Raw genomic sequence first — 115,343 nt, forward strand, 5'->3', positions numbered from 1 at the left:
CTCCGTCTTTCATCCTCTCTTCAGGCGAAAAGAGGAATTATCCGGTATTAGCTACCGTTTCCGGTAGTTATCCCAGTTCATGGGGCAGGTTGCCTACGTGTTACTCACCCGTCCGCCGCTAAGCTTATCCCGAAGGATAAACTCCGCTCGACTTGCATGTATTAGGCACGCCGCCAGCGTTCGTCCTGAGCCAGGATCAAACTCTCCATAAAGGTGTTTGACTTGCTCATTTAAAACATCTGACGAGAATTTGCATTCTCTTTAATACTCACTCGTTGTTCAGTTTTCAAAGATCAAGTTCTCAGTGCCAGCTTTTAATCATCGTCGCCAGCAACTTTTATAATATACCATGGCGTTCGTCCGATTGCAACCTTTTTTTTAAAAAAGTTATTTGCACTCACTCAACCGCTTTTGATATCCCCCATCGATCAACAAAGTGATTGTAAGAGGGAACTACAATATACTACATTATTCGAACAAAGACAACCTCAATTTTTACCAATAAATTTACAGACCCGGGACTTCCTGCCCGGGTCTGTATACATGAATATTAATATTTAATTAGGAATCCATGGGTTTTTGCTTTTCTTTCCGGAACTGTTAGCACGCGCTTGATTGGAGCGCTTCTTACTTACCGCTTTATCCGTTTTGCTGTCCGGCAAGCCGGATACCTTGGCTTTAGCCGATCCGGACTTTGCCGAGCCGCTTTTGCCTTTGGCTTCGGTGACGGCAGCCGAAGAAGCATTTATTGCCGGCGTGGTTACTTCCGGTACCAGTATCTCCGGCACCCGGTTGTGCTTCGTCAGCTCTTCTGCAGCCGGATATACCGGATACGGCGGAATATTGGCAGTTACCGGCATACCGTACATCGGCATCATACTATAAGGCATTACGCCTTCCGGCTGATTTGGTGTCCCGTATTGTGGTGCTGTGCCCATACTATAAGGCATCACCGACTCCGGTTGATTCGGCATTCCATACATCGGGGGCATTCCCGTGCTGTGTGGCATCACCGTTTCCGGCTGCGAAGGTGCATAGGCAGGGTATGTGCTTTGTGTGCCGTATGCCGGATGTTCATAAGGATAAGGCTGGATAGTCATTCCGCCGCAGCCGCAATCCGGCCATGGCATAGGTGCAGGCATAGACATCGGCATCGCATACTCCGGCGAGACATAGGATGGATATCCGGCACATGGGTTCATATCATACGCGGAAGCATTCATATTCTCTTGCATCGTGGGCAGATAAGAATATGGAGAAACGGCTTCCGGCGCATAACTCATGTAAGGCATGGCTTCAGCCGTCGGATATGCAGAAGGATACGCATACGTATACGGATTCTCTTGAATACCGGGGTAACCTGCCGTTTTATCGCAAGGCATGGATGGCATACTTTGCATATACAAAGGCTGAACATCCGATTTGGTCGCCTCTTTGGTCATCGCTTCCTGGGCCGGCACCGTGATTTGCACAAACAAGCTTTGCTTCTCGTGTACAATTTCCTGGACCGGTGCGATTTCCGGTGCTTTGTTGGCTACGGGAGCCACATTGGTTTCCGGCAACGCTGCCTTCTCAGGAGCTTTCTCGGCGGCTTCTTCTACAACCGGCGCAGGCGCCGGAGCTGGCGCGGGTTTTTCTTCCGCTGCGGGAGAAACGATGGGGGCCGTCGACTTTTTGGGACCGGTATATGCCGTCCCGCCAACAACGGTTTTATCGGTAGCCGGCGACACTGCTGTATTGTTGGTAGCAGGCGATACCATCGTATCATTGTTGTTGGTTGGCGATACCATCGTGTTGTCTGGCATAACCGGAGCTGAAGTTGCTTTTTTCGGAATATTGACGACTTCGCCGGTCATAAGCGCGTTCGGATTTTTCAATTGCGGATTGGCATCGATCATTTCCTTAAGCGTCACGCCCCAGGCTTTGGACAGCTTCCAGAGCGTATCCCCTTGTTTGACAGTGTGTTTGTAGTAAAGCTCGCTGCTGTCGGGAACCGGTACGACGCCGGCCGGAATTTTGACCTTGTCTCCGACCGCAAGCACGTCTGGATTGGCAATTTGCGGATTGGCCTCAATAACCTTTTCCAGCGGGACTCCATACTTCTGGGATAAGGCGTACAGTGTGTCGCCTTGTTTGACAATGTGTATTTTCACGCAGCCTGAACCTCCTAATGATAGTGTCGGCAATTGCATGCGAAAGCGTCTGGAGCGCGGGATGACGCCATTTCATGGCTACACTCCAGGCAACGCCGTATGCGGTACAGCCGCCTCTTTCGTTACTACATCTTATGCAGCCCATGGGCGAATGACATCCCTGAAGCAAAAAAAATCCTTTCACGTCCGCAAGCAGCGCCTGCAGTCATGAAAGGATCGGAAATCCAAGCGATTCGGTTATTCAAAAACTCTGTAGCCGTCTTTGTCGACGACATTGCGGAATTCTTCAAGCAGTTGCAGCGTAATCGGGCCGGCCTGGCCGGAACCGATGATACGGCCGTCGATTTCGCGCGCGGCGATGACTTCGGCGGCAGTACCGGTAAAGAACACTTCGTCGGCGATATACACGTCGTGCATCGTGAACGGTTCTTCCTTCAGCGTCAGGCCGAGCTTCGAGCAAAGCTCGATAATTGCCATGCGGGTAATGCCTTCAAGCGCGCCGAGGTAGCAAGGAGGGGTGTAAACTACGCCTCTTTTCACGATAAAAATGTTGTCGCCCGAACCTTCCGTTACATACCCCTGAGCGTTCATCATGATCGCCTCATCGGCATCCGCCAAGTTGGACTGGATTTTCACCAGAATGTTGTTCAGGTAGTTGAGCGATTTGATCTTTGGATTCAGCGCATCCGGCAGGTTGCGGCGCTGTGAGACGGATACGGCGCGCAGCCCGTTGAGGTAAGCTTCCTTCGGATAGATCGCAAGCTGCTCCACGATAATAATAACGCTTGCTTGCGGACAACGGCGGGGATCCAGCCCCAGGTTGCCGCGGCCGCGGGACACGAGCAGGCGGATATAACCGTCGCGCATTTCGTTTCTGCGGATCGTTTCCGCCATCGCTTCGAGCATCTCGTCATATGTCAGCGGGATGTCCAGCATAATGGATTTCGCCGAATCATACAGCCTGTCCAGATGTTCCTTGCATTTAAAAATGTTGCCGTTATAGATGCGGATGCCTTCGAAAATGCCGTCTCCATATAAAAAACCGTGATCAAAAACGGACACCACCGCTTTTTCCTTTGTTACGTATTCTCCGTCAAGATAAATCCATTGCTCTGCCATGAACTTACTGCACCTCCGCTTTCTCTTCCTCATAGTTGTATGTGGGATATGAACCCAGAATCCGCACCTGGCAGCCAAGCGCCTTGATTTCTTCCAGCGCGGCCGGAAGCAGGACCGACTCGATCGGTTCCAGCACATCAATATAGAAATAATAAGTACCCAGCTTTTTCTTCGTTGGACGCGATTCAATCCGCGACAAATTCAGGCGTCTCCAGGCGAATGCCGACAGCACCTGATGCAAAGCCCCCGGAAAATCCTCCGGCAGCGTCACGAGAATGCTCGTCTTGGTGCCGCTGCTTTTGCCCGGCAAATCCAGCTTCTCGGGGCCGACCAGAACAAAACGGGTAAAATTGTTGTTATGGTCTGTAATCCGGCGGTCGATGATCTCCAGCCCGTGCGTAGCCGCGCCAAGCGCAGTACCGATGGCAGCCCAGCCTTTGCCGGGATTGTTCTTGACGATCTCCACGGCCTCGGAGGTGCTGCCTACCGACTCGAGCTCTGCCCAAGGAGCGTGTTCGCGGACAAATTGCAGGCATTGCGCCATGGCAACGGGATGGGACAGGATTTTAACGATATGTTTATAATCCTTGTTCCCCTGTCCATCCAGAAATTCGCCCGGATTGCCGATCAGATTCTGGATGGATGGGTAGATCCACTCCGCCTGCATCGGTAAATCCACCTCGTTAATCAGCCAATCGATATGCAGGCTCACCGAGCCCTCGATCGTATTCTCGATCGGAATGACGCTGTAATCGGTCGCGCCTTCTGCCGTCGCCAGAAACACATCCGAGATCAGCTTGCGAAACTCGACCTTCAGCGCTTCATTGCCGAACAGGTATAGAAGCGCCTCATGGGATGTGGTGCCTTCCGGCAATACCGCTATTGACTTCATGTCCAACCTTCTCCTTTTATCATATCTAAAAACGGGGTACTTTGCATCCCGTTTCTTTCGACCCGCTCTGCCTGGACCCCGTTCAGGCAAGGCAGCAGCCAGCGGGTACGGGCCGTGATGCCATGCTCCTGCATGGTCTCCAGCAAAAACCGCTCCAGCTCCGCCTTGCGCGAGTCGCTCCGGTCCACAAGACAGATCAGCGTCGGGCCGGCGCCGCTAAGCGCGATGCCGAGCGCGCCGTGCTGCGGCGCCTCGGCGAGCAGCTTTTCCATACCCGGCACAAGCGGCGCGCGGTAAGGCTGATGCAGCCGGTCCTGCATGCCCCGGCCGATCAGGTCCAGCCGGCCGGACGCAAACGCTGCCGCGAGCAGCGACGTCCGGCTTATATTATACACCGCATCGCCGACCGATATTTCCGCCGGCAGCACACCGCGCGCCTTGGTCGTCGACAGCTCGAAGTCCGGAATGACGACCAGCAGCTCCAAATCCTGCGGCGGCTCCAGCCGGATGTAATCGGCATGGCTGCCGTCCCAGACGGCCGTTATAATGCCGCCGAACAGGGAGGCACCGACGTTGTCGGGATGTTTCTCCAGTGCCGTTGCCATATCAAACAGCTTGGCGTTATCGAGCGGCGAACCGATCATGGCGTTCGCCGCGGCCAGCGCGCCGATGATGGCCGAAGCGCTGCTGCCGAGCCCGCGGGTCAGCGGAATATCCGAATACATGGAGATGGACAATTCGGGAATAGAGACGCCGGCTTCAGCGAAAACCATCTGTGCGACCTGGTACAGCAAATTGCTTTTATCCAGGGGAAGACCGTTCATTTCCTCGCCGTAGAGATGGAAGACGGTCTCCTCCGCTTCCTCCATCCCGATCCAGGCATACAGCGACAATGCCATGCCCAGCGTATCAAAACCCGGTCCCAGATTGGCAGTGCTGGCCGGTACTTTTACGATCGACCTTCCGTAGTTGCTCATGTTCGCTAGAATCTCCTTCGTCTTTTTCGCGGCGCAAGGGCTGCGGTTTAGCCTTCTACCCGGTAATGGCTCTTGATCCGGTGGATGACCGGCAGCTCCTCCAGATGATTCAATACCTTCGTCATGCTGGCTTTGCTTGCGTTATGCGTTACGATAATGATCTCGGCGTCCGGATTATGCGGATTGGCCTGCTGTACCACGGAGTCCAGGCTGACCTCGTATTCGGCGAAAACCTGGGTAATTTTGGCTAGCACCCCGGCCTTGTCGTCAACATGAAGCAAAAGGAAATTTTTATAAAACACGTTCTCATCACTCTTCAGCTTGCGCTGCTTGTATGGAATAATCTGCTTCAGGCCGTTGACGCCAAGCTTCAGATTCTTGATCACCGCCACCAGATCGGCCACAATCGACGTCGCCGTCGGCATGGCGCCCGCGCCCGCCCCGTAAAACATCGTCTCGCCCACCGCCTGGCCGAACACGTACACCGCGTTGAATACCCCATTGACCGAAGCGATCGGGTGCCCCGCACGGATCATCGTCGGCTGCACGCTAATATGGAACTCGTCATCCGCGGATTCGGCAATGCCGATCAGCTTCATTTCGTACCCGAGCCGTTTGGCAAAAGCGATATCCTCTTTGCTCACCTTGGAGATGCCCTTGACACTGACATCCCCCAGCTCTACATTGGTGCGGAAGCCGAGGGTGCCGAGAATCGCCATTTTGCGCGCCGCATCCAGGCCTTCGACATCCGAGGTCGGGTCCGACTCGGCATACCCCAGCTCCTGAGCCTCCTTCAGCACGTCGGCGTATGACGCGCCTTCCTGACTCATTTTACTCAATATGTAGTTCGTTGTTCCGTTGACAATGCCCATAATGCGCATGATTTTATCCGAGGAAAAGCCCTCGATCAGCGTACGGATAATCGGAATACCCCCGGCCACGCTTGCCTCGTAAAAGACGTCGCACTGCTTCTCCTGCGCCTTGGCGAGAATTTCGGAACCGTGCAGCGCCATCAGGTCCTTGTTGGCCGTGACGATATGTTTACCACGCTCCAGCGCTTCAAGGATATATTCCTTGGTGCCGGCGATGCCCCCCATCACCTCCACGATGACGTCAATCTCCGGATCGCGGATCACTTCCCACGGATCACTGGTGATTTTGGAGGCATCGACATTGATGTCGCGGGCTTTGGCAATATTCTTCACCGCTATGCGTTCAATGAGAATCGGCGAGCCGACCTGGCTGCTCAAATCCTCCTGATTTCCTTCCACGATACGGACTACGCCTGTGCCGACGGTTCCGAGGCCCAGCAGTCCAACTTTAACCGGCTTCATGTGCTTCCCCCTAAAAATATGATCCTGCTTGATGTGACCATGTGCTCAGATAAGAAAAGTATGGCCTTAACCCTGCCCGATAATCAACGCGCGTTTGACGCCCGGGATGCTCCGCATATTGTCCAGCATATCGCCAAGCTCCTCGTTCAAATGGGAAATTTCGATCGAAATGACGACGTTGGCCCGGCCCTGCAGCGGGATACTCTGATTGATGGTCAGCACGTTGGCGCCATGGACGGCCACGCAGCCGAGCACCTTGGACAACATCCCGGACTCATGCTCCAGATCAATGGAGATCGTCACGATGCGTTCCCGCTCCAGCTGGTGGATCAGATGAATGCCGTCTTTATATTTGTAAAAAGCACTGCGGCTTAAGCCCACCAGCTCCACGCCTTCGTTCACCGTCTTGGCGTCCCCTGCCTCCAGCAGCTGCTTCACCTGCATGGTCTTCAATACGGCATCCGGCAAAATGTCCTCACGGACCAAATAATAGCGCTCTTTCACGAACGTCCTCACCCCAAAGACTTTTGTGTTTTCATAGTGGACATTATAAAGGATATTTCAAAGGGATTGCAATAGCTTTTCGCCTATTCTATAAATGGAAGAACCCCCCGGTCCAGAAGTACCAGGGGGAAAGCCGCGTGCTATATACGTTTTCTCTTAATGGTAGGACAGCGCCGTTCCGCAATAGTCGCAGCTCTTTGGCTGATCGGGAGTCACGGTGTTCTGCGCTCCGCAGCTTGGGCAGCTGACCGATTTAGGCAGCATCCGGGACGCAGGCGGCTGAGACCGGAGCGGGGAGCTTGTTGGCTGCGGGTACGGTTGTCCGCCGGGTGCGCCGAACGGAGAATGGGGAGCCTCCACCGGTTGGGGACGCCCCTCCGCTGCATCTGAACTCCGTCCCTCTCGAATCGCAATGTCGGCATCAAGAACCCCATGAGATTTCAGATACTCAATATCTCTGCTTACATCAGCTTCGCTTTGTCCTGTCATGTCCGACAAATCACCGATATGGCGTACCCAGCTTCCTGTAATAAGCTGTATGTACCGCTCCGCAAGCTGCAGGAAACGCCCTCTCGCACGTGCCGCGCTCCTTGCAAAAATAGCAGCGGGTACCAAAAACAGCAATATCCAAAGCACAGCGGTCATCACAAATTGGCCGGTGGTAATATCTCCGGATGCACGCGTACCGATAAACGGAACCAAAATTTCAACAAACCCGCCGAGAAACACGTGAAACAGCAAATTATAGTTTACCGGTTTGCGATAATTTTTGTAATGGGTAGAACTAAGCTGGATCATGGCAAAGACCAGTCCCAGCGGCATAAAGAGATACGCAAAAACGATAATTGCAATGTCAAATCCATTCCGTTCGTATTTAGGCAAATTGCTCATTACGTAATATCCTCCTATTTTAACGCCGCCAGTTCGCGGTTGCGCCGCTGAAGCGTAGCGGAAATACTATCAGTCAAGCCGCGGGTGTCCCCTTCCCACTCAGGGGAAGGTTCCAGGAGCGATAACAGCAGCGAGACATGATCATGCAGCAGGGAAATCTGCTGGTCCAGCAGATTCTCCGTGGCCCGCAGCTCCGGATCGGACACCGGATCGCTGTACTTGAACTGTTCCTCCAGATCCCCGACAATACCGGCCAGCAGCGCAGCCTCCGGGCGTTTCCAGGCCCGGGCGATCTGCCGGATCTCGCCGAGTTCCTCCAGCTGCCGCCGGAGGCTGCTTGTGGCGTCCGCCGTTTGCCCTTCCTGTGCAGAAGCATTCCAGCTGTATAAGCCCGTAGTGCCCAGAAGAATGGCGGCGACCATCAGGAGAACGAGCTGCACGGCGGCATACGCAAACGCGCCAAGCTCCAGCAAACCGTCCAGAATGGCGGCGGCAGCTCCGGCAGCCAGTAGATACAATAAGGCAATCAGCATCCCGGTCAAAAGGGCGGGGGAGGCTCCGCCGGCGCGAGCCGCCGAACGCAGCCACAACCGGGCGCTGAAATACACGGCGCTTTCCGCAGCCAGCACCGCCAGGAGCGAAACCGCAGAACGCAGCGGCGAAGCCCCGAAACCCCACAAGGCAAAACAAATTACAGTAACTATTACTGCCGCGACATATGCGGCGGACAAAATTGCGCCGTAACGATTCCGTTTATCCACGTCGTTCCTCCATCAACCGGCTTTGGTGCCGCATTCATCGCAAAATTTCTGGCCGGGCTGGAGGTCATGACCGCAGCCCGTGCATTTCAGCATCACGCGCTGGCCGCAATGCGGGCAGAACTTGGCGCCGGCGGCCACCGGCTGGCCGCAGCCGCCGCATGCATCGACGGCCGCCTGACGGGGCGGAGGCGCCTGCAGATTGCCGCCGCAGCCGCTGCAGAACCGTGACTCCACCAGGTTCATCGTCCCACAGGCGGGACAGGATCTCGATTCGGTATGGGTATGCGAGTAATTACTGGTTACCGTAGTGCTGCCCTCGCCGCTGAAGGAGATATTACGCACCATGCGGTTGACCATATCCGCGGCCGGTCCGGCAAAGCCGAAGCCCATGCCGAGTCCAAGCCCTGTATTCATCATACCGGCGCCGGGATTGCTTTGATTACCCGCCGCTTCTTCCATGGTATCGAAGCTGCGCTCCTGCTCATAGGTGTAACCGATGATGTCCATCTCCGCTTTTTTGGCAAGCGCTTCCTTTAAACGCATGGTTCCGGGGTCATTCTCGGGAATGTTGATGGAATCCACGTAGAAATTATTCAGTTCGATGCCATTTTCCAAAAATGTCGCACTCAGGCGTCCTTGAATATGTTTGGATATTTCCGTCACGTACGCATTAATCTCAAGGATGCTGATCTTTTTATGTACCAGATAAGAAGAGATCAGTTCCGTTATATTGGACATCAGCAGGCCGCGGAAATAGGTCAGCATCGTCTCCTGGTCAAATACCGGGAGCGTTCCGACCAGCTTCAGCAGAAACTTCCGCGGTTCTACGATCCGCACGCCGAACTGGCCGAAGGCGCGGAGCGAAACCATGATTTGGTATTTGGGATCCTGAATTTGCAGCGGCGTGCTGGTGCCCCACTTGACGCTCATCGCGTTCATTGTATTGACGAACCAGACTTCAGCCGTAAACGGCGATTTGCCGCCGAACGGTAAATTAATGATATTGTTCAAGATCGGAATGTTCGCCGTGCTGAGCGTGTGCCTTCCGGCTGTAAAAGAATCAAGCGCTTGACCGCCCTTGAACAGGATCGCCTCTTGGGATTCATTGACGATTAGCTGTGTCCAGGTACCCAGTTCCTGATTGGGATATTTCCAGGCGAACACTCCGGGTGGCCCGTCATACTTCACTACCTCAATAATTGCCATCCGTCTTCTCCTTCTTTCATGCAGGGATATACTCCATAATTGTAGTAAATTCCCTTGGATAATTAAAGAAAACTTTTTCCGACGTTTATCCCGGAAATCTGTAAATTCAAAAAATGCAAAAACGCCGGCCGCATCCTTCCCTACGGGAATAGATGCGCCGGCGTTCCATTTTTCAAATCAATAGTAGCTGCTGTTCTCGACAAATTCAAATTCAAAGTCGCCAATGCGGACGATAGTGCCTTCCACCGCGCCGCGTTTGCGCAGCTCTGCATCCACGCCCATATGTCTGAGGGTGCGGGCCAGCTTGAGAATCGCATCATGCGTGCTGAGCTGCATCCGCTTCAGCATCCGCTCGATGCGCGGACTGGTTACGACAAAAGCTTCATTGTCGCGGGTAATGGTGAAGCTGTTGTCGTCTTCCGCTTCCAGCTTATACACCTTGCGTTCAGTGTTAGCCGAGACTTCTTCCACCACCGGCGCCACCGGAATGCTGTCCAGCACATCGGCCGCCCGGTATAGCAGCTCCTGAACGCCTTGGCGGGTAAGCGAAGACATCGGCAGGATCTCGAGGTCCGGCCGTAGCTCAGCAATGCGCTCCCGGAAGGACGCGAGATTCTCCTCCGCTTCCGGCATATCCATCTTGTTCGCCGCTACGATTTGCGGGCGGTCCAGCAGTCCCGCATTGTATTGTCTCAGCTCATCGTTGATCTTGACCCAGTCGTCGAACGGATCGCGGCCTTCCGAGCCGGACATGTCCACCACGTGGATAATGACCCGGGTACGCTCGACATGCCGCAGGAATTCGTGGCCGAGGCCCACGCCTTCGCTGGCACCTTCGATCAATCCCGGCAGGTCGGCCATTACGAAGCTGCGGCCGTCGCCGACGTCTACGACGCCGAGGTTCGGCGTAATCGTCGTGAAATGATACGCGCCGATCTTCGGCTGCGCGGCCGATACGACCGACAACAGCGTCGATTTGCCGACGCTCGGGAAGCCGACCAGGCCGACATCCGCCATGACCTTCAATTCCATGACGATGTAGCGCTCTTGGCCTTCTTCCCCGTTCTCGGCCAGCTCCGGTGCCGGGTTGGCCGGCGTTGCAAAACGGGTGTTGCCCCGTCCGCCGCGGCCGCCCCTGGCGACAACGACCTGCTGCCCATGGCGGGTCATATCGGCGATGACCTCGCCGGTATCGTCGTCAATCAGCACGGTTCCCGGCGGAATGCGGACGATCATATGCTCCGCGTTCGCGCCGTGCTGGCTTTTATTGCGGCCCTTAATGCCGCGGTCCGCTTTAAAATGCCGCTGGTAGCGGAAATCCATCAGCGTGCGCAACCCTTCGTCGACCCGGAAAATCACGTCGCCACCCCGGCCGCCGTCGCCGCCTGCCGGGCCGCCCTCCGGTACGTATTTCTCGCGGCGAAATGCCACAAGACCGTCCCCGCCGTCTCCGCCTTTTACGTAAATCTTGGCTTTATCTACGAACATTTATTTCACCTTCCTTGCATCTGCAGCGGAAGCCGCAGCTCCAGCCCAGCATTGCCCTGCTGATGCGCTTCCGCTTTGATGATTTTGCCCTGCACAATATTATAAATTTGCTCCCTCAGCAAAGCCGGGGTTCCGGAATCCAATCCGCTATGAAATGAAATCACGATATCCTCGCCATCCTGGGCAAATCCGAGCGCGAGACGCCGGGTATCGCCGGCCTCGGCTACACCGCTATACTGGTAAGCACGGACGGTCTGCATGATGATCCCGGTCAGCTCGTCCCCCGCTTCCGGACTGAGCTTATCCTCCAAATTCAAGCCTTCCTGCACTTCTACGTCCAGTTCCAGACTCGCCCGGTACGTCCGGAAGGATTGCAGGTAGAACACAAGCGAAGGAATCCCCAGCTTGCTGATCCGGCTCTCCAGCGCAATGCGTTCTTTTATTCTTTCCACACATTGCAATGATTTATCAGGCTTCCCCAGCTGGATATATCCGTAAAGCACCTGCAAGTCGTTCATCCAGTCATGGCGATGATGGCCAAGCGCACGGTTGGCCGCCTGCTGCAGCGTACGCTCCTGTATGCGGAGTTCCTTTTCGTAGTGTCGCCGGGTAACCCCAAGGCTGAGTACCGACACGGCTATCGCCCATACACCGAGCAGTATGCCAGTGAGCCAGCTGGATCGCCAACATACGATACCTAAAGGAAGCACTATGGATAGATTCATAGCCCAGATGCCGCTTGTCCAGGATTTCATTTCAATAATCCCCATCCCTCGGTTCGCAAAATTCATGTCAAATGTAGGCTTCCGTCACATCCAACATATACCATTTTCCAGTATAGCACAGGATGATTCTTTTAAGATATCTTTCCGATATCTTCAAAAAAGCCCCCGGCACTGATGCCGGAGGCTTTGATTTCGACTATAGCTTGGAGAAGTCTTACGCTTCTACTGCCGCTGCTACCGGAGCGACATCAACCGGGTACACGCTCACTTTTTTGCGATCGCGGCCCCAACGTTCGAACTTCACTACACCGTCAACCAGTGCAAACAAAGTATCGTCTTTGCCGATGCCTACGTTTGTTCCTGGATGAATTTTGGTTCCGCGTTGACGAACCAGGATATTGCCGCCGAGAACCGCTTGGCCGTCAGCGCGTTTCACGCCGAGACGTTTCGCATGGGAATCGCGACCGTTCTTTGTGGAACCTACCCCTTTTTTCGATGCGAAAAACTGAAGATCCAATTTCAACATGTTGGTCAACCTCCTTCTTTAAATAATGACCTGCTGTATCTTGATATACTTCCCGTATGATTCTGCGATATCACCGAGCATGCCTACCATTGATTCCAGAAGCAGCTGAACTTTGCCGGCTATTTCGGGATCTTCGATCGGAACCAGCGTCCCGCTTAAAAATCCGTCCTCCGTCTCGGTGTCGAGCACCACTCCCGTCAGCTTTTCAATCGAGTTCACCGTACCGAACGTTACCGTCGATACCCCGGCGCACACGATATCCCAGCCTTTCTTGGCATACATTGCATGCCCTTTAACGGCAAAACCGACAATCGTACCCTGAGCAGACGTCCGTGTAATCCGTACGTTAATCATTAACGCACCTTCTTACGCTTGAATCTTCTCGATGGTTACTTTCGTGTACGGTTGACGATGGCCTTGTTTCTTGTGGTAGTTCTTCTTCGCCTTGTACTTGAAGACAACAACCTTTTGGCCTTTGCCGTGTTTCTCGACTTTAGCCGTTACAGTCGCGCCGCTTACGAGCGGAGTTCCTGCAGTCAGACCGCCTTCTGTAGAAACCGCCAATACACGGTCAAACGTTACGCTTGCGCCGTCTTCAGCATTCAGTTTCTCGATGAACAATACGTCGCCCTCTTGGACTTTGTATTGCTTACCGCCAGTTTCGATAATTGCATACATTGTAGTTGCACCTCCTCATGTCTCAGACTCGCCTAGTCTAGGTGGCAGTACCCCGGAGGGACCGCGCTTGTCTACCCGATCGGAGCGGTTACAGCATGTGTGAGATTAAATCAATCATACACATACTTGATGATATTATCATATGGGCGAACACTAGTCAACGGGAAAATAAACGCGCGGAAGCGGCGCTCGGCCGAAGTGGCCCGCACGCCTCACTCCAGCCATGCCCCGACTTTGCCCGTACCGCCGCAGCATTCGCAGATCACCGGCCCAAATCCGGCCGAATCCTGCCTTGCTTTTTTGCGCGTCATCTCCAAAAGGCCCAGATGGGTCCAGCCAAGAATATGCGTTTTGGTGCGGTCCTTGTCAATCGCATGCTGGAGCCGCTCCATGACCAGCTTGCGGTGCTCTTCCTCGGCCATGTCGATGAAATCAACGATGATGATGCCGCCCGTATCACGCAGGCGGATCAGCCGCCCGATCTCTTCCGCTGCAGACAGATTCGTCCGCGTCACCGTCTCCTCCAGCGTGGCGCCGCCGGTGTACTGGGCCGTGTTGACATCGATCACCGTCAGGGCCTCCGTCTCGTCCCAGATCAGCGTCGCTCCGCCCTGGAGCATGATTTTGCGGCTGAAGCTGCGCTGCAGCTGCTCCTGCACCCCGAACGCCGCAAATATCGATTCCTGCCCGCGGTACAGGACCACCGGCTTATGGCCATCAGGCGCCATATCCGACAGAAACGCTTCTGCCTCCCGCACCGCCTCCGCCGAATCGATCAGTAGCTCATCGCGCAGCGGATCGAACGCGTCGCGGATAAAGCGCTGCACGATGCTGAGGTCGACATGCAGCAGCGCAGGTGCCGGCGCTTCCTCCGCTTTGCGCAGAATCAGCTCCCATTGGGAGCGCAAAAACGCGAGGTCCCCCTCGACTGCTTCCACCGGCTCGTCCTCAGAGACGGTGCGCATGATCAGGCCTTCCTCGGGGCGGCGCAGCCGTTCGCCGATGCCCTTCAGTCGGCTGCGTTCGGATTCGCGGCCGATTTTCTTGGAGACGCCGACATATTCGGCGTACGGCATGTACACCATCCAGCGCCCGGGGAGCGTGTAATGGGTCGTCACCCGGGCGCCTTTGCCGCCCCGGGGCTCCTTGCGGACCTGAACGATAATCTCCTCTCCGGGGGAAAGCAGCGTCTCGATGGACGGCTTCACGGCAGGCTGTTTTTCCAAATGGGGGTGAAGCACATCATCTACGTATAAAAAGGCATTTTTTTTCTGCCCGATATCGACAAAAGCGGCCTGCATGCCCGGCAGCACATTGATGACCCGCCCTTTGTAATAGCTTCCGACGAGCCCCTGCTGCTGATCGCGTTCAGCCGCGTATTCCGTGAGCCGCCCGTTCTCGAGAAGAGCCATCCGGGTAACATGCTGCGTGCAGTGAACGATCATTTGCTTCATGGCTTCACCTCTAGTTTACTTTCCGAAATAAGAAGAAATCACCCGCTGCTCGGGGATGACGGCAACCACATGATGCTCATTATTCATCACATAGATACAGTGGTATTGGTTACGTCTAAATAGACGCAATATCTCGTCCAAAGGTTTCGCTGGCTCGGCAATTATCGGAGAGGCCTCCCTCCCCTGCCGTATACTGCGTTCGTAGACCGCGTCTCGGTTCATCAGAAAGGCCATAAAGCGGTACGGCAGGTTCCGGTGGTCCGTCACGTTGGCATACAGGAGAAACGCGCCAATCAGAAGCAGATTCAACCGCGGCCCCTCATCCGCCAAAAGAGGGAGCAGCGCGTGTACCAGCACCAGCATACTGGAAACAATACTGACGCGCCCGGTCCAAAGCAGGGTGTAATAATAGGGCAGCCGCGAACTCATAGCCGCCTGAACGATTCTCCCGCCATCGAGCGGCAGCACCGGAAGCAGGTTGAACAATGCGATCATCGCGTTCGCCCCGATAAAATAGGTCAGGAATCCGGCGTCCACGCCGATTTGCCGAAGCAGCATCGCCGTGAGGATCATCACCGCATTCTGCAGCGGTCCCGCCAGCGCAATGATGATCTCGCGGCTGGGCGTAAGCCGTCCATGGTCTTCGGTAACGGCAACGCCGCCAAACGGCAGCAGCTGGACCGACTTGACGGTGATGCCATACAGCAGCGAAGCGCATACATGCCCCATTTCATGTATAAACACAATGCAGAACAATGTAATCAGCTCCAGAAATTGCCCCGTGACAATGGAGAATAGCATGACTAGGACAAACAGCGGATGCAGCGTGACCGGAATGCCCCAGATCCTAATCAAACGCTACCACTTCTGTCGGATCGATGTAAACGTCGCCTTTCATTACGGCAAAATACAGCAGCGGGACCTTCGCCCCTTCCTGTTCCTGCAGCCAGCCCAGCGTATCGCCGCTTTGCACCCAGTCGTCGGCAGCAAGCTTGGTTCCGCTTAAATGGCCGTATTCCGCTGTCATATTGCCGGTATGGCGCACGACCACTTTAATTCCGCCGTCAGTTTCCCGCGAGACGGAAAGGACACGCCCGGTATCCATGCTCTTCACCATGACGCTCCCGCCATCTTCGCCGAGCGGCATAATCTCCACGGCTTTTTGCCCGGCGGTAAACGGACGGACCAGCTTTCCGGCAAGCGGAGCGACGGGCTCATGGCCGGCATTCACCTTCTGAGCCGGCTCCTCTTCCCCGCCGAAGATCGGAATGAACGAAGGCGCACCGCTGAAATGCGTTTCGTACCAAACCTGAGCCGCGGCAAAATCCATATCGTAGGTGAGCGCGTCCGAGATCCAGTTCTGTGCCCGCAGCGCCCATGGCTCATCCATGGCAAAAATCCCCCAGACTCCGCCGAAGACGAGCAGACTGGCGACGAAGCGGCGGATCATCCCTGCGGAAAAACGGGGCCGGATCCCATCCCCCCCATCGTCCCAGCCTCCCCGGTTCGCTTTCCAGAGCGCCTCGGGATCGGGTTCGGTGCCACCGCCGAAGCGGCTGCTTCCTCCGCCTTCTCCCCATTCCCTGAAGCTCGTCCCTTTGTCTTCCAGAGCAAATAAAGGCGGCACTGCCTTAGGCTCCGGCGTTTCCGTTTCTTCCAGCAGGCTGCGGATGCGTTCTTTTCTGCGGCCTTTGTTCCCTGTTTGCTGATCCATTTCGATCCCCCCGCGGGCTTGTTTTTGTTGATAGTTTATGAGCCGCGGCGGCCGCTTTAGAACAAGCCTCTTCGGGATACCCTGCACGCAAAAAAACGTCCCGCAGCAAAAGGGGCTGCGGGACGTTTTACGGCAACGGCAGGGCGGTCAGCCCATGCCAAAAAACTTTTTGAATTTCTTGAACGCTCCGGGTTTCCGGTCCAGCTGCATCAGCGGAACCGCGTCGCCCAGAATCCGTCTGGCGATGTTGCGATACGCAATGGCCGCACCCGAATCCGGATTTATCACTGTCGGCTCGCCGCTGTTCGCGGCGCGAATGACATGCTCGTCATCCGGCACGATCCCGATCAAATCAATGTTGAGCACCTGCAGAATATCCTCGATGTCCAGCATGTCTCCCGATTTGACCAGCCCCGGCCGAATGCGGTTCACGACCAGCCTCGGCGTCGATACGTTGGAACGCTCGAGCAACCCGATAACCCGGTCGGCATCGCGCACTGCGGCATTCTCCGGCGTCGTGACCACGATCGCCTTATCCGCTCCGGCGATGGCATTGCGGAACCCGTGCTCGATGCCTGCCGGACAATCGATCAGAATATATTCGAATTCCTTTTTCAGCTCCAGCACAATATCGCGGACCTGTTCAGGCATTACTGCCGTTTTGTCCTTGGTTTGCGCGGCAGGAAGCATGTAGAGTTCATCGAAACGCTTGTCCTTGACGAGCGCCTGATTCAGCCGGCAGCGTCCTTCAGCGACATCGACGAGATCATAAATGATCCGATTCTCCAGCCCCATGACCACATCCAGATTTCTCAGACCAATGTCGGTATCGATCAAACATACTTTTTTGCCCTGCAGGGCAAGCGCGGTTCCAATATTGGCCGTTGTGGTCGTTTTGCCAACGCCGCCTTTGCCCGAGGTTACGACAATCGCTTCTCCCATGGAGGCTACACCCCTTTAAACACATTTAACCCATGACGTATTTTTACGATGTTATGAATTTTATCGATCTGCATTGCGCCTTCCTTCAAATAGGCAAACTCCATGCTGCTTTCGCGGGTCTCCCATTCATCCGGCGGACGGCTGATGCATTCGGCAATCCTTAGCTGCGTCGGTGCAAGCAGCGATGCGGCGATCAACGCCTCCTCGTTGCCTTCGGCTCCGGCATGGGCCATGCCCCGCAGTGCCCCGAGAATATAAATATCGCCCGTGCAGATAATCGTACCCCCGGGATTGACATCCCCGAGAAACAGCAAATTTCCGCGATGATGCAGCACCTGTCCGGAACGGACCATGCCGCTCAGCATAAAGAGGCTGTCTGGATCTTCCGCGCGGGGAGCCTCCGCCGCTTCCACGGAACGGATCAGCAGATTTCCCTGGCTCCTCAGAATCTCCAGCACGCTTTCTTTCTCGTCCTCAGTCAACACCCGTTCGCCAAGCTTGACATCCACATGGACGATCGGTCCTGTCAAAATATTTTGATGGCTGTGCTCCAGCTTAAAGCGAAGCTCGCTCAGTAGTTCCTCCAAGGAGCACTTGTCGTCCAACAGGAAAACCAGGCCGTCCTTGATGCCCTTTATCCTTACATGCTTGGTTTGTACGGTCATATGCCTGTTCCCTCCATCCTGAAACATTCGTGCCGGGCCGGGCAAATTCCTTCTTTCCCCGCAAAGAAATCGGCCGGCCGCTTAAGCTGCCTCTTCCTTGCGTTCTTCCTTCTTCAGCAGCTCAAGCTGCTTGCGGAGCGGAACATAAAGAATCAGTCCAGCGGCAAAATGCAGCAGCATCGTCGGCAACATATGATGCAGCAGTGCCCAGTTATACGGCTCGTTGCTCAGGTTAAAGACGCTGTAAATGGCATAGCGGATGCTGTCCTCGAGCAGGCTGCCCAGCAGCACGACGGTCATCATCAGCGGCAGGGGCGTACGCGGGCTTTGAAAGATCAGGCCGATCAAATAAGCCGATACGCCCATGGCGAAGGAATGCGCGCCGAGAATCCGTCCATAAAACACGATGTCATGCAGCATGCCGAAAACGAGGCCAAGCACGAGCGCCGTATGCCGGTGATGATACACCGTAACAAATAAGATCACGACAAACACCAGATTCGGAATGAGCCTCATCTGCCATGCGTCGGGAATCAGCCAGGGCAAAATGGTACCCTCGATAATAAACAGCAGGAATAATAGAAGGATCAGAACGGGTTTACGCATTCTCACTTTCCGGCACTCTCCTCCGCATCCGCCGCCGTAAAGACCACAAAGAGGTCCTTCCAATCCTGGAACTCGGCGCTTGGTTTGACGATCGCGGTCGAAGTGAGGCCGAATTCGCCGACCTTGACATCCTCAACCGTGCCGATGATCATTCCGCGCGGATACAATCCGCCGATGCCGGAGGAAATTACAGTGTCGCCTTTGACGATCGGATCGCCGACGGGGATTTTGTTCATCATCAGCATGCCGGTCTCCTGGTCGTAGCTTTCGATCATCCCGAACGACTTGCCTTCCTTGTTCAGCGCAGTGGCTGCGATCGGCGGCTGCGAATTCGGATCATTGTCGTCCATCATCGTCATCAGTTTGACCGTCGAGGTGAATTGGCTCACTTGGCTGATAACGCCCACCAACCCCTTAACGGAGGTTACGGCCATGTTCACCTTGATTCCGTTGCGGGACCCGAGGTCAATAACCAACGTATGATTGCTCGGCTCCGTCGTTACGCTGACCACGTTGGCAATGTGATATTCGTAGTTATAAAGCTCTTCCTGTTCTTTCGTGAAATGTAGATCCTTCTGGTACTGCTCGTTCTGAGCTTTGATGAAATTATACTGCGCCATATTGCGCGTATACTGCGCCATCATGATTTTGAGCTGCTCGTTTTCTTCGGAAAGCTCATCCAGATGGCTGATATCCTGGAACAAGCCCGCTACATATCCAGCGGGCTTGTAGAATAGATTTTGCACGAAGCCGGTCGTATCCCTGACAAAATTCTCGGGCCAGGACAAGCCTTTTCTCGTCCCCAAGCTGAAGCCCATGACGACGATAAACAGGACCAGCGTGATCAGCAAAATGAACAAACGTTTATTGTTAAACAGCTTAAACAGTTTCAACACCCTCTAACAACCGTATTTCTCCCATATCGGGGGTTGATGTTCCAAGCAATGCCGCGTCCTAACGTTTGGAGCGGGTTCCGGCATTGCTGCGCGTTTTGAACAAATGAATGTTGTCCAGCGCTTTGCCTGTTCCGATGACGACGCAATCAAGCGGGTTCTCGGCGACAAGTACAGGCATTCCCGTCTCGCGGGCCAGCAGTTTGTCGAGGTTGCGGAGCAGCGCGCCGCCGCCGGTAAGCACGATTCCGCGGTCCATAATGTCAGCCGCCAGCTCCGGCGGGCATTTCTCCAGCGTTACCTTCACGGCTTCGATAATGGCGTTAACCGTATCGGACAACGCTTCGCAAATTTCGTCGGACGTAATCGTCAAAGTCTTTGGAAGTCCGGTCACGAGATCACGGCCGCGGATTTCCATCGTTTCGGCTTTATCCAGCGGCAGGGCGGAGCCAATGTCCATCTTGAGCTGCTCGGACGTGCGTTCGCCGATCATCAGGTTATACTGGCGTTTGATGTACTGGATAATCGACTCGTCGGCTTCATCCCCCGCCACGCGTACCGAGCGGCTGGTTACGATCCCGCCCAGCGAGATCACGGCCACTTCGGTGGTACCCCCGCCGATGTCGACGACCATGCTGCCGGTCGGTTCCCATACCGGAAGGTCGGCGCCGATCGCCGCGGCGAATGGCTCCTCGATAATGTAGGCCTCGCGCGCGCCTGCCTGCTTCGTCGCATCCTCAACGGCGCGCTGCTCTACGGCAGTTATGCCGGACGGCACGCAGACCATGACATTCGGATGACGCTGGAACATGGAACGCTGCTTCTGCGCCTGACGGATGAAATATTTGATCATCGTGGCCGTCGTGTCGAAATCGGCGATGACCCCATCCTTCATCGGACGGATGGCACGGATGTTGCCCGGCGTGCGCCCGATCATTTTTTTCGCGGATTCCCCTACGGCCTCAATGGCCTTTGTATCTGTATTAATGGCTACCACGGAAGGTTCTCTGACAACGATTCCTTTGCCGCGTACGTACACCAGCGTATTTGCTGTCCCAAGGTCGATACCCAAATCTTTCGTAAAACTACCCAACATGCTTATAATCTCCTTTTCCTAGTGAATCTGCACAATTATATTACAGATAGCCCTTTTCTTTCAAACTGACAAAGCTGCCGTCCCCGATAACCAGGTGATCCAGCACGTCGATGCCTACGATTTCGCCTGCCTGCCGGAGTCTCGACGTCAAAGCGATATCCTCCGGGCTTGGCGTCGGATCGCCGCTCGGATGATTATGGGCGCATATAATTGCTGCGCTGCTCCATTTCATGGCTGCCCGGAACACCTCGCGCGGATGCACGATGGATGCGTTCAGGCTGCCCATGGACAATGTCTCTTGCGCGATGACATGGTTCTTCGTATTCAGAAAGAGGCACACAAAATGTTCTTTCTGCAAGTAACGCAACTGCTCTGACAAAATCTCCGCTGCGTCAAACGGACTGCGGATGGTCACCGGCTCTGTCAGCCGCGAGTTCGCCATCCGCCTGCCGAGCTCAATGCCGGCTTTTAGTTGCACCGCCTTGGCCGGGCCGATGCCTTTGATTTCAGTTAACTCTTGAATGCTCAGGTCCGCAAGGCCGCGAAGGCCGCCGGTCTGCCCCAAAATCCGCTGGGCGATATGTATAGCCGATTCCCGGCGCGTACCTGTCCGCAGCAAAATGGCCAGCAGTTCGGCCTGGCTCAGCGATTCCGCCCCATAATGCATCATGCGCTCGCGTGGACGTTCTTCATGGGGGAGGTCTCGCAGCATCAATGTTTGCAAGTCCATCCCGATCCCTCTTTCCCTAGCGTTCCTGTCCGTTCAGAACAGGGATGCCGTATTCCGAAAGCATCCGTCCAAGGAGCGCAAGCGGTAAACCGACGACGGCGAAATAGTCGCCCTCGATGGCTTCCACCAATGTGGCGCCGAGCCCTTGAATCGCATAAGAGCCGGCTTTGTCGGCAGGCTCTCCGGTAGCAATATACGCCGCGATCTCTTCGCGGCTCATGGGCCGCATCGTCACGGACGTTGATTTGTAATCAACCGCAGTCTGTCCATCCGGCAGCCCGATGCAGGCCACTCCGGTAAATACCCGGTGCGTCCGGCCCTGAAGCATGCTGAGCATGTCCATGCTGTCTCCTTCATCCGCCGGCTTGCCGAGTACCTTGCCATCCAGCACGACGATCGTATCGCTGCCGACGACAACGGCATTCCGGCCGCTTGCCGCGGGAACCACCGCCTGCGCCTTGCGGAGGGCGAGCTCCTGGACAATTTTCTCCGGCGCCCAATCCGGAGGCGTGCTTTCGTCGGCGTCGCTGACCATAACCTCGAAAGGCAGGCCAAGCGAGGACAACAGCTCCCGTCTGCGCGGCGAGCCCGAGGCGAGGATTATTGGGCGGAAAGATTTCAGCTCCATCGTTATAGCAGCATCCTTTCCCGGCTTCACCCGCTAAAAGCTTACAGTCTGCGGTACAGCCACACGGCGGCTACAATGCCGGCAAGACTGAGCAGACATAATTTCAGATGAATGGTGATGTCATAGGTAATGATGTCCAAATCGGCTTGCGGCGACCATTTCAGAACGGTCGTTTTTGTGAGAAAAGACAGCATTTTAACGGGCTCCAGCGCTTTGGCGATCCACGCCCCCGCCAGCCAGCCCAGAATCAGAAATAACAGCAACATTCCTACATTTTTCTTCTTCATCGGAGTCTTCCCTCGCCATTTTTTGACACCCTAATTATTATACGGTGAAACCGGGGCCAATTACAAACGCTAAATCCCCGAGGGAAATGATTACCACAAAAAGGGGTAATCTGGCGGAATATTCACCGGCGCAAGAGGCCCATAGGCCGATAAAATCCGCATATAAAGGCCCCCCGCCTAATCCGCGGAGGGCCCTGTTTCCTTTCAGGTCCGGTTAACTGTCATCAGCCCAAGCAGCTTCTCCTGCCCGGAGAGAAATTCCATCATCGCATCCTGCATTTCCCACAGCAGTCCTTGGGCCTGGTTTTTATTGTATTCGCTGAGGGCGGCGATGCCCCGGCTCATCGATTTCTCCAGTTCCGCGCAGACGCCACCGCCCGCTGCACCGACTCCCGGCGACAGCGTTTTGACCGCCTCGGTCCACTGCATGTGCAGATCGCTGACGGCCTTCGTGTCCGCCGCAGCCCCGCCTTCGCCGCTGAGCAGTGAAGCGGAAAGCCGGCTCAGCTCGCCAAGCAACCGGCCGCTGGCAGTGAAGTAGTTCTCCACTACAGCTGCCTTGCCCGCAAATACAACGTGATCCGCCGCCGGCAGTGTTACCTCCCGGACATACAGCTCGATGCCCTGGTTCTTAAGGCCGCTGCTGAGCAGCTTGGCTTGCTCACGGTCCGGCGAAATGCCGGCGTACACCCGGTTTCCGCCCTCGGGATCACTCCCCGCCGCCAGACCGGCGGCGAGCAGCTCTTCCTTCGCTTGCGCCGCGGCTTCAGGCGTGCTGAAGACGCCGTATTGCAGCAGAAAGTAGCTTTGCGCTGCGATCGTCACCGGCATTTGGCCTGCGCCGGGGCCGGAGGAGTCCGTTGCCGCCGGCGGAGCCTGCGACGTATCGACGACCGGCGTGCCGGCAGAGCCGCCGTTTACCGAGGCGCCGCTGTCCCCGCCGCCTCCGAGGAACGAGAGTGCCGCATAACCGAGCAGCAGCCCTGTTCCCATCGCTCCCGCCACAGCCAAGGCGAACTTCCATACATGCGAGGGGCGCCGCGTCTGGTAAGAGCTGCCATAGTCTGCTTTACGGCCGGGGCTCTCATTATAATCGTAGCGGGTATAATCCCTATCGTCATCCACATCCGCATAGTTATCCCTGTAGTCATTCTTGAATTCGTATCCGGAATAGGTTTTATCCTGCGGCTGGTCCCAGCTACGTCCCCGCTTCAACTCCGGTTCCCCATAATCGCCGTTCCGGGGTTCGTCGGCAATGCCGCCGTATGGCAGCAATTCAATCACTACCGGCTCCGGTTCCGGCACCTTGTATTCCTTCGCCTCCGTCCCGAACGTCTGCAGGGAATGCCTGTCCGCCGTCTGCTCCGTACCGGATTTCTGTTCCTCGTTAAACCGGAACGTCATTTTTCTGCTGCTGCTCAAGTCCGCGCACCTCGCTATCCTCTAATCTATAAGACAACCTATGATAGACGATAGAGAAATATGCGGATTGTTTTGGCAACACCAAGCGTGAGGCAGCGATTTCGGACAGCTCGCAGTACCCGTTCGCAAATTCACACCAGCGCCAGCAGCTTCGATTTCACGCTTCCCGCTTCATAATGGGCCATAAGCGTTTGCCGGGCGCCTTCGGCCAGCTGCCTTCCTTCCTGTTCGTTGCGGAATAGGCGGACGATGCTGTCGGCGAAAGCCTGAGGCTCATCCGCGATCAAAATATTGCGTGAATGCTCGTAACGCAGCCCTTCCGCGCCTTTGGAGCTGGACACCACCGGTGTTCCAAGCGCCCAAGCCTCGAGAATCTTCAGCCTGGTTCCGCTGCCCTCCAGAAGCGGAGCGACCACCACTTTGGCCTTTCGCACGTACTCCGCCACGCTGTCTACATAACCGGTAATGACGATGGATGGATCTTTTCCGGCAAGCGCGGCCACCTCCGGATGCACATCCCGGCCGACAATGTACCACTTCACTCCCGGAATTTGTGCCTTAACGGAAGGATAAATGTCCCGGAAGAAATAAGCAGCTGCGTGAATGTTCGGAAAATAGTTCATATTGCCCGGCAGGATGATCCAGTTTTCTTGGGCAGCCCGAGGCGCGTCGCTGTAATCGCCGATACGGATAAAGTTGGGAATGACATGCACTTTGGAGGCGTTTTTGCCCGAGAGCGCCCTGAAGGATTGCCCGTCTTCTTCGGAGGTAGTCAGCAGCACATTCGTTTTGTCCATCAGCTTGCGTTCGTCCCGCCGCGTCCAGAAGGCATTCAGCGAAAAATAAAGCTTGGCCAGCCCCCGCTTGCTGCCGGCCAGCTGTGCCGACAACCCGCTCTCGAAGTTATGCGCGTCGGTGATGATCTCCGCTTCCGGCAATGCCTGCCGCACGATGTCGATGCAGCAGCCGAGGAGGCTGTGCGAAATGAAGACCTGCCGGTATTGGTGCTCGCGGCACAAGCTGACGATTGTGCGCCGCATATCGACATCGGCATGGCTCATATAAGAGCAGTTGCGCCACGTATACAGCGAACGCAGCATCGCCTTGCGGTAATTCATGGAGCGCTGTACCTCGTATACGTTTAATTGCGGCCGGGTAGGCGTGTCCGCAGTTCCCTCTCGTCCCCGGTAAGTAATTAGATCGACCTCATACTTGTCTTGCAGAAGGCTCAGGATATTGCCGGTGCGCAGCTTGCCTCCGCTGTCCTGCGGAAACGGATTCTCCGCGGTAATAAACAGCAGTCGCTCTCTCATATTCACTTCTCCTCATCCAATGTTTCTATATTTTATGTTTATTATAGTTATATACCCAATAATCCGGAGCAAGATTTGTTAATTTATGGTTTTCAAAAAAATAAACACGGTGCTTTGACTTCGGCGGTGATCCAGGCATAGACAATCCATCCGGGAGCCGCGGATAAGCGTCTTGGCGCATCGCGCAGCACAAACTTATTAAACTTGCAAAAAAAGCAGAGCAGCGATTCCCCTTCATCAAGGGGCGCTGCTCTGCTTATGTTCAGAGGGATGCAGACGAACAGTTAAATTTATGTGGTGTTTTCCCATTAAACAAGTGGGCAATGTACCACGCAATTCCGCCCCTGCTGCTTGGCTTCATAAAGCGCTTTGTCGCTTAAACGGTACAATGTATTCAGCGGAACGCGCTGTCCGGGTTGTACCGTCACAAGGCCGAGGCTGATCGTATAGGAGAGCGACATTCCCGGCAAAGCAGATGCTTCCACCACCCGGCGCAGCCGTTCGGCAATTTCTTCGGCGGCGGTTTCATCCGCACGGTGCAGCAGAATGGCAAATTCCTCGCCGCCGAACCGGCCGAATAAATCGCCGCGATCGAGCTCGGCAGCAATTTTTCCGGCAAAATGCCTCAGCACCCGATCTCCGGTGTCATGCCCGTGCGAATCGTTGACGCTCTTGAAATGATCCACATCCACCAGCAAAAACGAATACGGAACCGCATGGCGCGCCGCACCCATAATCAGCGGACGGGCACGCTGCACGAACGCGCGGCGGTTCAAAATTCCCGTCAACTCATCGTAGGTCGCCGCCCGCTCCAGCTCCGCGTACGACCGTTCCCGCATCAGAAGCATAAAGCCGGCGGTGCCGATAAGCATCTGCAAATACAAACCGACGTAGAACAAATCCTGCAGAAATCCGCCAACTGCCGGAGCACGCTCCGCCAAATGGCCTACCGCGAGTATCCCCTTGCCGAGCAGCGACAAAATGACGACAATGTAAAGCACTCCGATCAGTTTTTGCAGTGGTGTCTCTTTTAGCTTGACCAGCAGGACATAGGCTGGGTAAAATCCCCCAAAAGCGCCCGTCAGCGAAGCCACCGCGACGAAATAGGGCCTCGACGGCAACAGCGGATACAGAATAATCAATCCGGACCCGGCAATGGCTACCAAGGTGAAATAGCGTTCTTTTACCCTTTCCGAGTAGGCGCCGAGCAGCTTGAGCAGCGAAAAAGCCTCCGTGACCGCGGCGGCAAGGTATAACATGATAAATATCGGCAGGATATAACGGATATGCCCGGGAGCCAGGACAAGCAGCAGTCCCAGAATCAGAATCTGCAGCAGCTTGGAAGCAACGGACAAACGCGAAGCCTCATCTTTATAGCGGGAACGGTATGCCAGCATGAGGAGCACCGTAAACAAATTTCCGAAAAAAAGGCATACTTCCAGCGTAACCAGATCAAAATGTGCGGTGATGAAACTCCCCCCTACCCTTCAGCCGGCCCAGGCATGCAGTATGGGCATGAAGCCCTTAACGGGCGATGACCGCCCGGTTTCTTCCTTGCGTCTTCGCCTGGTACAGCGCTTTATCGCCAAGCTTGTACAACGTATCCAGTGCTGTGTACGAATCGGGAAGCACGGAAATCACTCCCACGCTGACCGTGCATCCCTCCGGAATAACCTGCAGCAAAGCCTCCTCCACCAAGACGCACAACTGCTGCGCTTTCCCGAAACCTTCTTTCTCGGCCATTCCGTACAGCATAACTCCGAACTCTTCGCCGCCGATCCGGCCAAACAGGTCGCCTTCTCCCAGACTCTGCTCCACGGCCATGGCAAAATGCTGCAGCACCGTATCGCCTTTATCATGGCCATAGGTATCATTGACTTTTTTGAAATGATCGAGATCCAGAATCAGCAGCGTGCAAGGATCCTGCCTTTTTGCCGCTAGCTCCAGCTTCTGCTCCGTTTCCTGAAAAAACGTGCGCCGGCTCATGATCCCCGTCAGCGAATCGTAAGTGGCAATCCGCTTCAGTTCCTCGTAAGAGTGCTCGTTCGATAACAGGATAAAGGCGGCTGTCCCGACAATCATCAGGAAAAACATGCCCATATAATAAACGTATTGGGCCGTATTGGCCGTTAAAGCCCCCATGTCAGGAGCCAGGAAAAGCGCGTACGCCCCCCGCCACAGCATTACCCCGGCAAAGCCGAAGAACAGATGGCCCAGCAGTTTCTGCAGCGGAGAGCCGGGGGCGTTGGCGCTGAGACGGTAGCCCGGATGAACGGCAAACAGTGCCGCAAACAGCGATGTAATCGCGACCCGGTTATTCGGCCGGTTCCAGAACAGCGCGACGGTGAAGAAACAGACAATGCTGATGAGGATAAGAGTAAGGTAATAGCGTTTATCCTTTGGCCCCAGCATGTTCATCATCAGCAGGAGGGCTGCAATCTCCAGCGTCCCGCCGACCAAGATCAGACCGTTGCTGAGCGGAATCGCCAGGACCCGGGGCAAACGGTCCCACAGCAGGATCGAATACCAGTACACCACTTGAATCCACTTGGCGGCAATGAATACAACCGACGCCTTGTCTCTGGGAAAGTGAAAGCGGTAGAACGTAATCATCAGTGAAATAAACAGGTTCCCGAAAATGAATAGGTACAGTAACGAATGAATATCGAGCTGTAGAGACAAGCGTACACCACCCAGGGAAAATCCGATAATAAAAAAACGTATCCTACTTACTATATCGCCAAGGCAGCGGTTTTAAAAGCGGGAGTTGCTTTTTCACTATAAAAAAGCGCACGCTCCCCCGTTTCCGAAAAAGCGTGCGCCGCTGTCTGACGCTGCTATTCTTTTGTCTCGCCGCGAAGCTCGCCGGCCAGGGTATAGGCAACTTTCCAGATATCCCCGGCGCCCATGGTAAGCACCAGGTCGCCCGGTTCGAGGCGCCCGCGCAGATCTGCCAGGACGTCTTCTTTGGTCGGCAGATGCCTTGCGCTAGAGTTGCTGTTCTGCACGATCAGCTCGACCAGCTTGGCAGAGGACACGCCTTCGATCTGCTTTTCGCCGGCCGGAGAATAGATATCGGTCAAAATCACCTCGTCCGCTTCCCCGAAGGCCCGGCTGAACGCATCGAGCAAAAAGAACGTGCGGGTATAGCGCTGCGGCTGGAACACGGCGATGATCCGCTTGCCGGTTGCCTTCGCGGCGCTGATGGTAGCCTGAATCTCCGTCGGGTGATGGGCATAGTCGTCGATGACGAGAATGCCGTCCGAATCGCCAAGCACCTGAAAGCGGCGTTTGGCCCCGTGGAATTTGACAATCGACTCGGCGATGGCTTCAAACGAAATCCCCGCCTTCAGGCAGGCGATTACGGCAGCCATGGAGTTGTAAAGATTGTATTTTCCCGGGATGGAGAGCCGGATGGTGCCGAGCACCTGGTCTCCGTGGTTCATTGTATAGGAAACCTGCCGGTCGCCGAGCATGATATCCGTCGCGGTATAATCCGCGTCCTTGGAATGGATGCCGTAAGTAATGACCGTGCCCTTTACTTCGGGCAGCAGGGAACTGGCTGTTTCATCGTCCGCGCATACGATCGCGGTTCCGTCTTCGCGCAGTTGGTTCATGAACTGCACGTAAGCGGCCTTCAAGCGGCCGAAATCGCCGCCGTAGTTCTCCAGATGGTCGGCTTCAATATTGGTGACGATCCCCAGCCACGGATGGTAATGCAGGAAAGAGCCGTCGCTCTCATCCGCTTCCGCGACGACAAATTCGCCTTTGCCAGCTTTGGCATTCGTGCCGACATTCATAATCTCCCCGCCGATGATATAGGTCGGGTCAACGCCGCAGTCTTCCATAATCAAAGCGATCATGGAGGAGGTGGTCGTTTTGCCATGCGCGCCGGCGATGGCTACCCCTTTGCGTTCATTCAGCAGGCGGGCCAGCATTTGCGAGCGGTGAAGAATCGGAATGTTCAGGCGTTCCGCTTCCACCCATTCCACATTGTCGCTGGTCAGCGCAGTGGAATAGACGACCAGATCGGCCCCCTTTACCTGTTCTCCTTTATGCCCGATATACACTTTTGCACCTTTGGCAATCAGTTTTTCGGTCAGTTCCTGTGCGGCCACGTCAGAGCCCGTAACCGTATATCCCATCTCCAGCATGACACGGGCAATCGCGCTCATTCCGTAGCCGCCGATTCCAATAAAATGCACACGTTCAGTAGTATCCAACAGTTTGTCACCAGCCTTTTTCAGAATCGGGCTGCTTCAGCAGCGTGCCGCGCACGTCGGAAATCAGGTACAGCGTACCGGATACCACGGCCAGATCTTCCGCCGCGGTCTTCGACTGCAGCAGCTCAAGCGCTTTGCCCCAATCATGTTCTACTATAATTTCCAAATGATCCTTGGCATATTGCCCGCGCAGACGTTCTGCGATTCGCTTCAGATCTTCCGCGTCCATTTTCTTACGGAAATCCGGCTCGGTCAGGATGAGCGTATCCACTATAGGCAGTATATGCTTGAAGTATGACTCGTGATGCTTATTTGATAGCATCCCCATCAGCAAATTTAAACGGCGGTATGAATAAAATTTCGGCAGGCTTTGGGCCAGCACCTCCGCCCCTTCGGGATTATGTGCGCCGTCCAGCACGATGCGCGGGGACTGCGACGCTTCCTCCAGCCTTCCGGCCCAGAAGGTATTCCGGAAGCCCTTTTGCAGTGCTTCGTCGTCGAGCATAAAAGCCAGATACTGACGCAGCACCTCCAGCGCCATCAGCGCGCCCGATGCGTTGGCCAGCTGATGCTCGCCTTTCATCGCAATGGCGACAGGCAGCGTCCGGAATGGACCATTAAAGGCAAAGTGCTGCAGCCCGTCTTCGATCCGGGCCTCCTCGACGCTGAAATCCTCGCCGGCTACGTACAGCTTCGAACGCACCTCGGCCGCTTTCGCCTTCAGCACGGCAAGAACCTCGGGCTGGGTCGCGCAGGTTACAGCCGGAACGCCCGGCTTGATAATGCCGGCCTTCTCGGCGGCAATCAGCTCCAGCGTGTCGCCGAGCACATCGGTATGGTCATGGCCGACGTTCGTGATGATCGAAACGACCGGGTTCACGATGTTGGTGACGTCCAGCCTGCCGCCCAGCCCGGTCTCCCAGACGACGACATCCGGGTAGCATACGGTCGCATAATAGAGTATTGCCAGTGCGGTCGACACCTCAAACATGGTCGGCGAGCCGAGCTCGGTGGCGGCAATTTCCGCAACCAGCGGGTGCAGCACGCACGCCAGCTCCATCAGCGTGTCCTCGGGAATATTGGCTCCGTTAAACTGGAAACGGTCCGTGAATTTGGTGATATAAGGCGACGTATACGTACCGACGCTGTACCCGCTCTCCAGCAGCGCACGGGTCAGAAAAGCGCAGGTCGAGCCTTTGCCGTTCGTTCCCGCTACGTGGATAAACTTCAGCTTACGGTGCGGATGTCCGAGCTTTTCCATGAGCAGCTCAATCCGTTCCAGCCCCGGGCGGATGCCGAAGGGAATCAGTCCATTGATCCATTCGACCGCTTCGGCATAAGAACCGAGAGGAGCGGCTGAGCCGCTCCCGATGATCTCTTCCATAGCGATTATCCTTTCAATTCTGCGATGCGGGCCAGCACGGTTTCCCGTTTCGCGGAATAGTCCGCAAGCTTGGCCCGCTCTTCATCGATGACTTTGGCCGGCGCCTTGGCGACGAACCCTTCGTTGCCGAGCTTTTTCTCGATGCGCTCGACTTCGCCGTTCAGCGTCGACACTTCCTTCTCCAGCCGGGCGATTTCCTGTCCGATATCGATCAGGCCCGACAGCGGCAGCAGCAGCTCGGCACCGGTCACTACCGCCGACATCACTTTGTCCGGAGCTTGGGGAGCCAGGCCCGATTCCAGCGACGAGGTGTTGCAGAAGCGTGCGATATAATGCTCGTTGCGCGAAAGGATGCCGAGGACATCCTCGCCAGCCGCTTTGATGATCAGCTCGACTTTTTTGCTCATCGGTACGTTGACTTCCGCCCGGATGTTGCGCACAGCGCGGATGACATCCATCAGCAGGTTCATCTCGGCTACCGCCTGCGGATTCTCGAACGCCGGATCGGCTTGCGGCCATGCGGCCAGCGTAATCGTCTCGCCTTCATGCGGCAAATGCTGCCAGATCTCTTCGGTAATGAACGGCATAAACGGATGGATCAGGCGCAGCGTCCGGTCCAGCACATAAGCGAGCACCGATTGCGTTTTGGCTTTTGCCGCCGCGTTCTCTCCGTACAGGGACAGCTTGGCGAATTCAATGTACCAGTCGCACAGGTCATCCCAGATAAAGTTATACAGCAGGCGTCCGGTTTCGCCGTATTCGTAGGCGTCGATCAGGCGCGTGATGTCGCGGGATGTTTCGTTCAGGCGGTGCAGGATCCAGCGGTCGGCCGTCGTCAGGTCGCCGGTAATGTCGATATCCGCGAAGCTGAAGCCTTCCAGATTCATCAGCGCAAAGCGCGACGCGTTCCAGATCTTGTTCGCGAAGTTGCGCGCCTGCTCCACCTTCTCCAGACGGAAGCGAAGATCCTGCCCGGCAGTGATGCCGGTGGAAATCATGTAGCGCATGGCATCGGCGCCGTACGACTCGATGACATCCAGCGGATCGATCCCGTTGCCGAGCGATTTGGACATCTTGCGGCCTTCGGCATCGCGCACGAGTCCGTGCATGAACACATCGGCAAATGGCTTTTTGCCCGTGAACTCAAAGGCCGAGAAAATCATGCGCGCCACCCAGAAGTAGATGATATCGTATCCGGTAACCAGCACATTGTTCGGATAGAAGCGCTGATAGTCGCTGCTGTCCTCATCCGGCCAGCCCAGTGTCGCAAACGGCCACAGATTGGAGCTGAACCAGGTATCCAGTACATCCTCGTCCTGCTTCAGATCGTCAAGTCCGCTCATTTCGCGAGCTTCCTCTTCACTGTAAGCTACAAATACTTCGCCGGTAGATTCGGAATACCAGGCCGGAATGCGGTGTCCCCACCACAGCTGGCGGGAAATACACCAGTCGCGTACATTTTCGATCCAGTTCAGGTAGGTCTTCTCAAAACGATCCGGCACGAAGTTTACGCCCTTGCCGTCCTTTTGGGCAGCGATGGCGACTTCGGCCAGCGGCTGCATTTTCACGAACCACTGGGTGGACAGATAAGGCTCAACGACGGCGCCGGAACGCTCGCTGTGTCCTACCTGATGCACATGGTCCTCAATGGAGATCAGGACGCCTTGCTCCTTCAGGTCAGCGACGATGTTCTTGCGGCATTCGCTGCGGTCCTGGCCCTGGTACGGTCCGGCTTCCTCGTTCATCGTGCCGCTCTCGTCCATGACGTTGATCTGCGGCAGATTGTGGCGCTGGCCGACCTCGAAGTCGTTCGGGTCATGGGCTGGCGTAATCTTCACCGCACCGCTGCCGAATTCCTTCTCCACATAATCATCGGCGATAATCGGAATTTCACGGCCCACGATCGGCAGAATCAGCGTCTTGCCGATCAGATCCTTATACCGTTCATCCTTCGGATGCACGGCAACCGCCGTATCCCCAAGCATGGTCTCCGGACGGGTGGTTGCCACGGTAATGTAGCCGCTGCCGTCTTTGAGCGGGTAACGCAGATGATACAGGTGTCCGTTAACTTCCTTGTATTCCACTTCGATGTCCGAGAGGGCCGTGCGCGCCGCCGGATCCCAGTTGATAATCCGTTTGCCGCGGTAAATCAAGCCCTTGCGGTACAGCTCGACGAACACTTGACGTACGCCTTGGGTTAATCCTTCGTCCAGCGTAAAGCGCTCGCGCGAATAATCCAGCGACAAGCCCATTTTGGCCCATTGCTCGTGAATGGTCGCCGCGTATTGATCTTTCCAGGCCCACACCTGCTCCAGGAACTTTTCGCGGCCGAGGTCGTGACGGGTAATGCCCTGCTCGCGGAGCTTTTGCTCCACCTTGGTCTGGGTGGCGATTCCGGCATGGTCCGTGCCCGGCAGCCACAAGGTATCAAAGCCTTGCATCCGCTTTACACGGATCAGGATATCCTGCAGCGTAAAATCGAGCGCATGGCCGATATGCAGCATGCCCGTAACGTTCGGCGGCGGAATGACGATACTGTACGCCTCCGCGTCGGGACGCTGCCCCGCTTTGAAAAATTCGTTTTCGATCCAGTATGCATACCACTTCTGCTCCGCCGCCTTCGGATCGTACGTGGTCGGCAGGTTGTTGATGTCAGCCATGTCTATACCCTCCATAAATATAACTTTGCGTGGCTTTCGAAACGGCGCCGCCCTGGCAGACCCCCGGAGAAATCCGCTTGCTGCATTTCCTCCGGATACACAAAAAGGCCTTTCGTCTCAAAGGACGAAAGGCCATTCTTTCGCGGTACCACCTTTGTTTCGCGCAAGCCGGAATACCGTAAACGGCTTCACCTCCCGAATGGAACAACATCCGGTGCCTGACGCGACACTCATGCACATAACGGCTGCAACCGGCCACCTCCTAATTCGGCACCGCGGTTCGGCGCCAAGCTCAGAGGGGCGACTCCTGGGCGACTTCGGTGGCTGTATCCTGCGGAAATTCACAGCAATTGACAATTCCGCTCTCTGAAGGTCTGGCCGCCTACTCTTCCCGTTCCCAGTCTTTCGTTAACTTTAATTAATCCCATCATACAATTTGGATTATTCTTAGTCAACCAGCATACGCATAATGGGCCGGGAGTATACCTGGACTAGCCGATTTTTTTGGGACTTAAGGAATATACAGCACTTGGCCTTCCTCTACGGTCTGGCCGGGCAGGCGGTTATATAGCACCAGTTCCCTTGCGCTGAGCTGATACTTCTCGGCAATCGTATCGAGGGTGTCCTCTCGCTGGACAATGCACAGGCGGACTTTGCGGAACATCCGCTCACCGGCCAGATTGCCGTAGAAGCGGCTTTTCCAGTCGCCTTCGGAATCGGCATCAAAAGCAGCCGCCCCCGCCGGTGCGGGCTCCGCCGCCGGAGGCTCCGGCTCCTTGCGGTAACGATTCGCGCCGAGCAGCGAAGAGAAGGAGAGCGATTCCCGTTCGCCGGACTTGCTGCCGAAAGCGACCTTAAGATCTTGTTTTTCCTCCGGGACCGTCGCTTCGGGACTTACAGCTTCGTTTTCGTAAGTAGGTTCAGGCGCAGCCGGCTCATCTTCCGCAGACAGCAGTTCCTCATTCGCTTCGACCGCCGCCGGCTCCTGCGCTGCATTCGCCGTATCCGTGATGGCCGGGGCTTCCTCTACCCGCGATTCCACATTCTGCGGTTCGGCCGGAATCGTCCAGGAAGCCGAGGGGCCGGAGAAGGCCGCGGTGGAGTGAACTTCGTTGTCCAGGCTGTGCGTACGCGCTTTGGCTTCCTTGTCCTTTTGCGGTGCATCGGCAAGGGAAGCACTCTTCTGGAGCGGAGCCTCCTCCTCTTCCGGCGGCAATAAGGCTTCGGCTTCCTCGGACGCCCCTTCCGTTTCGGCGGCATTCACCGCCTGGGCATCCTCGCCGTAAGTCCACAGATGATTCTCGTACTGGACTTCGCTGCTGAAGTCCTTGGCGTCCCGTTCCTCATCCGGACGCCAGCCTCCCCCGTCGGGCGAATACGCAACGGTGTATTCCTCCTGCTGCCAGGACGGCTGCGCCTCGGCACCGCCGATCCCCCGCAGCGAAAGCACGCCGGTTACATTCAGCGTCCGGATATTCAGCAGGTCGATATCGAAATTTTCGATTTCGACGCCGATATCCTCGAGCGAATTTACCCGGGTGAGCGGGACGGTAATCTCAACGGGGATGGCATGATCCAGCCGCTGCGTCCGGTCGTCTTCTCCCCGATACAGGCCGGTCAGCAGCAGCTGGCCGTACAATTCGGCCCGGTCCTCCCGCTCGATAACCTGAATATCCGGCACCAGTTCCACTTCTTCCAGTTCGGTGATACCCGGAAGGTCCGCGGACAGGTGGATGCGCTCGTAGATGTCAAATCTTAAGCCGTTATACTTATCGTACACGCGATATGTCCTCCTCCTTGGCATAATCTAGCCCTGAGACAAGCCCAGAGTATAAGCCCTAAATGTGTCTCACTCATGTATATGCTTTTCCCGCCCGGGAATGACAAATTTGGAGCAAGGCCCGTAGGGCGTTTCACGAGATGACGGTACGGGCATCCGGCACCGAATAACGTTCCGGCAGCCTGGTACGCAGCAGCCAGGCCAGCTCGCTGTATTCGGACATCCCCTCCAGCGCATCCGCCGGGTGAAAAGCACCAGGAACACCCTCCGCGCTTCCCGTGGATAAGGCCTGCTTCATCTTTAAGGGAATCGAGGAGGTCCAGGAAGGGGCGAAGGCATCCTTGCGGCGCTTAAATCCGCGCAGCACCGCTGTTCCGACCGCTTTACGGTAAACCTGCAGCGTTCCTTCGGCCATTCCGTCCAGCGAGCGGTGCGAAAGCGCCCAGCTCCGGGCCTGCAGCCCGGTACGTAGGCGCAGTGAGCGATCCTCCAGCAGCTGAGCGAGCTGCGCGGCTAACGCTGCGGGGTCGTCAGGCGGAACAATCCAGCCCGTCTCGCCTTGCTTTACCATCTCCGGCATTCCCGTCGTTCCGGCGACGATCGGAGCAAGTCCGGCCAGCTGCGCCTCCGTGACGGAATAAGGCTGCGTATCCTGCAGGCTAGGCTGCACGTAGATATCCGCGGAACCCAGCGCAGACGGAATGTTGTTCAGCCTTCCGGTAAATATGACCTGCTGTTCCAGTCCGAGCGACCGGATTTGCGCCTTCAGCTCGTTTTCCATCGAACCTTGCCCAGCGATGATGCAGACCCAGTCGCGGCGAATTTGCTGCAGCCGTCCAAGCGCCGCAGCCAGCACATGGACGCCTTTGATATATTCCAGACGGCCCGCGTACATAATGACCTTGCGGGTTCCGTCCAGCACCAGCGGAGACGGTTCCTTCATTCTAAGGGCAAACTCATTCAAATTAATTCCATAAGGCAGCGTATGAATTCTCGCATCCTCCACGCCATGGGCAGCGGTCAGCCTGCCGATCCATCTCGACGATACCAGCAGTTCATCGGCGGAGGTGGCCCCAAGCTGCTCCATCCGGCGGAAGTACCGCCAGATCGGCCGCTCTTCGTAGGCCTCCATGGTCAATCCCGGTTCCAGGCCGCGGTATTCGTAATAGGCTTCGCGCGCAAGCGCGCCGTGAACGCTGTACACGAGGGGCACGGGATGTTTCATCGCCCTGCGGAGCGCATACGCGGCGATCGGATCCTGCGCGTGGATGACATCGTACCCCGCCAGGCCGAGCGCTGCCGCGCCGCTTTCATAGACATAACGGCCGAGTTCGAAGCTGTATATCCCGTGCTCCAGCCACAAATGCGGAAAACGCTCGCTGTCCAGCCGGACGGCGAGCGCTGATGCCAGCGGTTTTTTATCGAAAAAAACGCCTTCCTCCAGCAGATAAACCATGTTTTTCTCCGCCTGCGTGCCCATCAGCGTAACCGTATGGCCCATCTCGGTCAGCTTGTCGGCCAACTGCCGCATATACGTCCAAATTCCGCCCATATTGGTAAGTCCCCAGTAGGTCGCCAGCAGTATTTTCAATGAATATCGCTCCCCCGGCTTGCAGAATTGACTCATCGTCCGAAGCATTTGCTCCGGCGTAACAAAGTATTATATGAGGCTGGCAGCCGCCGGGTATGGATACCCGCCTCTGTGTGCCCGCTTATTTCCGGGTCCTGGAAAGATTATTCTTCTATCGTTTTGTCCTTTTCGGTTATAATCGATATAATCTCTGAAAGGAAACCTGACATTATGGCCAAAGCAAGAGTATTCGATTTATTCCTGTTTTTTGCATCCATAACCATCGCCTGGTTTACTCCCGGGGTTATTCCTCTGGACCTTACATACATCAAAGCGCTCATTCTGTACTGGATCTTCTCCAGCTTTTATTTCCAGCTTCGCATCGTGACGCGCAGCGGCAATTCGACCATTGATTATGCCATCAGCTACACTTCCTCGTTCGGCATTTTCGCCGGCCCGGCAGGCACCTTCATCTTCGAAGTCATTTACCGCTTTACGGTGTATTTTTACAAAAAAATAACGGGAACCGCGGACCGAGGCGAGTTTCTCGACACGTTTTACAACATCGGTTCCTTCACCATCGGCGGTACAGTCGGCTACTACCTTTATACCTTTCTCTATCCCTATGCCAAGGAAGTACCTTTCGGATACTGGATATTGATCATGCTGATTGTCTATGTCATCTCGCTGCTCTCCTCCTGCTGCCTGGTGACAACCTTCTGGTTGTCCGGAGATGTCACCACCCGCAAGGAAGCGTTCAACCTGATCTTCAAAAGCCGCAACCTGCTCGACTTCGGCAAGGTCGCCTTAACGAACGCCCTGCTGCTGCGCATGCTGCAATTGGACCAATGGGAGATGCTGCTCGCGTTGTTCCTTCTGAACTATATCGTCAGCCTGTCGTTTTACTCCAAATCGATCAGCGCAAAGCATAAATTCGAACGCGACCAGTTCGAGCAAATGGCGTACCGCGATTTTTTAACCGGAACCTTCAACCGCGCACAAATGGATAAAGCGATGCTTGAACTGGATCATTCCGGAGAGCGGATCGGCGTCGTCGTCGCGGATATCGACCGCTTCAAAAAAATCAACGACAACTACAATCACGCCGTAGGCGACCGGGTCATCATTCATTTCGCCGACCTGCTGAAGGCTCATTTGACGGAGGATGACACGCTCTTTCGCAGCGGCGGCGAAGAATTCACCATTTTTCTGCGGGGCAAAACCAGCAATGAATGCGTAAAGCAAATCCAGGAAATTCTCGACCATCTCGGCAGCGGCAGCGTAGCGGCGGAATATGGGGAGGAGAACATCAGCGTTACCTATTCCGCTTCCTTCGGGCTCTACTACGACCAAATGGATGCCGAGGGTGCGATGTACCGCAGCTATATCAACGCCGACCAGCTGCTGCTCGAATCCAAAAAGCTCGGCCGCAACCGGCTGACGTTCAAGAACAGGCTGCAGTGTTGAAGACAGACGGGTACGGCAGACACCTTCATTCGAAAAGCACACGGCAGCACTTCACGACGCTGCTGCGCTGCAGAGAAAGGGTGCGTGTTCGTGTTCCGGCTTATCTCCAGAACTAAAGCTCTGCGGCACCGAACGTATCGCCCCCGGCGATGGTTCCGTTTTCGAACCCCTTGTAGAGCCAGCGTTTGCGTTGCTCCGAGGTCCCGTGCGTAAAGCTGTCCGGCACCGCATATCCCTGCGCCTGTTTTTGAATCGTGTCGTCGCCGACCGCGCTGGCCGCCGTCAGTGCTTCCTCCAAATCGCCCGCCTCCAGCAGATCCATGCCCTGGGCGTGATTCGCCCATACCCCGGCCAAATAGTCGGCTTGCAGCTCGAAGCGGACCTGCTGCTGGTTGTACGCTTTTTCATCCAGTTGCGCGCGTGCACGGTCCAGCTTGGCCGTCGTGCCCAGCAGCGTCTGGACGTGGTGGCCCACCTCATGGGCGATGACATAGGCCATCGCAAAATCTCCCGGCGCCTTGAAGCGCTGCTGCAATTCATCATAGAAGCTCAGGTCGATATAAAGCTTGCTGTCCCCCGGACAATAAAACGGCCCCACCGCAGAGGTAGCCGTCCCGCAGGCGGAATCCACGCTCCCGCTGTACATCACCAGCGTCGGATCGGTATAGGTCTTTCCCATTTGCGCAAAAATATCGCTCCAGACATCCTCCGTATCCGCCAGCACCACGGAAACGAACTGCGCGAGTTCCTGCTCCTGCGCCGATTCCTGGTACGGTTCCGATCCGCCGGATCCGTTCGACATGACATTGTTCAGCACATCCCCGGCATTGCCGCCGCTCAGCAGCGTAATCACCAACACGAGGATAATTCCTCCGATCCCGCCGCCGACGAGTTTTCCGCCTCCGCCGCCTCTGCCTCTACGGTCTTCCACATTCGCACTTGCTCTACGGCCCTGCCATTTCATGGTCATTCCTCCTGTCGGCGATTGGTCTCTAAACTCGCGATTCTCGCAAAATAATAAACATATATGTTGTTTTACCCAAAAAACGCGGAGCAGCGATCATCGAGCAGCCCCAAAGAAAAAAGACCTCCGTTCCCGCGTTCGGGAAACAGAGGTCTTGATGAGTCGTTTTAAATCGTAAATTCTTTTGCGGCCGGTTTATGTTGCCGACAAAATCCCCTTGAGCCGCAGCATGTCCTCCGGCCACGGATCGGCAACTTCGACGGGCCGGCGGGTCCACGGGTGCCGAAAAACCAGCAGCTCCCCGTGCAGCGCCTGGCGCTCCTCGGTCTTTGCCGGAGTGACCGCTTCGTGCTGCGGCTTCGCGGCGGATCCGGCTGCAGCGCCGCGCGCGCCCGGCAGCACCGGGGCAGACCGCTGCGGCGAAGCACTCTCCGGCGCCGGCGACGCGCTGCCCCACTGGCGCTCCGCGACGCTGGTGACCCATGCCGGGCCGCCGTACAGCTTGTCGCCGTACAACGGATGTCCCGCATGGCTCAAATGCACGCGGATCTGGTGCGTGCGGCCGGTCTCGAGCATCGCCGTGACGACCGTCCCATGCGCCAGCGGTTCGTGGCCGGTAATCCGGGTCACCGCCGGCTGGCCGCCCGGCGACACCCGGCGCCGCGCCGCATGATGGCGGTCGCGCCCGATCGGGGCGTCGATCACCTGCAGCGAAGCCGGCACGGTGCCGGCGACGATCGCGGCATACTGGCGCGAGACGGCCTTCTGGCGCAGATCCTCGTCCAATACGAGCTGCGCATATTCGTTTTTGGCGTAGAGCACAGGACCGGTCGTGTCCTTATCGAGCCTGTGGATATGCCGGACGGCGATCCCGCCGCCGGCCGCGGCATAATGGGCGGCGACGACATGGTCGAGCGTCGTCGCCGTGCCGCTGCCGTCCGGATGCACCGCCATGCCGGACGGCTTGTGCATGACGAGGACGAAGTCGTCCTCGTACAGCACTTCAGCGCCGGCCCCGTCCCAGGCCGGCTCAATGCCCGCTTCGCGCGCGGGGAACAGCGCCAGGCGCAGGCGGTCGCCCTGCAGCCGGATGCCGCCCTCGCGGCGCAGCCGGGTATGCAGCTTCTCCGGCATACCCGCCGTCTCCAGCAGCCACCGGTCCGCGGCGGCTTCCTTGTCGGCCTCGGAGGTCACCGCGCGGCCGGGCATAACCTCCAGCCATTCGCCCCGGCGGACCCAGGCCCCGCCTCCCGGCATCACAGCGATTTCAAGGCGCTGCGGTGCGCCTCGATCGTATCGTCGATATCCTGCTCGCTGTGCACGCCCGAGACGAACATGCCTTCAAACTGGGAAGGCGGCACGCTGATGCCTTGATCCAGCATCCGGCCGAAATAGCGGCGGAAATGATCAAGATTACTCGTCTTCGCCGTATCGAAATTGATGACCTTCTGCTCGGTGAAGAATGGGCAGACCATCGAGCCGACGCGGTTGATCGTCAGCGGCACGCCGGTCTCTTCCGCATTGCGCTTAAGGCCTGCCTCCAGACGCGACGCCAGCATCTCCAGCCGGTCGTACACCTCCGGCGTCAGCAGCCGCAGCGTGCTGTACCCGGCGGCCATGGCGAGCGGATTGCCGCTCAGCGTGCCCGCCTGATAGATCGGGCCGCTCGGCGCCATTTGCTCCATGAGTTCACGTTTGCCGCCGTAAGCGCCGACCGGGAGTCCGCCGCCGATTACTTTGCCGAAGCAGGTCAGATCTGGAACGATTTCGAACAAGCCTTGCGCACAGCCGCGGTGCACGCGGAAGCCGGTCATAACCTCGTCAAAGATCAGCAGCGCCCCGTAACCGGTAGTCAGCTTGCGCAGCCCTTCCAGGAAGCCAGGCAGCGGCGGAACGACGCCCATATTGCCGGCAATGGGCTCGACGATGACAGCGGCAATATCGCTGCCGTACCGTTCAAAGGCAACCTTGGCCCCTTCCAGATCATTGTATGGCACGGTGATCGTGTTCACCGCCACGCCTTCCGGTACGCCCGGGCTGTCGGGCAGCCCCAGCGTTGCCACGCCGGAGCCGGCTTTGATCAGCAGGCTGTCGGCATGGCCGTGGTAGGAGCCTTCGAATTTGAGGATTTTGCTGCGGCCGGTGTAGCCGCGGGCCAGCCGGATCGCGCTCATCGTCGCTTCCGTGCCCGAATTGACCATCCGCACGATATCGACCGATGCAACGCGTTCCACGACCGTTTTGGCCATCTCCGTCTCCATCAGCGTCGGTGCGCCAAAGCTGGTGCCCTTAACGGCAGCCGCCTGCAGCGCCTGAACCACTTCCGGATGGGCGTGGCCCATAATCAGCGGCCCCCAAGAGCAGACATAATCGATAAAACTGTTGCCGTCGATGTCGTACACGCGCGAGCCCTCGCCCCGCTCCACGTACACCGGCGTCAGTCCCACGGACTTGAACGCCCGCACCGGGCTGTTAACGCCGCCGGGAATATACTGCTTCGCTTCTTCAAACGCCTTGCGGGAGGCTTCCTCCCGGCGTTTTAATGGCAGATCGCCCATTGTTTTTCACTCCTTCTTTTATCCTCAAATTATCCTTAATTAAAATTGGCTATTCGCGCATCCAGCGCGCCGCGTCCTTGGCAAAATACGTGATGATAATATCCGCACCGGCGCGTTTCATCCCGGTCAGCATTTCCGATACGACTGCCCGTTCATCGATCCAGCCCTGCAGCGCCGCCGCTTTGACCATCGAATACTCGCCGCTCACATTGTAAGCCACCAGCGGCAGATCGAACTGGTCGCGGATGGTGCGGATGACGTCGAGATAAGCAAGCGCCGGTTTGACCATCAGCATGTCCGCGCCTTCCAGCACGTCGGAATCGGCTTCGCGGATCGCTTCGCGCAGATTGGCCGGGTCCATCTGGTACGTCTTGCGGTTGCCGAACTGCGGCGCCGAATCCGCTGCTTCGCGGAACGGGCCGTAGAACGCCGACGCGTATTTAACCGAATACGACATGATCGGCACATGCTCGAAGCCGTTCGCGTCAAGGCCTGTGCGAATCGCCTGCACGAACCCGTCCATCATGTTGGAAGGGGCAATGATATCGGCGCCCGCCTGCGCCTGGGATACCGCCGTACGTGCAAGCAGCTCCAGCGAAGCATCATTGATCACGTCGCCGTGCACGATGCCGTCTACCGTGTGCGTATGCACCATGCCGCAATGGCCATGGTCGGTAAACTCGCACAGGCAGGTATCGGCCACCACCAGCAGCTCGGGGTACCATTTTTTGATCAGTCGGGTCGCCTCCTGCACAATGCCGTCTTCGGCAAAAGCGGACGAGCCAACTGCATCCTTCGTCTCCGGAATGCCGAACAGCAGCACGGCCGGAATGCCGAGCGAAACGATCTCATCCACCTCTTCCTTCAGCGTATCGAGCGAAAAATGATACACCCCCGGCATCGAGCCGATTTCGTTTTTCACCCCGGTTCCGTAAGTCACAAAAATCGGCTGGATCAAATCCAGCACGTTCAAAACCGTTTCCCGCACCATGCCGCGGATGCCGGCCGAACCGCGCAGACGGCGGTGCCGTGTAATCGGAAAAGTCATCGCTTGTCCATCCTCCCGTAATATGTAGTCGCAATTGCGCCTTAGCCCTTGCGTGATCATAAAACAACCCCACAAAGTGGGGCTTTGGCTTTCGTTTTTACCTTTGTCCTATTATATCAAAATCACCGGTCGGCCGCGAATGGCGCACCGCCCGGCGGCATAGCCGCTTGCCGTTATTTCACCCGTGTCGATTCATTCCAGCGCACCAGCTCCTGCACCAGCGCTTCAATGGTTGCTTCCTCCGGCATAAGCCCCGGCGTCAGCCCCGCCTCCACCGCCGTCCGTTCGGTCACAGGACCGATGCAGGCGATTTTAACGCCGCTGAGCAGCGGCAGCGGGTCGGCATGACCCATCCGCTGGAGAATGCCGATAAAATTGCGCACCGTCGACGAGCTCGTAAAGGTCACGGCATCGATTCGCTTCTCCTCGAGCAGCTTCAGCAGCTCGTCGTCGTCTTCCCCGGCCGCCACCGTCTCATAGGTGTCGATCTCGGTCACCTCAAGCCCCAGCTCGCGGAGCTTGTCCGGCAGCCACGCGCGCGCTAAATCGCCGCGCGGCAGCAGCACCTTCTGGCCCGGCTTCAGCTCTGGGCCGAAGGCCGCGAGCAGCCCCTCGGCGTTGAACTCGCCGGGGAGCTGCTCGGCCACCACGCCGCGTTCGCCAAGCGCCGCAGCCGTGGCCGGCCCGACCGCGCCGATCCTCGCGCGGTACAAGACCCGCAGGTCCACCTTCTGCTCCGCCAGGTGGCGCCAAAAAAACTCCACGCCGTTCACGCTGGTGAAGAACACCCAATCATACGCCGTCAGCTGCTGGAACGCCGCGGCAATTTGGGCTTTCTTCCCTGCATCCTGCGGCATGACCGTCTCGATCACCGGGAACTCGTACGGCTCGCCGCCGAGCTCCTCGATCCGGTCCACCAGCTCGCTGGCCTGGCTGCGCGAGCGGGTTACCACAATCCGCTTGCCGAACAGCGGTTTGCCTTCCACCCACATCAGCAGCTCGCGCTGCCGCACGACCTCGCCGACGACGATCACCGCCGGCGACTGGAAATCCGCCGCCTTTACTTTGTCCTCGATGTCGGCGAGCGTCCCGACCAGCGTCTCCTGGTCGGAGCGCGTACCCCAGCGGACAAGCGCGACCGGCGTCTCCGGCGGACGGCCGTGCTTGATCAGCTGGCCGGCGATATAGCCGATTTTGGCAACGCCCATCAGAAAGATCAGCGTGCCTGTCGCATTCGTTACTTTATCCCACTGGATGGAACGGTCCAGCTTCTCCTGGCTTTCATGGCCGGTGATGATCGAGACCGAAGAAGCGATGTCGCGGTGCGTGACCGGAATGCCCGCATAGGCCGGTACGCTGATCGCCGACGTAATGCCCGGCACAATCTCGAAGGAGACGCCGTGCCTGCGCAGCAGCTCGGCTTCTTCGCCAACCCGGCCGAATATCGTCGGGTCGCCTCCCTTGAGCCGCACCACCGTTTTGCCCTCCAGCGCCAGATCGACGAGCAGCTGGTTAATCTCCTCCTGCTTCATCGTGTGGCGGTCCGGAAGCTTGCCGACATAAATTTTACTCCCGCCGGGCTTCATTTCCTTCAGCAGGCGCGGACTCGCCAGCCGGTCATACACCAGCACATCGGCTTTCCGGATGCACTCCAGCCCCTTTACCGTAATCAGCTTGGAATCCCCCGGCCCTGCACCAACCAAATATATTTTTCCCGCCATTCCCCTCAGCCCCTTACATCGTTCAAGATCTGCTCCGCGCCGCGGGCAATCAGCTTCTTCGCCGTTTCTTCCCCAAGCTGCACCGGGTCATCCCCGTGAATGGTTTCCTTCAGGATGACCGAGCCGTCCGGCATGCCGACCATCCCCGTAAGCGAAATGCGTCCCGGAGCCTGCCCTTCGGCATCGTCATAGGTCGCAAAAGCGCCGATCGGCACCTGGCAGCCGCCGTTAAGCGCGCCGAGAAACGTCCGCTCCGCGGCCACGGTAAACGCTGTGCGCTCATCGTTATAGAGGGAGAGCAGCTTACGCAGTTCAGCGTCATCCTCCCGGCATTCGATGCCGAGGGCGCCTTGCCCCACCGCAGGCAGGCAGACTTCCGGCGGCAGCATCTGGGTAATCCGTGATTCCCAGCCCATCCGCGTGAGTCCCGCCGCGGCGAGCAGAATGGCATCATACTCTCCATTCTCCAGTTTTTTGAGCCTTGAATCGATATTGCCGCGCACCGGCTGAATATCCAGATCCGGCCGCAGCGCGGCCAGCTGGCTGGACCGCCGCAGGCTGCTCGTACCCACGCGCGCGCCCTGCGGCAGCTGGTCGAGTCTCAGCCCGCCGCGCGAAATCAGGCAATCCCGCGGATCGACCCGTTTCGGTACGGCACCGTTAACAAGCCCCGGCGGCAGCTCGGACGGCATATCCTTCATGCTGTGTACGGCCATATCGATTTCTTTGTCGAGCATCGCCTGCTCGATTTCTTTGACGAACAAACCTTTGCCGCCTACCTTGGACAAGGTGACATCGAGAATCCGGTCGCCTTTCGTCACGATTTTATGTACTTCAAACGTAAAATCAAATCCATGCCGCTCGCTCAGCCGGATCAAGTCATCGATGACTTGCCCCGTTTGCGTAAGTGCAAGCGCGCTTTGTCTGCTGCCCACCACAATGTTCCGCATGCCTGTATCCTCCCGGTCCCTATATGATCTATCTTTCATTGCCGTTCTGACGGCCTCTTGCTTCGCAGCTGACCTTTCTGCAGAACTGCCGCATTCGCGGAGCTGCCTTTTGCTTGGTATCGTTCCTCCGCAGGCGACCTCGGTGCTCCATTTCCCAACGTTGCAATAAGTGCAATAGATTTCAGCTTATGGCTTTAATTTTTCGGTTCTGTTGTATTTTGTACAACGGGAACGCGAAAATCCCGGCAGATTCTGTGAATGCATCCAAAAGGCCAAATCTGCTGTATATAATACAACGGCCAGGCCTTCAGGATCGCTGCTCACTCCCGGTTGGCCTCGATCCACTCAGCAATCCGCTCCGCACTCCACGGGGCGAAGCTCCCCTTTCGGATCTCGCCCAGCAGATCGAGCTCCTTCAGGCGCCCCAGCAGGCGCTCGCGCCGCTCGCCCGCCGGCTCGCTGCGCTTGACCGCTTCGCGCAGCGCATATAACTGCTCCAGATACGGCTCGTATTCCTCGCCGAGCGTCTCCGCCAGCAGCGCCGTGATCTGCGCTGCCGCCGCCGGCCCCGCGCCGGAGGTCGACACGGCGACGGTCAACCGCCCCCGGCGGAGCACGCCGGGGGTGATGAAGCTCCCCGCCGCGGCCCGGCTCGCCACATTGACCGGAAGCCCGAGTCCATGGGCTTCCTCCGCCACTGCCTCATTCACCGCGGCATCGCCGCTTGCGGCGTACACGAGGAAGGCGCCGTGCAGATCGCCGGGGGCATAGCCCCGGCCGATCCAGTCCAGCGCGCCTTCTTCCGCCCACAGCGCCAGCTGCGCCGTCAGCGCCGGGCTGACCACCTGCACGGCGGCCCCGGCTTCCAGCAGGCCGCCGATCTTCCGCTCGGCGATGCGCCCGCCGCCGACGACAACAACCAGCCGGCTCCGCACATCGAGCATCACTGGCAAATAATGATCAGGCACAAGCAACCTCTCCTCATCCTTGCATCTATGCTTCCTGTGCGGACATACATGAAGCCGCGGCCAACCATGATACTACGCCCGGTCCGGGCTATGGCGCGCCGTAAAATACCCGCTGTGTTGCCCTAGCGATCCTTTTCCGAGGTCATCTGCCCCTGGCACCTTACTCGGCCTACGACCCAGCCTTCCGTCATGGCCCGCCCCAGCCGTGAAATTCCGACCAGGAGTTGAGCAGGAAGTTCAAAATGATAAAGCCGTACCCGGCGATCGCCCAACGCGCCATCCTGGCGCCGCTCCGGCGGCCGGTCGCCTTCAGCCCGAGATACAGCAAATAAACCCCCAGGCCGATCAGCGTAGTCAGCACCTTCGTATCCTGGAACAGCGGCGTCCGCCCTTCGGCAATAATGGATATCCCGGCCAGAACCAGCGAGGCGACCAGCAGCGGAACGCCCGCGAGAATGGCTGTATGCGAATATTTATCCATGGTCTCCAGGCTCGGGAAGCGGCGCACCCGGTCATCCCAACGTTTATGCTTCAGCCTCCCGTGCAAAAACAAGTACATTATCGCAAACACCGTCCCCAGTGTCAGTGCGCCAAAGCTCAAATTGGCCAAAATGATATGCAGCGCCAGCCAGCCGTGCACGGCGCTCCAGCTTTGCAGCGTATGATCCTGCGCCGTCAGCCACACCCGGTTCAGCAGGAACACGCTGAAACCCGCTCCGCTCAGCAGCAGAATCGTAAATTCCCCGCCGCGCGTATACGCCACGGCAAGCGAGGTCAGCACGATAATGAAGGAGAACCAGAACAGGAAATCATAAGGCGTAAAGATCGGCAGGCCACCCTCCTGGGAGAAGCGCAGCGCAAGGCCCGCCGCCTGCAGCAGCCCTACAACGACAAGAAGCCCTGTGCCCAGCCGCTTCCCGCCCGGATCGCGTTTCAGGCAATCCGAGAAAACAAACAGCAGGCTCAGGGCGTAGAGCAACAGAGCAGCGTCATATATTCCGTTCAGCAGACGCATGACCGTCACCCACCCAGGAGCCCCGCCGATGTAAACGCCGGCCCCGGCAAAGCGAACCCTCCGCCGGCCGGACGTTTGGCTTCCTCCCGCGGGGCTTCGGCAGCAGCGTTTCCGCCGCCTTGTCCCGCTGCGGATAACGTCTCCAGCGCAAATATCCGGGTAAAATAATCGAGCGCTTCGTTTCCGTCATCTCCGCCGGACAGCTCTTTGATGACATTGATCGGGTCATGCATCATTTGATTGACAATGCTTTTCGTCAGGCGGCGGATCACCTTGCGCTGATGCTCATCGAGCTCAGGCAGCTTGTTAAACAGGCTCTCCATCGTCTCCTCATGAATACGGCTTCCTTTATCCTGCAGGGCGCGGATGACCGGCCGGACGCCGATTTGCTTCAGCCAAAGCTGGAATTCTTCGATCTCTTCGGTAATCATCGTCTCAATCTTGGCGGCTTCGCTGCGGCGCAGCTCGAGATTGCTCTCGACGATGCCTTCCAGATCGTCAATGTCGTACAGGAATACATCCGGCACCTCGCCTGCGGCCGGGTCGATATCGCGCGGTACAGCGATGTCGATCATGAAAAGCGGCCGCGAAGGACGGCGCTTCATACCTTCCGCCACCTGCTGGGCCGTCAGTACATATCCGCTCGCGCCGGTCGAGCTGATGACAATGTCCACCTCGTCCAGATGCTTCAGCGCCTCTTCAATCGTGCTCGGCTTGCCCGAGAACTTCTCGGCCAGCTCCACGGCGCGCGACAGCGTTCTGTTCGCGACAATCACTTCCGCCGCCCCGCTGCTGTACAGATGTTTGACCGTGAGCTCGCTCATTTTGCCGGCGCCGAGAATCAGCACTTTTTTGCCGCTGAACATCCCGAAGATCCGCTTGCCCAGTTCCACCGCCGCATAACTGACCGAAACGGCGCTTTCGCCGATGGAGGTCTCGCTATGGGCGCGTTTGCCGAGCGTAATCGCCTGTTTAAACAAACGGTTAAACCAGGAAGCCGTCACGTCTTCCTCCTGAGCCGTTAAAAAGGCGCTGCGCACCTGTCCCAAAATCTGCGTCTCGCCGATCACCATTGAATCCAGGCCGCAGGTCACGCGGAACAGATGGGCAATCGCCTGCTCATCCTCGTATATATACATATGCTGCGCAAATTGCTCGCTTTTTACCTGAAACCACTGCTCCATGAAGCTGCGGATAAAATAACTGCACATATGGAGCCGGTCGACCACCACGTAAATCTCCGTCCGGTTGCAGGTGGCGACGATGACTCCCTCCAGGACGCTTTTCGTTCCCATCAAGAGATGCAGCGCCGCAGGCAGATCCTTCTCCGCAAAAGCAAACTGTTCGCGCACCTCTACAGGAGCGGTTCGGTAATTCAGGCCAACGACGACGATATGCATCGCTTGTTCACCATCCTAGTCTCTAATCATTGGTGTAGGCACTGTTACAGCTAAAGCAGTCACAATTGTACCAATTCACATCAATTAAAATCGCTGTGTTAAGTATATCACAATGAATGAAGTCATTTGGCCCAAGCTTTGAAACTTTTATGACATACAGATAATAATTATTATAAATAAAATTCCAGAAAGCGCTATACGTTAGGATGGTTTATTTAAAAATATTTATGATGGGACTTTGTTCCCCAATTCACGTTAAGCCTCTCTAAGCAAGCCAAAATTACCGCCTTCTGCTCAAACCCGATGTCTTGTTTATCTACCAGCTCCTGAACCGTAAAATAGCGGAAATCCAGCGCTTCGTTCTGCGGCGAAATTTCTCCAGTCAGTTCCACACTGTAGGTAAGACCGATCGCATGCTTCCGTGGATCAATGGCATCGAATCCTTCCTGAACCTCAAGCGAAGGAGCGTACTGCGCTACGTATAGTGGCTGGCTTCCAAGCTCATTTACCTGAATCTCTTCGCCCAGCGTTTCGGATAATTGGCGCAATACCCCCTGGCGGATTGGCTCTCCGTAAAATAACCTGCCCCCTACCGTGCACCATTTCTCCCCTTCATGAGGCGTCTTGCGTAAAATCAACCCTGCTTTTTGCACCTCATGCTGGTCAGACGCGATAATCGGCAAAATATCAACGCATACGATCGGAATCCACCGTTGAATCTTCAACCAATCCTCTTCCCCGATCCAATTCACCACTTCAGCCTCCCCAGCCTCAATAATGTTCTTCATCCGTTCTCTTGAAAGTACCATTCTTGGAGCGTAGGTTCAATATATGTAATCTAACTTAACATTAAAATGCGGATTGACACACCAAACTGCCAATGATAGCATATAAAAAATGAAGTTAAGTTATTTTATCTAACATAAAAATCACAATACTCTTGTATAAGCCCGATAATCCGGATTGGGCGTATCTACAGGCAACCGTAAATTGCCCCAGGCTACAAGAGACATGGTACCAGAACCGTTGTGCTGTTGCCGAGACTCCTTCTTTCGGGCTTCTCCGCTCCTATCGACGTTTTCTTCCATGTCTCTTGGCCTGGGGTTTTTGCTATTTTATAAAAAAAGGAGTGAGCAACACCATGGGCGCATCCTACGCACGACTGACCGAATCGATTACCGGCGCGAAAAGCGTCAAAATCTACAAAACCAAAGACACCGCTTATGAATTCAAGCTTTATCCCTTTGGAGAACGCGGCACGTACATCGCGCCCGAGCTGATCTTCGAAATCACCGGTAATCTGGCCGACAGCATTCTCGAGCATTTTCCCGCCTTCGACTACCTTGTATCCCCGGAGCCGGGCGGACATACCTGGGGCATGCTGGCAGCCTATAAACTGATGAAACCGATGAACATTCTGCGGCTCAGTACCGAGCTGTATGACAACTACGAAATTTGCATCAAGCGCGAGACCGCCTATAATGAAAACTATATTTATTTCGACGGCTTCCGGGCCGGGGACCGTGTGCTCCTGCTGGATGACGTGATCAGCTCCGGCGCCACCATCCGCGGCATCGCCAATCAATTCAAGGAAATGAACGTCGAACTGGTCGGCGTGCAGGCGATTCTGGCCAAAGGCGAACATTACAAAGTGCTGGAGACCGATATCGGAGTTCCGGTACGCGTGTTGAGCAAAGTATAGAATGTGCAAAGCATAAAAGAGGAGTGAACGAAATGGCCTTTTACTACGAACAGCCTTCCCGGACGTTCAGCGAATTTCTGCTCGTTCCGAATTTAACGACCAAAGCGTGCATTCCGGACAATGTCGATCTGCGCACGCCGGTTACCAAATACCGCAAGGGCGAAACGCCGGCGCTGTCGATGAACCTTCCGGTGACCTCGGCGATCATGCAGGCCGTCTCGGATCATAATCTGGCGATTGCTTTGGCCAAAAGCGGCGGCATTTCCTTCATCTATGGCTCGCAATCCATCGAACAGCAGACGGAAATGGTCCGCCGGGTCAAAAAATTCAAAGCCGGCTTTGTCGTCAGCGACTCCAACCTGCGTCCGGAAGATACGCTGCAGGATGTGCTCGATCTGATCGACCGCACCGGCCACTCCACCATTGCCATCACCGACAACGGCGAACCGACCGGCAAGCTGATGGGCATCGTCACCAGCCGGGATTACCGCGAGAGCCGCGTCCCCCGAACCTGCCCGATTACCGAATTCATGACACCTCTCGCCTCGTTAATCTACGCCCGGGAAGGCATCACCCTCACCGAAGCCAACGATATGATCTGGGACCACAAGCTCAACTGCCTGCCGGTCGTAAACAGCGAAGGCCAGCTGCTGTATCTCGTGTTCCGCAAAGATTACGACAGCCAGCAGGAATACCCGCTGGAGCTGCACGACAACAACAAACAGCTGATCGTCGGCGCGGGAATTAACTCCCGGGATTATAAAGAACGGGTACCGGCGCTGATTGACGCCGGGGCGGATATCCTGTGTATCGACTCTTCGGATGGGTTCTCGGAATGGCAGGCGGAAACGATCCGCTATATTAAGGAAACGTTTGGGGAACAAGTAAAGGTAGGGGCGGGGAACGTCGTAGACAAGGACGGGTTTCTTTATCTCGTAGAAGCCGGCGCGGACTTCATTAAAGTCGGTATCGGCGGAGGCTCCATCTGCATCACCCGCGAACAAAAAGGCATCGGACGCGGGCAGGCCTCCGCTGTGATCGATGTCGCCGCCGCCCGCCAGGAATATTATGAACAAACCGGAGTTTACGTGCCGATCTGCTCGGACGGCGGCATCGTCCACGATTACCATATGGTGCTTGCTTTGGCGATGGGCGCGGACTTTGTCATGCTCGGTCGTTACTTTGCCCGTTTCGATGAAAGCCCCGGCCGCAAACTGCTCGTCGGCGGCAACTTCGTCAAGGAGTATTGGGGCGAAGGCTCCAGCCGGGCCCGCAACTGGCAGCGCTACGACTTCGGAGCCGCCGGCAAATCCAAGCTTGAATTCGAAGAAGGTGTCGACTCCTTCATCCCGTACGCCGGAAGCCTGAAAGACAACCTCGATCTGACCATCAATAAAATCAAATCCACCATGTGCAACTGCGGCTCGCTCTCCATCCCCGAGCTTCAGCAGAAAGCGAAGATTACGCTGGTCTCTTCTACCACCATCTTCGAAGGCGGTGCGCATGATGTCGTCCTGAAAGAAAAAGAAGGCAAAGGCTGAAGCCATTGCAGCCATCTGAACTTCAACAATTTATACGGAGGGAAGTCCACAATGACAGAGCTGAAAAAGGTGTTGGTCAGCCAGTCTGAACTCGCGAAACGGGTACAGGAACTCGGCGCGGAAATCTCGCGCGATTACGAAGGCAAGGAGCTGGTGCTCGTCGGCATCCTTAAGGGAGCGGCCGTCTTTATGGCCGACCTGATGCGGGAAATCACGTTTCCCGTTGGCATCGACTTTATGGCCGTCTCCAGCTACGGCACCGGCTCCACCACCTCGGGCGTCGTGACGATCAAGCAGGACATCCACACCGACATCCGCAGCAAGCATGTGCTGCTCGTCGAAGACCTGATTGACACCGGCCTAACCCTGCAGCACCTAAAGCAGCTCTTCGCCCTCCGCGAGGCCGCCAGCGTCCGCATCTGTACGATCCTCAGCAAGCCCTCCCGCCGTCTCGTCGACGTCCCGATCGACTATTGCGGCATAGAAATACCCGACGAATTTGTCGTCGGGTATGGGCTTGACTATGCCGAGCAGTTCCGGAATTTACCGGAGGTCTGGGTGGTGGGGGTAAATGCTCAGCCTTCCAGCTGAAACAGACGCTCCGCCAGCGATTTCAGCCGCTCATCGATGATTGCGCACTCAGCCCCATCATCCGCAGCGTTCCGCAAGTCCAGAAGCGTATCCACTTCGCTTCGGGTCCGCTTGATCTCCAGCTCCACCGTATTTTGTCGGTATAGCGCCGTAAGTTCGGCCGGAGTCTGCTTATGCTCGTATACGAGTTTGCTGCCCCCCGGCGTCCATTCAGAGATGCGGCGCACGGAACCTTTTTCATAGTCGTATTTCATGGTGAATCCTCTGTAGATCCGATTGACCGTCCCCGTACCTTTATAGGTGACAAAAAGCTTGCGGACGGCATTGTTCAAATGCGGACTGACGATCCGGCAGTTCAGCGAGCAGCGGTACAGCATGCCCTGGCGTTCGACGGCCACATGAACCTCTTCGCCGCCGCTGTCTGTCAGCACGAGTTCCTGCTCGCCGCCGCCCAGAACCTTGATGCGGGTCGTAATCCGGCCAGCGCCCCCCTTATGCAGATACTGCGTCATCTGGAACTCGGTCATCAGGATCACCGCGTTCTCATATTCCGTAGCGATTCGCTGTGCCATAACGATCCCCCCATTCATGGTATGGTTCGCGCCGTCCGCCTTGATTGGTTATTGCGCCGTCAAGTCATCCTGCGCTTCCACCGTCTCCCCGGAAACATCCTCTTCGGCCTCCGGTGTGCTGCAGCTCTCGATTAGGCCCCACAGCTCCTCCTTGCCGAGTCCTATCTCGGAAGAAAAAGCGATAAACGAATCGCCCGGCAGCACGCCCAGTTCCTGCTTCATCTGCTTGATATGCTTCGGCCAACGCGATTTCGGAATTTTATCCGCCTTGGTTGCGACCACGCAGAGCGGCAGGTCGTAATGCTTGATCCAGTCGAACATCATTTTGTCGTCCGCCGTAGGCGGATGGCGCAAATCGACGACCAGCAGGATCAGCTTCAACGTCTCGCGTTCGGCCAAATATCTCTCGACCATCTTCCCCCAGGCTGCGCGCTGCGTCTTGGACACCTTGGCGTACCCGTAACCGGGAAAATCGACCAGATACAACTGTTCGTTGATCAGGTAATAGTTCATGTGCTGCGTCTTGCCCGGGGTAGAGCTGGTACGGGCCAGATTTTTGCGGTTGATCATCCGGTTGATCAGGGATGATTTGCCGACATTCGAGCGCCCTGCCAGAGCAATCTCCGGCAAGGCGTCCGCAGGATATTGATCAGGGCCGACGGCACTGATGATAAATTCCGCTTTCGTAACGTTCATAATATTTCCTTTCTAATATACGCGTTAATGCAGGCTTGCAGACATATCGCCGCCCGCATGATGCTCGACCAGCGCATGCTGGAGCACTTGATCCATATGCGATACCGGCACAAATTCCACATCGCTGCGGACGCTGTCCGGAATATCCTTCAGATCACGTTCATTGTCCTTCGGCAGCAGGATTTTTTTGTACCCGGCCCGGTGGGCGGCAAGCGATTTCTCCTTCAGGCCGCCGATCGGCAGCACCCGTCCGCGCAGCGTAATTTCACCGGTCATGGCCACATCCTTGGACACGTACCGTTTGGTCAACGCCGAAATCAGCGCCGTGGCAATCGTAATCCCGGCTGAAGGGCCATCCTTCGGAATCGCGCCTTCGGGAATATGGATATGGATATCGTTTTTCTCATAAAAATCAGGCTGCAGCCCCAGTTCCTCCGCCTTGGAGCGGGTATAGCTGAACGCGGCCTGCGCCGATTCCTTCATGACATCGCCGAGTTGACCGGTCAAGATCAGCTTGCCGCTGCCTGGAACAACCGTCACTTCGATCAGCAGCGTGTCGCCGCCGACCTCGGTCCAGGCCAACCCGGTTACGGTGCCGATCTGATCTTCCAGCTCCGCTACGCCGTAGCGGTATTTCGCCACGCCGAGGTAGTCCTTGACCTCATCCGGCAAAATGGTCACCTGCTGCTTCTCCCCGGCCACGATCTGCTTGGCGGCCTTCCGGCACAGCGCCGCAATCTGCTGCTCCAGGTTCCGCACGCCGGATTCCCGGGTATATTCGCGGACGATCCGCAGCAAGGTGTCGTTGCCGATGACGAGTTTATCTTCCTCCAGCCCGTGGTTCTCCAGCTGCTTCGGCAGCAAATAACGCGCAGCGATCTCCAGCTTCTCCAGCTCCGTATAACCCGGAATAAAGAGCATCTCCATCCGGTCGAGCAGCGGCCGCGGAATATTGTGCACCGTATTGGCAGTGGTCACGAACATGACGTTCGACAAGTCGAACGGCAGCTCCACAAAATGGTCGCTGAACGTATTGTTCTGCTCCGGATCGAGCACTTCAAGCAGCGCCGCCGCAGGGTCTCCGCGGAAATCGGCCGCCATTTTGTCGATCTCGTCCAGCAGGAATACCGGATTCAGCGTCCCGGCCGTCTTCATGCCCTGGATAATCCGGCCCGGCATGGCGCCGACATAGGTGCGCCGGTGTCCGCGGATCTCCGCTTCGTCACGCACGCCGCCGAGCGAAATCCGCACGAATTTACGGTTCAGGGAACGGGCGATGGAGCGGGCCAGAGAGGTTTTGCCGACGCCAGGAGGGCCGACGAGACAGAGGATCGGGCCCTTCAGCTTTTTGACAAGCTGCTGCACGGCCAAATATTCCAGCACGCGTTCCTTCGGTTTCTCGAGACCATAGTGGTCCGAATCCAGCACCTTTTCGGCTTTGGCGATATCCAGATCATCTTCGGTCGATTCGCTCCAAGGCAGGCTCAGCAGCATATCGACATAGTTGCGGATGACGCCGCCCTCCGCGGAGCTCGAAGGCATTTTCTCCAGGCGGTCGATCTCTTTCTCGATCTTCTCCTGCACCTTCTCCGGCAGATTCTTCTCCAGCATCTGCGCGCGCAGCTCCTCGGCTTCTCCCGCCCGGCCTTCTTTATCGCCAAGCTCCTTCTGGATTGCCTTCATCTGCTCACGCAGATAATATTCCTTCTGCGTCTTCTCCATCTGCTTCTTCACGCGCTGGTTGATCTTGCGTTCGAGCTCCAGCACTTCGCGCTCGTTGTTGAGAATATCAAGCAGCCGCTCCAGCCGCTTGTTGACATCGATCGTCTCGAGAATCTCCTGCTTATCCTTGATCTTCAGCGACAAATGGCTCGTAATGACATCCGCCAGGCGGCCGGGTTCTTCAATATCGGATACGGCGGCAAGCGTCTCGGGCGTGACCTTTTTGGATAAGGTGATATAATGCTCGAACTGGCTAAGCACCGTGCGCATCAGCGCATCGCTCTCCTGGTCGGCATCCACATGCTCCGGCAGCTCCCGGGCCACAACCTCGTAGTAGTCCTCATTATCCGTGTAGTTAATGATTTCCGCCCGCTCCAGTCCTTCAACCAGCACGCGAATCGTACCGTTGGGGAGCTTCAGCATTTGTCTGACATTCGCCACCGTGCCGATCCGAAAAATATCTTCCTGACTCGGCTCTTCTATATCGACCTCCGACTGGGAGCACAGGAGTATCAAGTTATCTTCAACCATTGCTTTTTCCAGTGCACGAACGGATCTCTCCCGTCCCACGTCCAAATGAAGAACCATGCTGGGATAGACAAGAAGACCTCTTAGCGGCAATAAAGGAAAACGACGACCTTTGGTTTTGCTGGGTATCATCGCTTTCGCACCTCCCGTGGTTCTTAAAATAGTGAGTTCTGCATTCATTCTAACAAATGCGGGGTGAAAACACCAACTGCCTCCATGAGCAGGAACGCAATTTGCTGAATCGAAAAGCCCGTCTGAGCGGACTTTCGTTTTGAGTCTGGACCTAGCGATCGAAGCATTCCCGGAAATTCACAGTTTCCGAAGTAAAAAAAAGCGGCGGAAATCCGCCGCTTTCGATAGATATATCCACCGCCCGGTGGATTAGCCTTGCGTATTTTCCGCGGATGCATCCGCCTTGAACAATGACGGGGCAGCAGCAAATGTCTCCCCCGACACGGCGGGCAGGCGGACGTCGGCGGTGTCCGCACCGAAGAGGTGGCGGAATACTTCGTCCACCGTTTCCACGGGAATGACCCGAAGCGGCTCCAGTCCGGCGAAGAGCGTTTGCCAGTTATCCTTCGGGATAAGCACGGTCGTTGCGCCGGCCTGGAAGGCCGCTTCCACCTTGGCTACAACGCCACCGACCGGCTTCACCCTTCCGTGAATGCCGATCTCGCCGGTGATTGCCACTGTGTTGTCCACCGGCAGGCGGCGAATCGCCGAGACGATGGCCACTGCCATGGCTACCCCGGCCGACGGGCCGTCGATCGGCGTGCCGCCGGGGAAGTTAACATGCAGATCATAATGATCCGGCTCGAGGTTCATGGTGCGCAGCACGGTCAGCACGTTCTCCACCGAGCCCCTGGCCATGCTCTTGCGGCGGATCGTACGGGAGCCGCCGCCGATCTCTTCTTCATCCACTACGCCGGTGATATGCAGCCGGCCTTGACCGCCCGAAGCCGGGGCTGCGGAGACCTCGATCTCCAGCAGCGTCCCCATCCCGGGGCCGTAGACCGCCAGCCCGTTCACCAGGCCGATCTGCGGCGCCGTCGGTACCTTGCGCTCGGTCCGCAGCGGCAGTTGGCTGCTGCCGGCCACCCACTCCACGTCTGCCGCATTTAAAGTATCGCGGCTTTCCGTTAACGCCAATCCAGCGGCAAGCTGGATCATGTTGACCGCTTCGCGGCCGTTGGTCGCATATTGCTTCACGACGTTTACCGCGTCCGGGCTGGGTTTCAGCCCGATCTTCGCAATCGCATCGCGCGCGATCACAGCGATCTCCTCCGGCAGCAGCGGCCGGAAATAGATCTCCATGCAGCGCGAGCGCAGCGCCGGCGAAATCTCATCCGGCGAGCGCGTGGTCGCGCCGACCAGTCGGAAATCGGCCGGCAGCCCGTTTTGAAAAATATCGTGGATATACGCCGGCGTGTTACTGTCCTCGGAATTATAATAGGCGCTCTCCAGCAGCACCTTGCGGTCCTCGAGCACCTTCAGCAGCTTATTCATTTGAATCGGGTGCAGCTCCCCGATTTCGTCGAGGAACAAAATGCCGCCATGTGCCTTCGTCACCGCACCTTGCTTCGGTTGCGGCACGCCGGCAATTCCCATCGCCCCGGCCCCTTGATAGATCGGGTCATGCACCGAGCCGATCAGCGGGTCGGCAATGCCCCTTTCATCGAAGCGCGCCGTCGTGGCATCGATTTCCGTAAACTTGGCATCGCTTTTGAAGGGGGACAGCGGATTCTTTTTCGCTTCCTCCATCACAACGCGGGCCGCCGCCGTTTTGCCGACGCCTGGCGGCCCATAAATGATGACATGCTGCGGATTGGCGCTGCACAGCGCTGCCCGCAGGGCGCGCAGCCCGTCCTTTTGCCCGACAATATCGCCGATGGATGCCGGCCGGGTCTTCTCCGAAAGCGGCTTGGTCAGGGAGATCATCCGCATTTTTCGCAGCTTCTCCAGCTCCTTCCGCGATTCGCGGTCCACCGCCGTCTTGTTGCTCTTTTGTCCCCGCAGCAAATTCCAAAAATAAACGCCGATCACCAGCGCAAAAAACAGCTGCACCAGCATCAGCAATACACCCAATTCTCCCATAGGTCATCCTCCTGTTTCGTTCAATCTACCGCCTGCGCCTGTAGCTACTACTAGGTAGTATAGCCTTTTCCACATTTCGTAAACGCGGCAGGGGAGGAATTGTGGAGGGAACCGGCAGACGACGGGCATATAGAGTATGAACCGGGTAAAAGAAGTACGCACGGCAGACGCGCTTGCGAACAGTGAAAGCCATGTATACCGAGCATGGAGATAGCTAGGTGAACGGGCAGCGTACGGGCATACGAGAGCGGTTGGATAAGGCTCCGGCGGCTCCGGCAACTCGCGCCTGCCCGTGTGAGTAAAATAGTGGGATTTTGTCCCACTATATATGACTCTAACCGGCTCTAGCGCAATTAGTGGGAAAATGTCCCACTAATTCGCGTTAAACCGCATACATGCCTGCTTTTTCTGAAATTAGTGGGATGTTATCCCTCTATTTTGCGAAAAACCTGTTTTCTCACTGAAATAGTGGGATGTTTTCCCACTAATTCTTTACCGCCGCCCTAGACCATCATTCCAGTAACTCAAACAAAACCCACTAATCCATTATGGGCTGTAAGTTTGACGCCTGAAAGTAAGTTTGACGCTGGAATCCGCCACCGATAAAAGTATTTGCCCAGGCTCCCCGCCACCGATTCCCCCAAATATCCTCACTGCGGTAATCTGCCCTGAATCTCGCTCATCTTCAGTAGAAGCCAAACCCGCCCTTACTCCCAATAGTCCAGCACATTAAGCGCCACCTCATATTGAACGATCCGCTTTCCTTCACCGCGCTTCACCGGAACAATCCAGCCCTTATCCTGCAAAGACCCAAGAAGTTTTCTAACAGTCCTGGCATCCAACTCAAAATGCGTCCTGATATCCTTGGGCCGGACGTTCCCCGCCCGAAGGATCACAAAACGCATAATTTCCTTCTCGGCCAGCAGGCCTCTTCCACTCGGTGCACCTGATCCCGTATAACGGCTAAGTACCATGCGCAGCAGGGTCATGCATAGCTCCGGTTGCCTCTCTACATCATCGTAAGAAAAAGAAATCATCTGATACCCCATCGCGCACAAAAAGGTCTCCCGGTTCAGCTCATTGCTGAACTTCTGCCTGTCCATATCGCTCACATGCGCGCCGTAACCCTTAATCTCGATCAGCAGCTTAAACGGTCCGGGTAAATAAGCAAAGTCGGCGAAATAGGAACGTCCCCGCCAATCCAGCACTTCATACTCCGGATGAAGCTGGTTAAAATCCCCGCGCAGCGGCCACCACACATTCCGCAAAAACAACGTCTCCGCATGCCGGTTGCCGCGTTCCAGTCGCCCTCTGCGCTCGCCTTTACGGCGTTTGATATGCTCTTGCACAAACGCCTCTATGCGTTGGTCAACGCCCATCTTTTTATTCCTCCTTAAATTAACTTCCTGAAAAAGAATAAAAACGTCCATCCCCTCCCTGAATCCGGGAGCAGATGGACGTTCTTCGTCGATCTATAAATAATATAAGGGCTGCTAAATGGAGCCGCCGGCAGAGGTTGCCGGAGCCAGTCCGGCATGCTTGCGGCCGGGGATTTCGCCAGTCGCCTCATAAGCAACGACGATGGCATCGATTTCTTTCTTAAGCTCGGAAACGAGCTCCGCTTCCGGCACTTTGCGGATCATTTGGCCGTAGCGGAACAGCAAACCTTCGCCGCGCGCGCCGGCGATGCCGATGTCGGCTTCCCGTGCTTCGCCCGGGCCGTTCACCGCGCAGCCCAGCACCGACACCTTGATCGGCACCTTCAGTTTGGAGATGTACTCCTCCACCTCGTTGGCGATCGAGAACAGGTCGATGTCCAGCCGTCCGCAGGTCGGGCAGGAGATCAGCGTCGCCGCGTTGGAGATCAGGCCGAAGGTCTTCAGCAACTCGCGGGCGACTTTCACTTCTTCTACGGGATCAGCGCTCAGCGAGATACGTACCGTGCTGCCGATACCCATGGCCAGAAGCGCGCCGATGCCGGCGGAGCTCTTCACCGTCCCGGCAAACAGCGTGCCGGATTCGGTAATGCCCAGATGCAGCGGATACGGAATCACTTCCGCGGCTTTGCGGTAGGCTTCGATAGCCATCGGCACGTCGGAAGCCTTGAGCGACACGATGATATCGTGGAAGTCGAGCTCTTCCAGAATGCCGATATGGAACAATGCGCTTTCTACCATAGCGTCTGCGGTAGGATAGCCGTATTTTTCAAGCAGATGATTCTCGAGTGAACCGGCGTTGACGCCGATCCGGATCGGAATGCCTTTGTCTTTGCAAGCCTTGACAACGGCTTCCACCTTGTCGCGGCGGCCGATGTTGCCGGGATTGATCCGCACCTTGTCGATGCCGTTCTCGATCGCCAGCAGGGCGAGCTTGTAGTTAAAATGGATGTCCGCAACAAGCGGAATATGAATCCGTTTCTTGATCTCCTTGATCGCAGCGGCGGCTTCTTCATTGTTCACGGTGACACGGACAATCTGGCAGCCCGCTTCCTCCAGCCGCAAAATTTCAGCGACGGTCGCTTCCACATCCGCGGTTTTGGTTGTACACATGCTTTGAATAGCAACCTCGTTGTTACCCCCGATAATGACTCCGCCGACATTGACGGGCCGGGTCTGGTGTCTCAAGAACATGGTTTTCTCCCCCATAACAATCAAAGCTCCACCCCGTGAACGCCTCCTTATATCAAGGAGAAGCTGGAGGTGGAGGCTGTGATCTTTATTGTTTGGTCAAGCGCTTAGGCGCTCTCCTCTTTTTTCTTGTCTTTCTTCAGCCCAAGTTCCGGCAGAACCTTCTCTTGAACGACTTTCTCGGTAATGACGCAATCCTTGATGTCGTCGCGCGAAGGCACTTCGTACATCACGTCAAGCATAATGCTTTCGATGATGGCACGCAGGCCGCGGGCGCCGGTATTGCGTTTGATCGCTTCTTTGGCGATCGCTTCAAGCGCCTTCGGTTCGAACTTCAGCGCCACGTTGTCCATCTCAAGCAGCTTGACGTATTGTTTCGTCAATGCATTTTTCGGCTCGGACAAAATACGCACCAGCGTCGCTTCGTCGAGCGGCTCGAGTGTCGAGATCACCGGCAGACGCCCGACGAATTCCGGAATAAGCCCGAACTTCAGCAGATCCTCCGGCAATACCATGGACAGATACTCTCCGGTTTTGAGATCTTTTTGGCCTTCAGCCGCAGAATTGAAGCCGATAACCTTTTTACCGATCCGGCGTTTGATCATTTGCTCCAGCCCGTCAAAGGCGCCGCCCACGATAAACAGAATGTTGGTCGTATCGATTTGAATAAATTCCTGATGCGGATGCTTGCGGCCGCCTTGAGGCGGAACGGACGCAACCGTGCCTTCCAGAATCTTCAGCAGCGCTTGCTGCACGCCTTCGCCGGATACGTCGCGGGTAATCGACGGGTTCTCCGATTTACGTGCCACTTTATCGATTTCATCAATATAGATAATGCCGCGCTCGGCTTTTTCCACATCATAATCAGCAGCTTGAATAAGCTTCAGCAGGATGTTCTCCACATCTTCGCCGACATATCCCGCTTCAGTCAGGGATGTCGCATCGGCAATCGCAAACGGCACGTTCAGAATCTTCGCCATCGTCTGCGCCAAAAGCGTTTTACCGGAGCCGGTTGGCCCGAGCAACAGAATGTTGCTCTTCGTCAGCTCCACGTCTTCAATCTTGCTTTGGCTGTTGACGCGTTTGTAGTGATTATATACGGCAACGGACAGCGATTTTTTCGCCTGCTCCTGGCCGATGACATATTGGTCGAGAATATCGCGGATTTCTTTCGGCTTCGGAATATCCTTCAGATCGAGCTCTTCCTCATGGCCGAGCTCCTCTTCCACGATCTCCGTGCACAGTTCGATGCATTCATCACATATATAAACGCCGGGTCCCGCTACAAGCTTGCGAACCTGTTCTTGCGATTTCCCGCAAAAAGAACATTTCAGCTGCCCTTTTTCATCATTAAACTTAAACATCTTACCACCCCTTTAGGATTTGATCGGTGCGTTCAGCACCTGGTCAATAAGCCCGTATTCTTTCGCTTCCTCCGCACTCATGAAATTGTCGCGGTCCGTATCCCGTTCAATTTTTTCAAGGGGCTGACCTGTGCGTTCAACGTAAATTTGGTTGAGTTTATCCCGCGTCTTCAGAATCCAGTCCGTGTGAATCCAGATGTCCGAAGCCTGGCCTTGCACGCCGCCGAGCGGCTGATGAATCATCACTTCGCTGTTGGCAAGGGCAAACCGTTTGCCGGGAGCTCCCGCAGTCAGCAAAAGCGAGCCCATGCTCGCTGCCATCCCCACGCAAATGGTGGATACATCCGGTTTAATGTATTGCATTGTATCATATATACCCATGCCCGCAGTCACAGAACCACCGGGCGAGTTGATATACAGGTGTATGTCTTTCTCGGGATCTTCCGCTGCCAAAAAGAGCAACTGGGCGATTACCAGATTGGCGACGTCATCGTCAATTGCAGTGCTCAGGAAGATGATCCGATCCTTAAGCAATCTGGAGTATATATCGTACGAGCGTTCTCCCCGACTTGTGGTTTCCACAACCATTGGTACCAGACTCATGCCACCAACCTCTTTTCTCTATACAGATTAGTCTTGCCGCTTCAGAAATATTTTAACACGTTCATGGCCCGATGTCATTTTTTCACTCTGCGGTGCTGTGCCTGCCATTATAGCGCAATTTGCTCCGGTTTTCCAACCGCCGCGGCTGAAGCTACCGGACCGTTTGGCGCTAAACGTCCCCGCAAAGCCGAACCTTAGCTTCGAGGCTAATTCAGAACCTTTGCGGGGACCCGGGAATTAAAAATTCAGTTAAAAAAATAAGGCACGCAAACAACTTACGTGCCTTATCCGTGTTATGGAGGCCGGATATCCGGCCGCTCTCAATTGTGTGAACAGAAATTACTCGGCGCTTGCTTCTTCAGCGGCAGCTTCAGCTTTAGGAGCTTCAACTTCTACGCTACTTTCAACAAGCAGATCAATGGTCTTACGCAGGGTGATTTCTTCTTTCAGGCTGCCCAGCGAACCGTTGGCGGCGAGAATGTTCTTGATTTCCTCAGCAGAGCGTTTGTAAGCTTCAGCCATGGAAGCCAGCTCTTCATTCACTTCTTCTTCGGAAACTTCGATGTTCTCTTCCTTGGCGATGACTTCAAGAACCAAGTTGTTGCGAACGCGTTTTTCGGCGTCGCCTTTCATTTGGCCTTCAAGGTCTTCACGGGTTTGGCCGGAGAAGCTCAGGAACATATCCATGTTCATGCCTTGTTGACGAAGACGGTTGTCGAAATCGCGAACCATGTTTTGAATTTCGGAGTTGATCATCGCTTCCGGAATTTCAACTTCGGCGTTGGCAGCAGCTTGGTCAACAACCGCATTTTCACGAAGGCCTTTCAGCTCGTTTTGTTTGCGGGATTCCAGTTGCGCCTTCAGGTCGGCTTTGTATTCTTCCAGCGTGTCGAATTCGCTCACGTCTTTAGCAAATTCGTCGTCCAGTTCAGGAAGCTGCTTGCGTTTGATTTCATGCAGTTTCACTTTGAATACAGCGGCTTTGCCGGCCAGGTTCTCTGCGTGGTAAGCTTCCGGGAACGTTACTTCAACATCCTTGAAGTCGCCGGTAGCCATGCCTACAACTTGCTCTTCGAAACCTGGGATGAAGGAGTTGCTGCCCAGTTCCAAGGAATGACGTTCGCCTTTGCCGCCTTCGAATGCTTCGCCGTCGACGAATCCTTCGAAGTCGATCACAGCGATGTCGCCGTTTGCTGCTGCTTCTTCTTCAATAACAGCCAGCTCAGCATGACGCTCTTGCAGACGTTTCAGTTCGGCGTTCAGCTCGTCCTCTGTAACTTCAGCCTTTTGTACCGGAACTTCCAGACCTTTGTATTGGCCCAGTTTCACTTCAGGCTTAACGGTTACTTTCGCTTTGAAAATAAACGCTTGGCCTTTGGCGAATTGCTCGATGTCCACTTCAGGACGGTCTACAGGGAAGATGTCGGTTTGTTCAACCGCTTCGCCGTAAGCTTCAGGAAGCAAGATGTCGATCGCGTCTTGATACAGGCTTTCTACGCCGAAACGGGATTCAAAAATCACCCGCGGCACTTTGCCTTTACGGAAGCCAGGAACGTTGGCTTTCTTTACCACTTTATTAAAAGCTTTGTCGAGTGCGGCAGCTACGCGTTCTGCTTCGACTTCGACTTCAAGAACGCCAAGGTTCTTCTCTATTTTTTCCCAAGTTGCTTTCATAATATACTTTTCCCTCCAAAAAATAGGTTGCATATTTACTGAGAATATTCTACATATCCACGCACAGAATAACCATTATATTATATACAGAAACGCGTTATTTTTCAAGTAGAGAACTATTTGCAAATGTCCTCAGGCTGCGGTAAGCCCCTTCAAACCGGAAACGCATCGTGTCCGTGATCCCGTACATCGCCCGCGTCTCTTCTTCCTGGCGGGTTCCGTTCAGGCTCTCCGACACCATCTGATGCAGCGCGCCCGCCCAGATGTCGAGCACATCGTCTTCGCCCTCCAGCAGCTTGCGGTATTCCGCTCCTCCGTACATCGCCATAATGAACTGCCCCCACAGCTCCTGGGCAAAATAATATAGCGTCGGCTCATGCACCTCGGCTTGCTCGGCCACGCGTTCCATGACAAGATTGATCTGCTGGGGAAAATCCTCGTTCTTCAGCGGTACGCTCTCGATCTCGACCAGCGGATTCTCAAGCCCCCGCTTCAGCCGGATCATCCCCTGCGCTCCCCGGCGGCGCAATGTCTGCAGCGTGCGGAATTGCAGCAGCGGATGAACGTTCTCCTCTTCCAGCCAGTTCATCAGCTTCCGGTCGATTACGTTTCCTTCAAGATAGGATAGCTGTTCGAGCGCGAGTACCGTGTTTTCCGACAGCGGCTCGCCCATCACTTTGCGCAGCAGCTTATCCGGATAGTCCGCATCCTCCTGCACCTTCGAGCGCACCAGGCTCCGCGCCATATCGTCCTCTTCGAGGGCTTGCTCCTCCTCCGCCGCGTCTCGCTCTATCTCCGCGTTGAGCGCCGCCTCCGGAAACGCCGCCTCCAGCCATTCCAGCAATGACCGCCATTCTTCGTAGTGGCGCTCCTCCTGGCCCTGGGCCTGGAGCAGAAAGCGCAGCAGCGCCATCGCTTCCCCGTAGCGTTCGCTTTCCAGCATGACCGTCAACTGGATCTGGTAATAATCCAGCGTCTTCGGAAACAGCACGATGTTGTCTTTATCTTTATCGGGGGAACTGAATTGATTGATAGGCGCACCTCCTTCTCTCCGTTCTGAGTCAATTGTAGATTATAGCATACCCTTCTTTCATTTCAAAAAATAAGTTGAATTATCATCAACAATGTGATAACATATTTTTTGCTTGCTTTTCAGATTTCTTGCGTGTCCCGGTAGCTCAGTTGGATAGAGCATGCGCCTTCTAAGCGCACGGTCGGGGGTTCGAATCCCTTCCGGGACGTCATCAAACAGCCTTCCTTCGGGAAGGCTGTTTTTGCGTTGCTAGCACCGTTGGCTGAGAGAGCAGCCTCGCGTCTGCAACACTAGCTACAATAAAACCAACTAAAAAACCAACTAACTCTCTCAGCACCAGGCACCGTTCTTAAGCAGCAGCTAGGCCTGCAGCCACCCCTCACTTGACCCGCCGCGGCGGCCAGCTATTGCTGCGCCGTCCGCTTGCTATCCAGACGCACCACATCCAACCATTGCCGGGCGATCATTTCATGCCCGGCCGCGGTCGGGTGGACGCCGTCCCACAGCCAGAACGGCGCTTCGGCGCGCTCGCAGGCCTCGTCGAAGAGGTGCTGGAGCGGGACGAACACGGCGCCGAACTCCGCGGCCAGCTCGCGGGCGGCCTGCTGGTAGTCCCGCAGTTTGCTTTGCCACTGCGGCCATTTCTCGACGAGCACGCCGACCTTCAGGATAAACGGCTCGCAGATGACGATCCGAGTATCCGGAAGCACCTCGCGCGTCTCCTCGATCAGGTGGCGGTATGCCCGCTTGAAGCGGTCCGTGGCGCCGCGCGGATTGCCGTGGATCTGCTCCCAGGCATCGTTGACACCGACGAGGATGCTGATCAGATCCGGCTGCACGCTGATCGCGTCCTCGTTCCAGCGTCCGTACAGGTCGGACGCGCGATCGCCGCTGATTCCGCGGTTGACGATCAGCGGCGCCTCGGCCCCAAGTTCCAGGCCGAGCCGGCCGGCGATCTGGAACACGAAGCCGTGGCCGAGAATGTGGTTGGGGTCGTCGGTACGGCCCCGGTTCCCGTCGGTAATGGAGTCCCCGATGAACAGAATGCTTTTTCTGCCTTCATTGTGTATACTCATCTCTTCCACGCTCATTTCTCCGATTCTCCTTTTCCCTAGCGCATGTAAGAACGGACGGCCGCAACTCCCGGCCGCCCGCAATTGGCGCATTCTTTTCTATTATATGACGGAATTACAAGCCTTTTTTCTTGAGGTCGTCCAGGTGACGTTGGTACATCACTTTTTCGACTTTTTGCGCGCCGACTTGATCCATTTGTTTCACAAATTCGTTATAGGCTGCGTCAAATTCGGCGTCGGATTTAGACAATACCAGCTTCGGAATCGTTTTGTTCCACAGGTCCTTCACTTTGGCGTTGATCGTACCTTCGGCCGTTGCGCCGTCCGGCTCAAGGTTTTCCATGCCGAGCGAATAGTTGTCGAAGTTGTATTTTTCGAGCAGCTTCATGGCTTCGTATTGGGCAGGTTGGCTTTCCTTCAGGTCACGTGCTGATGCATCGTCCCACAGCTTGCCGGCTCTGAAGAGCAAAGTGGAATCGTTGAAGCCGTATTTGGAGTTGAAGGTCGCATTGTCTTTTACGGACATGTCGAGAATGTCTTGTTTGTATTTCGGCAGGCCGTCAACCATGTCGTAGGTTTCGCCTTCCTTGCCGTATCTCATATCCAATTGGCCTTCATCCGACCAGGCGTATTCCGCGAACTTGATGATGCGCTCCGGATTTTTCGCGTTTTTCGTGATGAACAGACCTTGCCAGCCCATCAGGCGGGAAGCCGGGTAACGCGGATCTTGGCCGTTTACTTTCAGGCCGTCGAGAACGGTGTACGTTTGTTCCTTGCCGAGCGTGCTTTCGATTTTCGGATTATACATGGTGTAGATGTTGTTCATGTATTGCGAAGCGACCGCATATTGCGCGCCGTACAGTTTTTCTTCGTATTGCTCTTGCTTGTAGATCAGCAATTGCGGATCGAAGAGGCCTTCGCGGCTCAACTGGTTCAGGAAGCGGAACGCGTCGATGAAACCTTTGTTGCGCATCGGGTATTCCACGATTTGCTGGTCGTCCTTCACTTGCTCTTCAAGCAGGTGCGGAGAGAAGGAATAAATCAAATAGTCCATGGAGTTGCTGCCGTGGAAGCCGTTTTTCGCAACATCGAAAAATTCAACGCCGACCGGGCTGACATCCGGGAATTTCGCTTTGGCGGCTTTCAGCGCGGCCATCAGGTCATCCGGGGTTTCAATCTTCGGACTGCCAATGGCGGCGTAAATATCGGAACGGATGAACCAAGGACGGATCGGCGTAATCGGCACGCCGCTCGTCAGGCGGTCTGCGGTTTCATACAGGTTCGGCAGGTACCAGAGCTTGCCGTCGATGGAGTGGTATTTCACCATGTCCGGATCAAGCTGGTCTTTGAACTCCGGCGCATATTTTTCGATCAGTTCGTCCATGGAGTAGACCATGCCGTTCTTGATCAGTTTGCTCACGGCCGGGTTGTTCCAGTCCAGCATGATGGTGTCAGGCAGGTCGCCCGAGGCGATCATGGTATTCAGGTAATCGTCGTCGCTGCCGGTCGCCAGTTTGCGGTCGATGGTAACGCCGGTTTTTTCGGTCGCCAGCTTCATTGCGTATTGGTCTTTCCACAGATAGTTGGAAGCCCAGTTGCCGTAAAAATATTGGGTGAAGGTAAATGGAGATGTATCCGATTTCCAAGCAGGGCCTGCATCGGCTGCCGGGGCGGACGCCTGGGCATTGTTGCCGCTGTTTGCCGCCCCCGTTTCCGCCGGAGTGTTATTTTTGCTGTTTGCGCCGTTATTGGAGCCGCAGCCTGCGAGCATGCCCAAGGCCAAAATGGCGAGTGCGCCTGTCTTTAAGCTTTTCCCTTTCATAAATCTGACCTCCTTGATATTTGGTCTTGCTATATACATGAACGCCCGGACCGGAAGCATGCTTCCGTATTACCCTTTGACCGAGCCTATCATGACCCCTTGGACAAAATACTTCTGCACGAACGGATACGTAAATACGATCGGCAGCGTTGTGATCACCATGGTGGCGAGCTTCAGCGAAGCCGCTGATACTGCGCCGTACCCGAGCTGGCTGGCCAGCTGGCTGACATTGCTGTTGGAGCTGATGATCTGCATCAAAATTTGCTGGAGCGTCAGCAGCTTGTCGCCGCCGAACAGCATCGCATCATACCAGGAGTTCCAGTGGAACACGGCGTTGTAAAGGGCGATTGTCGCCAGCACCGGCTTGGAGACCGGAAGCACCAGTTGGAAGAAGATCCGCAAATCGTTGGCGCCGTCGATCTTCGCCGACTCTTCAATCTCTTTCGGCAGCGCCCGGAAAAACGTGAGCATGATAATGGCGTTAAACACGTTGAACAGATTCGGAATGATATAGACGAGGAAATGTCCCTTTAAATGAAGGTATTTCGCGACTACTAAATAGTAGGGAATAATTCCGCCGCTGAAATACATGGTAATGATCGCCATGATCAGGAAAATCCGCCGGCCGACCAGCTCGGTCTTCGAAATCCCGTAAGCGAAGGCGCCGGTAAACAAAACGGCGGTCGCCGTTCCGAGAATCGTCCGGGCCAGGGTAACGACAAAGGCATGCAGCATGTTGTCGTCCTGGAATACGATCTTGTAATTGTCGATGGAGAACACGCGCGGCCAGAAGGTAATGCCGCCCCGCGCGGCGTCCGTCGGATCGTTGAACGACGTAATGACGATATTATAAAACGGATATAGGGTAACCACGCACAGCGCAAGCATGAGAATGATGTTGACGATGTCAAAGGTGCGGCTGCTCCAGCTTCGTGAATGGGTTAGCATGATTTCGTTCCTCCTCTCCTAGAACAGGCTTTCTTTCGTGATTTTATTGGACGTGAAGTTGGCGATGTACATCAGGACAAAGGCTACGATGGACTGGAACAAGCCGATGGCGGTTCCGTAAGAGAAGCGGCCGGAGACCAGACCCATTTTGTACGAATATACCGATAAGACGTTGGCTGCGTCCTGGGTCATCGAGTTTTGCATCATGAACATCTGGTCGAAGTTGGAGTTCACCAACCCGCCGATGGACAGAATGAGCAAAATGATAATCGTCGGCTTCAGTGCCGGCAGCGTAATATGCCATACCCGGCGGAAACGGTTTGCGCCGTCCACGACGGCCGCCTCATACAGCTGCGGATCGATGCCGGCGATGGCCGCCAGATAGATGATCGAGTTCCAGCCGATGTTTTTCCAAATCTCTGTGAACACGACGAGGACGAGGAAGGACTTCGAATCGCCCATCAGCATGGTGTCGCTTCCAATAACGCCGAGGTTAACCAGCAGCTTGCTGATTACGCCGGTATCTGGATCAAGCAGCGTGTACATAAAGCCGACGACCAGAACCCACGATACGAAGTATGGAAGATACGTCAGCGACTGGACGATACGCTTAAAGCGTTTGAAGACGAGCTCATTTAACAGCAGAGCCAGAATGACCGGGGCCGGGAAGCCGAAGACCAGCTTGGCGATGCTGATTTTAAATGTGTTGTAGAGCGATTCTCTGAAGGTCGGATCGGCGAAAAGCTCGCGGAAATTGCCGAATCCGAGCCAAGGGCTGTGAATGAATCCCTGGAACGGCGTGTACTCCTGGAACGCGATGATGAGTCCGTACATCGGAATGTAATTAAACACAATCATCCACAAAACGACAGGAAGCGTCAAAATCAATAAATAGCGCTGCTGCCAGATCCGGTTTCTCAGCCTGTGTTTGGCGGGTATACTGCTCATGGTCCTACTTCCTTTCCCAACAGTTTGGTTTCTATGTGTCTATAGGTTAATTATAAAAACGCTCTCATTCCGGGGATATACAAAAAAAACACACAGGTATCAAAAACGAACGATGTTGTAAGCGTTACCTAAAAGCGGATACATTTTGCGGACAGACAAAAAAACACCCCTTCCGCCGGAAACGGATGGGGTGAAGGCTGCCGGATATTGTCGATTCTCGCGCGGAGGCCGAAGCTTAGCGCTGGGAGAGGGTTTGGTATTCGCCCGGCGACATGCCGTACGCCTGCTTGAACAGCGTTCCGAAATAGGAGGTGTTCGGTATACCCACCTTCTCAGCAATGACCGATACCCTTTGCTTTGTCGTCCGCAGCAGCTCTTCAGCGCGCGACAAGCGGTGGCTCTGAATGAATTCGATCGGCGTTTTACCCGTGTTTTTCTTAAAAAGCATGCCGAGATGGTTCGGGGAGACGAACACTTCTGCGGCCAGATAGGCCAGGCTGAGCTCCGGATTGCCGTAGCGTTCCTCCACCAGCCGGATGACCCGGTCGACCACGTATTCCTCCTTGTTCTCCCGCTTCTCGTGCAGCCGGGCGGCAATGCTGCGGATTACGGCCAACACGTACCGCTTCATGTCCGCCCGGCTTTCGCAGTCCAGCAGCGCCTCCAGGCTCGATGCACCTTTTTCGGCCGCTCCGGGATGAGCCGGCGCGGCCAGTGTCTCCAGGTGCTCAATCAGCCCGCTGAGCAGTCCGCCCACATAGGCCGGGCCTGCGCCGGGATACTCCGCCAGCCGCGCGAAGATCTCATCGATCGCGTCCAGCGCTTCCGCCTCCCGGCCGCTTCCAAAGCTGGCGCGAACGGCCTTCTCCAGCTCGCGGACGCCGCGCCCCAGCGCCTCCGCGTCCCGGACGAAGCGCTGCCGCGCCTCTTCCTCGGCTCCGGCGGCTACAATGCCGGACAGGCCGCTCCATACCGCGGCCTTCAGCGAACGGAGCGCCTGCGCATAGGCTGCAGGCGCCTGCTCCAGCGCCGCCATGCCCGCATCGCGGACCAGAATCCAGCGGCCCTCTCCGCCGCTGGGCTCTCCCGGGTGCTCGGCCGCGTACGCTTCCGCAAGCTCGCGCAGCAGCAAAGGCGCGAGTTCCGCCTGCCGCTGCGCCTCCTCCGCTTCCAGCGCAAACAGCAGCGCAAAATCGGCATGCACGCCGCCGCCGATCGCCTGCGCCAGCACCGGCCGGTCCAGTGCCGTTTCCGCCCGGCCTTCCAAGGCATCGATCCCGCCGTCGAGCGGCGAACGCAGAATCCACACCGCATAGCCGGCCGGCAGCCGCTCCCCATACCCGCTCAGATGCGCGCCGACATCGGCCGCCTGCTCCAGTCCTTCGGCCCGCCCGGCCAGCAGGTCGCTCAGCGCGTGGCGGAGGAACGCCTTGCGTCCGGCTTCGAGCAGGTCCAGCTTCTCCGCTTCCTCCAACTGCAGCCGGCGCTCTTCCTCGCAGGCCCGCACCACCCGCCGCATCACCGTAAGCATTTCTTCCTCTTCGACCGGCTTCAGCAAATACTCCGCCGCGTGGAAGCGGATCGCTTCCCGGGCGTATTCAAAATCATCATATCCCGTCAGGATCACGATATGCACCTGCGGCAGTTCTTCACGGACCCGCTTCGCCATGTCCAGCCCGTTCATCCCGGGCATTTGAATATCCGTCACGATGATATCGGGTCTGAGCCGGACGGCCTTCTCCAGCCCGTCGATCCCGTCAAAAGCGGTATCCACCGTATCGACGCCAAGCGCCGGCCAATCCAGAAACTCGACCAGCCCCTCCCGCTCCCAGCGTTCATCTTCAACGATCAGCACTTTAAACATTAGATGAGCCTCCTTGCTTTGAACGAAATCGTGATGACCGTCCCGATGCCCAGCCTGCTGAACAACTCCAGACGGTGTTCTTCGCCGTAATGCGAGCGCAGCCGGCTGGTAATATTGGCTACCGCATATCCGCTGCCGCTGGACGCCAGCGGCCGTTCCGCCTGGATATCGGCGATCCGCTGCGCCGTCATCCCGACGCCGTCGTCGATAATCCGCAGCACCGCCCAGCCGTCCTCGACGCTCGCTTTAATAATAATCGTGCCGTGCGAACGTTTCGGTTCGATGCCGTGCACGAGCGCATTTTCCACCAGCGGCTGCAGGATATTTTTCAAGGTCACGAAATCCTTGACCTCGTCCTCCACTTCAAAAACGGCGTCAAACCGGTCCTCAAAGCGGAACTTCTGGATCGCCAGATACGCCTTGACCATCTCCAGCTCATTCTGGATCAGCGTTTCCGAACTTCCTTTGTTCAAGACAAGCCGGTAAAATTTGGCCAGAGAATCCGAAATCCGGGCAACATCCGGCGCCTTCGCTTTGCGGGCCACCCAGGAGATCGTCGCCAGCGTGTTGTACAGAAAATGCGGATTGATCTGCGATTCCAGCGCTCTAACCTCCGCCTCCCGTTCCAGCAGCTCGGATTTGTACACCCGTTCGACCAAATCGTGAATCCGCTGGGTCATATGATTAAAGCTGTGCGTCATCTGGGAGAACTCGTCGTTGCCGATGACCGGAACCGAGACGCCCAGCGAATCCTCGCGCACCTGCTTCATCGCCTTGAGCAGCTGCTTCATCCGCGACAGCAGCTTCACCGTCACAAAGTACACGAACAAGCTCAGCACCAGCAGCGCCGCCGCCAGCACGAACAACGTCGTGTAGAGCGAATCCTGCACCTTTTGGACGACATGGCTGACGGGAAAAGCCCCGATGATCCTCAGATTCGGCCCGGACAGTGGAATGGAAATGACGATGGAACGGGTTCCGTTGACGGAAGCCAGCCGGTTGGCCGCACCTCCCGTAATCCAGTTCCCGAGCCCGACCTGCTCCGCGTTTTCACCATAGGCTTCGGGAATATTGTCCGATACGATCCGTCCGTTCCCGTCTACGATGTAAACGTTGCCAAGAGTGCCTGATACGGAGTCGCGCAGGGACTTGAATAACTCTTTTTCCGTAATCTCGATTTCGACCAAACCCGCGATGCCGAAGTCGTGAAAGGAATAGATTTTGCGATTATAGGACAGCACATCGGCCACCGCCGATACATCCGGACGTACGAGCAGCAATTTCTCCTTATGGACGCTGCGCCATTCCGACTTTTTGCTGTTGTCCGCCAGCAGCGCACTGTAATTGGGATCGCTTTCTACCCGGCGCAAGCCGAAAAATCCGTCGTAGCCCCCGTACAGCTCCGGAATCTGGGGGTTGCTCATATAGACATGAATGGAATGAATGTAGGGATTTTGCCGCATGATGTTGTCGATGCTCGGTGCGACATTGTCGCGGTAATCCTGAAGCTGAAAGCTTTCATTGGTAAAATCGCTGTCCAGCAGCGTCTGAATCCGCGAATCGAAGGCGATGATCTGCGAAATGTTCTCCGTCATCTTGATCTTCTCTTCAATGCTCGCTTTGGTCTGCAGCAGGTTCTGTTCCATGATCGTCTGCGCCTGCTCGATGGCCGACCCCGCCGCCTGCTTGTATAAGGTATACCCGGTAAGCACCAGCGATACCAATAAAATGGAGACAAAGATCATGACGAATTTCGTCGTCACGCTCCAGTTCCGATAAAACCGTAGGAAACGCGCCATGCCATTTCACCCTTCCCTTGCGATTGCTGCCTACCCATTGTACAACTCCGGGGGGGATTTGTGTATCGGTCGGTTTGTGTATCGGTCGGGCACGACTGCGGGAATGTTTGGATTTCCGGCCGCTGTTGTTTCCGGATTCCCTGGATTATACCGCTGTTCGCGGTAGAAATCCGGAAACAAAGGCGGACGCTGTCGCTCCTCCAATTCCAAACCTCCCTACGTCGTTTCCTCCCTCTACACAAATGTGTGTGGGCATATAAAAGCAGGGCAGTGTTTCTCCCGTTGCCGGAGATACACTGCCCTGCGGGCTCTAAAAAAGTATAAAAGATGAATCCCTTACAGCCCCGATTTCTTCCCCGCGCCGCGTCTGGACCACCAAAGCGGTGCGCGGAACAGGAAGTTGATCAGGAGCACGACGATGACCAGTACGGCCGCGGATTTGTCCGCGATTTGCCGCGCGTCCTCAACGATGGCTTCGGATTGGACATACCACAGATGCACGGCCAGCGTTTCGCCCGGGGAGAACAAATTGAAATCCCACATCTCGCCGGAGGTGCTGAGGCCTGCGGTCAGGATGATGACCGCCGATTCCCCAAAGGCGCGGCCGGCCACGAGGCAGATGCCGGTGATAATCGCCGGCATCGCTACCGGCAGCACCACTTTGCGGATGACGTGGAACTTGGTCATGCCGAGGGCATAGCCGGCTTCGCGGATATCCCCCGGAACGGCGCGGACCGCTTCTTCGGTCACGCGGGCCAGCATCGGCAGGTTCAGGAACGCCAGGCTGACGCCGCCGCCGAGAATGGTGAGGCCGACGCCGAGGTAGTCGGCGAAGATCGCCAGGCCCAGCAGACCGAACACGATCGACGGAACGGAGGACAAGGACTCTACGCAGATGCGCAAAGCTCCGGTAAATTTATTGTCCGGGGCGTATTCCGCCATATAGATGCCTGCGCCGACGCCGATCGGAATCGAGATGATCAGCGACAGAATCAGGATGTAAAAGGAGTTGAACAGCACCGGACCAATCCCGCCGCCGGCGTCCATCTCTTCGGGCTGCTTGATCAGAAAGTCCGGGCGAAGCTGCGGCAGGCCTTTGCTCAGTATCGTAAAGAGCAGCCAGAAAATGAGCAGCATGACGAGCGCACCCAGCGCGTAGAAGCAGAAGGTAGCAATTTTGTTGTTCCGCTGCGCCCGCAGGGTGGCTTTGCTGCGTACGAATCCGCTCATGCTTCCCCGCCTCTCTTTCTGCCGAGAATCCGGATGATCAGAATCATGACAAACGAGATGATCAGGAGCAGGAACGCCATCATATGCAGGGCATAGTTCCAGGTCGAATCGAATTCAACGTTGGAAATTTGCATAACGATATTACTGGTCAATACCGATGTCGGAGAGAACAGCGATTTGGCCAGCTGCGCCGTATTCCCGATAACCATAACGACAGCCATCGTTTCGCCGATCGCCCGGGTCATCCCCAGAATGACCGCGGAAATAATGCCGCGGCTGGCCGCCGGAAGCACTACGCGCATAATGACCTGCAGGCGGGTAGAGCCCAGCGCATATGCGGCATCGCGGTATTTGCGCGGGACGGCGACAATCGCATCGTCGCTGATCCGGCAGATGGTCGGCAGTACCATCAGCGCCAGCACCAGCGCCGCTGCAAGGAGACCGTCGCCGAGACCCTCGCCGCTGGCGCGGCGCAGGAACGGAAGCAGCACGGTGAGTCCGAGATAACCATATACAATTGAAGGAATTCCGACGAGCAGGTCAAGCACAGGCCGGATAAAATTTTTCATCCATTTCGGCGCGATTTCGGCGCAGAGTACAGCCATCCCTACCGAAATCGGCACCGCGATCAGCAGGCTTAATGCCGTGAGGGAGAGTGTATTTATAATGAAGGCAGCCGCCCCAAACGAATCTTCCTCCGGCGTCCAGTTGAACGACAGAAAGAAGTCCGCCGGTGAAATGTGGGCGAACAGAAGCAGCGCCGTTTTGCCGATAAACACAATAACCAGCCCCAGTACAAAACAAAGGGCCAAAATGCTGAATAAGAAGTAATAACGGAAAAGCTTGTTGCTGAACATATGCTTGCTGTGGCGTTTCGCGCTGGCAAAGCCTTCTTTATAATTTTTCTGGACCCGTGTAGACAGGTTGTGGACAGGTGCCCCCATACTTTCCCTCCTGTATAAAGAGCCAAGCCCCGGAGGCAATCCGAGGCTGGGCACTGCTACTCATCGTATGAACTATTGCAATTAGCCTTTCATCGCCGACAGCGGGATGAATTTCAGCTTTTTCAGCGAACCTTGTTGGAACTTCTTGCTTTGTACGTATTCGATGAATTCTTTGGTTGCGCCGGTTGGCTGGCCTTTCGTCATGTAGTAACCGTAAGACCAGATTTTGTACGTTCCGTTAATTACGTTGTCTACGGATGCAGCTACACCGTTGAATTTAACGGCTTTGATGTCACCGCCGGTTACGTATACAAGGTCAATGAATCCGATGGCGTTCGGAGTCGTAGCTACAGCAGTCTTCATGTCGCCGCTGGAGCCGGTTTCTTTGTAGTTGGAAGAACGTTTGTTGATGTCGCCGCCGGCCAGAGCCTTGGCTTGGTAGTTAACGCGGGTACCGGAACCGAAAGAACGGGTAATCAGCACGATGTTGGCATCCGCGCCGCCGACTTCTTTCCAGTTGGTGATTTTACCGGACCAGATGCCTTGCAGCTGCTCGGTGGTCAGATTGTCTACCGTTACATTTTTGTTGACGATGGTTGCGAACGGAATAACCGCTACTTTGTTTGCTACTTGGCCGTCGAATGCTTTAAAGCCCGGTACGTCCGTGCTTGCATCCCAGTCGCACGCGCCGATGTCGGCGATGCCTTTTTTAACGGCTTGCGGCCCGGTTACGGAACCTTTGCCGGATGCGGCGATTTTTACCTTCGGATGCTCCTTTTGGAATTCCTTGGCCGCTTGCAGCGTCAGTGGCAGCAGGGCCGTGGAACCGTTGACGGTGATTTTTCCTTTCAGGCTGTCGGCTGCACCCGCAACCCCTGCAAATGCTGCTGTTACCGCGATTACGGCGCTGAGTGCCGTTACCGTAAGTTTGTTAAAAACTTTCATTGTTAAAATTCTCCTTCCGGCGTTCTGCCGCTAAATGTGTGGGTCTATTCTTGAAGAAAGCCATTATTATTTCGTCAATGTCAGCACTTTGCCGCCTTGCACTACTTCAACCTTGCCGTCCGAGATGATGGCCAGCTTGCTGCCGTCCTTGGATACAGCCACTTCGGATACATCATCCGAGGAGTGGAACAGCTCGGTTTTGGCTCCGCTTGCGCTGATCGAGTATACCGCCGTGCTGCCGTCTGTAGCGGTACCGGCTACAACCAGACCGTCTCCGGCTGCCGTGGACCAGAACACTTCTACGTCCGTAGCGATCGCGTTGATCGTTTTGTCGGCGCTGATCGATTTCAGCGTGTTTGGTGCTGTACCGTCAGCGTCTGCGCTCAGGTAAACCACTGCGCCGTTCGACAGGATTTCAGGATACAGCTTGTTGTCCAGGGCGGTGGTCAGTGCGACCGGTTTAGCGTCTTTCGTAGCCAGATCCAGCGAGTAGATTTGCTCAGCCGCGTTGCTGTAATCGACAGTCAGGGAATCTTCCGTGCTGTCGGCGTCGTTTTTTGCGGTTCCTGTTACGTTCACGATATAAACAAGCTTTTTGTCGTCCGCCGAAACGCGGACTTCGGATTTATTTTCAACCTTGTCGTCGAGCAGCGTGGTCAAAGCGCCGGTTTCAACGGAGATTTTGCCGATCTTTTCTTGCTTGTCTCCCATGAGGAAGTAGAGCGTTTTGCCATCGGCGGACCAGGTGTAGTCCACTTTAACGCTGGTGTCGGTGCCCAGGGAGCTAACGGCTCCGGTGGAGAGGTTGATCAGCTTCAGTTGACCATTTTCATCGCTGAATGCGCCCCATTGTTGATCCGGGGATACAGCTACGTCAACCGCACTGCTGTTCGAAGTGAACAGATCGTAGTTGCCGGGATGCGTGGTGAATTTGTAAATTTGCGTCGTTTCGGCGTCGCTCTTGTTAGCGAGCAGCGCGCCGTCGGCGGTCCATACCAGCGTGTCATACGAACCTTCAGGACGGGCAAAGCTGAGGATGGAAGTCGATGCCGCATCCAGTTCGCCGCCAAGGGCGTTAACTGTCTTGGTCAGTTCAACATAAGTTTTGCCGTTATAAATAACAGGGGCTACGGTGAAGGATTGAGCAGCGCCGTCCACCGAATAGCTTTTCGCGCCCACTTGAATGTGTACAGTATGTAATCCCTTGCTGTCATTCAGTTCATAACCGTTCGCGCCTGCGACCAGTTTGGCTCCGAGCGCTCCGGCTACTTCGCTCAGCGCATACAGTTTATAACCGTTGCTGTTAATGGTGCTGAACGTGGAGGAAGCTCCGTCAACAGACCAGTTGCCTGTGCCTGTTGTTACTGCGGCCTTAACGGATGCGGCGCTGACACTGCTGCTTGTTGCCAAAACGCTTCCCGCACCTCCGGCTACAAGAACTGCCCCAGCCAAAGCCGCGCTTAACCATTTACTGTTTTTCAATTCGATTCACCCTTTTCCTATAGGTAACTGCTAATGTTATTTTCATCCACGAGTGTCAATTCTGTTCCTGAGGATTGTTATGGAAATATTAAGTAAACGGGCAGAAGTTGTACCTTCCCGCACCCGGTGCCGGTTTTTGTAAAGCAGACGTTAAAATCAGCCTCTGTGTTAAGGTCTGGACATAAAATGTTTAAATGAAGGGCGGGTAAATTTACGGTTTACAACGGGAAAAAGGAAGATTACAATAATGAGTGAGGACTCACTCATATTTTAATGAATTGAGGAGATACGATGAATTTACAATCGCTTGTCGTTGAAGTGAATGGCGTGTACCGGACCTTCGACCGCAAAACCGTGCTGAAAAACATCTCTCTGCAAGTAACCAAAGCCGAAACTTTCGGCATCCTCGGCCCGTCCGGCTCCGGCAAAACCACGCTGGTTAAGCTGCTCAACGGGATCGACGAAGCAGACGCCGGCGAGGTGCACGTCTTGGGCGTGAAGATGCCCGCACTCTCCATGCTGCAGAGCATCGGATACATGGCCCAGTCAGATGCGCTGTACACCGAGCTTAGCGCCAAAGAGAACCTGGAGTTTTTTGCTTCATTATATGGACTGAAGGGCGGGAACCGTGTCCGGCGGATCGCCGATGTGATGGAAGTCGTGAACCTGCAGGAACATCTGCGAAAAAGAGTCGGGCAATACTCCGGCGGTATGAAACGCCGGCTGTCCCTTGCGATTGCGCTTCTGCACGAACCTCCGCTGCTCATTCTCGACGAACCGACCGTGGGCATCGATCCACTGCTGCGGCAGTCGATCTGGCGCGAGCTGAAGGCGCTGAACGCCAAAGGCACGACGATTATTCTGACGACGCATGTCATGGACGAAGCGGAAAAATGCGACCGGCTGGCGATGATCCGGGACGGCGAGCTGCTCGCGGTGGATACGCCTGAAGGGCTATTGCAGGCTACGGGCTCGGCTTCGATCGAAGAAGCGTTTCTGTATTACGGAGGTGCACGGCAATGAGAATCCAGGCAATTGCATTACGTATACTGCAGCAGTTTATCCGTGACAAACGGACGATGGCGCTGATGTTCGCTGCTCCGCTGCTCGTCCTTAGCCTGATGAGCCTCGTGTTCAACAGCGATAGCTACACGCCGCGCATCGGCCTCACCGGGGGGATGAGCATTCTCGCTCCCGCGCTGGAGAAACAGAAGGTGGAGGTTACGCCTTACACCTCTGCCGAGAACGGCGAAGCGGCGTTGAGAAGCGGCGACATCGATGCCCTGATCCAGGGAGACGGGAATCGGCCGCAGGTACTGCTGGAAGGCAGCAATCCAACCGCCAGCCGCGCCGTCATGGGGGCGCTGCAGGAGGCGGTGACTTCGTTGCTCCCCGCAGCTTCCGGGATGGCGCTGCAGCCGCAGATCGATTATTTGTACGGCGCGGACGACATGCGGACGATTGACCGCTTCGGCCCGATTATGATCGGCGTTTTCGTCTTTTTCTTTGTCTTCCTGATCGCCGGCGTCTCGCTGCTGCGCGAACGGACGACCGGAACGCTGGAGCGCCTGCTGTCGACGCCGCTGAAGCGCCGGGAAATCGTCTTCGGCTATGTGCTCGGTTTCGGCATTTTCACCGTGTTCCAAGCACTCCTGATTTCCTGGTTCTCCATCCAGGTGCTCGGCATTATGATGAACGGCAGCTTCGGTCTGGTGCTGCTGCTCACCCTGCTGCTCGCGATTTCGGCGCTGACCCTGGGGACGCTTCTCTCCGCCTACGCCGCCAACGAGCTGCAGATGATCCAGTTCATTCCGCTCGTCATTGTGCCGCAGATTTTCCTCAGCGGACTATTTCCGCTTGACACGCTTCCGCTCTGGCTGCAGCGCATCGGGCTGGCGACTCCGATCTATTACGGCGCCCAAGGACTGATCGACGTTATGATCCGCGGCAAAGGCTGGAACGCCATCGCCGTCGACGTGATGGTCCTGATCGGATTCTCGCTCGTATTTATGTTCCTGAACATCATCGCCCTGCGCAAGCACCGCAAAATGTAAATCCGGGCCGCATGTGGTACGATGGACAAAGCATGATTTTTTTGGAGGACCGTTTTATGGATAAAACACAGCCTGAACATGAACGCGAATTTGAAGCATGGGTCGAGGAAATGCTCGCCCTGAGCGAAGAGCAGAAGATGACGCCGAAGCAGATCGCCATCCTGCGCTCAGCGGTGGAGGTTTTTGCCGAAAAGGGATTTTCGGCGGCGGCCACCAGCGAGATCGCCCAAAAGGCCGGCGTGGCCGAGGGCACGATTTTCCGCTACTACAAGACGAAAAAGGATCTGCTGCTCGCCATTGTCGCCCCGACGATGAGCCGGATGATCGCTCCGTTCGTGCTGCGCAATTTCGGCGACGTGCTGGTGACCCCGTACGACACTTTCGAGGCCTTTTTGCGGGCGTTTACCCTCAACCGGCTGGAGTTTGCGCGGAATAATTTTAAAATCATCAAGATTCTCATTCAGGAAATTCCATTTCAGCCGTCGTTGAAAAAGCAGTTTCTCGACAATGTTCTCAGCCAGGTGCTGGAGCGGGTCAGCTCGGTGGTGGAACGGTTCCAGCAGGAAGGGCAAATCGTTGACGCTCCTTCGCCGGCCGTCATCCGCTTTGCGGCTTCGTCGGTGATCGGCTACCTGCTGACCCGGCTGCTTCTCCTGCCGGAGCAGGAATGGGATGATGAACAGGAGGTCTCGCAAATGATCTCCTTTGTCATGCATGGCATCAGCCGGAACGACGCAAAGGATCACCCGGCTGCCAGGAAGGAGTAGGCCGTGCGCTATTATGTACCTGAGCGGGTCATCCAGCTGCTGTGCGGCAAACCGCGCGTTCTTGAAGGGCGGCAATATGTGAAGGCGCGGCGGGTTGCGCTGGTCCGCGAATCAACCGATCCCGTTCGGGAGGCCACTGCGTATTCGGCGCAGGTCTACGGGCGTATATGCCATGAATGCGAGCTCGAGATCGACGCCGACGGCGCGGTCAGCGGGGCCTGCGACTGCGAGGTATACCGGCACAGCGGCCAGTTCTGCAAGCATATCGCCGCAGTTCTGATGGAGATTCTCGAGCGCGAAGTGAACGGGGCAGACGTCGCCGAATCCATGGAAGCGGACTGGAACCGGCCTATCCCAGATAAAAGCGGAAGTCTGCCGCAGGCAGACGAACCTGCCGACCGCGAGATTGTGGACGGAATGCTGGAGCTCTTTGCCGAGCCAAAGCCCCGTCCCAGCGGCGCGGGTGTCTATGTCGACAACCGGGTTCCGCTGCTGGCGGAATTTACAGTAATGCCCCTGGAGGAGCGCGGCGCAGAGCGGCTTGGCCTTGAGCTGAAAATCGGGCTGCAGCGCCTGTATGTGGTTCAGCAGATCCGCGATTTTCTGGATCATGTAGACCGGGGACAGCCTTATCCCTTCTCCGCGAATTTCACGTATGACCCTGCGGTCCACGCCTTCCGCGCCGAAGACGACGCCGTGATCCGCCAATTGATTGCCCTGGTGAAAAACGAAAAACTGTACCAAAGCAGCGCGTCAGGTTACAGTGCCGAGCGCCGGCTTGAGCTGCTGCCGTTCTTCTGGGAGGCGCTGCTGCCTGGACTGCTCGCCGCTCCGTCCGCGTGGCTGCGGCAAGGCAACGATACGGAGAAGCTCGCGTTGTCCGAAGAGGCGCTGCCGCTGGTCTTTCAGCTTGAAGCGGATGCTGCCGGGGACTACCGCTTCGGCGCCGAGGGTCTCGACGGCCTGCAAGTGCTGGAAGCTTACGGCCTGGCGGTCAGCCGCGCCGCCCTGTTCCGCCTGTCCGCATCGGACTGCCGCCGGCTGGCGGGGATGAAACGTCTGCTTGCCGGCTCCGGCAGGCAGACGTTCGCGGTCGCCCGCGGACAGATGGAAGCTTTTCTGGATAAGGCCGCCGCGGAGCTGGGCGTTCTCGGCGAGCTGCGCATCGCGGAATCGGTTGCCGAGCGGATCGTCCAGCCGCAGCTTCAAGCGAAGCTGTATCTGGACCGCGTTCGCGACCGGCTGCTCGCCGGACTCGAATTCCAGTACGGGGATATCATCATAAATCCCCTGGAGGAAGCTGCGGGCAAACGTGAAGAACGTCCCGTACTGCTGCTGCGCAACGGCGAGGCGGAGCGCAGCATCCTCGAGCTGATGGAGCATCCGGGGTTCATGAAGACGGAAAGCGGATATGTGATGACGGAGGAAGAGGGCGAATACGACTTTCTCTATCACACCATTCCCCGGCTTGAGCCGCTGCTGAAGGTGTATGCCACCACTTCGGTCAAGGAGCGGCTGTGGAGCGGTTCGGCCCAGCCGATGCTCCGCTTGAGCTGGAACGAAAAGACCGATTGGCTGGAAATTAAATTCAATATGAACGGGATCGCCGAGGCCGAGATCGTACATGTGCTGGAAGCCTTGCAGGAGAAACGCAAATATTACCGCCTCCCGGGCGGAGCGCTGCTCCCGCTGGAAGGCGAAGCGTTTCAGGACATTCTGCAGGCCATCAACGAAGCGGGCATCCGTGCCGGCGACTGGAAAAGCAGCGGATATACCCTGCCGCTGGTCCGCGGGCTGCACATGAATCCCGAGCAGGCGGAGGGCGCGGCGGTCCGCTTTGACCGCCCGCTCCGCCAGCTGCTTCAAAGCCTGCGGCATCCCGATCACGCCGACTTCCCGGTGCCGGCCGGTCTGGACGGCGTGCTGCGGGACTATCAGACGACCGGCTACCAATGGCTGAAGACGCTGGCCCGTTACGGGTTCGGCGGCATTCTCGCCGACGATATGGGCCTTGGCAAAACGATCCAGAGCATCGCCTTTCTCCTGTCCGAAGCGGAAGTCATCCGTTCGGGCGGCAAACCGGCGCTGATCGTTGCCCCGGCTTCCCTGCTGTACAACTGGCTGAACGAGCTGAAGCGTTTTGCTCCGGGGCTGACGGCCGTCGTCGCCGACGGACAAGCCCAGGCCCGCAGCCGGCTGCTCGCCCAGTTGGAGGGCGTCGATTGCGTTATCACTTCGTATCCGCTGCTACGCCGGGACATGAAGACGTATGCCAGATTATCCTTTCATACGCTGATTCTGGATGAAGCCCAGACCATCAAAAATCACGCCACGCAAACGGCGCAGGCTGTCAAGGCGCTGCAAGCGCGCCACCGGTTTGCGCTGACCGGCACGCCGGTGGAAAATGCGCGGGAAGACGTATGGTCAATCTTTAACGTAATTATGCCCGGACTGCTGCCGGGGCTTAAGGCCTTCCACGATATGGCGAAGGAAACCGTCGCCCGGCGGATCCGGCCTTTCCTGCTGCGCCGGCTCAAACGCGATGTGCTCCGAGAGCTGCCGGATAAAATCGAGTCGCTGCAGGCGTCGGAGTTGCTGCCGGAGCAGAAGAAGCTGTACGCGGCTTATCTGGCCCGGCTGCGCAAAGAGGCGCTTAAGCATCTGGACAGCGACACCTTCGGCAGAGGGCGTCTGCAGGTGCTGGCGGGACTTACCCGCCTGCGCCAGCTCTGCGACCATCCGGCCTTGTTCGTCGACGGGTACAGCGGCGGCTCGGCAAAATTCGAGCAGCTGCTGGAGATTGTCGGGGAATGCCGGAGCGCCGGCAAACGGGCGCTTATTTTCTCCCAATTTACGGAGATGCTGACGCTGATCCGCAGAGCCTTGGGCGAACAAGGCATTCCTTATTTTTATCTTGACGGAGCGACGCGCCCGGCTGAACGGATCGAGCGGTGCCGGCGGTTTAACGAGGGGGAACGCGAATTTTTCCTGATCTCCCTGAAAGCCGGAGGAACCGGACTCAACCTCACGGGAGCGGACACGGTCATCCTTTATGACCTGTGGTGGAACCCGGCCGTGGAGCAGCAGGCGACCGACCGGGCCCACCGGATCGGGCAGACGAAGGCAGTGCAGGTTATCCGGCTTGTTGCGCAGGGAACGGTGGAGGATAAGATGTATGAACTGCAGCAGAAGAAAAAAGATCTGCTGGACGAATTGGTCCAACCCGGTCAAGAGGGCATGTCCCGCCTGACCGAGCAGGACATCCGGGAGCTTCTCATGCTCTGAACCGTTATGGCAGGCAAAAAAACAGGGACTTTTCCGGCGTGCCGGAGAGTCCCTGTTTGGGTTAAGGCGATTATACGATGTTCAGGCCGGCACTTGCATATCCGGCAACCGTAGATGCGACGTCCAAACCAGCCGTGACCGTTGCCGTAAACACGAGCAGCAGGCGGGTTCCGGCGGTAACCGGGATGCTGAGTCCGGTCGTGATGCCGCTGGAAATGGTACCCAGCGCAACAACGCCGGTTAATGCCGGTGCCAGCGTAACCACAGCTCCCGGCACGGCCGTAAAGGTATTGTTCGGCGTAGCGGAAGAGAACAACTGGGCCGTAACGGTAACCGTTGAACCGACCAGCGTGAGCGCTGCTGTCGTGCTGAAGTATGCCGCCAGCGAGGTGATCGTGCCCGCGCGAGGCGCCGAAAAGGCTTCGTTGACCAGAACCCCGGGACCTCCCGACAAATCGATGGTGCCTCCGGTGATGGTGACGCCGGCGGCGTTGGTTCCGAATCCGACAAGGGACGAGGTATTCAGAAGGCCGCCCAGCACGGTGGTCAACGTCGCGGGCGTGCCGGATGCAAAGGGAATAATCGCTCCCGAACCGGTTGCGCCGGTGGCGCCAGTCGAACCAGTGGCTCCCGTTGCTCCGGTCGCACCTGTGCCACCCGTCGCTCCGGTCGCTCCTGTACTGCCGGTGGCTCCCGTCGCACCCGTGCCGCCCGTCGCTCCGGTCGCACCTGTGCCGCCCGTCGCTCCCGTTGCGCCCGTGCCGCCTGTTGCTCCCGTTGCGCCTGTACCGCCCGTCGCCCCGGTGGCACCTGTGTCACCCGTCGCTCCGGTTGCACCTGTGCCGCCCGTTGCTCCGGTCGCACCTGTGCCGCCCGTCGCTCCCGTTGCACCCGTGCCGCCCGTTGCTCCGGTCGCGCCTGTACCGCCGGTGGCTCCGGTCGCACCCGTTGCACCTGTACCGCCAGTGGCTCCCGTTGCACCCGTGCCGCCCGTCACTCCCGTTGCGCCCGTGCCGCCCGTTGCTCCGGTCGCGCCTGTGCCACCCGTCGCTCCCGTTGCGCCGGTGCCGCCCGTTGCTCCGGTCGCACCTGTACCGCCGGTGGCTCCCGTCGCACCCGTTGCACCCGTGCTGCCCGTTGGTCCGGTCGCGCCTGTGCCGCCCGTTGCTCCGGTCGCGCCTGTGCCGCCCGTCGTACCCGTTGCACCCGTGCCGCCCGTCGCTCCGGTCGCACCTGTACCGCCCGTTCCTCCGGTTGCACCTGTGCTACCCGTTGCTCCGGTTGCGCCCGTGCTACCCGTCGCTCCGGTCGCTCCTGTGACTCCGCCTGCGGCGCCTGTCGGGCCGGTTGCTCCCGTTGCCCCGGATGCACCCGTAGCGCCTGCTGCGCCGGTCGCACCGGTTGGGCCAATCAACGCGCCCAGCAGTTCAGCCGACACCAAGCGATGTGCGGTGGTGATTTGTCCGGAACTATCCTTCCCCCATACCGAAATCTGCAGCGGCTCGTTCACAGGATCTTCATCCGTGGTAAACACAAATTCAAAAGCATCGAAAGCCGCAAAGTGATCGATCGAAAGCTCTTCGCCCGGTTCAACCACGACCAGCTCGCTGACGTAAAGATTTCGCGTACCTCCTGCCAAATAAAAGCCTTGAAGCAATAAGCCGGTCGTGACCGTATCGCTGCGGTTATCCAGGCGGATCGTTACAAATTGCGTAGGTCTTATGCCGTTGACCATATTGTTCTCAATAGGACCCGTAGAAAATAAACTCATTGGACTCTCTCCCTCTCTCTCCTTTATTGTTGATATTTTTCATAGGTTATGATCCGATGGGCAGTGACCAATTCCCCGGTTCCTGATTTTCCCCATACCGAAACGCGCAATTGATCGCTCACCGCATCGTTTACCGTAAAAACAAACTCAAGGGCATCCAGGTTTGCATAATAACTATTGGTAACGACTTGGCCCGAACCAATCGAAACATCCTCGCTGACATACAGATTTCGGGTTCCACCCAGCAGATAATAGCCCTGGACCAACACATTCGTCATGATTTCATTGCCGGCGCAATCGATAAGAACGGTTACCGTCTGTGTAGGACGCACACCGAATACCGGGTTATTTTCTATCGGTCCGGTCGAAAAAATAGCCATTTCTCCTTCAATCCTCCCTTCTAATCTCCCGCCTTCCATACGAATCTCAAACTCTAGCGGCAGACCCTAATGAATCGCGCAATATACGATATTCAGTCCATTCATTTGCGGTGTGGACAAAAGACAGGCCCTGCATCCCCAAATCTATCGGTGCTCGCCCACGCAAAAAAGAGCATGGCGCAAGGCCATGCTCTGGTGTTCGAACTCTTTTTCAGGAAAAAGCTCTTACTGCCGTACCCGAAGATTCATAAATATCGGCCGCCAGCTTCACTGCCTTCAGCCCCTCCCACGCATCGATGGGAAAAGGCGTATCCGAGTCCAGACATGCATAGAAATCACGGATCAGGCTGACGTGGCTGCTGCCCCAATACGATTTTCCCGGAGGCCCGCAAGGAGCGTCCACGCCGCAGAGCAGAACCTCCTCTTCCTCGCCCTTGCGTAAATAAAGCGAATCACGGCGCTGCGCCAGGCGTCCGCCTTCAAACACCAGCTCCAAATCGATGGGCGAATTCTCGACAAATCCGTTCGTTGCATAAAAGACGGCGGCGGCTCCGTTAGCAAAAGAAATCCGGGCATGCGCCGTATCCTCCACCTCAATGCAGCCGCCTAGCGCGTCCGTCGTAACGCTGCCGCGGACCGAAACGATCTCTCCGCCGAGCCATTGCAGCAGATCCAGCGTATGGATCGCCTGATTCATCAGGACGCCGCCGCCTTCCGTGGCCCATTTCCCGCGCCAGGGGCTCTGCGTATAATAGGCCTCATCCCGGTGCCAGGTCACGACTGCCTTCATCCCGATGAGCCGACCCAGCTCTCCCGACCTTACCAGCTCTTTCATGCGTACGGAAGGGTCATTATAGCGGTTCTGAAAACAGACACCGAGCTGCGCACCGCTCCGCGCAGCGGCTTCCGCCAGCTTCAGGCCTTCGCGGTACGTATGGGACATCGGTTTTTCGGTAAGGACATGTTTGCCTGCCGCCAGCATGGCCAGTGCCATGGGAACATGCAGATGATGCGGCGTGCAGAGATGCACGACGCCGATATCCGCACGCAACGCCAGTTCACGGTAGTCGGTCAATGCTTCACAGCCGTACGCCTGCGCCGCAGCCTGCGCCCGCACCGGATCGCTGTCGACCACCGCCCGCAATCGGCCGCCGAGTTCGGTCAGCGCTTTGGCATGCAGCGGAAAAATGCTGCCGCAGCCGACGATCGCCGCTCCTAGTTCATTCATTCCTATCGCCTCTCCTCATTTTAGAAACGCAGCGGCTGCTGAGGCCGCACTCCCGCAGCGACGGCCGTAGTGATTGCCTGATTTTGCGCTTGCAGGCAAAGTTCCGCGGCTTTGAAGACATGATCCTGCGTCATCGCCTTTTCCGTGCGGCCCAGGCAGTCCAGAATCAACTCGCCGAAAAAGGGGAAGCCGATTTTGCCGTGGACGTCGGCGTAATGCTCGCCCTTTTTGTCCGCCCAATACACATGGTCGCCTACGGAAGAACGGGCAAGGTCCGCATATTTGCGCAGCTCAATGAATCCGTCCGTTCCCAGAATGGTGCATCTGCCGTCGCCCCACACGCTAAGCCCCTCCGGCGTGAACCAGTCTACCCGGAAATAGTTCGTCGCGCCGTTGTCTCCGACCAGCGTTGCGTCGCCGAAGTCCTCCAGCTCCGGGTATTCGGGATGCGCGTAGTTTCCCGCCTTGCTGTGCAGCACCTTCGCGTCGCGGCAGCCGGCGTAATAGAGAAACTGCTCGATCTGATGGCTGCCGATGTCGCAGAGAATGCCGCCGTATTTGGCTTTTTCGAAGAACCAGGCCGGGCGCTGCGTTGCGCTGAGCCGGTGCGGACCCAGACCCAGCACCTGAATGACCTGACCGATGGCGCCCTCCGCAATCAGCCGTCCGGCGTAGACGGCACTCTCCACATGCAGACGCTCGCTGAAATAAACCATATATTTGCGGCCGGTTTCCCGCACGGCCTGTCTGGCCGCTTCGAGTTGATCCAGCGCCGTAAACGGCGTTTTGTCCGTAAAATAATCCTTGCCCGCCTTCATGACGCGCAGGCCCAGTGGCCCCCGTTCCGAGGGAATCGCAGCTGCAGCAACCAGGCGCACCTCCGGATCCTCCAGAATCTCTTCGGGCGTCCGGGCGGCCTTCACGTTCGGATAGCGCTCCATAAACGCTTTTACCCGGGTTGGTTCGGAATCATAGACCCATTTCAGCGTCCCGCCCGCCTCCAGCAGACCGTTGCACATTCCGTAAATATGCCCGTGATCCAGCGCCATTGCTGCAAACACGAATTCGCCGGGCCGGACAACCGGCTTCGCCTCATGGACGGGAGCGTACATCATGCCGTCTTGTGCGCTCATCCCCGTACACCTTCGCATTTGGCCTGCAGATATCTCCAGCTCATGGCGAGGCTTTCAAACGGATCACGCCGGCATTCGTCCTGCTCGACCACACGCCATTCCACTCCCGTCTCGTCGCAGGCGCGGATGATGGCGTCATAGTTCATATTGCCTTCGCCGACTTCGGCGAACAGCTGCTTGCCGGACACGATTTCCATATCTTTGAAATGCACGACCTGCATCCGGCCGGCCACTTTATGGATCCACTCCACCGGATCGCCGCCTCCGGCCTGCACCCAATACAGATCCAGCTCGAACCCAAAGGATGCGGGGTCCGTCTCCTCCAGCAAAATTTGCAGCGCCGTCTTGTCGCCGAAACGCTCGAATTCAAAATGATGGTTGTGGTACACGAATTGCAGGCCGTGCTCCTCTTGGAGCTTGCGGGCGATTTCGCCGGCCTTGGCCGCAAAATTCCGGTAGCCTTCGGCCGAATCCCTATACACTTCCGGCAAGGCTCCCAGGCCGACGTAACGGCAATCCCACAGCGTGTGCTGGGCCGCCACCGCCTCCAGCTCCTGCTCCAGCCGGTTCCAGGGCGTATGGGTGGCGCAGATCGAGAGGCCTTCGGCATCGGCCAATGTCTTCACGGTCTCGTCCGGAATCGGGCCGATGCCCGAGACTTGAATGGACCGGTAACCTGCCGCCGCCACCTTGCGCAGCGAATCCCGCAGGCCGTCTGCAGTTTGCGTATAATGCCGCAGCGTGTACAGCTGGGCCGCCAATTGTTCGGATCTCATAATGCGATCTCTCCTTTATGATGATGCGTATGTGGAGTCACCCGACTGCGCCTAATGCGTTCCGGTGACGTCGAGCGTGCGGGAGACGGTTTTTTTCACATCCTTCGAAGCGGCGATCTTCTCCTCCAGCAATTGATGGAACCGCTCCTCATCCAAAGGAAGCTGCACCCAATCATCCTCCCAGGAGGACAAATACATGGCATTCGATAGCGTCAGCCCCCGTATGCCTTCTTCGCCGGGAGCCAGCAGCTTCTCGCCGTGCAGAATGGCATTCGTAAAATTGCGGAGGATGCCCAGATGCTGTTCCCCGTCGCCGGGAGCCACCGGAATCTCGCATTTCCAGCATTCCGGCGAGCCGAAGCCGCCTTTAAATGCGGCATTCCATTCCGGTTCGGGCGTCCGCAGTCTCCAGAAGACGAGCTTGCCGTCTTCCACGACGATTTTTCCGCGGTCGCCGCTGACCTCGAACCGGTTCGTGCCCGGCGCTTCGCCCGTCGTCGTCACGAACAGGCCGGTCGCTCCGTTGGCGTATTCCACATAGGCGGTTACATCGTCCTCGACCTCGATATCGTGGTATTTGCCGAAATGGCAAAACGCCCGGACGCGCACCGGCATCATCCCCGTCGTCCACTGCCACAAATCCAGCTGATGCGGGTCCTGATTCAGCAGCACGCCGCCGCCTTCCCCCGCCCAGGTCGCCCGCCAGCCGCCGGAATCATAGTAACTCTGGGAGCGGTACCAGTTCGTAATGATCCAGTTCGTGCGGCGGATTTCTCCCAGCTCTCCGGATTCGATCAGCTCCTTCAGCTTCTGGTACAGCGGATTGGTCCGCTGGTTGTACATAATGCCGAACACCAGGCCGGAAGCCTCGGCTTTGGCGTTCATCTCGCGGACCGCCTTGGTGTACACGCCCGCGGGTTTCTCGATCAGCACATGCAGTCCGGCTTCGAAGGCCTGGAGCGCCAGCTTGGGATGGTCATAATGCGGAGTGGCGATGAGCACCGCATCGATGGTTCCCGATGCAAACAGTGCCTCAGCCGTATCGAACCTTAGCACGTTGTCCGGCAGGCGAGTCGCTGCCCACTCGAGCCGTTCCGGAGCGGTGTCGCATACCGCGGCCAGCTCCGCCCCCTCTACCTTGTCCAGCAGATGTACCGCATGGGCGCTGCCCATGTTGCCGATGCCGATGATGCCGTATCTTAGCTTTTTCATGCCTGGAATGAACCTCCTCGTTAAACTGCTGCCTTGAGAATATAACGTTTTCATTAGGAGGAGAATGCCCTGAACTAAGACAGATTTGCACTATTCTAAGGTGTTCATGCCAAACGATATGGCTTATACTAGAAAAAACATTGCACCGAACATTACGCCGAAAGGTTGCCGAATCCATGTCCGACTTCCCTTCCTTTGCCGAAAGCCTGATGGAGAACCTCAGCGTATCCGTCTCGCTGGTGCACTCCCGGTCGCAGTTTGGCGGCTGGAACCGCACGGAGGAAATCCCCTCCTTCAACCGGCTTTATTATATTGCCGAAGGAGAAGGCAGCGTGACGCTTAACGGCGTTACGTATGCTCCGCAGCCGGGGCAACTGATGATTATGCCCGCCGGGTCTGTGCAGACGACCACGACGACCCGCGAACATCCCTACGCGCGGCATTTTTGCCATTTCGATGCCTTTATCGGGGAATGGCCGCTTTTTCCCGCGGACGGGCGAATGATTCTCGTCGACGCCGCCCATCCGGAAGACATCCGCCGCCAGTTCCTGGAGATGGAGGCGCAGTTCCGGGAGGGCGGGTATCTTGGGCCTTTGCGGACCAAGGCGGGCTTGCTGCACATGCTCGCGTACTGCATGGAGCTCAGCGGATATGCGGACGAGCTGAACCGTTTCCTGCGGCATGAAGAACGCGGCAAGCTGAGCAGCGTGCTGCAGTATATCGAGGACCATTTGGATGGCCCGATCGAAATCGATACGCTGGCGGACATCATCCACCTGCATCCCAACTACTTCATCCCGTATTTCAAAAAAGTCATGGGCGACACGCCCATGCACTACGTCCAGCAAAAGCGGATGGACAAAGCGAAACGGCTCTTGTCCTTCTCCGGCCTGCCGGTCTCCGGCATCGCCGAGCGCCTTGGGATGGACCTGCCGTATTTCTCGCGTGCCTTCAAAAAAGCGACCGGCGTCAGTCCGAGCGCTTACCGCAACGGCTCGAAATAGGCTGCAGCGGATTGCGATGCGGTTGCTCCCGAAGCCAATGCTCCAACGAACCCCCACCTGGGATTCTCATCCCCCGGAGACGCAAAACAGCCTTCCCGTAGGAAGGCTGTTTGTATGACGTCCCAGAAGGGATACCGGCCTAAAGGGCGGATTGCGATGCGGTTGCTCCCGAAGCCAATGCTCCAACGAACCCCCACCTGGGATTCTCATCCCCCCGAGACGCAAAAACAGCCTTCCCGAAGGAAGGCTGTTTGTATGACGTCCCGGAAGGGATACCGCCGTAAAGGGCGGATTGCGATGCGGTTGCTCCCGAGGCCAATGCTCCAACGAACCCCCACCTGGGATTCTCATCCCCCGGAGACGCAAAACAGCCTTCCCGAAGGAAGGCTGTTTGTATGACGTCCCGGAAGGGATTCGAACCCCCGACCGTGCGCTTAGAAGGCGCATGCTCTATCCAACTGAGCTACCGGGACACGGAACAACAATGGATTGGCTTGGCGGCATGCTGCGGCCAAACAGTTGATGCTAACGGACATAGAAGCCGTTATTTACTGTAAAACGCCTATTTTCGCGCGCTAGCGGACATGAGAGACCTTATTTGCTTACATTTGGCTCATTGGAGCCACTTTTTAGGCAAATAACGGCTTACAGGTCCGTTACTCTGGGAAATTCCCCTTTTTTGTGGAAATAGCGGCTCTCCTGTCCGTTAAGAGCAGCTCCGACGCGCTGGACCCGCAAATGTCGGACCGGCGATAACCTTTCCGTGCAAAGACGAATTAATCATATGTATTAACACAACGTTATTTATTATAACGAAAATCAATTTTTTTTCAAGGCTGGGCAGCATGAATAAATGGCAAACACTGCGAGCCGCCGGCCCCTGCGTACTCCCCTCAGTTTATAGCCGCAACCAACAAATTCGCCTAACATCGCCTCAATGTATCTACCTGTGTGCCCACCAGCAAAGCGCCTCAGCTAAACACATTGATGAGCGCAATTGAATACGCCCCCCTATGTCAAACTTGACGCGTACATTCCAAATGGGCCGCCCGCTGCATCGTTCTCTGCTGCCGCCAAGCTTAAAAAGGCCGCGCAAACCGCACGCTCTTGATCGGGCGCCGGCTCTCCGTATCCCATTTTTCCATAGTGACTCCGATCCGCTCCCCTCTCGGTCTGCGCTACAAATAAGCGCGGAAACGCTGCTCCAGCTCCTTTTTCAGATTGCCGAACATCAGCAGCTCCCGCTGGAACTTGAAGCGTTCATCCTCCGGGCTCATGACGACGCTGCCGGGAAACGCGCTGGCTGTCACATCCTCGAAGGCATTGTGCATATTATTATCGAACCAGTCGCTGCTCTCGTCCGCGTCATTCGTCAAAATGCGTACAATCTCATACCCGTCCTCGCGCCGGTCCTCCACAATGTAGACGAGCAGCGGCAGATCGCCGACCGCCCCGGGAAGCACACCCACTTCCGCGCAAGGCGCTCCATCGAAGTCGGTCATTCTGCGAACCTTGGCATCTTTAATGTAGTACACCTGCATCCATCCTTTCGGCTTTTTTCCCCGCACCTTAGTGTTTGGATAAGGACATACATTTTATCCCTTCCTTCGGCATATATCTGTATTACTTGGCAAAAAAGTAAGGACAACAATCGCACACAAAAGAGAGGATGAACGTCATGTGCGGAATAACCGGATTTATCCAGTGGCGCGGCGACCTGACCCAGCACTCAGAGCTGCTTGTAAAAATGACTGAAACCTTGGCGAACCGCGGACCGGATGCGGCCGGAACCTGGATCTCGGGGCCCTGCGCCTTCGGCCATCGCCGGCTTAGCGTCATCGATCCCGAAAACGGCGCCCAGCCAATGATTGCCCGCCATGAGGACCAAGTGTACGCGATTGTGTACAACGGCGAATTATATAACGCACCCGAGCTGAAAAAGGAACTGAAGCAGCGGGGCCATCGTTTTCTCACCGAATGCGACACCGAGGTGCTGCTTCATGCTTACATGGAATGGGGTCCCGAATGCACGGAGAAGCTGAACGGGATCTTTGCGTTTGCCGTCTGGGACAGCGCCAAGGAGCGCCTGTTTCTGGCCCGTGACCGGCTGGGCGTCAAACCGCTCTTTTATGCCCGCGTGGACGACGTGTTTATCTTCGGCTCGGAGCCCAAAGCGCTGCTGCAGCATCCGCTGATCCAGCCGAAGGTCGGCCCGGAAGGCCTGGCGGAGATTTTCATCGTCGGTCCGGCGCGTACTCCGGGACAGGGGGTATACAAAGATATATTCGAGCTTCGTCCCGGTCATGCCATGTTTTACAGCCGGGAAGGTCTGCGGAGCTACGCTTACTGGCAGCTGCAAAGCGAGCATCATACCGACAACGTCGAACAAACCGCGGCCCGGGTCCGCGAGCTGCTGGTGGATACACTGGAACGCCAGCTCGTCTCCGACGTGCCGGTATGCTCCCTGCTGTCCGGCGGTCTCGATTCCAGCGCGCTTACGGCGCTTGCCGTCGCCTATTACAACCGTACCGGCCAAGGCCGGGTAGATACGTTTTCCGTGGATTACGTCGATAACGACAAGCACTTCAAAAGCCATGCCTTCCAGCCCGGCGCCGACGGCCCGTGGATCAAGCGGATGGTCGACGAATTGCAAACGAACCATCACTATGTGGACTTTGATACGCCGGAGCTGGTGGCCGCACTGGACAATGCGCTGTACTCCCGCGATCTGCCAGGAATGACGGATGTCGATTCGTCGCTGTACCTGTTCTGCCGGGAGATCAAGAAGCATGCGACGGTAGCCATTTCCGGCGAAGCGGCGGATGAGATTTTTGGCGGATACCCATGGTTCCACCGCGAAGAGATGTTGTCCTCCGGAACGTTCCCGTGGTCGGTCGCGCCCAAAATGCGCGCCAGCCTGCTGTCCCCGGAAATCCATGAATGGATCCGGCCGCTGGAATATCTCGGTGACCGGTACAGCGATGCCGTGGCTGAAGTGCCGAAGCTGGAAGGCGAGACCGGCAAGCAGGCGCAGATGCGCGTGATGTCCTACCTCAACATTACCCGCTTCATGCCGACGCTGCTGGACCGCAAGGACCGGATGAGCATGGGCGTCGGTCTGGAAGTGCGCGTCCCCTATTGCGACCATCGCCTCGTCCAGTACGTCTTCAATATTCCCTGGGAAATAAAGACAACCGGCGACAGGGAAAAAGGAATTTTGCGAAAAGCGCTTGAGGGTATTTTGCCGGATGATGTCTTATACCGTAAAAAGAGCCCGTATCCCAAAACCCATAATCCGGCCTATCTGAATGCCGTACGCAATCAAATGTTGGGTATCCTGGACGATCCCTCGTCACCAATCTTGCCGCTGATCGATCCGGCCAAAATCCGCGAAATCGCCGCTTCACCCGAATCATCGAGCAATCTGCCCTGGTTCGGCCAATTAATGTCGGGACCGCAATTGTTCGCCTATCTGGCCCAATTGAACCTTTGGCTGAAAACGTACAATGTCTCCATCGGCTGAGTGACAATCGCCATATCCTGCCGGCCTGAAAAACACTACAAATAAAAGGAGAGCCCGTCGATCCGGGCGAACCGTTATTTGCAGTGTTTTTGTGTATACAGCCAACCGACGCTGGAGGAGAGATTCCGTATGCCGCAACCAAAACGATCGTTGATCGGGTTTATCGCCGTCACCTTTGGCTTCACCTGGCTCTGCTGGCTGCCGCTGCTGCTGAACAGGCAGTTTGACGCAGGCGTGCCAGTACTGCCTTTTCAGTTCTACCTCGGTTCCTTCGGCCCGCTGCTCGGGACGCTTGCCAGCCTGGCGCTTACAGGGGAAGAAGGAGTCGCCGGCTGGTTTAAAAAAGCTTTTTCGTTGTCGTTTCCGAAAAAATGGCTGCTGATCGCTGTGGGCCTGCCGCTGCTGTACGGTACCCTTGCCCTGCTGGTCCATGCGTTTGTAACAGGCAGCTTTCCCGAAATGTCTCGTTTCGGGCTGACCTCCGATCTGCCGGCCAGCTTTAATCTGGGGACCACCGCGCTCATGTGGATGATTACCTTCGGCATCGGCGAAGAAAGCGGCTGGCGCGGTTACCTGCTGCCTCTGCTGCACCGGCGGTACTCGTTATTTACTTCCGCACTGCTTGTATCGCTGGTCTGGATGCTCTGGCATCTGCCCGCCTTCTGGTTCAACGAAAGTTATGTCGGCATGGGCTTTGGCGTGATCGGCTGGGCCATCAGCCTGATGTACGGCTCCGTCGTCCTGGCTTGGATCTGCCAAGGCAGCCGCTGGAGCATCGTTCCCGTGATCTTGTGGCACGGCATTTTTGACCTTTTGACTGCCAGCGACCAGGCCGCCGAGATCATGGCGATGGTGTGCAGCATGTTCGTCATTATTCACGGCATCCTGCTGATGCGGACGCTCGGGCGGCGCCAGAGCATTCCGCCGCTCAAATAGCTTGCGGGGTGAAATCACCGCCCCCGCATCCCGTTCTCACCGCTCCCCGCATAAGCAAAGTCCCCGCTCCCCCGGCCGGAAGGCCGAAGGTGCGGGGACTTTGCTTATTTTGCGGTCAGAAGTTGAAGTTGTCCGGGTCCGGACCGAAACGGTGATTCTGATTCAGCTCCTCCAGCGCCTTCACATCGTCATCGCTGAGCGTAAAATCGAAAATCCCGGCATTTTCCCGGATCCGCTCGGCATGCACCGACTTCGGAATCGTGATGACGCCTTGCTGCAGATCCCAGCGGAGCACGATTTGCGCCGGCGTTTTACCGTAACGGGCCGCCAGCTCTTGGAGCAGCGGCAGGTCAAGATGGCCCTGCATCAGCGGGCTCCAGGCCTCCAGCTGAATGCCCTGCTCGCGGCAGTATTTCAAGAGGTCGCGCTGAGTCAGCAGCGGATGGAATTCCACCTGATTGACGACCGGCTTGACGCCGCTGTCATCAATAATATTTTTCAGGTGATGAATCTGAAAATTGCTTACGCCGATCGACTTGACCAGGCCTTCCTTCTGCAGATGAATCAGCGCTTTCCAGGTCTCGCGGTATTTGCCTTTTACGGGCCAATGAATGAGATAAAGGTCCACATAATCCAGTCCCAGCTTACGCCGGCTGACCTCGAACGCCTGCAGCGTGGATTCATACCCCTGATCCGGATTACGGACTTTGGTCGTAATAAATAGCTCCTCCCGCGGTACGCCGCATTCACGGATAGCTTGGCCTACGCCTTCTTCGTTGTTGTACCCAGCCGCCGTATCGATGCTGCGGTAGCCAATCTCCACCGCCGATTTGACGGCATGAATGACTTCCTCTCCGTCTTTGGTCTGCCAGACCCCAAGTCCGAGCCAAGGCATCGTCACTCCGTCATTCAGTGTAGGCCCGCCTGTAAAAGGTGCTTGCAATTGACTCATCGCTGATCCCTCCAAACCGATTCTTATTGGTTAACTTACCCAAAAATCAGTATAGCAGATCATCGGGAACAACAAAAAAGAGAGGCAAACCGTTGCCGGTCTGCCCCTGCCCACTTTTATTCCTCAATCATCGTAAAATCATCGAATTGAAACTCCGGCGAGACGATGCACGAGACCAGCACCGGCTCTTCGCCAAGCGGCCTCGCCGCCTGCCATACGCCGGCCGGAACGACAACCTGCGGCTGCTGGCCTCCGGCCACGTCGATGCCAAGAATGAACTCGGTCACTTCGCCCGGCTGATCGCCGTCCCCGCCTAAGCTGAGCACGATCGGGCTGCCGGAATGCCACAGCCAGATTTCGTCGGATAATACCTTATGCCATTTCGACTCTTCCCCTTCATGCAGCAGGAAATAAATCGAGGATGCCGAAGCTCGCGGCCCTGAATAGCTTGCGCCCAGCGTCTCCTGCGGAATCTCTACGGAAGAGTTCCAAAGCCGTTTGTACCAGCCGCCTTCCACATGGGGCTGCAGTCCCAGCGCCTCGACGAGCGGGGAAATCGGTTTTTGCGTCACAGTATTTCTCTCCTTTTACAAGTGCATAGTCAAACTTCTTCCCTAGCGTACCATAAAATAAGGGGAAAACCTCCCACGAAGTTATCCGGCCAATCTCGGCCGGCAACCCAGCGGGATGTCATCCCCTTCATTTTTCTAAGCGAAACCGTCTGTCTTACTTGCCGTCCTTGCCGGCCTTAAATACTTCGGCAATGGCGCCGAGGCTGCCGAGCGTTTCGATGGCGTTCGACGGGATGAACACCTTGTTTGCCGGACCTTTGGCGATTTCGCCGAGCGCTTCGAACGATTGGTAAGCCAGGATGCGTTCGTCCAGACCGGCGCTGCCGATCAGGGCGATCCGCGATTTTTCCGCTTCGGCAACCGCTTGAATAGCCTTGGCTTGACCGAGCGCTTCCAGCTCCTGCGCCTGCCGCAGACCTTCCGCCTGACGGATACGGGCTTCCTTGTCGCCCTCCGCCTTAAGGATCTTACTTTGCTTGTCGCCTTCCGCGCGCAGGATCATATCCTGCTTGGCAGCCTCGGCTTCCAGCACGATGGCCCGCTTGCTCCGTTCCGCCTTCATCTGTTTATCCATCGCTTCCTGGATATCGAGCGGCGGCTTGATGTCGATCACTTCGACGCGCTCGATCCGCACGCCCCATTTTTCGGTCGCTTCATCCAGCGCCAGACGGATGTCGGACGAAATCTTTTCCCGGCCGGAGAGCGTTTCGTCCAGCTCCAGCTTGCCGATGATTTGACGCATCGTTGCGGTTGTAATATTCCGTACGCCGTACACGTAATCGGAGATGCCGTACGTGGCTTCTTCCGGTCCGACTACCTGATAGAAGATAATCGTGTCGATCTGCACCTGGACGTTGTCTTTAGTGATTACCGTTTGCGGCGGCACGTTCGCCTGCTGAATCCGCAAGTCATGATAGATGCGTACCTGATCGATAATCGGGATCAGAATATTCAGGCCCGGCGTAAGCAGCCGGTTGAATTTACCGAGGCGTTCGACCACGCCTACGCGTTGCTGCGGTACGATTTTGACTGTTAATGCGATAAATACGACGACGACAAAAACGACTATCCCTACAATTGCCCATTCCATCAGATGATTTCCTCCCATCGTTCTACTTCAAGAATCGTACTGCTTCTTCCGACAATTCTGACGTTCTCTGCCCGGTCGATCGGTACCGCGGATACCGCGCTCCATGTATCTCCGCCGATCTTCACTTGACCGTAGCTGCCCGGAATAATCGGCTCTACCACAACGCCGCGCCGGCCCACCAGCTCAACCCCCGTATCCTTGAATCCCCGCGAGCTGCGCAGCCTGGCCGCCAGCGGTTTGGTGAATACGGTCAAAACCAGAGCGACCACCGATCCTACCAAAGCCTGCAGCAAAAACATATCGGGTGCGATCAGCGATACAAGCAATGCAGCCACAGCCCCGATGCTAAGCCAAAGCAGATAAAACGTAAGCGTCATCATTTCAACGACAAGCAGCACGCTGGCCGCAATCAGCCATACAACCCACATCACCATGGCCAAAATACACCACCTTCCGCTATATACTACTATAACGAAAAAAAGGGCAGTCGCGTTGCATTTTTTTGTGCCCAAATTCGTGCTTGATGTAAGCTTATGCGAAAAAGCGCCCGGTTATATGTACCGGTGGGTCCGGCTTGTGAAAAAACGGGCACGCTGGCCCAAAAAAAGGCCCCGCCGTCCGTCTATGGACTGCAGGACCTTCCCATTACTCCCGGCCGCGCTGCTGCGCTTCGGCCAGCTTGGCCGTCAGCAGACGGAGCGCTTTGCCCCGGTGGCTGATCGCCTGCTTCTCCTCCAGCGTCAGCTCGGCCATCGTCTTCTCGAATTCCGGCAGGTAAAAGAGCGGATCATACCCGAAGCCGCCGCCGCCCGCCGGCTCCGAAGTAATCCAGCCCTCCACGGTGCCTTCGGCGGTCAGCTCCCGGCCGTCGGCAGGATCGTACAGCGACAACGCGCAGACAAAACGCGCCGTGCTCAGCAGCGGCTGATCCGTATCCTCGCCCTGCTTCAGCCTTTCCAGCTCGCTAAGCAGCTTGAGGTTATTGTCGCCGTCTTCGGCTCCTTCGCCCGCGTACCGTGCCGAATACACGCCCGGACGGCCGTCCAGCGCGTCGACGCACAAGCCGCTATCGTCGGCCAGCACCGGGAAGCCCAGCGCGTCGCCGACGGTTTTGGCCTTCTTCAAGGCGTTCTCGGCAAAGGTCTGCCCGTCCTCCACCACATCGGGAAGCGCGGGGTAATCGAACATGCTTTTGACCGTCAGCCCGAGCGGGGCAAACGCGTGCTCGAACTCCCGCACTTTGCCTTTGTTTTTCGTCGCTACAATTAAAATCCCGCCGGTTTCGCTCATGTTACACCTCTTGCCCCGGCTGGCCGGTCGGAATTTTCAGCGCGATGGCGCCAAGCGCTTCTTTTTGCGCTTCAATCAGTTCCCGCACGCCTTTTTCGCCGAGTCCCAGCAGAAGGTCCAGCTCCGCCCGCGTAAACGGACGTTCTTCCCCCGTGCCCTGCAATTCAACGAAAGCGCCGGCGCCCGTCATCACGACATTCATATCGACCATTGCCTTGGAATCTTCCTCATAGTTCAAGTCCAGCAGCGCTTTGTCGCCGACAATGCCGACGCTCACCGCCGCCAGAAAATCCGTGATCGGAAAAACAGCGAGTTTATGCTGCAAAGCAATTTTGTTGATGGCATAGGCCATGGCGACAAAAGCGCCGGTAATCGACGCGGTGCGCGTGCCCCCGTCCGCCTGAATCACGTCGCAGTCCAGCGTAATGCTGCGCTCGCCGAGCGCCTGCAGATCGACCACGGAGCGGAGCGCACGGCCGATCAGCCGCTGGATCTCCATCGTCCGGCCGGTCAGCTTGCCGCGCGCCGATTCGCGCTGGTTGCGGGTCTGGGTCGCCCGCGGCAGCATGGAATATTCGGCGGTAACCCAGCCTTTGCCTTGCCCTTTCAGGAACGGAGGTACCTTCTCGTCAATGGTTGCCGTGCAAATGACTTTTGTATCACCCATTTCGATAGTGACGGAGCCTTCCGCGTATTTATTGGTTTGGGTAGTGATGGTGACCGGTCTTAGCTGGTCATCGTTTCGCCCGTTTGATCTCATCGTTTTGCCTCCTGCGTCATAAGTTGCTGTTTTATGGCAAATTTCATTCTACCAAAGTGCAGGGGCAAAAGCATCTTTTCACCCTGGTCTTTCAGTCTACAGCGGCATTTCGTTGATGTATTCCGGCGCGGACACCGGCTGGCCGTAGTCGACATGATCGGTTCCAGTCACTGCGGTTTTGCCGTTCAGGCGGATTTGCACGAGCGAATCCTGCGCGTTCTGCGCAACGGTCAGCACGACGGATTTCAGCATTTCTGCAGGTACGTCTTTGCCGTCCGCAAACATATCATCGGTCAGGTCGACGCTGACGACGCCGTTTTGTCCGGCTTCCACCCCATCCAGCTTCGTCCCGCCGGTCATTACCGTTTCGAGGCCGCTGTTCTTGTCGGGGCCGGCGATCAACTCGCCTACTGCGGCCTTGACCGGATCTTCCCCGGCGGGTACAAACCGGGTTACCGGAACATAATATTGAATGCCGTCAGGAGAGGCAGCGGAGAAGTAGACGGTTACCGCGCTGGAGCTGAAGGACAGCCCGCTTTTCGGGAGATTGATGCCCATGGTCCGGGTCAGCGGCCGGTCCAAAGGGGTGCCCTGCAGCGGCATTTCCGTCAGCTTTTTGCCGTCCACCCAGATTTGCACGCCTTGAATATCATCTTGCCCGGTCAGCGTCCAGGTGATTGCCTCCAAAATTTTGCGTTCGTCTTTCGGATTGTAATCATTGAAAGCAGCGTTGAATTCGACGACGGCAAGCTTGGCTTTGTCTACCGAAACATTGTTGACTTCGGTGCCTGCAGGCAGGACGCCCTGGAAGCCTTCCGGCAGGTCTTTTGCGTATTCGCCCTTGCTGACCAGCGCGGCGATCGACTGCTTGAGCAGCGCACCCTTGCCGCTTTCTTTCGGCAGCCCCAGCGAAACGGGTGCCAGCAGACCGTTGCCATCCTGGAGATAAACGGTTGTCCGTTCTCCTGGCGCGGCTGTGGTCGTATCGGCGGCAGCCGAAGCGTCGGAGGCAGCAGTGGAAGCATCGTCCGCAGAGACAGCGGAGTCCTCTTCCGCGTCCTCCGAAGAGACCGGCGCAAAAACGCCGGAATCCAGCGTGTTCTCGTCGCCCTGCTGCAGCATTTGCGCTTCGATTTCTTCCGGCGGCGCGTCGACGGAGGCCGACTCCGAGCCGAATAGGCTGCAGCCGGACAGCGCGAGTGGTACCGTCAGCAGGCAGGCTGCGGATAACATACGAATCTTATTCATCGATTTCATGCGTCAATATCCCCTTTCAAAACTATTGGATCAGTTTGTACTGCTATGTATACGAGCCCCCTAAGCAAAAAATAACACCGGCTTATCCCAAATTTCGGACGGGCCGAAACGAAGCTGTACACACTAGATATGAGGTGAACCGACAATGAATACCCACAAACCGCCGTACAGCCTTAACAGCAAGGCCGTTGCCGACGCTACGGGCGAATGGCTGCGCAAACGCGGAGTAACCATAGAAGAAATCGCCGAGCTGGTGCTTTTTCTGCAGAGCAAATATTTTCCCGATCTGAAGCTGGAGGAATGCATCCATAACGTCAACATGGTGCTTAGCAAACGTGAAGTACAGAACGCTATCCTGACCGGTATCCAATTGGACATTCTGGCCGAGCAAGGAGGACTCTTCGGTCCTCTTCAGGAAATGATCGAAAACGACGAGAGCCTGTACGGCGTTGATGAAATTCTCGCTTTTTCCATTGTGAATGTGTACGGCAGCATCGGCTTCACGAATTACGGCTACATCGACAAGCTGAAGCCCGGCGTGCTGGAGCGCCTGAACGATAAAAGCACCGGTGAGGTCCACACCTTCCTGGATGACATCGTCGGCGCCGTCGCCGCGTCGGCCAGCAGCCGCATCGCCCACCGCAAACAAGCGGAACGTGAACAAGAGCTGGGCCTCCCGCGGGCAGGCGAAGACCTGGAAGAAGCCGCACACGGGATGAACGGCGGTGAGAAGGAAGGGGCGCCGGAGTAAGGGCATGTGGAAGAAGTATATGGGGCTTAAGCGTTGGAGCGGCGGTGGAAGGACTGAATACCATTTGGCGTGGGAGCAAGTGTTAGCATTATGCGGAATACAGAGTGAGTTTCGAGTAGCTCCAGAAAAGCTGGGTTAGGCTGGAAGTTGAGTAACATTGGTTAGTTGAGTGGGTGGAGGAGGAAATGAATGCCGTTAGGTGCGGGAGCAAGCGTTAGAGGGATATTGGATACGGAATACGGCGTGGACACTGGGCTTTTTGAGTAGATCTAACAATGGAGCAAGTTGTGAGGAGTCGGGGTGCTTAGGAGCGAATGATTCAGCACGGCAACGTCTTCGTTGTATTTTGTACAACGGAATAGCTGATCTTACACAAAAAATCGCAATCCGCTGCATTTTGTACAATGAAGTCCGGCGAAAGTCTTCAAAAAGGCCCGTTTTGCAGAATTTCGTTGTACAAAGTACAACGGGTGCAAATAATCGGCCGATTGGAGCGGATTTTATTGCACTTTTTACAATGAAGCGATGCGAGACAGCGAATATGGCGGAAAAAAGCAGTGATGGCGACTACCCGCAACGGCTACGGCGGAATGCGTTACAGCTACAGCTAATGTTACGGCTACGGCGGAATGCGCTACAGCTACAGCTACTGTTACGGCTACGGCTATTGTTACGGATACAGCGGCATGTGACATTGCTGCCGCATGCACTCAGCTCGGCGGCATATCTTCCTATGCCGCTGTCTCAAACCGCCCGGCGTGCAAGCGCCGCCAGGCCCCTCCCCGCCCGGCGGCGCTTGCACGCCGGGCCTCATCCTGTTCACGCGAGCGCCGTGAACAGGACCTTTCCGCGGGCGGCCTCCACCACGCCCGCCCGCTCCCGGCGCACCAGCTCCGCCAGGTGCGCCAGCGCTTCGCTCATCGCGAAGCGGAGCTGATGCGTGCTGCCGATGCGCCCGCGAAACAGCGCTTCGCAGACCGCGAAGCCGCTTAACGGGCCGCCCGCAAGCAAGCGGGCGGCATCGTCCAGCCGCTCCTCATGGTGGCGGAGCAGGCTGGACGTGCGGGCGGCAAAGCCGGTAAACGGTTCCCGGTGCCCCGGGAACGCCCGGCTTACCTCCAGGCCGCCGAGCAGGCGCAGCCCGGCCATGAAGCTCTGCAGCGGCTGCGCATCGCTGCCCGGCTGCAGGCCGACATTGGGCGAAATCTGCGGCAGGACGGCGTCGCCGCACAGGATCAGCCCGCTGCCGGCCTCGTACAAGGATACATGCCCCGGCGCATGCCCGCCGGTAATCAGCGGCCGCCAGCTCCGGCCGCCCATGAACACCGCTTCCGCCGCGTCGATCGGCTCGATCTCCGGCTGCGGCATCACCTGCGGCAGGAAGCCTTGCAGATGCTCCCGCACGCCAAGGGCCAGCGCCTCCGGCATCCCGTGCCGGAGGAAAAGCCGGGGAAGCGCTTCGGTCAGCGTCGCTTCCCCGCCCCAGCTCATGCGCGCCTCCGCCTCGGCGCGTGCCGACATGCGCACCTTGCACCCGGTGCGCTCCTGCATCCATCCGGCCAAACCGTAATGATCCGGATGGTGATGCGTCACCACGACGGCCGCAAGCCGGTCCCAGGCCAGGCCGAGTTTTTTCAGCGCCCCATGCCAGGCTTCCTCCGCTTCCCCCGTATGCGGCCCGGGATCGACCAGCGTAAACCGGCCATCCGGCTCCGGCAGCAAATAACTATTCACCTGATTTAGCGGAGGCGCCATCGGAACGGATACCCGAATCAGGCCAAATTCATCCTCATATGAAGTAATGATCGCTTCCCTCATCCCCAGCCTCCCGCCAGCATTACATGCATCTCTTCGACATCTTCAGCCGACTTACGGCCTTTTCCCCACAAAAATCATCCGTTTGGAACGCTCGGCATCGTAAGCATCCTCTTCATAGCTGCCGTGGACGGCATCCAGCTGCAGGCCGGCTGCAGCAATCAGCCCGCGGAATTTGCGCTCCTCGTACAGCTTCACGCGTTCGTGGTAACGCCGCGGCTCGCCGCCGTCACGGGACGTGAGCACGATGTCTTTTTTCACATAGCCGTCTTCGATCCGCCGCGACTCGTCGATCAGGGTGTCACCGTCCTCGCGCGTTGAATGCGGCACCAGATGGGTGATCACATCGCGCGGATTTAAATAATCGACAATAAACCGCCCGCCAGGCTTCAGCATCCGGTATACCTCGCGCAGCACCTTGACCTGTTCCGCATCCTCTTCAAAATAACCGAAGGAAGTGAACAGATTAACCACGGCATCAAAACCGCCTTCCAGCGGCAAATGCCGCATATCGGAACGGAGCCAGGTCACCGCCTCCGCTCCCTCCTGGGCCCGCGCTTCCCGCAGCAGCGTCTCGGACAGGTCCACGCCCGTTACCTCAAAGCCCGCTTCGGCCAGCGCCAGCGAATGGCGGCCCATCCCGCAGCATAAATCCAGTACCTTCGCGCCGGCCGGGAGGTTCAGCCACCCGATCATCCGCTCCACCTCGCGTCTCGCGCCGCCGAAATCACGGTGTCTGTACACGATCAAATAGTCTTCTCCGAAACTTTGCTCGTACCACTCGCTCATGCGTTTGTTCTCCTTCCACCATCCGCGAAACTGCCCATCCTCTTTTTCTATGTATATCAATGTACCGCCAATACAACGCCATTTCCACCGCTTCCCATGAAAAAGTCGCCATTTCGCCACACCTCCGGCGCCATGGCAACTTTGGGGGTCATTCACTTCCGCCGCTGCAAATACACTCTCGCTTCGTACGGCCGCAGCTTCAGCTCATGAAGGTCTTCGCCTTTAACCGGCGGATAATTCGAAATCAGCAGTTCCAGCTTATCCGCCTCAAAGGGTTCGGGTAGCGCAAAAACTGGTTCCTGCGCATAAAAATTCAAAATGACCAGCAGATGCTCGTCCTCCAACGTGCGCATGTACGCGTAAATCTGCTCATCGTCCGGCAAAAGCAGATCATAAGCGCCGTAGACGATGACTTTATGCTTTTTCCGGAGCTCGATGAGCTTCTTATAGTAGTTATAAATGGAGTCCGGATCTTTCAGCGCGTTCGCCGCATTGATCTCCCGGGAGTTGGAATTCACCTTGATCCAGGGCACGCCCTTCGTAAAACCGCCCTCGTCGCTGTCGTCCCACTGCATCGGCGTGCGGGCGTTATCACGGCTTTTTTTATGGATGGCCGCCATGATCTGCTCCTCGGGAACGCCGCTTGACCGTTTGTCCTCGTAATAGTTGAGCGTCTCCACGTCGCGGTAATCGTCGATGGATTCGAAGGCGGCATTCGTCATCCCAAGCTCCTCGCCCTGATAAATGTAAGGCGTACCCTCCAGCATGTGGATGAAGGTCGCGAGCATTTTGGCCGAAGGGACGCGGTAGTAGAGATCGTCGCCGAACCGCGAGACCGAACGCGGCTGGTCGTGATTGCACAGGTAGTTGGCATTCCAGCCCCTGTCATGCAGCACCGTCTGCCAATTGGAGATAATCGACTTGAGGTCGGTCAGCTTCCAGGGCACGACATCCCATTTGCCCCCGCCCGGCGCAGCCGCGTCGAGATTCATATGCTCGAACTGGAACGTCATGTTCAGCTCGCGCCGGCCGTCCCCCACATAATCCAGCGCCTGCTCGGGACCAAGCCCCGACGTCTCCCCGACGGTCATGATGTCGTAATAGTAGAGAACCTTATCGTGCAGGTTTTGCAGCAGCGTGTGGACATGGGCCAGATTGGAGAACATATCGTACGCCCGCACCGTTTTTGTCCCGTGGGGATTGAGCGCATCCGGGTACCCTTCGGCTTTCACGATATGGGCGATGGCATCGAACCGGAAGCCGTCCACTCCTTTTTTCAGCCACCACTGCACCATTTCATGCAGCTTGTCGATTACCGCGGGATTGTCCCAATTGAGGTCGGGCTGATATTTGGAGTACAGATGCAGGTAATATTCCTCCGTAACGGGGTCGAACTCCCAGACCGAACCGCTGAAATACGATTCCCAGTTGTTCGGCGGGCCTCCGTTTTTGCCTTTTCGCCATATATAATAATCCCGTTTCGGATTGTCCTTCGAGCTGCGCGATTCGATAAACCATGGATGCTGATGCGAGGTGTGGTTCAGCACAAGGTCCATCATCAGCTTCATGCCCCGGGCATGCAGTTCATGCAGCAGCCGGTCGAAATCGTCCATCGTGCCGAATTCCTTCATAATGTCGCAATAATCGCTGATGTCATAGCCATTGTCATGGTTGGGCGACTTGTAGATCGGGCAGATCCAGATCATGTCGACTCCCAGATTTTGCAGATAATCCAGCTTCGAGAGGATGCCGCGCAAATCGCCGATGCCGTCCCCGTTGCTGTCCATAAAGCTGATCGGATAAATCTGGTACACTACGCTTTCCTTCCACCATTTCGGGTTCACCGGACTTCCCTCCGCTTCTTTTCCGTCCTGTTATATCTTAACCATTCGGGAGGAAGGGAATAACACAAACGGGATTATCCGGCGCGCAAGAGATGTAGCTTATCAGCTTGCCATGCAGCTCTTCCGGCACGGGCGAACCGTTGCCCGACACAAAAAAAGCAGCGAACCTTCTGATACACTTCATGGTTCACCAGATCCCCGCTGTGGAGGGTCGAGAGAAGACAACCTGCCCGCTTCCCGCTTTCTCATCCACATATGCGTACATGTTGACGCTGCCCGGCTCCATGGCCAAGACGAGGGAAGAACGCCCCTTCAGTTCCGCTGAAATACAATTTCCGGCAGTCTCTTGGCTGCGCGCAACATCAACCTCTACGCCTCAAAATCCGCAATCTCTGCAGGGCCATATGCCCTGGCCTCAACGTTGGCGAGAGCCTTTTCCTTACCGCAGCCGATAACCAGGGCCCCCAGCCCAGGAGCAACAATGGAAAAATTTCTCCGTAAATTCATCCCCTTGCATTTTCATTATCCAAACTAGGCGCTTTTATTCAATAAACGAAAAAGCCGGAAGTTCCCTTCAGATCATTCCGGCTTCTTCCAATCAACTCAATTGTTTGATTACAATCGACGCATTCACATTCGCCTGTGTGCCGCCCGCCAAGGTCTGTAGGGTAACCGCTGCCGCCGAGCTGTGATTCCGCAGAGTCAACACATCGCCTGAGGATAAAGCAAAGATGGCCTGGCCTGTATTCTGCTGAGTTCCGGCCCCGGACCCGTAAATGGTGCCCGGCACTAAAGCGCCGTTCAGAAATAAGGCGAATTGGCCGGGTTCCACGCCCGATACGGAGAATGTAACCTCATAAATGCCTGCATTGGTAACCATAATCGTTGTCGTTCCCGGAGCATGTGTAATTCCAGGGGTAAGCAAGCCATTCGTATCAAAAGAAACATCGGCCTCGATCGGCACAACCTGTGCAGCGAGATTATAAACATATCCGAACTGGGCTATTCCGCCCGCAGCCCCCGTTGCCCCCGTCGCTCCCGCGGGGCCGGTTGCTCCAGTTGCCCCGGCGGCTCCGGCAGGGCCGGCGGCTCCTGTTACCCCAGCGGGCCCGGCAGGGCCGGCGGGTCCTGTTGCCCCAGCGGCTCCGGCAGGGCCGGCAGCGCCTGTTACACCCGGCGCACCAGCGGCTCCGGCAGGGCCCGCTGCTCCCGCTGGCCCGGCTGGCCCGGCTGGGCCAGTTGCGCCGGCAGCTCCGGCAGGGCCGGCGGGTCCGGCTGGGCCGGCTGGGCCGACAGGACCCGCCAATCCCGCAAGGCCTGCCGGACCGATGCCGCCTAATGCCCCGGCTGCACCGGCGGCTCCAGCAGCGCCCAACGCCCCGGCTACTCCGGCGGCTCCAAGCGCTCCCGTTACACCGGCTGCCCCCAGTGCACCGGCGGCTCCGGCCGCACCCAATAACCCGGCGGCTCCGATACCGCCTATCCCTCCTGTTGCTCCCCGCGCTCCAAGCCCTCCGGCGGCTCCGGCTGCGCCTAACGCTCCGGCCGCTCCAATTGCGCCTAAAGCGCCGGCGGCTCCTACGGCCCCTAATGTTCCGGCTGCTCCGGGAGCCCCCAAGGCACCTCCAGCTCCGGCGGCTCCCAACGCACCAGCGGCTCCAGCAGCGCCGGCGGCTCCAAGGGCTTCCACAGCGCCTGCCGCTCCTAAAGCTCCGGCAGCGCCTGCAGCGCCTAATGCTCCCAATGGAATATTAACCCGAACAATTTGTTTCTTTACTATAATGCGTTTGCATTGGTCTCTCTTGGTTACTCTGCACTTGCTCTTCTTATGTTTTGCTTTCGGTAAAGGACAATCGACAGGTTCTTTCTTGTGGATGAGCTTCTTCCTTTTAAGATCAATACACCCCATCCCTAACACCTCCAATAGACTTAGTACTGTATAGTACTGCATTTACCTATTGAAGGGCATGGTCATACATCTTGTAGGCAAGGACACATTTTCGTTAAACTCAGGTTATATCACTAACCGGACGAGCCGAAATCCTCTATAAACACTGCAATTGATTGACCCGCCTGGTGACATCCATGCCCCATAACGGCATATTATAGATTTTTCCAAACAAAAAAAAGGACTTGTCCTTTGCTTTTTCTGCAAGGAAAGCCCTTCCGGCAACTGTAACTCTCACCGGCATGTCCGGGACCCCAGATCCGGCTAAAGTCTCTTCAAGTCATTTCGTTGTCTATCCTATATTATGCGCGCGCTGCTGCTCTTCCAGCAGCCACTGGATCAGCATGTATTCCGGTACCGTGCCTTTGCGCGCTTCGGCATATTCACGTACCTTCTCCAGCAGCCGCATGACCGTTTCCGCGCTGACCTCCAGGCCGCGCTGCTCCAGCACATGGGCTACGCCGCCGCTGCCGGAATGCTTGCCCAGCACAAACCGGTGCGCCCGGCCCACCTCCGCGGGGTCAAATGTCTGATACGTGGCCTTCTCCTTCATCAGCCCGTCCACATGAATGCCGGACTCATGGGTAAAAGCGAGCTGGCCGACAATCGGTTTCGCATCGCCCACGCTGCGGCCGGAAGCCGCGATCACCTTGTCTGCCAGGAATTTGATCTGCTCCAGCTTCACGGCAGTCTGCCCGCCGTATAAATACCGCCAAGCCATCGCAACTTCCTCCATGGCGGCATTCCCGGTCCGTTCGCCGATTCCGGCAACGGTCGTGCTGGCCCATACCGCGCCTGCGGCCACGCCGCTCAGCGTATTGGCCGCGGCCAGCCCGAAATCGTTGTGGCAGTGCACCTCCAGTTCCACATCCTCCGGCACGGCGCCCAGCAGCTCGGCGATCCGCTCCGCCATTTGCTGCGGGTGATGCGCCGATACCGTATCCGCATAACGGAAACGGCGGATGCCTTCCTTGTACAACCGGTTGATCAGCTCTGTCAGAAATCCCATCTGTGCCCTGGACGAATCCTCCATGCCGACCGACACCGTCATCCCCAGCCGCTGCGCGTAATCAACCGCGCCCAGCAGCTTAGCCAACCCTTCGACCGGCGACAAACCCAGCTTCCCCTGAAGCTGAATATTCGACACCGGGAGCGAAATATGGCTCCAGCTCACGCCCGTGCTCTTTGCCTTGTCCAGATCCGCCGGAACCGAACGGTTCCAGGTCATCAGCCTCATCGGAAGATCCAGCTCGGCTATGGCCGCAATATCCTCCATCTCCCGTTTGCCCATAGCGGGGATCCCCACCTCGGCTTGTTCCACTCCGCACTCCGACAGCAACTTTGCGATTTCCAGCTTTTCCGCCCTCGTGAAAGAAACTCCCGCCGCCTGTTCGCCATCCCGCAGTGTCGTGTCGCACAACATAAGACGTTTCACGGTGTACCTCCTTCTCCGCAGCAAGCGCAATTCGGATTACGGGTAATGTTGACAGAGTAAGTGGAGAAGTCGAGTGAGTTGAAACGGTGCATGACTCCCGCATACGTTGTCCCTACCCTTGTAATCCATTTTACGGCTTCCAGCGCTGCCAGACAACCGGCAATCCCGGAGGTCGCTCCCAAAACTGGAAAACCAAAAGGCTCCCACTGCGGCCGGACATCCGGATACAAACATTCCAGACACGGCGTTTGTCCGGGAACAATTGTAGTCAGCGAGATCTCAAACCCGTACATCGCCGCCTCTACCATCGGCGTACCCGTATCGACGCAAATCCGGTTGAGCGCATACCGCTCCGGAAAATCATAGCGAGCGTCGATCACAAGATCGGCGCTCTCCACCCACGGCTTCGCGGCATCGTATTCGATTCGGGCGTTATGGCCTTCGATCACCACCTGCGGGTTCAGCCGCTTGAGCTGCGCGATGGCGGTGCTCATCCGCTCCATGCCCAGATGGCCGGTGTCCATCAGAATCTGCCGGTTGAGGTCCGGCTTCATGATGACCCCTTCGTGCGCCAGAATCAGCTTGCCGATGCCGGCGGCGGCCAGATACAGGGCAGCGGTCCCCCCTAACCCGCCGATGCCCGCGACCATCACTGTCGCTTCTTTCAGCGCCCGCTGCCCGCTTTCGCCCAGCAGCCTCAGCTGCCGGGCATACCGTTCAAGCTCCAAGTCTACGGCCGGCTGTTCCAATGCGGACTCCCCCTATATTCCCGTCTAGCCTTCCAGGCCGAGCAAGCCGTGCTGTGCAGTCCCGGCATTGTATTGCTCCAGGAAGGCTAAGCCTTCCTCGATGCATTCCACGCCGTAGCGGACAAGCCTCTCTTCGGAGGTGAATGGAAAAGGAAACCCTGCGCGCAGGCTTTTGAGCACCAGAATGACCCGGCCGCTGTACAGCAGCCCGCGGCCGAAGCCTTCGGCATTGATTTCGGCGGCGCTTTGAATCAGGAGGCCGCTCTGCTCCTCCATGACGCCGGCAATGGCCTGAAAGAGCTGGGGCACCTGTGCGCGCACTTTCGGCGATACCGTGCAATTGAACTCGGACAGGCTCCGGTCCTCCGCAGATGCAAGAAACTGTTTAGCTATTTTCTCGCTAGCGGAAAACGTGGCGTACCGGCCAAAGTGATCCTCTGCATCGAGCAGATGGACGATCCGGCGTTTCACCGCCTCCGCCAGAAGCGGGCTCGGTTCCTTGCGTCCCCGCTCGGGTGACTTCAGCTTGGCTTGGACAGGCAATGCCGCCCGAGCATTCCAATTAGGAGCTGCTTGTTCCATACGATTCCTCCTCCGCTTGTTCTTCCTCCGCCCGAAGCACCTTAGCCAGCCACATCGGCGGCTTGCCCTGCAGCATTTCAGTCAGCCGTTTCACTTGTTCGTCGATGGGGCTGCCGAAGGGCACCTTGACCGGCATGATTTTCCGGCGGGTCACCCGCGCCGCCGCCGAGGCACCGATCTGCATAATGAAAATCAGCGTACAGTCGCTGACCGCTTCCAGCCGGCTGTCGATTTTGCCCGCTTCGTCCTGATGGAGTACCGCAGGGATTTTACGCAGCTCCAGCAGTTCAGCGCCGCCTTTGGCCACATTGTATATGGCAAACATCGGACTTTGCCCGAAATGGGCGTTGACGCGGATGCCGTCATCTGTGCCGAATGCTACTTTCACGGTGTTCCGCCTCCCTTTGCATTAACAAATTTCCCGCGCGGTTGGTCCATTCCATCGCGCCGCGGTATCCGACGGAAGTTTTCATGTAGGCTCCAAGCTCATTCCAGACCGGGAAGCCTGCCGGCAGGAGCGCCGCTCCAATTCTCCCCGCCCCGGCCAGGCCGTGAGAGTTGCCGACCCACAAATCGGCGCCACTGCCGAGCACCTCGGCATCCTCCAGGTCGCCGACCCACACCTCGCGCTCCATTCCCGCAAGGAGCGGCGTCTCGAACGAAGCGATCAGTGCCTTCTGTTCCACGCCCAGCTCCTCCAGCCAGCCGGAGACCGAATAGAGATGATCCGGCTCGAGCGCAGCCACCGCCGACATTCCGGCAAACTGGAAGTGGGCATCGAGCATCGCGTCGAGCAGATTCTCGCGCTGCCAGCAGTAGCGCAGCGGAACCGGCTCGCCGCTGATCTGATGCAGGAAATGCAGCAGCTCGTCGGTCGCCTTCAGCCCCATGGCACCGCTGAATAATTTATACGGCGTGCCGAGCGCGTTATGCAGCCGTCTGGCCGGCCGTTCCATGCTGGCGCCTACGGCAATCGTTAATCCCGATTGCAGGCTTTGCAGCATGGAATCCAGCGGAACGCCGCCGCGGGTGAGCGGCGAGAAGCCGGTCAGCAGATGCCCGGACAGCGAGGTAGAGATGTCCGGCAGCGCAATCACTTCGAAGCCGAACGAAGAGATCATCTCCTTCAGCTCCATGATATCCGCAGGCGTCAGGAAGGAACCGGGAAGCAGGGTGATCTGGCGGGTATTCACGGTGCGCTGCCCGCGGTGCCCCGCCTGCTGGATCATCTCGTCGAGCATCGCTTCGACGGTGGCACTGAAGCCGGATTCCAGGGAACCCCGGAAATCGGGCAGTACCACGGAAAAGGCCAAACCGCCGCGCATGTTGCGCTCCCTTTTATACGATTTGAGCATCGTCTGGTAATCCACACCGGCAACATCGGTGAGCTCGGTGCCGATAATGCCCACGATATCCGGACGGTGCTTGCTGAGGATGAGGTTCAGCGCCTCCTCCAGATTGCGGTTGGCATCGAAAATGACGTCCATCTCCTGCAGCGCGGAGGTTTGAACAGCGATCGGCTCGCGGAAATGGCGGGTAAGCAGCGCCTTAGGAAAAGCGGAGCAGCCTTGCGCCCCGTGCACGAGCGGCATCGCCCGGTAACAGCCCTGCAGTGCCAGCACCGCCCCGAGCGACTGGCCGATCCGGAGCGGGTTGATGGCCGCCGGTTTCTTCCGGAAGTTAATGGTCATACGATCCCTCCCTGTCCCATGGGGCGGGGCTTGATGCCAGCTTCCAGATGGGATTGGCCAGCGAAAAGGTTAATTCCTTGGCCAGCCGCAGCAGTCCCTCATAGCCCGCGTAAGCTTTATGCCGTTCCTGATTGATGTCGATAAAGGGAATCTGCTCCTTCATGGCGACGTACATGTTCCGCCCGCCGGCGATCATGATGTCGGCCTTGCGTTCCCGCATCGTCTTGAGAATCCGGCCGGCGCCGCCTTCCGGAATGTATTCGGTATCGTCGCCGACCCGGTCGGCGATCCGCCGCACATCATCCTCCGTGCTTTTATTGGTGCCGACGCCGACCACCTGCACGCCCAGCTCCTTCAGCGCGGAAATGACGGACCAGCTTTTTACGCCGCCGGTATACAGCACCGCTTTTTTGCCTTTCAGAATTTTGCGGTACGGCCGCAGGTCCTGGCTGAGCCGATTCTCCTCCCGTTCCGTCAGGCGGTCCACCCGGCGTTCCATCTCGCGGTCGTTCATCAGATAGGCCATCTGCCGCAAGGAATACGTCGTTTCCTTCGCTCCGTAGAAAGAGCCCTCGAAATAAGGAATGCCGTATCTGGATTCCATTTCCCGGGCAAGGCCCAGCAATGCGCGGCTGCAGACCACCATATTCACTCTCGCCCGGTGCGCCCAGGCGATCTCCTTATATCTGGCGTCGCCGGTAATCCGCGAAGTCACATGAATACCGGCGCTGTTCATCAGCTTCTCGATATCCCACATTTCACCGGCGATATTGTATTCGCCGATCAGATTAATGCCCAGCGGCGTCTGCGGCTCCGGTTCTCCCGTTCCGATCACGTACTGCAGCAGGGCGTCGCCGGCCAGCCGGTTGCCAAGGTTCTTGCTGCCGACAAAACCGGGGCTGTTCACCGGAATGACCGGGATGCCGAGGCGGTCGGCGGCTTCCCTGCATACCGCATCCATATCTTCGCCGATGAGCGCGGTCACGCAGGTCGAATAGACAAATATTGCCGGAGGCGCATAGCGCTCGGCAATATAGTCGATGCTTTGTCTCAGTTTTTTCTCGCCGCCGAAAATAATATCCGAATCGCCGAGGTCCGTGGCAAAGCCGTATTGGGACAGCGAAGGGCCGCTGGAGAGCGCACCCCGGCTCTCCCAGCTGTTTCCGGCACAGGCAATCGGACCATGGACCAGATGGGCGGCGTCCATAATCGGCAACAGTGTAATTTGGGCTCCG

100 protein-coding genes, 2 tRNA genes, 1 rRNA gene, 1 riboswitch and 1 other annotated feature (1 of these 105 running past the window's edge) are annotated in these 115,343 nt (G+C 56.8%); of the genes, 13 read left to right on the forward strand and 90 right to left on the reverse strand.

Translation table 11 applies throughout. The features are described from left to right. The 35 genes from BMW84_RS17260 to BMW84_RS17430 form a co-directional block, all read right to left on the reverse strand. A 16S ribosomal RNA gene (locus tag BMW84_RS17260) occupies positions 1-212 on the reverse strand; the annotation flags it as partial. Positions 213-557: 345 nt separating this feature from the next. Further along, positions 558-2,153, reverse strand: coding sequence for a LysM peptidoglycan-binding domain-containing protein (locus BMW84_RS17265; RefSeq protein WP_091070583.1), 1,596 nt, complete (start codon positions 2,151-2,153; stop codon positions 558-560). A 237-nt stretch (positions 2,154-2,390) separates the two neighbouring features. Beyond that, positions 2,391-3,272 (reverse strand): branched-chain-amino-acid transaminase, encoded by an 882-nt coding sequence (gene ilvE / locus BMW84_RS17270; RefSeq protein ID WP_091070585.1) that lies wholly within the window; start codon positions 3,270-3,272, stop codon positions 2,391-2,393. Positions 3,273-3,276: 4 nt separating this feature from the next. After that, on the reverse strand, positions 3,277-4,164 hold the full coding sequence (gene pheA / locus BMW84_RS17275) for a prephenate dehydratase (protein WP_091070586.1): 888 nt from the start codon (positions 4,162-4,164) through the stop codon (positions 3,277-3,279). Then, a complete protein-coding gene (thrB, locus tag BMW84_RS17280) occupies positions 4,161-5,141 on the reverse strand; it encodes a homoserine kinase (RefSeq protein WP_091070588.1) in 981 nt (326 codons plus the stop codon). The genes pheA and thrB overlap by 4 nt, the downstream gene beginning before the upstream one ends. A 47-nt stretch (positions 5,142-5,188) precedes the next feature. After that, the gene (locus BMW84_RS17285) at positions 5,189-6,475 is read right to left on the reverse strand and encodes a homoserine dehydrogenase (protein ID WP_091070589.1); all 1,287 of its coding nucleotides are present in this window, start codon (positions 6,473-6,475) and stop codon (positions 5,189-5,191) included. 66 nt (positions 6,476-6,541) lie between these two features. Next, positions 6,542-6,979, reverse strand: a complete 438-nt coding sequence (locus tag BMW84_RS17290; protein WP_091070591.1) for an ACT domain-containing protein — start codon at positions 6,977-6,979, stop codon at positions 6,542-6,544. A 156-nt stretch (positions 6,980-7,135) separates the two neighbouring features. Continuing rightward, a complete protein-coding gene (locus BMW84_RS17295; protein WP_091070592.1) occupies positions 7,136-7,870 on the reverse strand; it encodes a zinc ribbon domain-containing protein in 735 nt (244 codons plus the stop codon). Between the two features lie 14 nt (positions 7,871-7,884). Beyond that, the gene (locus tag BMW84_RS17300) at positions 7,885-8,631 is read right to left on the reverse strand and encodes a hypothetical protein (protein ID WP_091070594.1); all 747 of its coding nucleotides are present in this window, start codon (positions 8,629-8,631) and stop codon (positions 7,885-7,887) included. Between the two features lie 12 nt (positions 8,632-8,643). Further along, positions 8,644-9,837 carry an SPFH domain-containing protein gene (locus BMW84_RS17305; RefSeq protein WP_091070595.1) on the reverse strand — a complete coding sequence of 398 codons (1,194 nt, stop codon included), beginning with the start codon at positions 9,835-9,837 and terminating at the stop codon, positions 8,644-8,646. A 177-nt stretch (positions 9,838-10,014) separates the two neighbouring features. Continuing rightward, positions 10,015-11,325, reverse strand: a complete 1,311-nt coding sequence (gene obgE, locus BMW84_RS17310) for a GTPase ObgE (protein ID WP_091070597.1) — start codon at positions 11,323-11,325, stop codon at positions 10,015-10,017. A 5-nt stretch (positions 11,326-11,330) separates the two neighbouring features. Next, positions 11,331-12,080 carry a Spo0B domain-containing protein gene (locus BMW84_RS17315; protein ID WP_091071149.1) on the reverse strand — a complete coding sequence of 250 codons (750 nt, stop codon included), beginning with the start codon at positions 12,078-12,080 and terminating at the stop codon, positions 11,331-11,333. A 184-nt stretch (positions 12,081-12,264) separates the two neighbouring features. Continuing rightward, positions 12,265-12,576 (reverse strand): 50S ribosomal protein L27, encoded by a 312-nt coding sequence (rpmA, locus tag BMW84_RS17320; protein WP_091070599.1) that lies wholly within the window; start codon positions 12,574-12,576, stop codon positions 12,265-12,267. 18 nt (positions 12,577-12,594) lie between these two features. Further along, positions 12,595-12,930, reverse strand: a complete 336-nt coding sequence (locus BMW84_RS17325) for a ribosomal-processing cysteine protease Prp (RefSeq protein WP_091070600.1) — start codon at positions 12,928-12,930, stop codon at positions 12,595-12,597. 12 nt (positions 12,931-12,942) lie between these two features. Then, positions 12,943-13,254, reverse strand: a complete 312-nt coding sequence (gene rplU / locus BMW84_RS17330) for a 50S ribosomal protein L21 (RefSeq protein WP_091070602.1) — start codon at positions 13,252-13,254, stop codon at positions 12,943-12,945. Between the two features lie 212 nt (positions 13,255-13,466). Further along, the gene (locus BMW84_RS17335) at positions 13,467-14,708 is read right to left on the reverse strand and encodes an Rne/Rng family ribonuclease (protein ID WP_091070603.1); all 1,242 of its coding nucleotides are present in this window, start codon (positions 14,706-14,708) and stop codon (positions 13,467-13,469) included. 15 nt (positions 14,709-14,723) lie between these two features. After that, positions 14,724-15,563, reverse strand: coding sequence for a M50 family metallopeptidase (locus tag BMW84_RS17340; RefSeq protein WP_091070605.1), 840 nt, complete (start codon positions 15,561-15,563; stop codon positions 14,724-14,726). Further along, positions 15,556-16,422, reverse strand: a complete 867-nt coding sequence (locus tag BMW84_RS17345) for a M23 family metallopeptidase (protein ID WP_091070606.1) — start codon at positions 16,420-16,422, stop codon at positions 15,556-15,558. Before BMW84_RS17345 ends, BMW84_RS17340 begins: the two co-directional genes overlap by 8 nt. Positions 16,423-16,569: 147 nt before the next feature. Then, positions 16,570-17,364, reverse strand: a complete 795-nt coding sequence (gene minD, locus BMW84_RS17350) for a septum site-determining protein MinD (RefSeq protein ID WP_091070609.1) — start codon at positions 17,362-17,364, stop codon at positions 16,570-16,572. Between the two features lie 5 nt (positions 17,365-17,369). Beyond that, positions 17,370-18,029, reverse strand: coding sequence for a septum site-determining protein MinC (gene minC, locus BMW84_RS17355; protein ID WP_091070610.1), 660 nt, complete (start codon positions 18,027-18,029; stop codon positions 17,370-17,372). Positions 18,030-18,110: 81 nt separating this feature from the next. Continuing rightward, entirely contained in the window at positions 18,111-18,641 is a 531-nt protein-coding gene (gene mreD, locus BMW84_RS17360; protein WP_091070612.1) for a rod shape-determining protein MreD, read from the reverse strand. After that, positions 18,638-19,531, reverse strand: coding sequence for a rod shape-determining protein MreC (mreC, locus tag BMW84_RS17365; RefSeq protein WP_091070613.1), 894 nt, complete (start codon positions 19,529-19,531; stop codon positions 18,638-18,640). The genes mreD and mreC overlap by 4 nt, the downstream gene beginning before the upstream one ends. 58 nt (positions 19,532-19,589) lie before the next feature. Further along, a complete protein-coding gene (locus BMW84_RS17370; protein WP_091070615.1) occupies positions 19,590-20,624 on the reverse strand; it encodes a rod shape-determining protein in 1,035 nt (344 codons plus the stop codon). Between the two features lie 40 nt (positions 20,625-20,664). Next, positions 20,665-21,354 (reverse strand): RadC family protein, encoded by a 690-nt coding sequence (gene radC / locus BMW84_RS17375; protein ID WP_091070617.1) that lies wholly within the window; start codon positions 21,352-21,354, stop codon positions 20,665-20,667. A gap of 16 nt (positions 21,355-21,370) precedes the next feature. Next, a complete protein-coding gene (locus BMW84_RS17380; RefSeq protein WP_091070618.1) occupies positions 21,371-21,982 on the reverse strand; it encodes a Maf family protein in 612 nt (203 codons plus the stop codon). A gap of 41 nt (positions 21,983-22,023) precedes the next feature. Continuing rightward, on the reverse strand, positions 22,024-22,269 hold the full coding sequence (locus BMW84_RS17385; RefSeq protein ID WP_091070620.1) for a DUF4321 domain-containing protein: 246 nt from the start codon (positions 22,267-22,269) through the stop codon (positions 22,024-22,026). A 204-nt stretch (positions 22,270-22,473) separates the two neighbouring features. Next, positions 22,474-23,691 (reverse strand): SPOR domain-containing protein, encoded by a 1,218-nt coding sequence (locus tag BMW84_RS17390; protein WP_091070621.1) that lies wholly within the window; start codon positions 23,689-23,691, stop codon positions 22,474-22,476. A 131-nt stretch (positions 23,692-23,822) separates the two neighbouring features. After that, a complete protein-coding gene (locus tag BMW84_RS17395; RefSeq protein ID WP_091070623.1) occupies positions 23,823-25,004 on the reverse strand; it encodes a glycosyltransferase family 4 protein in 1,182 nt (393 codons plus the stop codon). A gap of 308 nt (positions 25,005-25,312) precedes the next feature. After that, positions 25,313-26,401, reverse strand: coding sequence for a GGDEF domain-containing protein (locus BMW84_RS17400; protein ID WP_139209639.1), 1,089 nt, complete (start codon positions 26,399-26,401; stop codon positions 25,313-25,315). Between the two features lie 127 nt (positions 26,402-26,528). Beyond that, positions 26,529-27,686: a GGDEF domain-containing protein gene (locus BMW84_RS17405; RefSeq protein ID WP_091070627.1), complete on the reverse strand. Its 1,158-nt coding sequence runs from the start codon at positions 27,684-27,686 to the stop codon at positions 26,529-26,531. Positions 27,687-27,841: 155 nt separating this feature from the next. Next, complete coding sequence (murC, locus tag BMW84_RS17410; protein WP_091070628.1) at positions 27,842-29,227, reverse strand: UDP-N-acetylmuramate--L-alanine ligase; 1,386 nt, start codon at positions 29,225-29,227, stop codon at positions 27,842-27,844. 7 nt (positions 29,228-29,234) lie between these two features. Beyond that, positions 29,235-30,611: a bifunctional folylpolyglutamate synthase/dihydrofolate synthase gene (locus BMW84_RS17415; protein WP_091070630.1), complete on the reverse strand. Its 1,377-nt coding sequence runs from the start codon at positions 30,609-30,611 to the stop codon at positions 29,235-29,237. Positions 30,612-30,616: 5 nt separating this feature from the next. Further along, positions 30,617-33,271, reverse strand: a complete 2,655-nt coding sequence (locus BMW84_RS17420) for a valine--tRNA ligase (protein WP_139209641.1) — start codon at positions 33,269-33,271, stop codon at positions 30,617-30,619. 117 nt (positions 33,272-33,388) lie between these two features. Next, positions 33,389-33,679, reverse strand: a binding site (T-box leader). A gap of 103 nt (positions 33,680-33,782) precedes the next feature. Continuing rightward, on the reverse strand, positions 33,783-35,051 hold the full coding sequence (locus tag BMW84_RS17425) for a LysM peptidoglycan-binding domain-containing protein (protein WP_175498866.1): 1,269 nt from the start codon (positions 35,049-35,051) through the stop codon (positions 33,783-33,785). Between the two features lie 133 nt (positions 35,052-35,184). Continuing rightward, entirely contained in the window at positions 35,185-36,642 is a 1,458-nt protein-coding gene (locus BMW84_RS17430) for a glycosyltransferase family 4 protein (protein WP_175498868.1), read from the reverse strand. A gap of 210 nt (positions 36,643-36,852) precedes the next feature. On the opposite strand from BMW84_RS17430, the gene BMW84_RS17435 reads away from it, so the two are divergent. Continuing rightward, entirely contained in the window at positions 36,853-38,088 is a 1,236-nt protein-coding gene (locus BMW84_RS17435; RefSeq protein ID WP_091070636.1) for a GGDEF domain-containing protein, read from the forward strand. A gap of 112 nt (positions 38,089-38,200) precedes the next feature. On the opposite strand, the gene BMW84_RS17440 is transcribed toward BMW84_RS17435, so the two are convergent. From BMW84_RS17440 to BMW84_RS17485, 10 genes are all read right to left on the reverse strand, one after another. Then, positions 38,201-39,052 (reverse strand): KPN_02809 family neutral zinc metallopeptidase, encoded by an 852-nt coding sequence (locus BMW84_RS17440; protein WP_091070638.1) that lies wholly within the window; start codon positions 39,050-39,052, stop codon positions 38,201-38,203. A 195-nt stretch (positions 39,053-39,247) separates the two neighbouring features. Next, positions 39,248-40,261 (reverse strand): RluA family pseudouridine synthase, encoded by a 1,014-nt coding sequence (locus BMW84_RS17445; protein ID WP_254773032.1) that lies wholly within the window; start codon positions 40,259-40,261, stop codon positions 39,248-39,250. 47 nt (positions 40,262-40,308) lie between these two features. Continuing rightward, on the reverse strand, positions 40,309-41,610 hold the full coding sequence (hemL, locus tag BMW84_RS17450; RefSeq protein WP_091070641.1) for a glutamate-1-semialdehyde 2,1-aminomutase: 1,302 nt from the start codon (positions 41,608-41,610) through the stop codon (positions 40,309-40,311). A gap of 49 nt (positions 41,611-41,659) precedes the next feature. Next, positions 41,660-42,658, reverse strand: coding sequence for a porphobilinogen synthase (gene hemB, locus BMW84_RS17455; protein WP_091070642.1), 999 nt, complete (start codon positions 42,656-42,658; stop codon positions 41,660-41,662). 173 nt (positions 42,659-42,831) lie between these two features. After that, positions 42,832-44,379, reverse strand: coding sequence for a uroporphyrinogen-III C-methyltransferase (gene cobA / locus BMW84_RS17460; protein WP_091070644.1), 1,548 nt, complete (start codon positions 44,377-44,379; stop codon positions 42,832-42,834). Between the two features lie 5 nt (positions 44,380-44,384). Next, complete coding sequence (hemC, locus tag BMW84_RS17465) at positions 44,385-45,329, reverse strand: hydroxymethylbilane synthase (RefSeq protein ID WP_091070646.1); 945 nt, start codon at positions 45,327-45,329, stop codon at positions 44,385-44,387. A gap of 320 nt (positions 45,330-45,649) precedes the next feature. Then, entirely contained in the window at positions 45,650-46,297 is a 648-nt protein-coding gene (locus BMW84_RS17470; protein WP_254773033.1) for a precorrin-2 dehydrogenase/sirohydrochlorin ferrochelatase family protein, read from the reverse strand. Between the two features lie 187 nt (positions 46,298-46,484). Continuing rightward, complete coding sequence (ccsA, locus tag BMW84_RS17475) at positions 46,485-47,312, reverse strand: cytochrome c biogenesis protein CcsA (protein ID WP_091070647.1); 828 nt, start codon at positions 47,310-47,312, stop codon at positions 46,485-46,487. A gap of 5 nt (positions 47,313-47,317) precedes the next feature. Then, positions 47,318-48,712 (reverse strand): glutamyl-tRNA reductase, encoded by a 1,395-nt coding sequence (gene hemA / locus BMW84_RS17480; protein ID WP_091070649.1) that lies wholly within the window; start codon positions 48,710-48,712, stop codon positions 47,318-47,320. Between the two features lie 215 nt (positions 48,713-48,927). After that, on the reverse strand, positions 48,928-49,464 hold the full coding sequence (locus BMW84_RS17485) for a DUF4916 domain-containing protein (RefSeq protein WP_175498870.1): 537 nt from the start codon (positions 49,462-49,464) through the stop codon (positions 48,928-48,930). Between the two features lie 168 nt (positions 49,465-49,632). Beyond that, positions 49,633-49,735, forward strand: a riboswitch (purine riboswitch). A gap of 118 nt (positions 49,736-49,853) precedes the next feature. Here BMW84_RS17485 and BMW84_RS17490 point away from each other — a divergent pair. Genes BMW84_RS17490 through hpt form a run of 3 tightly spaced genes read left to right on the forward strand, consistent with a single transcriptional unit; the run spans position 49,854 to position 52,546 of the window. Beyond that, positions 49,854-50,414, forward strand: a complete 561-nt coding sequence (locus BMW84_RS17490; protein WP_091070652.1) for a phosphoribosyltransferase — start codon at positions 49,854-49,856, stop codon at positions 50,412-50,414. 32 nt (positions 50,415-50,446) lie between these two features. Further along, the gene (locus BMW84_RS17495; RefSeq protein WP_091070653.1) at positions 50,447-51,955 is read left to right on the forward strand and encodes an IMP dehydrogenase; all 1,509 of its coding nucleotides are present in this window, start codon (positions 50,447-50,449) and stop codon (positions 51,953-51,955) included. Between the two features lie 51 nt (positions 51,956-52,006). Continuing rightward, on the forward strand, positions 52,007-52,546 hold the full coding sequence (hpt, locus tag BMW84_RS17500) for a hypoxanthine phosphoribosyltransferase (RefSeq protein ID WP_091070655.1): 540 nt from the start codon (positions 52,007-52,009) through the stop codon (positions 52,544-52,546). Here the strand turns inward: hpt and BMW84_RS17505 are convergent. The 10 genes from BMW84_RS17505 to BMW84_RS17550 all read right to left on the reverse strand — a co-directional run bounded on the left by BMW84_RS17505 (position 52,531) and on the right by BMW84_RS17550 (position 65,369). Further along, complete coding sequence (locus BMW84_RS17505; RefSeq protein ID WP_091070657.1) at positions 52,531-53,118, reverse strand: non-ribosomal peptide synthetase module; 588 nt, start codon at positions 53,116-53,118, stop codon at positions 52,531-52,533. The two genes, hpt and BMW84_RS17505, sit on opposite strands and share 16 nt — an antisense overlap. A gap of 48 nt (positions 53,119-53,166) precedes the next feature. After that, complete coding sequence (gene yihA, locus BMW84_RS17510; RefSeq protein WP_091070658.1) at positions 53,167-53,814, reverse strand: ribosome biogenesis GTP-binding protein YihA/YsxC; 648 nt, start codon at positions 53,812-53,814, stop codon at positions 53,167-53,169. A gap of 24 nt (positions 53,815-53,838) precedes the next feature. Then, positions 53,839-56,196 carry an endopeptidase La gene (lon, locus tag BMW84_RS17515; RefSeq protein ID WP_091070660.1) on the reverse strand — a complete coding sequence of 786 codons (2,358 nt, stop codon included), beginning with the start codon at positions 56,194-56,196 and terminating at the stop codon, positions 53,839-53,841. Between the two features lie 249 nt (positions 56,197-56,445). Then, positions 56,446-58,158 carry an ATP-dependent protease LonB gene (gene lonB, locus BMW84_RS17520; RefSeq protein ID WP_091070662.1) on the reverse strand — a complete coding sequence of 571 codons (1,713 nt, stop codon included), beginning with the start codon at positions 58,156-58,158 and terminating at the stop codon, positions 56,446-56,448. Positions 58,159-58,865: 707 nt separating this feature from the next. Then, positions 58,866-59,537, reverse strand: coding sequence for a MarR family transcriptional regulator (locus BMW84_RS17525; protein WP_091070663.1), 672 nt, complete (start codon positions 59,535-59,537; stop codon positions 58,866-58,868). Between the two features lie 114 nt (positions 59,538-59,651). Then, positions 59,652-60,788 (reverse strand): flavodoxin-dependent (E)-4-hydroxy-3-methylbut-2-enyl-diphosphate synthase, encoded by a 1,137-nt coding sequence (gene ispG / locus BMW84_RS17530; RefSeq protein ID WP_091071153.1) that lies wholly within the window; start codon positions 60,786-60,788, stop codon positions 59,652-59,654. A gap of 104 nt (positions 60,789-60,892) precedes the next feature. Then, positions 60,893-62,149 carry an ATP-dependent protease ATP-binding subunit ClpX gene (clpX, locus tag BMW84_RS17535; protein WP_091070665.1) on the reverse strand — a complete coding sequence of 419 codons (1,257 nt, stop codon included), beginning with the start codon at positions 62,147-62,149 and terminating at the stop codon, positions 60,893-60,895. Positions 62,150-62,161: 12 nt separating this feature from the next. Beyond that, the gene (clpP, locus tag BMW84_RS17540) at positions 62,162-62,752 is read right to left on the reverse strand and encodes an ATP-dependent Clp endopeptidase proteolytic subunit ClpP (protein WP_091070666.1); all 591 of its coding nucleotides are present in this window, start codon (positions 62,750-62,752) and stop codon (positions 62,162-62,164) included. 339 nt (positions 62,753-63,091) lie between these two features. Next, a complete protein-coding gene (gene tig / locus BMW84_RS17545; protein WP_091070668.1) occupies positions 63,092-64,426 on the reverse strand; it encodes a trigger factor in 1,335 nt (444 codons plus the stop codon). Positions 64,427-64,523: 97 nt separating this feature from the next. Next, on the reverse strand, positions 64,524-65,369 hold the full coding sequence (locus BMW84_RS17550) for a hypothetical protein (protein ID WP_091071154.1): 846 nt from the start codon (positions 65,367-65,369) through the stop codon (positions 64,524-64,526). A gap of 224 nt (positions 65,370-65,593) precedes the next feature. On the opposite strand from BMW84_RS17550, the gene BMW84_RS17555 reads away from it, so the two are divergent. Then, positions 65,594-65,667, forward strand: a tRNA-Arg gene (locus BMW84_RS17555). Positions 65,668-65,863: 196 nt separating this feature from the next. On the opposite strand, the gene BMW84_RS17560 is transcribed toward BMW84_RS17555, so the two are convergent. From BMW84_RS17560 to BMW84_RS17610, 10 genes are all read right to left on the reverse strand, one after another. Next, positions 65,864-66,550: an SGNH/GDSL hydrolase family protein gene (locus BMW84_RS17560; protein ID WP_254773034.1), complete on the reverse strand. Its 687-nt coding sequence runs from the start codon at positions 66,548-66,550 to the stop codon at positions 65,864-65,866. Between the two features lie 97 nt (positions 66,551-66,647). Then, positions 66,648-68,354: a type 2 periplasmic-binding domain-containing protein gene (locus BMW84_RS17565; protein WP_175498874.1), complete on the reverse strand. Its 1,707-nt coding sequence runs from the start codon at positions 68,352-68,354 to the stop codon at positions 66,648-66,650. 69 nt (positions 68,355-68,423) lie between these two features. After that, the gene (locus BMW84_RS17570; protein WP_091070671.1) at positions 68,424-69,302 is read right to left on the reverse strand and encodes a carbohydrate ABC transporter permease; all 879 of its coding nucleotides are present in this window, start codon (positions 69,300-69,302) and stop codon (positions 68,424-68,426) included. Positions 69,303-69,320: 18 nt separating this feature from the next. After that, complete coding sequence (locus BMW84_RS17575) at positions 69,321-70,250, reverse strand: ABC transporter permease (RefSeq protein ID WP_091070672.1); 930 nt, start codon at positions 70,248-70,250, stop codon at positions 69,321-69,323. Positions 70,251-70,485: 235 nt separating this feature from the next. Next, positions 70,486-72,114: a response regulator gene (locus BMW84_RS17580; RefSeq protein ID WP_091070674.1), complete on the reverse strand. Its 1,629-nt coding sequence runs from the start codon at positions 72,112-72,114 to the stop codon at positions 70,486-70,488. Beyond that, on the reverse strand, positions 72,114-73,913 hold the full coding sequence (locus BMW84_RS17585; RefSeq protein ID WP_091070675.1) for a cache domain-containing sensor histidine kinase: 1,800 nt from the start codon (positions 73,911-73,913) through the stop codon (positions 72,114-72,116). Before BMW84_RS17585 ends, BMW84_RS17580 begins: the two co-directional genes overlap by 1 nt. Positions 73,914-74,249: 336 nt before the next feature. Beyond that, positions 74,250-75,143 carry a phosphate ABC transporter permease PstA gene (pstA, locus tag BMW84_RS17595; RefSeq protein WP_091070679.1) on the reverse strand — a complete coding sequence of 298 codons (894 nt, stop codon included), beginning with the start codon at positions 75,141-75,143 and terminating at the stop codon, positions 74,250-74,252. Further along, the gene (gene pstC, locus BMW84_RS17600; RefSeq protein ID WP_091070680.1) at positions 75,140-76,087 is read right to left on the reverse strand and encodes a phosphate ABC transporter permease subunit PstC; all 948 of its coding nucleotides are present in this window, start codon (positions 76,085-76,087) and stop codon (positions 75,140-75,142) included. Before pstC ends, pstA begins: the two co-directional genes overlap by 4 nt. A gap of 81 nt (positions 76,088-76,168) precedes the next feature. Beyond that, positions 76,169-77,032, reverse strand: a complete 864-nt coding sequence (locus tag BMW84_RS17605; protein WP_091070682.1) for a phosphate ABC transporter substrate-binding protein — start codon at positions 77,030-77,032, stop codon at positions 76,169-76,171. Positions 77,033-77,098: 66 nt separating this feature from the next. Continuing rightward, the gene (locus tag BMW84_RS17610) at positions 77,099-78,514 is read right to left on the reverse strand and encodes a stalk domain-containing protein (RefSeq protein ID WP_139209642.1); all 1,416 of its coding nucleotides are present in this window, start codon (positions 78,512-78,514) and stop codon (positions 77,099-77,101) included. A 291-nt stretch (positions 78,515-78,805) separates the two neighbouring features. On the opposite strand from BMW84_RS17610, the gene BMW84_RS17615 reads away from it, so the two are divergent. From BMW84_RS17615 to BMW84_RS17630, 4 genes are read left to right on the forward strand one after another with little or no spacing between them, the layout of a single operon-like run. Next, positions 78,806-79,537 carry an ABC transporter ATP-binding protein gene (locus tag BMW84_RS17615; RefSeq protein ID WP_091070685.1) on the forward strand — a complete coding sequence of 244 codons (732 nt, stop codon included), beginning with the start codon at positions 78,806-78,808 and terminating at the stop codon, positions 79,535-79,537. Continuing rightward, positions 79,534-80,568, forward strand: coding sequence for an ABC transporter permease (locus BMW84_RS17620; RefSeq protein WP_091070687.1), 1,035 nt, complete (start codon positions 79,534-79,536; stop codon positions 80,566-80,568). The genes BMW84_RS17615 and BMW84_RS17620 overlap by 4 nt, the downstream gene beginning before the upstream one ends. Positions 80,569-80,624: 56 nt before the next feature. Then, complete coding sequence (locus BMW84_RS17625; RefSeq protein ID WP_091070688.1) at positions 80,625-81,335, forward strand: TetR/AcrR family transcriptional regulator; 711 nt, start codon at positions 80,625-80,627, stop codon at positions 81,333-81,335. 3 nt (positions 81,336-81,338) lie between these two features. Continuing rightward, positions 81,339-84,620: a DEAD/DEAH box helicase gene (locus tag BMW84_RS17630; protein WP_091070690.1), complete on the forward strand. Its 3,282-nt coding sequence runs from the start codon at positions 81,339-81,341 to the stop codon at positions 84,618-84,620. A 70-nt stretch (positions 84,621-84,690) separates the two neighbouring features. Here BMW84_RS17630 and BMW84_RS17635 read toward each other — a convergent pair whose 3' ends face one another. The 6 genes from BMW84_RS17635 to BMW84_RS17660 all read right to left on the reverse strand — a co-directional run bounded on the left by BMW84_RS17635 (position 84,691) and on the right by BMW84_RS17660 (position 91,120). Further along, the gene (locus tag BMW84_RS17635; RefSeq protein ID WP_175498876.1) at positions 84,691-86,391 is read right to left on the reverse strand and encodes an exosporium glycoprotein BclB-related protein; all 1,701 of its coding nucleotides are present in this window, start codon (positions 86,389-86,391) and stop codon (positions 84,691-84,693) included. Positions 86,392-86,414: 23 nt separating this feature from the next. Beyond that, positions 86,415-86,771, reverse strand: a complete 357-nt coding sequence (locus BMW84_RS17640) for a hypothetical protein (protein WP_091070691.1) — start codon at positions 86,769-86,771, stop codon at positions 86,415-86,417. 211 nt (positions 86,772-86,982) lie between these two features. Continuing rightward, the gene (locus BMW84_RS17645; protein ID WP_091070693.1) at positions 86,983-87,999 is read right to left on the reverse strand and encodes a Gfo/Idh/MocA family protein; all 1,017 of its coding nucleotides are present in this window, start codon (positions 87,997-87,999) and stop codon (positions 86,983-86,985) included. Between the two features lie 20 nt (positions 88,000-88,019). After that, complete coding sequence (locus BMW84_RS17650) at positions 88,020-89,132, reverse strand: Gfo/Idh/MocA family protein (protein WP_091070694.1); 1,113 nt, start codon at positions 89,130-89,132, stop codon at positions 88,020-88,022. Further along, on the reverse strand, positions 89,129-89,908 hold the full coding sequence (locus tag BMW84_RS17655; protein ID WP_091070696.1) for a sugar phosphate isomerase/epimerase family protein: 780 nt from the start codon (positions 89,906-89,908) through the stop codon (positions 89,129-89,131). Before BMW84_RS17655 ends, BMW84_RS17650 begins: the two co-directional genes overlap by 4 nt. Before the next feature lie 51 nt (positions 89,909-89,959). Beyond that, the gene (locus BMW84_RS17660; RefSeq protein ID WP_091070698.1) at positions 89,960-91,120 is read right to left on the reverse strand and encodes a Gfo/Idh/MocA family protein; all 1,161 of its coding nucleotides are present in this window, start codon (positions 91,118-91,120) and stop codon (positions 89,960-89,962) included. Between the two features lie 176 nt (positions 91,121-91,296). On the opposite strand from BMW84_RS17660, the gene BMW84_RS17665 reads away from it, so the two are divergent. After that, positions 91,297-92,124, forward strand: a complete 828-nt coding sequence (locus tag BMW84_RS17665; RefSeq protein ID WP_091070700.1) for an AraC family transcriptional regulator — start codon at positions 91,297-91,299, stop codon at positions 92,122-92,124. A gap of 399 nt (positions 92,125-92,523) precedes the next feature. Here BMW84_RS17665 and BMW84_RS17670 read toward each other — a convergent pair. Together BMW84_RS17670 and BMW84_RS17675 are read right to left on the reverse strand one after the other, a co-directional pair. Continuing rightward, positions 92,524-92,597 (reverse strand) — tRNA-Arg (locus BMW84_RS17670). Between the two features lie 705 nt (positions 92,598-93,302). Beyond that, complete coding sequence (locus BMW84_RS17675) at positions 93,303-93,659, reverse strand: hypothetical protein (protein WP_091071159.1); 357 nt, start codon at positions 93,657-93,659, stop codon at positions 93,303-93,305. A gap of 143 nt (positions 93,660-93,802) precedes the next feature. Between BMW84_RS17675 and asnB the strand changes: the two genes are divergently transcribed. Together asnB and BMW84_RS17685 are read left to right on the forward strand one after the other, a co-directional pair. Further along, complete coding sequence (asnB, locus tag BMW84_RS17680; RefSeq protein WP_091070702.1) at positions 93,803-95,647, forward strand: asparagine synthase (glutamine-hydrolyzing); 1,845 nt, start codon at positions 93,803-93,805, stop codon at positions 95,645-95,647. A 129-nt stretch (positions 95,648-95,776) separates the two neighbouring features. Then, complete coding sequence (locus BMW84_RS17685) at positions 95,777-96,583, forward strand: CPBP family intramembrane glutamic endopeptidase (RefSeq protein WP_091070703.1); 807 nt, start codon at positions 95,777-95,779, stop codon at positions 96,581-96,583. A gap of 115 nt (positions 96,584-96,698) precedes the next feature. On the opposite strand, the gene BMW84_RS17690 is transcribed toward BMW84_RS17685, so the two are convergent. From BMW84_RS17690 to BMW84_RS17720, 7 genes are all read right to left on the reverse strand, one after another. Then, positions 96,699-97,535 carry an aldo/keto reductase gene (locus tag BMW84_RS17690; protein WP_091070705.1) on the reverse strand — a complete coding sequence of 279 codons (837 nt, stop codon included), beginning with the start codon at positions 97,533-97,535 and terminating at the stop codon, positions 96,699-96,701. Positions 97,536-97,651: 116 nt separating this feature from the next. After that, a complete protein-coding gene (locus BMW84_RS17695) occupies positions 97,652-98,107 on the reverse strand; it encodes a cupin domain-containing protein (protein WP_091070707.1) in 456 nt (151 codons plus the stop codon). A 154-nt stretch (positions 98,108-98,261) separates the two neighbouring features. Beyond that, positions 98,262-99,197, reverse strand: coding sequence for an SPFH domain-containing protein (locus tag BMW84_RS17700; protein ID WP_091070708.1), 936 nt, complete (start codon positions 99,195-99,197; stop codon positions 98,262-98,264). Further along, a complete protein-coding gene (locus BMW84_RS17705; RefSeq protein WP_091070710.1) occupies positions 99,197-99,631 on the reverse strand; it encodes an NfeD family protein in 435 nt (144 codons plus the stop codon). Before BMW84_RS17705 ends, BMW84_RS17700 begins: the two co-directional genes overlap by 1 nt. A gap of 211 nt (positions 99,632-99,842) precedes the next feature. After that, on the reverse strand, positions 99,843-100,487 hold the full coding sequence (locus BMW84_RS17710) for an XTP/dITP diphosphatase (RefSeq protein ID WP_091070711.1): 645 nt from the start codon (positions 100,485-100,487) through the stop codon (positions 99,843-99,845). Between the two features lies 1 nt (position 100,488). Continuing rightward, the gene (gene rph / locus BMW84_RS17715) at positions 100,489-101,247 is read right to left on the reverse strand and encodes a ribonuclease PH (RefSeq protein ID WP_091070713.1); all 759 of its coding nucleotides are present in this window, start codon (positions 101,245-101,247) and stop codon (positions 100,489-100,491) included. Between the two features lie 96 nt (positions 101,248-101,343). Continuing rightward, the gene (locus BMW84_RS17720; RefSeq protein WP_091070714.1) at positions 101,344-102,504 is read right to left on the reverse strand and encodes a GerMN domain-containing protein; all 1,161 of its coding nucleotides are present in this window, start codon (positions 102,502-102,504) and stop codon (positions 101,344-101,346) included. 145 nt (positions 102,505-102,649) lie between these two features. Between BMW84_RS17720 and BMW84_RS17725 the strand changes: the two genes are divergently transcribed. Further along, complete coding sequence (locus BMW84_RS17725; RefSeq protein WP_091070716.1) at positions 102,650-103,255, forward strand: phosphatidylglycerophosphatase A family protein; 606 nt, start codon at positions 102,650-102,652, stop codon at positions 103,253-103,255. Positions 103,256-104,074: 819 nt separating this feature from the next. Here BMW84_RS17725 and BMW84_RS17730 read toward each other — a convergent pair. The 10 genes from BMW84_RS17730 to nifE all read right to left on the reverse strand — a co-directional run. After that, a complete protein-coding gene (locus tag BMW84_RS17730) occupies positions 104,075-105,073 on the reverse strand; it encodes an MBL fold metallo-hydrolase (protein ID WP_091070717.1) in 999 nt (332 codons plus the stop codon). Between the two features lie 51 nt (positions 105,074-105,124). Further along, positions 105,125-105,859 (reverse strand): class I SAM-dependent methyltransferase, encoded by a 735-nt coding sequence (locus BMW84_RS17735; protein ID WP_091070719.1) that lies wholly within the window; start codon positions 105,857-105,859, stop codon positions 105,125-105,127. 152 nt (positions 105,860-106,011) lie between these two features. Further along, a complete protein-coding gene (locus BMW84_RS17740) occupies positions 106,012-107,703 on the reverse strand; it encodes a glycoside hydrolase family 13 protein (RefSeq protein ID WP_091070721.1) in 1,692 nt (563 codons plus the stop codon). Between the two features lie 598 nt (positions 107,704-108,301). Continuing rightward, positions 108,302-109,393, reverse strand: coding sequence for a BclA C-terminal domain-containing protein (locus BMW84_RS17745; protein ID WP_368086725.1), 1,092 nt, complete (start codon positions 109,391-109,393; stop codon positions 108,302-108,304). Between the two features lie 550 nt (positions 109,394-109,943). Next, entirely contained in the window at positions 109,944-111,086 is a 1,143-nt protein-coding gene (locus tag BMW84_RS17750; protein ID WP_091070722.1) for a homocitrate synthase/isopropylmalate synthase family protein, read from the reverse strand. Further along, complete coding sequence (locus tag BMW84_RS17755) at positions 111,083-111,835, reverse strand: HesA/MoeB/ThiF family protein (protein WP_091070724.1); 753 nt, start codon at positions 111,833-111,835, stop codon at positions 111,083-111,085. Before BMW84_RS17755 ends, BMW84_RS17750 begins: the two co-directional genes overlap by 4 nt. Before the next feature lie 24 nt (positions 111,836-111,859). Then, positions 111,860-112,417 (reverse strand): DUF269 domain-containing protein, encoded by a 558-nt coding sequence (locus BMW84_RS17760; protein WP_091070725.1) that lies wholly within the window; start codon positions 112,415-112,417, stop codon positions 111,860-111,862. Next, positions 112,398-112,805 carry a nitrogen fixation protein NifX gene (gene nifX, locus BMW84_RS17765; protein ID WP_091070727.1) on the reverse strand — a complete coding sequence of 136 codons (408 nt, stop codon included), beginning with the start codon at positions 112,803-112,805 and terminating at the stop codon, positions 112,398-112,400. The genes BMW84_RS17760 and nifX overlap by 20 nt, the downstream gene beginning before the upstream one ends. Then, positions 112,780-114,108, reverse strand: a complete 1,329-nt coding sequence (gene nifN / locus BMW84_RS17770) for a nitrogenase iron-molybdenum cofactor biosynthesis protein NifN (protein ID WP_091070729.1) — start codon at positions 114,106-114,108, stop codon at positions 112,780-112,782. The genes nifX and nifN overlap by 26 nt, the downstream gene beginning before the upstream one ends. Beyond that, positions 114,098-115,343 carry the 3' portion of a nitrogenase iron-molybdenum cofactor biosynthesis protein NifE gene (nifE, locus tag BMW84_RS17775; protein WP_091070731.1) on the reverse strand. The gene runs 116 nt beyond the window's last position, so only the last 1,246 of its 1,362 coding nucleotides appear in the window; its start codon lies beyond the right edge, outside the window — the gene reads right to left on this strand; the stop codon is at positions 114,098-114,100. The genes nifN and nifE overlap by 11 nt, the downstream gene beginning before the upstream one ends.

Origin of the sequence: Paenibacillus sp. NFR01 (genome assembly GCF_900111565.1) — a bacterium.
In the GTDB taxonomy this organism is placed as follows: Bacteria; Bacillota; Bacilli; order Paenibacillales; family Paenibacillaceae; genus Paenibacillus_AQ.

Excerpts from the sequence above, each read along its gene's own strand:
- BMW84_RS17635 (WP_175498876.1), bottom strand. The coding sequence starts at position 86,391 with ATGAGTTTATTTTCTACGGGTCCTATTGAGAACAATATGGTCAACGGC.
- BMW84_RS17705 (WP_091070710.1), bottom strand. The coding sequence starts at position 99,631 with ATGGTGATGTGGGTTGTATGGCTGATTGCGGCCAGCGTGCTGCTTGTC.
- hemB (WP_091070642.1), bottom strand. The coding sequence starts at position 42,658 with ATGACTTTTCCGATTACACGGCACCGCCGTCTGCGCGGTTCGGCCGGC.
- BMW84_RS17315 (WP_091071149.1), bottom strand. The coding sequence starts at position 12,080 with ATGAAATCCTGGACAAGCGGCATCTGGGCTATGAATCTATCCATAGTG.
- BMW84_RS17395 (WP_091070623.1), bottom strand. The coding sequence starts at position 25,004 with ATGAGAGAGCGACTGCTGTTTATTACCGCGGAGAATCCGTTTCCGCAG.
- BMW84_RS17490 (WP_091070652.1), top strand. The coding sequence starts at position 49,854 with ATGGGCGCATCCTACGCACGACTGACCGAATCGATTACCGGCGCGAAA.
- BMW84_RS17690 (WP_091070705.1), bottom strand. The coding sequence starts at position 97,535 with ATGAGTCAATTGCAAGCACCTTTTACAGGCGGGCCTACACTGAATGAC.
- BMW84_RS17370 (WP_091070615.1), bottom strand. The coding sequence starts at position 20,624 with ATGTTGGGTAGTTTTACGAAAGATTTGGGTATCGACCTTGGGACAGCA.
- BMW84_RS17700 (WP_091070708.1), bottom strand. The coding sequence starts at position 99,197 with ATGGAATGGGCAATTGTAGGGATAGTCGTTTTTGTCGTCGTCGTATTT.
- BMW84_RS17445 (WP_254773032.1), bottom strand. The coding sequence starts at position 40,261 with ATGCCCGGCCGCGCGGTGACCTCCGAGGCCGACAAGGAAGCCGCCGCG.
- ccsA (WP_091070647.1), bottom strand. The coding sequence starts at position 47,312 with ATGCGTCTGCTGAACGGAATATATGACGCTGCTCTGTTGCTCTACGCC.
- BMW84_RS17735 (WP_091070719.1), bottom strand. The coding sequence starts at position 105,859 with ATGAGCGAGTGGTACGAGCAAAGTTTCGGAGAAGACTATTTGATCGTG.
- minC (WP_091070610.1), bottom strand. The coding sequence starts at position 18,029 with ATGACCGTACAAACCAAGCATGTAAGGATAAAGGGCATCAAGGACGGC.
- BMW84_RS17295 (WP_091070592.1), bottom strand. The coding sequence starts at position 7,870 with ATGAGCAATTTGCCTAAATACGAACGGAATGGATTTGACATTGCAATT.
- BMW84_RS17420 (WP_139209641.1), bottom strand. The coding sequence starts at position 33,271 with ATGGCTGACATCAACAACCTGCCGACCACGTACGATCCGAAGGCGGCG.
- cobA (WP_091070644.1), bottom strand. The coding sequence starts at position 44,379 with ATGGCGGGAAAAATATATTTGGTTGGTGCAGGGCCGGGGGATTCCAAG.
- minD (WP_091070609.1), bottom strand. The coding sequence starts at position 17,364 with ATGGGAGAAGCGATTGTCGTAACCTCGGGCAAAGGCGGCGTTGGCAAA.
- BMW84_RS17615 (WP_091070685.1), top strand. The coding sequence starts at position 78,806 with ATGAATTTACAATCGCTTGTCGTTGAAGTGAATGGCGTGTACCGGACC.
- hemA (WP_091070649.1), bottom strand. The coding sequence starts at position 48,712 with ATGCATATCGTCGTCGTTGGCCTGAATTACCGAACCGCTCCTGTAGAG.
- nifN (WP_091070729.1), bottom strand. The coding sequence starts at position 114,108 with ATGACCATTAACTTCCGGAAGAAACCGGCGGCCATCAACCCGCTCCGG.
- BMW84_RS17495 (WP_091070653.1), top strand. The coding sequence starts at position 50,447 with ATGGCCTTTTACTACGAACAGCCTTCCCGGACGTTCAGCGAATTTCTG.
- BMW84_RS17650 (WP_091070694.1), bottom strand. The coding sequence starts at position 89,132 with ATGAGCGCACAAGACGGCATGATGTACGCTCCCGTCCATGAGGCGAAG.
- BMW84_RS17560 (WP_254773034.1), bottom strand. The coding sequence starts at position 66,550 with ATGAGCGTGGAAGAGATGAGTATACACAATGAAGGCAGAAAAAGCATT.
- BMW84_RS17385 (WP_091070620.1), bottom strand. The coding sequence starts at position 22,269 with ATGAAGAAGAAAAATGTAGGAATGTTGCTGTTATTTCTGATTCTGGGC.
- BMW84_RS17620 (WP_091070687.1), top strand. The coding sequence starts at position 79,534 with ATGAGAATCCAGGCAATTGCATTACGTATACTGCAGCAGTTTATCCGT.
- BMW84_RS17400 (WP_139209639.1), bottom strand. The coding sequence starts at position 26,401 with ATGCTGGCATACCGTTCCCGCTATAAAGATGAGGCTTCGCGTTTGTCC.
- asnB (WP_091070702.1), top strand. The coding sequence starts at position 93,803 with ATGTGCGGAATAACCGGATTTATCCAGTGGCGCGGCGACCTGACCCAG.
- pheA (WP_091070586.1), bottom strand. The coding sequence starts at position 4,164 with ATGAAGTCAATAGCGGTATTGCCGGAAGGCACCACATCCCATGAGGCG.
- BMW84_RS17585 (WP_091070675.1), bottom strand. The coding sequence starts at position 73,913 with ATGGCGCGTTTCCTACGGTTTTATCGGAACTGGAGCGTGACGACGAAA.
- tig (WP_091070668.1), bottom strand. The coding sequence starts at position 64,426 with ATGAAAGCAACTTGGGAAAAAATAGAGAAGAACCTTGGCGTTCTTGAA.
- rph (WP_091070713.1), bottom strand. The coding sequence starts at position 101,247 with ATGAGATCAAACGGGCGAAACGATGACCAGCTAAGACCGGTCACCATC.
- obgE (WP_091070597.1), bottom strand. The coding sequence starts at position 11,325 with ATGTTCGTAGATAAAGCCAAGATTTACGTAAAAGGCGGAGACGGCGGG.
- BMW84_RS17575 (WP_091070672.1), bottom strand. The coding sequence starts at position 70,250 with ATGAGCAGTATACCCGCCAAACACAGGCTGAGAAACCGGATCTGGCAG.
- BMW84_RS17305 (WP_091070595.1), bottom strand. The coding sequence starts at position 9,837 with ATGGCAATTATTGAGGTAGTGAAGTATGACGGGCCACCCGGAGTGTTC.
- BMW84_RS17685 (WP_091070703.1), top strand. The coding sequence starts at position 95,777 with ATGCCGCAACCAAAACGATCGTTGATCGGGTTTATCGCCGTCACCTTT.
- BMW84_RS17655 (WP_091070696.1), bottom strand. The coding sequence starts at position 89,908 with ATGAGATCCGAACAATTGGCGGCCCAGCTGTACACGCTGCGGCATTAT.
- BMW84_RS17415 (WP_091070630.1), bottom strand. The coding sequence starts at position 30,611 with ATGGAAGAGATCATCGGGAGCGGCTCAGCCGCTCCTCTCGGTTCTTAT.
- BMW84_RS17710 (WP_091070711.1), bottom strand. The coding sequence starts at position 100,487 with ATGAGCGAAACCGGCGGGATTTTAATTGTAGCGACGAAAAACAAAGGC.
- clpP (WP_091070666.1), bottom strand. The coding sequence starts at position 62,752 with ATGAGTCTGGTACCAATGGTTGTGGAAACCACAAGTCGGGGAGAACGC.
- lon (WP_091070660.1), bottom strand. The coding sequence starts at position 56,196 with ATGATACCCAGCAAAACCAAAGGTCGTCGTTTTCCTTTATTGCCGCTA.
- yihA (WP_091070658.1), bottom strand. The coding sequence starts at position 53,814 with ATGAACGTTACGAAAGCGGAATTTATCATCAGTGCCGTCGGCCCTGAT.
- BMW84_RS17720 (WP_091070714.1), bottom strand. The coding sequence starts at position 102,504 with ATGAAATCGATGAATAAGATTCGTATGTTATCCGCAGCCTGCCTGCTG.
- thrB (WP_091070588.1), bottom strand. The coding sequence starts at position 5,141 with ATGAGCAACTACGGAAGGTCGATCGTAAAAGTACCGGCCAGCACTGCC.
- BMW84_RS17570 (WP_091070671.1), bottom strand. The coding sequence starts at position 69,302 with ATGCTAACCCATTCACGAAGCTGGAGCAGCCGCACCTTTGACATCGTC.
- BMW84_RS17725 (WP_091070716.1), top strand. The coding sequence starts at position 102,650 with ATGAATACCCACAAACCGCCGTACAGCCTTAACAGCAAGGCCGTTGCC.
- BMW84_RS17440 (WP_091070638.1), bottom strand. The coding sequence starts at position 39,052 with ATGAAATGGCAGGGCCGTAGAGCAAGTGCGAATGTGGAAGACCGTAGA.
- BMW84_RS17550 (WP_091071154.1), bottom strand. The coding sequence starts at position 65,369 with ATGCTGGAAAGCGAACGCTACGGGGAAGCGATGGCGCTGCTGCGCTTT.
- rplU (WP_091070602.1), bottom strand. The coding sequence starts at position 13,254 with ATGTATGCAATTATCGAAACTGGCGGTAAGCAATACAAAGTCCAAGAG.
- BMW84_RS17625 (WP_091070688.1), top strand. The coding sequence starts at position 80,625 with ATGGATAAAACACAGCCTGAACATGAACGCGAATTTGAAGCATGGGTC.
- ilvE (WP_091070585.1), bottom strand. The coding sequence starts at position 3,272 with ATGGCAGAGCAATGGATTTATCTTGACGGAGAATACGTAACAAAGGAA.
- BMW84_RS17665 (WP_091070700.1), top strand. The coding sequence starts at position 91,297 with ATGTCCGACTTCCCTTCCTTTGCCGAAAGCCTGATGGAGAACCTCAGC.
- BMW84_RS17285 (WP_091070589.1), bottom strand. The coding sequence starts at position 6,475 with ATGAAGCCGGTTAAAGTTGGACTGCTGGGCCTCGGAACCGTCGGCACA.
- rpmA (WP_091070599.1), bottom strand. The coding sequence starts at position 12,576 with ATGTTGAAATTGGATCTTCAGTTTTTCGCATCGAAAAAAGGGGTAGGT.
- radC (WP_091070617.1), bottom strand. The coding sequence starts at position 21,354 with ATGGACTTGCAAACATTGATGCTGCGAGACCTCCCCCATGAAGAACGT.
- BMW84_RS17435 (WP_091070636.1), top strand. The coding sequence starts at position 36,853 with ATGGCCAAAGCAAGAGTATTCGATTTATTCCTGTTTTTTGCATCCATA.
- BMW84_RS17565 (WP_175498874.1), bottom strand. The coding sequence starts at position 68,354 with ATGAAAGGGAAAAGCTTAAAGACAGGCGCACTCGCCATTTTGGCCTTG.
- BMW84_RS17525 (WP_091070663.1), bottom strand. The coding sequence starts at position 59,537 with ATGGGCGTTGACCAACGCATAGAGGCGTTTGTGCAAGAGCATATCAAA.
- clpX (WP_091070665.1), bottom strand. The coding sequence starts at position 62,149 with ATGTTTAAGTTTAATGATGAAAAAGGGCAGCTGAAATGTTCTTTTTGC.
- BMW84_RS17605 (WP_091070682.1), bottom strand. The coding sequence starts at position 77,032 with ATGAAAGTTTTTAACAAACTTACGGTAACGGCACTCAGCGCCGTAATC.
- BMW84_RS17645 (WP_091070693.1), bottom strand. The coding sequence starts at position 87,999 with ATGAATGAACTAGGAGCGGCGATCGTCGGCTGCGGCAGCATTTTTCCG.
- BMW84_RS17505 (WP_091070657.1), bottom strand. The coding sequence starts at position 53,118 with ATGGCACAGCGAATCGCTACGGAATATGAGAACGCGGTGATCCTGATG.
- BMW84_RS17345 (WP_091070606.1), bottom strand. The coding sequence starts at position 16,422 with ATGGATCAGCAAACAGGGAACAAAGGCCGCAGAAAAGAACGCATCCGC.
- BMW84_RS17335 (WP_091070603.1), bottom strand. The coding sequence starts at position 14,708 with ATGAAGCAAATGATCGTTCACTGCACGCAGCATGTTACCCGGATGGCT.
- BMW84_RS17580 (WP_091070674.1), bottom strand. The coding sequence starts at position 72,114 with ATGTTTAAAGTGCTGATCGTTGAAGATGAACGCTGGGAGCGGGAGGGG.
- pstC (WP_091070680.1), bottom strand. The coding sequence starts at position 76,087 with ATGGGGGCACCTGTCCACAACCTGTCTACACGGGTCCAGAAAAATTAT.
- pstA (WP_091070679.1), bottom strand. The coding sequence starts at position 75,143 with ATGAGCGGATTCGTACGCAGCAAAGCCACCCTGCGGGCGCAGCGGAAC.
- BMW84_RS17760 (WP_091070725.1), bottom strand. The coding sequence starts at position 112,417 with ATGGAACAAGCAGCTCCTAATTGGAATGCTCGGGCGGCATTGCCTGTC.
- BMW84_RS17325 (WP_091070600.1), bottom strand. The coding sequence starts at position 12,930 with ATGATTAACGTACGGATTACACGGACGTCTGCTCAGGGTACGATTGTC.
- lonB (WP_091070662.1), bottom strand. The coding sequence starts at position 58,158 with ATGGGAGAATTGGGTGTATTGCTGATGCTGGTGCAGCTGTTTTTTGCG.
- BMW84_RS17640 (WP_091070691.1), bottom strand. The coding sequence starts at position 86,771 with ATGGCTATTTTTTCGACCGGACCGATAGAAAATAACCCGGTATTCGGT.
- BMW84_RS17380 (WP_091070618.1), bottom strand. The coding sequence starts at position 21,982 with ATGGAGCTGAAATCTTTCCGCCCAATAATCCTCGCCTCGGGCTCGCCG.
- BMW84_RS17660 (WP_091070698.1), bottom strand. The coding sequence starts at position 91,120 with ATGAAAAAGCTAAGATACGGCATCATCGGCATCGGCAACATGGGCAGC.
- hemC (WP_091070646.1), bottom strand. The coding sequence starts at position 45,329 with ATGCGGAACATTGTGGTGGGCAGCAGACAAAGCGCGCTTGCACTTACG.
- BMW84_RS17730 (WP_091070717.1), bottom strand. The coding sequence starts at position 105,073 with ATGAGGGAAGCGATCATTACTTCATATGAGGATGAATTTGGCCTGATT.
- hpt (WP_091070655.1), top strand. The coding sequence starts at position 52,007 with ATGACAGAGCTGAAAAAGGTGTTGGTCAGCCAGTCTGAACTCGCGAAA.
- ispG (WP_091071153.1), bottom strand. The coding sequence starts at position 60,788 with ATGTTCTTGAGACACCAGACCCGGCCCGTCAATGTCGGCGGAGTCATT.
- hemL (WP_091070641.1), bottom strand. The coding sequence starts at position 41,610 with ATGGGCGATCTGCCATTAAAACGCCGGGAGGAAGCCTCCCGCAAGGCG.